103 protein-coding genes and 1 pseudogene (2 of these 104 running past the window's edge) are annotated in these 113,459 nt (G+C 69.0%); 70 read left to right on the forward strand and 34 right to left on the reverse strand.

Annotation, left to right across the window (positions count from 1 at the left end; translation table 11 throughout):
- Both ACZ7SW_RS32310 and merB read right to left on the reverse strand, forming a co-directional pair.
- Positions 1-68, reverse strand: partial view of a polyprenyl synthetase family protein gene (locus ACZ7SW_RS32310; RefSeq protein WP_470234149.1) — the beginning only. 1,024 nt of this gene lie to the left of the window's left edge; 68 of the gene's 1,092 nt are visible here — the first part of the coding sequence; it begins with the start codon at positions 66-68; its stop codon lies beyond the left edge, outside the window.
- 71 nt (positions 69-139) lie between these two features.
- On the reverse strand, positions 140-784 hold the full coding sequence (gene merB, locus ACZ7SW_RS32315; RefSeq protein ID WP_470234150.1) for an organomercurial lyase: 645 nt from the start codon (positions 782-784) through the stop codon (positions 140-142).
- Between the two features lie 199 nt (positions 785-983).
- On the opposite strand from merB, the gene metF reads away from it, so the two are divergent.
- The 5 genes from metF to ACZ7SW_RS32340 all read left to right on the forward strand — a co-directional run bounded on the left by metF (position 984) and on the right by ACZ7SW_RS32340 (position 6,327).
- Entirely contained in the window at positions 984-1,868 is an 885-nt protein-coding gene (gene metF, locus ACZ7SW_RS32320) for a methylenetetrahydrofolate reductase [NAD(P)H] (RefSeq protein ID WP_470234151.1), read from the forward strand.
- Between the two features lie 42 nt (positions 1,869-1,910).
- Entirely contained in the window at positions 1,911-3,590 is a 1,680-nt protein-coding gene (locus tag ACZ7SW_RS32325) for a DUF885 domain-containing protein (protein WP_470234152.1), read from the forward strand.
- Between the two features lie 52 nt (positions 3,591-3,642).
- Positions 3,643-4,143, forward strand: coding sequence for a GNAT family N-acetyltransferase (locus tag ACZ7SW_RS32330; protein ID WP_470234153.1), 501 nt, complete (start codon positions 3,643-3,645; stop codon positions 4,141-4,143).
- Positions 4,144-4,346: 203 nt separating this feature from the next.
- Entirely contained in the window at positions 4,347-5,243 is an 897-nt protein-coding gene (locus tag ACZ7SW_RS32335) for a DMT family transporter (RefSeq protein WP_470234154.1), read from the forward strand.
- 88 nt (positions 5,244-5,331) lie between these two features.
- The gene (locus ACZ7SW_RS32340; protein WP_470234155.1) at positions 5,332-6,327 is read left to right on the forward strand and encodes a DUF3558 family protein; all 996 of its coding nucleotides are present in this window, start codon (positions 5,332-5,334) and stop codon (positions 6,325-6,327) included.
- 33 nt (positions 6,328-6,360) lie between these two features.
- On the opposite strand, the gene ACZ7SW_RS32345 is transcribed toward ACZ7SW_RS32340, so the two are convergent.
- Together ACZ7SW_RS32345 and ACZ7SW_RS32350 are read right to left on the reverse strand one after the other, a co-directional pair.
- Complete coding sequence (locus ACZ7SW_RS32345; RefSeq protein WP_470234156.1) at positions 6,361-6,936, reverse strand: GNAT family N-acetyltransferase; 576 nt, start codon at positions 6,934-6,936, stop codon at positions 6,361-6,363.
- On the reverse strand, positions 6,933-7,457 hold the full coding sequence (locus ACZ7SW_RS32350; RefSeq protein WP_470234157.1) for a YbaK/EbsC family protein: 525 nt from the start codon (positions 7,455-7,457) through the stop codon (positions 6,933-6,935). The genes ACZ7SW_RS32345 and ACZ7SW_RS32350 overlap by 4 nt, the downstream gene beginning before the upstream one ends.
- Before the next feature lie 208 nt (positions 7,458-7,665).
- On the opposite strand from ACZ7SW_RS32350, the gene ACZ7SW_RS32355 reads away from it, so the two are divergent.
- Genes ACZ7SW_RS32355 through ACZ7SW_RS32365 form a run of 3 tightly spaced genes read left to right on the forward strand, consistent with a single transcriptional unit; the run spans position 7,666 to position 10,757 of the window.
- The gene (locus ACZ7SW_RS32355) at positions 7,666-9,123 is read left to right on the forward strand and encodes an SAV_6107 family HEPN domain-containing protein (protein WP_470234158.1); all 1,458 of its coding nucleotides are present in this window, start codon (positions 7,666-7,668) and stop codon (positions 9,121-9,123) included.
- Positions 9,113-9,877: a maleylpyruvate isomerase N-terminal domain-containing protein gene (locus tag ACZ7SW_RS32360; RefSeq protein WP_470234159.1), complete on the forward strand. Its 765-nt coding sequence runs from the start codon at positions 9,113-9,115 to the stop codon at positions 9,875-9,877. The genes ACZ7SW_RS32355 and ACZ7SW_RS32360 overlap by 11 nt, the downstream gene beginning before the upstream one ends.
- Positions 9,878-9,893: 16 nt before the next feature.
- Complete coding sequence (locus ACZ7SW_RS32365; protein WP_470234160.1) at positions 9,894-10,757, forward strand: VOC family protein; 864 nt, start codon at positions 9,894-9,896, stop codon at positions 10,755-10,757.
- Between the two features lie 386 nt (positions 10,758-11,143).
- On the opposite strand, the gene ACZ7SW_RS32370 is transcribed toward ACZ7SW_RS32365, so the two are convergent.
- Positions 11,144-12,055, reverse strand: a complete 912-nt coding sequence (locus ACZ7SW_RS32370) for a hypothetical protein (RefSeq protein ID WP_470234161.1) — start codon at positions 12,053-12,055, stop codon at positions 11,144-11,146.
- A gap of 54 nt (positions 12,056-12,109) precedes the next feature.
- On the opposite strand from ACZ7SW_RS32370, the gene ACZ7SW_RS32375 reads away from it, so the two are divergent.
- A complete protein-coding gene (locus ACZ7SW_RS32375; RefSeq protein ID WP_470234162.1) occupies positions 12,110-12,751 on the forward strand; it encodes a GNAT family N-acetyltransferase in 642 nt (213 codons plus the stop codon).
- Here the strand turns inward: ACZ7SW_RS32375 and def are convergent.
- The 3 genes from def to ACZ7SW_RS32390 all read right to left on the reverse strand — a co-directional run bounded on the left by def (position 12,684) and on the right by ACZ7SW_RS32390 (position 19,467).
- Positions 12,684-13,184, reverse strand: a complete 501-nt coding sequence (def, locus tag ACZ7SW_RS32380) for a peptide deformylase (protein ID WP_370939116.1) — start codon at positions 13,182-13,184, stop codon at positions 12,684-12,686. The two genes, ACZ7SW_RS32375 and def, sit on opposite strands and share 68 nt — an antisense overlap.
- Before the next feature lie 313 nt (positions 13,185-13,497).
- Positions 13,498-18,168: an ATP-dependent helicase gene (locus ACZ7SW_RS32385; RefSeq protein ID WP_470234322.1), complete on the reverse strand. Its 4,671-nt coding sequence runs from the start codon at positions 18,166-18,168 to the stop codon at positions 13,498-13,500.
- 81 nt (positions 18,169-18,249) lie between these two features.
- Positions 18,250-19,467, reverse strand: coding sequence for a hypothetical protein (locus ACZ7SW_RS32390; RefSeq protein ID WP_470234163.1), 1,218 nt, complete (start codon positions 19,465-19,467; stop codon positions 18,250-18,252).
- Positions 19,468-19,608: 141 nt separating this feature from the next.
- Here ACZ7SW_RS32390 and ACZ7SW_RS32395 point away from each other — a divergent pair, with 141 nt between their 5' ends.
- From ACZ7SW_RS32395 to ACZ7SW_RS32410, 4 genes are all read left to right on the forward strand, one after another.
- Complete coding sequence (locus ACZ7SW_RS32395; RefSeq protein ID WP_470234164.1) at positions 19,609-21,438, forward strand: Hsp70 family protein; 1,830 nt, start codon at positions 19,609-19,611, stop codon at positions 21,436-21,438.
- Positions 21,439-21,472: 34 nt separating this feature from the next.
- Positions 21,473-21,667 (forward strand): DUF3046 domain-containing protein, encoded by a 195-nt coding sequence (locus ACZ7SW_RS32400; protein ID WP_470234165.1) that lies wholly within the window; start codon positions 21,473-21,475, stop codon positions 21,665-21,667.
- A 249-nt stretch (positions 21,668-21,916) separates the two neighbouring features.
- Positions 21,917-22,960 carry a recombinase RecA gene (gene recA, locus ACZ7SW_RS32405; RefSeq protein WP_470234166.1) on the forward strand — a complete coding sequence of 348 codons (1,044 nt, stop codon included), beginning with the start codon at positions 21,917-21,919 and terminating at the stop codon, positions 22,958-22,960.
- A 519-nt stretch (positions 22,961-23,479) separates the two neighbouring features.
- Complete coding sequence (locus ACZ7SW_RS32410; RefSeq protein WP_470234323.1) at positions 23,480-23,998, forward strand: regulatory protein RecX; 519 nt, start codon at positions 23,480-23,482, stop codon at positions 23,996-23,998.
- Positions 23,999-24,061: 63 nt separating this feature from the next.
- Here the strand turns inward: ACZ7SW_RS32410 and eda are convergent, their stop codons facing one another.
- Together eda and edd are read right to left on the reverse strand one after the other, a co-directional pair.
- Complete coding sequence (gene eda, locus ACZ7SW_RS32415; RefSeq protein WP_470234167.1) at positions 24,062-24,685, reverse strand: bifunctional 4-hydroxy-2-oxoglutarate aldolase/2-dehydro-3-deoxy-phosphogluconate aldolase; 624 nt, start codon at positions 24,683-24,685, stop codon at positions 24,062-24,064.
- Positions 24,682-26,622: a phosphogluconate dehydratase gene (gene edd, locus ACZ7SW_RS32420; RefSeq protein ID WP_470234168.1), complete on the reverse strand. Its 1,941-nt coding sequence runs from the start codon at positions 26,620-26,622 to the stop codon at positions 24,682-24,684. The genes eda and edd overlap by 4 nt, the downstream gene beginning before the upstream one ends.
- Before the next feature lie 335 nt (positions 26,623-26,957).
- Between edd and ACZ7SW_RS32425 the strand changes: the two genes are divergently transcribed.
- The 18 genes from ACZ7SW_RS32425 to ACZ7SW_RS32510 all read left to right on the forward strand — a co-directional run bounded on the left by ACZ7SW_RS32425 (position 26,958) and on the right by ACZ7SW_RS32510 (position 44,731).
- Positions 26,958-27,857 (forward strand): helix-turn-helix domain-containing protein, encoded by a 900-nt coding sequence (locus tag ACZ7SW_RS32425; protein ID WP_470234169.1) that lies wholly within the window; start codon positions 26,958-26,960, stop codon positions 27,855-27,857.
- 871 nt (positions 27,858-28,728) lie between these two features.
- A complete protein-coding gene (locus tag ACZ7SW_RS32430) occupies positions 28,729-29,694 on the forward strand; it encodes a hypothetical protein (RefSeq protein ID WP_470234170.1) in 966 nt (321 codons plus the stop codon).
- Between the two features lie 328 nt (positions 29,695-30,022).
- A complete protein-coding gene (locus ACZ7SW_RS32435) occupies positions 30,023-31,261 on the forward strand; it encodes a helix-turn-helix domain-containing protein (RefSeq protein ID WP_134665896.1) in 1,239 nt (412 codons plus the stop codon).
- A 4-nt stretch (positions 31,262-31,265) separates the two neighbouring features.
- Positions 31,266-31,826, forward strand: a complete 561-nt coding sequence (locus ACZ7SW_RS32440; protein ID WP_470234171.1) for a flavoprotein — start codon at positions 31,266-31,268, stop codon at positions 31,824-31,826.
- A gap of 113 nt (positions 31,827-31,939) precedes the next feature.
- Positions 31,940-32,212, forward strand: a complete 273-nt coding sequence (locus tag ACZ7SW_RS32445) for a hypothetical protein (protein WP_240690748.1) — start codon at positions 31,940-31,942, stop codon at positions 32,210-32,212.
- A 35-nt stretch (positions 32,213-32,247) separates the two neighbouring features.
- The gene (locus ACZ7SW_RS32450) at positions 32,248-32,694 is read left to right on the forward strand and encodes a hypothetical protein (protein ID WP_470234172.1); all 447 of its coding nucleotides are present in this window, start codon (positions 32,248-32,250) and stop codon (positions 32,692-32,694) included.
- Complete coding sequence (locus ACZ7SW_RS32455) at positions 32,695-33,621, forward strand: helix-turn-helix domain-containing protein (RefSeq protein WP_470234173.1); 927 nt, start codon at positions 32,695-32,697, stop codon at positions 33,619-33,621.
- A gap of 320 nt (positions 33,622-33,941) precedes the next feature.
- Positions 33,942-35,507, forward strand: coding sequence for an FtsK/SpoIIIE domain-containing protein (locus ACZ7SW_RS32460; RefSeq protein ID WP_470234174.1), 1,566 nt, complete (start codon positions 33,942-33,944; stop codon positions 35,505-35,507).
- Complete coding sequence (locus ACZ7SW_RS32465) at positions 35,504-35,890, forward strand: hypothetical protein (protein WP_451991077.1); 387 nt, start codon at positions 35,504-35,506, stop codon at positions 35,888-35,890. Before ACZ7SW_RS32460 ends, ACZ7SW_RS32465 begins: the two co-directional genes overlap by 4 nt.
- Positions 35,887-37,542: a replication initiator gene (locus ACZ7SW_RS32470; protein ID WP_470234175.1), complete on the forward strand. Its 1,656-nt coding sequence runs from the start codon at positions 35,887-35,889 to the stop codon at positions 37,540-37,542. The genes ACZ7SW_RS32465 and ACZ7SW_RS32470 overlap by 4 nt, the downstream gene beginning before the upstream one ends.
- Positions 37,543-37,559: 17 nt before the next feature.
- Complete coding sequence (locus ACZ7SW_RS32475) at positions 37,560-37,775, forward strand: helix-turn-helix domain-containing protein (protein ID WP_470234176.1); 216 nt, start codon at positions 37,560-37,562, stop codon at positions 37,773-37,775.
- Positions 37,776-37,797: 22 nt separating this feature from the next.
- Positions 37,798-38,610, forward strand: a complete 813-nt coding sequence (locus tag ACZ7SW_RS32480) for a hypothetical protein (protein ID WP_470234177.1) — start codon at positions 37,798-37,800, stop codon at positions 38,608-38,610.
- On the forward strand, positions 38,611-39,054 hold the full coding sequence (locus ACZ7SW_RS32485) for a tyrosine-type recombinase/integrase (RefSeq protein ID WP_470234178.1): 444 nt from the start codon (positions 38,611-38,613) through the stop codon (positions 39,052-39,054).
- Between the two features lie 200 nt (positions 39,055-39,254).
- On the forward strand, positions 39,255-39,542 hold the full coding sequence (locus ACZ7SW_RS32490; protein WP_037809740.1) for a hypothetical protein: 288 nt from the start codon (positions 39,255-39,257) through the stop codon (positions 39,540-39,542).
- A complete protein-coding gene (locus ACZ7SW_RS32495; protein ID WP_470234179.1) occupies positions 39,539-40,369 on the forward strand; it encodes a hypothetical protein in 831 nt (276 codons plus the stop codon). Before ACZ7SW_RS32490 ends, ACZ7SW_RS32495 begins: the two co-directional genes overlap by 4 nt.
- 58 nt (positions 40,370-40,427) lie before the next feature.
- On the forward strand, positions 40,428-42,344 hold the full coding sequence (locus ACZ7SW_RS32500) for a fumarate reductase/succinate dehydrogenase flavoprotein subunit (protein ID WP_470234180.1): 1,917 nt from the start codon (positions 40,428-40,430) through the stop codon (positions 42,342-42,344).
- A complete protein-coding gene (locus ACZ7SW_RS32505; RefSeq protein ID WP_451991083.1) occupies positions 42,341-43,093 on the forward strand; it encodes a succinate dehydrogenase/fumarate reductase iron-sulfur subunit in 753 nt (250 codons plus the stop codon). Before ACZ7SW_RS32500 ends, ACZ7SW_RS32505 begins: the two co-directional genes overlap by 4 nt.
- A 1,299-nt stretch (positions 43,094-44,392) precedes the next feature.
- The gene (locus ACZ7SW_RS32510; protein ID WP_470234181.1) at positions 44,393-44,731 is read left to right on the forward strand and encodes a hypothetical protein; all 339 of its coding nucleotides are present in this window, start codon (positions 44,393-44,395) and stop codon (positions 44,729-44,731) included.
- A 234-nt stretch (positions 44,732-44,965) separates the two neighbouring features.
- Here ACZ7SW_RS32510 and ACZ7SW_RS32515 read toward each other — a convergent pair.
- Positions 44,966-45,585, reverse strand: a pseudogene (locus tag ACZ7SW_RS32515) (ABC transporter permease subunit).
- 876 nt (positions 45,586-46,461) lie between these two features.
- Between ACZ7SW_RS32515 and ACZ7SW_RS32520 the strand changes: the two are divergent.
- Positions 46,462-46,809: a VOC family protein gene (locus ACZ7SW_RS32520; RefSeq protein ID WP_470234182.1), complete on the forward strand. Its 348-nt coding sequence runs from the start codon at positions 46,462-46,464 to the stop codon at positions 46,807-46,809.
- 65 nt (positions 46,810-46,874) lie between these two features.
- Here the strand turns inward: ACZ7SW_RS32520 and ACZ7SW_RS32525 are convergent, their stop codons facing one another.
- From ACZ7SW_RS32525 to ACZ7SW_RS32540, 4 genes are all read right to left on the reverse strand, one after another.
- Positions 46,875-47,759 carry an amino acid ABC transporter permease gene (locus ACZ7SW_RS32525; RefSeq protein ID WP_470234183.1) on the reverse strand — a complete coding sequence of 295 codons (885 nt, stop codon included), beginning with the start codon at positions 47,757-47,759 and terminating at the stop codon, positions 46,875-46,877.
- Entirely contained in the window at positions 47,756-48,403 is a 648-nt protein-coding gene (locus ACZ7SW_RS32530) for an amino acid ABC transporter permease (RefSeq protein WP_470234184.1), read from the reverse strand. Before ACZ7SW_RS32530 ends, ACZ7SW_RS32525 begins: the two co-directional genes overlap by 4 nt.
- An 83-nt stretch (positions 48,404-48,486) precedes the next feature.
- Positions 48,487-49,392, reverse strand: coding sequence for a glutamate ABC transporter substrate-binding protein (locus tag ACZ7SW_RS32535; RefSeq protein WP_470234185.1), 906 nt, complete (start codon positions 49,390-49,392; stop codon positions 48,487-48,489).
- A 130-nt stretch (positions 49,393-49,522) separates the two neighbouring features.
- The gene (locus ACZ7SW_RS32540) at positions 49,523-50,251 is read right to left on the reverse strand and encodes an amino acid ABC transporter ATP-binding protein (RefSeq protein ID WP_470234324.1); all 729 of its coding nucleotides are present in this window, start codon (positions 50,249-50,251) and stop codon (positions 49,523-49,525) included.
- A gap of 280 nt (positions 50,252-50,531) precedes the next feature.
- Between ACZ7SW_RS32540 and ACZ7SW_RS32545 the strand changes: the two genes are divergently transcribed.
- Both ACZ7SW_RS32545 and ACZ7SW_RS32550 read left to right on the forward strand, forming a co-directional pair.
- Positions 50,532-51,200 carry a response regulator transcription factor gene (locus ACZ7SW_RS32545; RefSeq protein WP_470234186.1) on the forward strand — a complete coding sequence of 223 codons (669 nt, stop codon included), beginning with the start codon at positions 50,532-50,534 and terminating at the stop codon, positions 51,198-51,200.
- A gap of 3 nt (positions 51,201-51,203) precedes the next feature.
- Complete coding sequence (locus tag ACZ7SW_RS32550) at positions 51,204-52,601, forward strand: sensor histidine kinase (RefSeq protein WP_470234187.1); 1,398 nt, start codon at positions 51,204-51,206, stop codon at positions 52,599-52,601.
- A 105-nt stretch (positions 52,602-52,706) separates the two neighbouring features.
- Here the strand turns inward: ACZ7SW_RS32550 and ACZ7SW_RS32555 are convergent, their stop codons facing one another.
- Both ACZ7SW_RS32555 and ACZ7SW_RS32560 read right to left on the reverse strand, forming a co-directional pair.
- Entirely contained in the window at positions 52,707-53,624 is a 918-nt protein-coding gene (locus ACZ7SW_RS32555) for a TAXI family TRAP transporter solute-binding subunit (protein WP_470234188.1), read from the reverse strand.
- Positions 53,625-53,643: 19 nt separating this feature from the next.
- Entirely contained in the window at positions 53,644-54,357 is a 714-nt protein-coding gene (locus tag ACZ7SW_RS32560) for a heparin lyase I family protein (RefSeq protein WP_470234189.1), read from the reverse strand.
- A 256-nt stretch (positions 54,358-54,613) separates the two neighbouring features.
- On the opposite strand from ACZ7SW_RS32560, the gene miaB reads away from it, so the two are divergent.
- Positions 54,614-56,095: a tRNA (N6-isopentenyl adenosine(37)-C2)-methylthiotransferase MiaB gene (miaB, locus tag ACZ7SW_RS32565; RefSeq protein WP_470234190.1), complete on the forward strand. Its 1,482-nt coding sequence runs from the start codon at positions 54,614-54,616 to the stop codon at positions 56,093-56,095.
- Complete coding sequence (locus ACZ7SW_RS32570; protein ID WP_470234191.1) at positions 56,092-56,568, forward strand: Rv2732c family membrane protein; 477 nt, start codon at positions 56,092-56,094, stop codon at positions 56,566-56,568. The genes miaB and ACZ7SW_RS32570 overlap by 4 nt, the downstream gene beginning before the upstream one ends.
- A gap of 207 nt (positions 56,569-56,775) precedes the next feature.
- Here ACZ7SW_RS32570 and ACZ7SW_RS32575 read toward each other — a convergent pair whose 3' ends face one another.
- Positions 56,776-58,089, reverse strand: coding sequence for a DUF349 domain-containing protein (locus tag ACZ7SW_RS32575; RefSeq protein ID WP_470234192.1), 1,314 nt, complete (start codon positions 58,087-58,089; stop codon positions 56,776-56,778).
- Between the two features lie 225 nt (positions 58,090-58,314).
- Between ACZ7SW_RS32575 and miaA the strand changes: the two genes are divergently transcribed.
- Positions 58,315-59,235, forward strand: coding sequence for a tRNA (adenosine(37)-N6)-dimethylallyltransferase MiaA (gene miaA, locus ACZ7SW_RS32580; RefSeq protein ID WP_470234193.1), 921 nt, complete (start codon positions 58,315-58,317; stop codon positions 59,233-59,235).
- A 9-nt stretch (positions 59,236-59,244) separates the two neighbouring features.
- The gene (gene dapF / locus ACZ7SW_RS32585) at positions 59,245-60,072 is read left to right on the forward strand and encodes a diaminopimelate epimerase (protein WP_470234194.1); all 828 of its coding nucleotides are present in this window, start codon (positions 59,245-59,247) and stop codon (positions 60,070-60,072) included.
- On the opposite strand, the gene valS is transcribed toward dapF, so the two are convergent.
- Positions 60,073-62,571, reverse strand: coding sequence for a valine--tRNA ligase (gene valS, locus ACZ7SW_RS32590; protein ID WP_470234195.1), 2,499 nt, complete (start codon positions 62,569-62,571; stop codon positions 60,073-60,075).
- Between the two features lie 9 nt (positions 62,572-62,580).
- Positions 62,581-63,834 carry an MFS transporter gene (locus tag ACZ7SW_RS32595; protein WP_470234196.1) on the reverse strand — a complete coding sequence of 418 codons (1,254 nt, stop codon included), beginning with the start codon at positions 63,832-63,834 and terminating at the stop codon, positions 62,581-62,583.
- A gap of 58 nt (positions 63,835-63,892) precedes the next feature.
- Here ACZ7SW_RS32595 and ACZ7SW_RS32600 point away from each other — a divergent pair, with 58 nt between their 5' ends.
- From ACZ7SW_RS32600 to ACZ7SW_RS32610, 3 genes are read left to right on the forward strand one after another with little or no spacing between them, the layout of a single operon-like run.
- The gene (locus ACZ7SW_RS32600; protein ID WP_470234197.1) at positions 63,893-64,399 is read left to right on the forward strand and encodes an ArsR/SmtB family transcription factor; all 507 of its coding nucleotides are present in this window, start codon (positions 63,893-63,895) and stop codon (positions 64,397-64,399) included.
- Between the two features lie 43 nt (positions 64,400-64,442).
- Entirely contained in the window at positions 64,443-65,888 is a 1,446-nt protein-coding gene (gene hflX / locus ACZ7SW_RS32605; RefSeq protein WP_470234198.1) for a GTPase HflX, read from the forward strand.
- A gap of 53 nt (positions 65,889-65,941) precedes the next feature.
- The gene (locus tag ACZ7SW_RS32610) at positions 65,942-66,946 is read left to right on the forward strand and encodes a hypothetical protein (RefSeq protein ID WP_470234199.1); all 1,005 of its coding nucleotides are present in this window, start codon (positions 65,942-65,944) and stop codon (positions 66,944-66,946) included.
- Between the two features lie 328 nt (positions 66,947-67,274).
- On the opposite strand, the gene lexA is transcribed toward ACZ7SW_RS32610, so the two are convergent.
- On the reverse strand, positions 67,275-67,934 hold the full coding sequence (lexA, locus tag ACZ7SW_RS32615; RefSeq protein ID WP_377872802.1) for a transcriptional repressor LexA: 660 nt from the start codon (positions 67,932-67,934) through the stop codon (positions 67,275-67,277).
- Between the two features lie 454 nt (positions 67,935-68,388).
- Here lexA and ACZ7SW_RS32620 point away from each other — a divergent pair, with 454 nt between their 5' ends.
- The 5 genes from ACZ7SW_RS32620 (at position 68,389) to ACZ7SW_RS32640 (ending at position 74,368) form a co-directional block, all read left to right on the forward strand.
- On the forward strand, positions 68,389-69,705 hold the full coding sequence (locus ACZ7SW_RS32620) for a LysM peptidoglycan-binding domain-containing protein (RefSeq protein ID WP_470234200.1): 1,317 nt from the start codon (positions 68,389-68,391) through the stop codon (positions 69,703-69,705).
- Between the two features lie 307 nt (positions 69,706-70,012).
- Positions 70,013-70,504 (forward strand): transcriptional regulator NrdR, encoded by a 492-nt coding sequence (gene nrdR / locus ACZ7SW_RS32625; RefSeq protein WP_409182131.1) that lies wholly within the window; start codon positions 70,013-70,015, stop codon positions 70,502-70,504.
- Between the two features lie 38 nt (positions 70,505-70,542).
- Positions 70,543-73,359 (forward strand): vitamin B12-dependent ribonucleotide reductase, encoded by a 2,817-nt coding sequence (locus ACZ7SW_RS32630; protein ID WP_470234201.1) that lies wholly within the window; start codon positions 70,543-70,545, stop codon positions 73,357-73,359.
- Between the two features lie 167 nt (positions 73,360-73,526).
- Positions 73,527-73,943 carry a prevent-host-death protein gene (locus ACZ7SW_RS32635; protein ID WP_470234202.1) on the forward strand — a complete coding sequence of 139 codons (417 nt, stop codon included), beginning with the start codon at positions 73,527-73,529 and terminating at the stop codon, positions 73,941-73,943.
- A complete protein-coding gene (locus ACZ7SW_RS32640) occupies positions 73,940-74,368 on the forward strand; it encodes a cytotoxic translational repressor of toxin-antitoxin stability system (RefSeq protein ID WP_470234203.1) in 429 nt (142 codons plus the stop codon). The genes ACZ7SW_RS32635 and ACZ7SW_RS32640 overlap by 4 nt, the downstream gene beginning before the upstream one ends.
- A gap of 24 nt (positions 74,369-74,392) precedes the next feature.
- Here ACZ7SW_RS32640 and ACZ7SW_RS32645 read toward each other — a convergent pair whose 3' ends face one another.
- The 3 genes from ACZ7SW_RS32645 to ACZ7SW_RS32655 are packed head-to-tail and all read right to left on the reverse strand — an operon-like array spanning position 74,393 to position 75,880.
- On the reverse strand, positions 74,393-74,776 hold the full coding sequence (locus ACZ7SW_RS32645) for a tautomerase family protein (RefSeq protein WP_470234204.1): 384 nt from the start codon (positions 74,774-74,776) through the stop codon (positions 74,393-74,395).
- A gap of 10 nt (positions 74,777-74,786) precedes the next feature.
- Complete coding sequence (locus ACZ7SW_RS32650; protein ID WP_470234205.1) at positions 74,787-75,317, reverse strand: DUF4865 family protein; 531 nt, start codon at positions 75,315-75,317, stop codon at positions 74,787-74,789.
- A 5-nt stretch (positions 75,318-75,322) separates the two neighbouring features.
- Positions 75,323-75,880 (reverse strand): TetR/AcrR family transcriptional regulator, encoded by a 558-nt coding sequence (locus tag ACZ7SW_RS32655; protein ID WP_470234206.1) that lies wholly within the window; start codon positions 75,878-75,880, stop codon positions 75,323-75,325.
- A 133-nt stretch (positions 75,881-76,013) separates the two neighbouring features.
- Here ACZ7SW_RS32655 and ACZ7SW_RS32660 point away from each other — a divergent pair, with 133 nt between their 5' ends.
- The 3 genes from ACZ7SW_RS32660 to ACZ7SW_RS32670 are packed head-to-tail and all read left to right on the forward strand — an operon-like array spanning position 76,014 to position 77,982.
- A complete protein-coding gene (locus tag ACZ7SW_RS32660; protein ID WP_470234207.1) occupies positions 76,014-76,835 on the forward strand; it encodes a S1 family peptidase in 822 nt (273 codons plus the stop codon).
- A 5-nt stretch (positions 76,836-76,840) separates the two neighbouring features.
- The gene (locus tag ACZ7SW_RS32665) at positions 76,841-77,329 is read left to right on the forward strand and encodes a hypothetical protein (protein WP_470234208.1); all 489 of its coding nucleotides are present in this window, start codon (positions 76,841-76,843) and stop codon (positions 77,327-77,329) included.
- A 53-nt stretch (positions 77,330-77,382) separates the two neighbouring features.
- Positions 77,383-77,982 (forward strand): hypothetical protein, encoded by a 600-nt coding sequence (locus ACZ7SW_RS32670; protein ID WP_470234209.1) that lies wholly within the window; start codon positions 77,383-77,385, stop codon positions 77,980-77,982.
- Here the strand turns inward: ACZ7SW_RS32670 and ACZ7SW_RS32675 are convergent.
- On the reverse strand, positions 77,979-79,988 hold the full coding sequence (locus ACZ7SW_RS32675; protein WP_470234210.1) for a prolyl oligopeptidase family serine peptidase: 2,010 nt from the start codon (positions 79,986-79,988) through the stop codon (positions 77,979-77,981). The two genes, ACZ7SW_RS32670 and ACZ7SW_RS32675, sit on opposite strands and share 4 nt — an antisense overlap.
- A gap of 107 nt (positions 79,989-80,095) precedes the next feature.
- On the opposite strand from ACZ7SW_RS32675, the gene ACZ7SW_RS32680 reads away from it, so the two are divergent.
- Positions 80,096-81,007 carry a neutral zinc metallopeptidase gene (locus ACZ7SW_RS32680; RefSeq protein WP_470234211.1) on the forward strand — a complete coding sequence of 304 codons (912 nt, stop codon included), beginning with the start codon at positions 80,096-80,098 and terminating at the stop codon, positions 81,005-81,007.
- Here the strand turns inward: ACZ7SW_RS32680 and ACZ7SW_RS32685 are convergent.
- Entirely contained in the window at positions 81,000-81,578 is a 579-nt protein-coding gene (locus tag ACZ7SW_RS32685; RefSeq protein WP_470234212.1) for a TIGR03086 family metal-binding protein, read from the reverse strand. The two genes, ACZ7SW_RS32680 and ACZ7SW_RS32685, sit on opposite strands and share 8 nt — an antisense overlap.
- An 81-nt stretch (positions 81,579-81,659) precedes the next feature.
- On the opposite strand from ACZ7SW_RS32685, the gene pdxR reads away from it, so the two are divergent.
- A complete protein-coding gene (gene pdxR / locus ACZ7SW_RS32690; protein WP_470234213.1) occupies positions 81,660-83,069 on the forward strand; it encodes a MocR-like pyridoxine biosynthesis transcription factor PdxR in 1,410 nt (469 codons plus the stop codon).
- 98 nt (positions 83,070-83,167) lie between these two features.
- Positions 83,168-83,599, forward strand: coding sequence for a CBS domain-containing protein (locus ACZ7SW_RS32695; RefSeq protein ID WP_470234214.1), 432 nt, complete (start codon positions 83,168-83,170; stop codon positions 83,597-83,599).
- Positions 83,600-83,603: 4 nt separating this feature from the next.
- On the opposite strand, the gene ACZ7SW_RS32700 is transcribed toward ACZ7SW_RS32695, so the two are convergent.
- The gene (locus tag ACZ7SW_RS32700) at positions 83,604-85,121 is read right to left on the reverse strand and encodes a DUF4139 domain-containing protein (protein ID WP_470234215.1); all 1,518 of its coding nucleotides are present in this window, start codon (positions 85,119-85,121) and stop codon (positions 83,604-83,606) included.
- 85 nt (positions 85,122-85,206) lie between these two features.
- Here ACZ7SW_RS32700 and ACZ7SW_RS32705 point away from each other — a divergent pair, with 85 nt between their 5' ends.
- Entirely contained in the window at positions 85,207-86,976 is a 1,770-nt protein-coding gene (locus tag ACZ7SW_RS32705; protein WP_470234216.1) for a Xaa-Pro dipeptidyl-peptidase, read from the forward strand.
- On the opposite strand, the gene ACZ7SW_RS32710 is transcribed toward ACZ7SW_RS32705, so the two are convergent.
- Both ACZ7SW_RS32710 and ACZ7SW_RS32715 read right to left on the reverse strand, forming a co-directional pair.
- A complete protein-coding gene (locus ACZ7SW_RS32710; RefSeq protein WP_470234325.1) occupies positions 86,952-87,593 on the reverse strand; it encodes a response regulator in 642 nt (213 codons plus the stop codon). The two genes, ACZ7SW_RS32705 and ACZ7SW_RS32710, sit on opposite strands and share 25 nt — an antisense overlap.
- Positions 87,590-88,726, reverse strand: a complete 1,137-nt coding sequence (locus tag ACZ7SW_RS32715) for a sensor histidine kinase (RefSeq protein WP_470234217.1) — start codon at positions 88,724-88,726, stop codon at positions 87,590-87,592. Before ACZ7SW_RS32715 ends, ACZ7SW_RS32710 begins: the two co-directional genes overlap by 4 nt.
- Before the next feature lie 89 nt (positions 88,727-88,815).
- On the opposite strand from ACZ7SW_RS32715, the gene ACZ7SW_RS32720 reads away from it, so the two are divergent.
- Complete coding sequence (locus ACZ7SW_RS32720; RefSeq protein WP_470234218.1) at positions 88,816-89,667, forward strand: M23 family metallopeptidase; 852 nt, start codon at positions 88,816-88,818, stop codon at positions 89,665-89,667.
- 203 nt (positions 89,668-89,870) lie between these two features.
- Positions 89,871-90,977 (forward strand): DUF4192 domain-containing protein, encoded by a 1,107-nt coding sequence (locus tag ACZ7SW_RS32725; RefSeq protein ID WP_470234219.1) that lies wholly within the window; start codon positions 89,871-89,873, stop codon positions 90,975-90,977.
- Between the two features lie 436 nt (positions 90,978-91,413).
- On the opposite strand, the gene galE is transcribed toward ACZ7SW_RS32725, so the two are convergent.
- The 3 genes from galE to ACZ7SW_RS32740 form a co-directional block, all read right to left on the reverse strand.
- Positions 91,414-92,394 (reverse strand): UDP-glucose 4-epimerase GalE, encoded by a 981-nt coding sequence (galE, locus tag ACZ7SW_RS32730; RefSeq protein ID WP_470234220.1) that lies wholly within the window; start codon positions 92,392-92,394, stop codon positions 91,414-91,416.
- A gap of 90 nt (positions 92,395-92,484) precedes the next feature.
- A complete protein-coding gene (galK, locus tag ACZ7SW_RS32735; RefSeq protein WP_470234221.1) occupies positions 92,485-93,669 on the reverse strand; it encodes a galactokinase in 1,185 nt (394 codons plus the stop codon).
- Entirely contained in the window at positions 93,666-94,388 is a 723-nt protein-coding gene (locus tag ACZ7SW_RS32740) for an iron-dependent transcriptional repressor DtxR (protein ID WP_470234222.1), read from the reverse strand. The genes galK and ACZ7SW_RS32740 overlap by 4 nt, the downstream gene beginning before the upstream one ends.
- Before the next feature lie 109 nt (positions 94,389-94,497).
- Here ACZ7SW_RS32740 and ACZ7SW_RS32745 point away from each other — a divergent pair, with 109 nt between their 5' ends.
- The 4 genes from ACZ7SW_RS32745 to ACZ7SW_RS32760 all read left to right on the forward strand — a co-directional run bounded on the left by ACZ7SW_RS32745 (position 94,498) and on the right by ACZ7SW_RS32760 (position 100,980).
- The gene (locus tag ACZ7SW_RS32745) at positions 94,498-95,337 is read left to right on the forward strand and encodes a sulfurtransferase (RefSeq protein WP_470234223.1); all 840 of its coding nucleotides are present in this window, start codon (positions 94,498-94,500) and stop codon (positions 95,335-95,337) included.
- 72 nt (positions 95,338-95,409) lie between these two features.
- The gene (locus ACZ7SW_RS32750; protein ID WP_470234224.1) at positions 95,410-96,156 is read left to right on the forward strand and encodes a DJ-1/PfpI family protein; all 747 of its coding nucleotides are present in this window, start codon (positions 95,410-95,412) and stop codon (positions 96,154-96,156) included.
- Between the two features lie 442 nt (positions 96,157-96,598).
- On the forward strand, positions 96,599-97,771 hold the full coding sequence (locus tag ACZ7SW_RS32755; protein ID WP_470234225.1) for an acetoin utilization protein AcuC: 1,173 nt from the start codon (positions 96,599-96,601) through the stop codon (positions 97,769-97,771).
- Between the two features lie 374 nt (positions 97,772-98,145).
- Entirely contained in the window at positions 98,146-100,980 is a 2,835-nt protein-coding gene (locus ACZ7SW_RS32760) for a bifunctional acetate--CoA ligase family protein/GNAT family N-acetyltransferase (protein WP_470234226.1), read from the forward strand.
- On the opposite strand, the gene ACZ7SW_RS32765 is transcribed toward ACZ7SW_RS32760, so the two are convergent.
- Both ACZ7SW_RS32765 and ACZ7SW_RS32770 read right to left on the reverse strand, forming a co-directional pair.
- Positions 100,964-101,992 (reverse strand): acyl-CoA dehydrogenase family protein, encoded by a 1,029-nt coding sequence (locus ACZ7SW_RS32765; RefSeq protein ID WP_470234227.1) that lies wholly within the window; start codon positions 101,990-101,992, stop codon positions 100,964-100,966. The genes ACZ7SW_RS32760 and ACZ7SW_RS32765 overlap by 17 nt on opposite strands.
- A gap of 10 nt (positions 101,993-102,002) precedes the next feature.
- Entirely contained in the window at positions 102,003-103,166 is a 1,164-nt protein-coding gene (locus ACZ7SW_RS32770) for an acyl-CoA dehydrogenase family protein (RefSeq protein WP_470234228.1), read from the reverse strand.
- A 103-nt stretch (positions 103,167-103,269) separates the two neighbouring features.
- Between ACZ7SW_RS32770 and ACZ7SW_RS32775 the strand changes: the two genes are divergently transcribed.
- The 11 genes from ACZ7SW_RS32775 to ACZ7SW_RS32825 all read left to right on the forward strand — a co-directional run.
- Positions 103,270-103,455, forward strand: a complete 186-nt coding sequence (locus tag ACZ7SW_RS32775; protein ID WP_470234229.1) for a ferredoxin — start codon at positions 103,270-103,272, stop codon at positions 103,453-103,455.
- A gap of 124 nt (positions 103,456-103,579) precedes the next feature.
- Complete coding sequence (locus ACZ7SW_RS32780) at positions 103,580-104,461, forward strand: 3-oxoacyl-ACP reductase (RefSeq protein ID WP_470234230.1); 882 nt, start codon at positions 103,580-103,582, stop codon at positions 104,459-104,461.
- A 13-nt stretch (positions 104,462-104,474) separates the two neighbouring features.
- Complete coding sequence (locus tag ACZ7SW_RS32785) at positions 104,475-105,239, forward strand: glucose 1-dehydrogenase (RefSeq protein ID WP_470234231.1); 765 nt, start codon at positions 104,475-104,477, stop codon at positions 105,237-105,239.
- A gap of 124 nt (positions 105,240-105,363) precedes the next feature.
- Complete coding sequence (locus tag ACZ7SW_RS32790; protein ID WP_344267887.1) at positions 105,364-106,155, forward strand: MlaE family ABC transporter permease; 792 nt, start codon at positions 105,364-105,366, stop codon at positions 106,153-106,155.
- Between the two features lies 1 nt (position 106,156).
- Positions 106,157-107,017, forward strand: a complete 861-nt coding sequence (locus tag ACZ7SW_RS32795; RefSeq protein WP_009075203.1) for an MlaE family ABC transporter permease — start codon at positions 106,157-106,159, stop codon at positions 107,015-107,017.
- Positions 107,014-108,369 carry an MCE family protein gene (locus ACZ7SW_RS32800; RefSeq protein ID WP_470234232.1) on the forward strand — a complete coding sequence of 452 codons (1,356 nt, stop codon included), beginning with the start codon at positions 107,014-107,016 and terminating at the stop codon, positions 108,367-108,369. The genes ACZ7SW_RS32795 and ACZ7SW_RS32800 overlap by 4 nt, the downstream gene beginning before the upstream one ends.
- Positions 108,366-109,403 (forward strand): MCE family protein, encoded by a 1,038-nt coding sequence (locus ACZ7SW_RS32805; RefSeq protein ID WP_470234233.1) that lies wholly within the window; start codon positions 108,366-108,368, stop codon positions 109,401-109,403. Before ACZ7SW_RS32800 ends, ACZ7SW_RS32805 begins: the two co-directional genes overlap by 4 nt.
- The gene (locus ACZ7SW_RS32810; RefSeq protein ID WP_470234234.1) at positions 109,400-110,431 is read left to right on the forward strand and encodes an MlaD family protein; all 1,032 of its coding nucleotides are present in this window, start codon (positions 109,400-109,402) and stop codon (positions 110,429-110,431) included. Before ACZ7SW_RS32805 ends, ACZ7SW_RS32810 begins: the two co-directional genes overlap by 4 nt.
- Before the next feature lie 34 nt (positions 110,432-110,465).
- Positions 110,466-111,662 (forward strand): MCE family protein, encoded by a 1,197-nt coding sequence (locus ACZ7SW_RS32815; RefSeq protein ID WP_470234235.1) that lies wholly within the window; start codon positions 110,466-110,468, stop codon positions 111,660-111,662.
- Entirely contained in the window at positions 111,659-112,861 is a 1,203-nt protein-coding gene (locus ACZ7SW_RS32820) for an MCE family protein (RefSeq protein WP_470234236.1), read from the forward strand. Before ACZ7SW_RS32815 ends, ACZ7SW_RS32820 begins: the two co-directional genes overlap by 4 nt.
- On the forward strand, positions 112,861-113,459 hold the beginning of the coding sequence (locus ACZ7SW_RS32825) for an MlaD family protein (RefSeq protein ID WP_470234237.1). The gene runs 643 nt beyond the window's last position; only the first 599 of its 1,242 coding nucleotides appear in the window; the start codon lies at positions 112,861-112,863; its stop codon lies off the right edge, out of view. The genes ACZ7SW_RS32820 and ACZ7SW_RS32825 overlap by 1 nt, the downstream gene beginning before the upstream one ends.

Raw genomic sequence — 113,459 nt, forward strand, 5'->3', positions numbered from 1 at the left:
CCGAGGAAATCGGCCAGCGCACGCTCCACGTGCACGGGGAGATCGGCGTCGAATCCGGGCGCGTCCATGCCTTCATCCTCCGGGACGAGGACGGCCGGGGTCACGCCGGGCGCCCCCGGATGTGGCGCACCAGACGCGCTCAGCCGCTCCGGAACGCGTCCGGACGCCCGCTCGCCGCGAAGTACTCCGCCGCCTCGACCGGTCCGCGCGGCCGGTAGCCGGGTTCCAGGCAGCCCGCGTACCAGTCCTTCGCGAGATGCCACAGCGCGTCGAGCCCGAGCACCTCGCCCGGACTGTCCACACAGGACTCGGCGCAGTACAACCGCTGCTTTCCGCGGTCGCCCGCGAGCTGGTCGGGCGAGGCCGGGAAGTACGCGACCTGCGCGCCCTCGGGCGGCCGGTCCCGCCGCACGACCAGCGCGGAGGGCTCACCGCAGCCCGGACAGCGCGTTGCCACCAGCACCTCGGGATCGCCGGAGACCAGGTGCGGGATCGCGAACGAATCCCAGGCGCAACCGCCCCACCACATGGTGTGCTCGCCCATCACCGCGAACCCGAGCGGGACCGCCGCGAACGGCGCGGCCAGCGCCACGTGCTCGCGCTCGTCCAGCCACAGCCATCTCGGGTCGGCCATCCGGTGCAGCGCCTGCTTGGCCACCGCGAGCGACCCGTGCGCGGCGTCCGCCAGTTCGGGCGCGGTGGGCGGGCGGCCGCGGGAGGCGAACGCGCGGTAAACGGCCACGCGCACGTCTTCGTCCCAGGCCAGATCGTCTTCACTGCTCATGGGCTCGCCTCCCCGGAGGGTTCGCCCTGACGGTACGCGCGTCCACGCCCGTATGGTTTGCGGTCCGTGAGGGGAACCCTGAAGGACTCAGAGTCCCTCAGGGTTCCCCTCACGGACGTCCCTGGCAGGGGCACGCGCGTGGCCAAGCCCACCCGGCAGCTCTGCCGCGCGTCGAGGCGAGCCACTAGAATTTCACCCCATGACGTCGGTGATCGAAAGGCTGCGGGGTGACGGGCCCGCGTTCTCCGTCGAGTTCTTCCCGCCCCGCGACGAGGCCGACGAGGCCGTCCTGTGGAAGGCCATCCGCGAGCTGGAACCGCTGGACCCGGCGTACATGTCGATCACCTACGGCGCGGGCGGTTCGAGCCGCGACGGCACCATCCGCAGCATCGCCCGCGTCGCCACCGAAACCACGCTCTGCCCGATGGCCCACCTGACGGCGGTCGACCATTCGGTGTCCGAGCTGCGGAACGTGATCGGCTGGTACGCCGCGGTCGGCGTGCGCAACATCCTCGCGCTGCGCGGCGACCCGCCGGGCGACGTCTACGGCGACTGGGTGCCGCACCCCGAGGGCCTCACCTACGCCGAGGAACTGGTCGAGCTGGTCCGCTCGCTCGGCGACTTCTGCGTCGGCGTCTCGGCGTTCCCGTACGGCCACCCGCGTTCGGCGGACCTGGAATCGGACACGAAGCACCTGGTCCGCAAGTTCCGCGCGGGAGCCGATTTCGCGATCGCGCAGCTGTTTTTCGAGGCGGAGGACTTCCTGCGGCTGCGCGACCGGGTCGCCGCCGCGGGCTGCGACGCGCTCGTGCTGCCCGGCATCATGCCGCTGACCACCCTGCGGACGCTGCACACCACGATCAAACTCTCCGGGGCCTCGGCGTCGCAGCGCCTGCTCGACCGGCTCGAACCGTTCTCCGACGACCCCAAGGCGTTCCGCGCGGCGGGCATCGACTGGGTCACCGAACTGTGCGAGAAACTGATCGCCGAAGGCGTGCCCGACCTGCACTTCTACACCTTCAACCGGTCCAAGGCGACGCGTGAGGTGGTCACCCGGCTCGGACTGGTGCCCGCCCGCGCGTAACTCCGTGGGCTCGGGGCGCCTCCGGCCGGTAGCGTGCCGGACATGGCTTCCACCGAACAGAGCGTTCCGGAGATCTGCGACCGGTACGTCGACGATTACGTGGCCGTGGACCCGGTCGCGGCCACCATGCTCGGCGTCGCGGGCTACGACGACCAGCTGACCGACTATTCGCCCGCCGGCCACGACGCCCGCGCGGAGCTGGCGCGGCGCGCGCTGGCCGCGGTGACCGCCGCGGAACCGGCGGATGCGGGGGAGCGGGTCGCGAAGGCCGTGTTCAGCGAGCGGATCGGCCTCGAGCTGGAGATCCACGACGCGGGTCTCGACGCCGCTTCGCTCAACGTGATCGAGAGCCCGGTGCAGAGCCTGCGCATGGTCTTCGACCTGATGCCGACCGACACCCCGGACGACTGGGCGAACGTCGCGGCCCGGCTGCCGAAGGTGCCCGAGGCACTGGCCGGACTCCGCGCGTCGCTGCTGGCCTCGGCAGGCAAGGGGCAGGTTTCGGCGCTGCGACAGGTCTCGAAGGTCGCTGACCAGTGCGATACGTGGGCCGGGCTCAAGGACGGTCCTGGTTTCTTCGCCAGCATGGTCGCCGACGCGGGCGTGGATTCGCTGAAGTCCGACCTGGCCGCGGGCGCGCGGGTCGCGGACGAGGCGTTCGCGGAGTTCGCCGGATTCCTGCGTGCCGAACTCGCCCCGAAGGCCCCGGTGAAGGACGCCGTCGGCGAGGACACCTACCGGCTGTGGTCGCGGTACTTCATCGGCGCGGAGCTGGACCTGCGCGAGGCCTACGAGTGGGGCTGGCACGAATTCTCGCGGCTGGAAACGGAAATGCGCGCGGTCGCGAACCGCATCAAGCCCGGCTCGACGCCCGCGGAGGCCGCCGCGGTGCTCGACGCCGACCCACGCTACCGCGTGCAGGGCCGCCCGCAGTTCGAGGCGTGGATGCAGCAGCTGTCCGACGACGCGCTGAAGTCGTTGCGCGGCAAGCACTTCGACATCCCGGACCGGCTGATGGCACTGGAGTGCAAGATCGCCCCGCCCGGCGGCGGCGTCGGCGCGTACTACACCGGACCGAGCGAGGACTTCAGCCGTCCCGGCCGGATGTGGTGGTCGCTTCCCGCGGACCGCAACGAGTTCACGACCTGGCGCGAGGTCTCGACGGTCTACCACGAGGGAGTTCCGGGCCACCACCTGCAGATCGCGACCGCGGTCAACCAGGCCGAGACGCTCACGAAGTACCAGCGGCTGATGACGTTCATCTCGGCGCACGGCGAAGGCTGGGCGCTGTACGCGGAACGCCTGATGGAGGAGCTGGGCTACCTCTCGGACGACGGCAACCTGCTCGGCATGCTGTCCGAGCAGATGTTCCGCGCCGCGCGCGTCGTGGTCGACCTCGGCATGCACCTGGAACTGGAGATCCCGGCGGGCACCGGATTCCACGAGGGTTCGCGCTGGACGCCCGAGCTGGGCCTGGAGTTCATGCTGACCCGCACGATCACCGACCACGCGCACGTCCACGACGAGATCGACCGCTACCTCGGGTGGCCGGGCCAGGCCCCTTCGTACAAGCTCGGCGAACGCCTGTGGCTCGCGGCCCGCGACGACGCCCGCGCGCGCCAGGGCTCGGCGTTCGATATCAAGCAGTTCCACACCAAGGCCCTGCGGATGGGCGGCATGGGACTGGACACGCTGCGCGAACAGCTGGCGCAGCTGGACTGAGACTGCGTTCCCGGGCCGGTGTTTCCCGCGCCGGCCCGGGTGTCTTATTCAGATGGTTACCGCACAGCTCATCGAAACCGCCCGGTTGGACCTGCTGCCGCTGTCTGTCTCGCATGCCGAGGAGATGGCGACGGTGCTGTCCGATCCGGCCTTGCACACCTACATCGGCGGCGCTCCGGACTCCTTGGAAGCTCTCCGCTCGCGTTACCGGCGGATGACCGCGGGCTCGCCCGATCCGGCGGTGTCCTGGCTGAACTGGGTGATCCAGCTGCGCGATTCCGGCCTGGCCGGCACTGTCCAGGCGACCGTCGATGGCTCTGTCGCCGAAATCGCCTGGGTGGTGGGGACTCCGTGGCAGGGCCGGGGCATCGCCACCGAAGCCGCGCGAGGACTCGTGGACTGGTTGCTCCGGCAGCCGGTGGACTCGATCATCGCCCACATCCACCCGGAAAACCGGGCGTCCGCCGCCGTCGCCGCCGCGGTCGGGCTCACCGCCACTGACGAGTGGCAGGACGGCGAAGTCCGCTGGTGCCGCACGCGACAAACCCGTTGATCGTCTCCTCGGCCTCTGGTTGACTCCCGGTCGTGCAGTGGCTTCTCGTCGTCATCCCACCACCAGCCTCCTGAGCGGGGCAGTTTTCGCCGCGTGCGCCCGAAACCGGGCCCGCGGCCACCGGATGACGTCCTGAACCGGTCCAAGCACGCTGCCCCGCGTCGTCGATCTCCGATTCCTTCGACGCAGGAGCTCACTCCCGAATGTCTGTTTCCGTACCTTCGCGCGCCCGCTCGTCGGCCGCGCTCGTCGTAGCCGGCGTGCTCTGGGGAACCGGCGGCCTGTCCGGCTCGCTTCTCGCCCAGCAAGCCGGCCTGCACCCCCTGGCCGTCGCCACTTATCGCCTGCTCATCGGCGGTGCCGCGAGCGCGGTCTTCGTCGGTCTCACCGGCGGACTTCGCCTCCCCGCCAAGCAAACCTGGCACCGTCTCGTCCTCATCGGCGCTCTCTTCGCCCTCTTCCAAGCCAGCTACTTCGCCGCCGTCGCATTCAGCTCGGTCCGCACGGCGACGATGACCACGATCGGTGCCGCACCCGTTGTGCTGACTGTGTTTTCCGCGGTGCGGCACCGTCGCGCACCCCGGTTGTGGACGCTGGTGTCCGTCGGTGGCGCCGTCGCGGGGCTGGTGCTGTTGCGCTGGTCGCCGGAAACCGCGACGTCACCCGCTCGCCTGGCTGGCGGCCTCGGCTTCGCGCTGCTCGCCGCGACCGGGTTCGCCGTGCTCACGCTTGTCACGGCGAAGCCCGTCAACGGCCTCGAACCGTTGGCTACCACGGCATTCGGCTGCCTGACCGGCGGTTTGCTGCTGACGCCCGCCGCGCTGTGGCTCGGCATGGACCTGCCCGCCCGCGCCGATGTGCTGTTGCTGGCGGTGTACTTCGGCGTTGTCCCGACAGCCGTCGCGTATGCCGCGTACTTCCGCGGCCTCGGCGGTGCCCACCCGGTGCTGGGCGCGCTGTCCGCGCTGCTGGAGCCGCTTACGGCGTCCGTGCTTTCGGTCGTTTTCCTGCACGAACGGCTGAGCGCGTTCGCCTGGAGCGGGGCGGTGCTGCTCGTCGCGGCGCTCGCGGTCGGCTACTGGCGGCCCGAGCCTCGGTAACGACGCCCGAGGCGCATCATTCACCGACTGTCCGCATTCTTGGAGATTTCGCCACGAACGGGTGACGGACTCGGCTACGGTGCCGCGCATGATCACCGAAAACCGAATACTCCGGGCATCGGCGCTGGCCGCCGGGGCGGCCTTGCTGACCGTCCTCGGCGGCTGCGGCGGCTCGACCGCGGGCACCGCCGCCGCGGGCTCTCCCACCTCCGAAGCGAAACCCCCGATCACCGATCCCGCGGTGCGGGCGGCGGCCCTGCGGACCGTGGATCCGTGCGCACTGCTGGACAGCAAGACCCTTGGCGGCCTCGGCGCCCCGGACCAGTCGAGCCTCTCCTCCTCCGAGTGGGGCGAGTGCAGCGTCGACGTCAAGGACACCGGCGGCAAGACCGTCGAATTGGTGCTGCGCGTCGGCGACCAGCTGATCCTGTCGAAGGACCCGGTCGAGAAGCTCGAAGGCCTCCCGCTGGTCGTCGACGGCGACAAGCCCGGGTCGTGCTGGGTCTCGGTCGTGACGTCGTTCGAACAGTCGCTGGGGATCACCTTCCAGACCAAGTCCCCGGGCGACGCCTGCGCGCCCGGCCGCGCGGCGCTGACCAAGGTTGTACAGGCCCTGCACGCCGCCCCGCCGCAGTACAAGCAGGTGCCCGGCTCCGTGCTGACGACCGATCCGTGCGCGGTGGCGGGCAAGCAGGCCGTGGAGGCCGCGCTGGGGCAGAAGTCCTTCGTGGAGCCCAAGAACCTGCACGAATGCGACTTCTGGTCCGGCGACGGCACCCACTATCCGCAGGTGTCGGTGCGCTTGTATCAAGGCCTGCCCGCCGAAGCCGGGGACGGCCAGCCCGCCGACCTCGGCGGTGGCGTCACGGCTGTGCAGAAAAAGGACGAGGACAGCAGCGTGATCAGCTGCGACGCGACGTGGCGCAAGGTCGAGACGCCGAAGGAGGACGAGGCTCACGGGTACGGCGAGATCGTCTCCGTGCAGTTCAGCGGCGAGCCCGCCAGCGGCCTCGACACGACCACGGCCTGCACGAAGGCGGTCGCCGTGGCCAAGACAGTGGCACCGTCACTCGGTCACGCTTGATAGCTCGCGGTGCGGCAGGTGAGCGCGCCGGCCCTACCGCGCTTCGAGCGGCAGCGACCGTCCCAGAATCGCGAACGGACGAGGGTCGCCGGTGAACTGGTAATCGCGCAGAACGTCGACGAACCCCATGCGCCGGTACAGCTTCCACGCGCGGCTCGTGCCCTCCGGCGTGGAGAGCAGGACGTTCGCGCTGGGGATGCCGTCGAGCAGCCGGCGCAGCAGGTCCTCGCCGATCTGCTTGCCCTGGTTCTCCGGGCGCACATGGATCTCGGTGAGCTCGAAGTAGTCCGTCAGCCAGCGCTCGGCTTCCTCCGTCCCGGCGCGGCGGGTGAGGCCGTGCCGGACCTGCTCGTGCCACCACTGCCCGGCGCGGCCCTTGTAGCCGTACGCGACTCCGAGCAGCGCGCCGTTGTCGTCGAGGGCGGCCATGCAGCGCCAGCCCTCGCGCAGCGCGTGGGTGAGCCACATCGGCGCGCGCTGCTCGGCCGTTCCCTCGGGGTAGCGCATCGCGTTCACGTAGATCGCCAGCGCCTCCGGCAGCCGGGACCGGAACTCGTCGGCGGAGAGCTGCACGTAGCGGGAGCATCCAGAGGAGGGCATGGCGGTCACAGTCGACCATCCTCCCCTTCGCCGGCCAGCTCGCCAGGGGTGCCCCCGGTGAGCGTGACGAGCGCGTCGAACGTGGTCGGGAAGATCGATTTCGGATGCCCCGCCGCGGCCCACACCTCGGGGTGCTCGCGCAACGCCGTGTCCACGAGCGTCGCGAGCCGCTCCGGATGCCCGACCGGAGCGACGCCCCCGATCGGCTGCCCGGTGTGCTCCCGGACGAACGCCGCGTCCGCCTTGCCGACGTCGGTGAACCCGGCGAGTTCGGCAAGCCGGGACTCCTTCGCCCGATGCGCGCCCGAGGTAAGGGCGAGCAGCGCGACCTCGGCCCCGTCTGCAGCGCGGGCCCGGAAAACCAGGCTGTTGGCGATAGCGCCGACCGGAACGCCGAGCGCCTCCGCGGCCTGCGCGGCAGTGCGCACCTCGGCGGGCAGCACCCGCACTCCGTCAGCGGCGGCGTGCTGCCCGGCCTCGCCCAGCGCGGCGGTGACCTTGGCGACAGCGGGATGGTCGTGGGTGCTCACCCGGTTATGAGACCACGTCAGTGCAGTCGTGTCCCGCACCACGTGCCCGGATTCCACCGGCGGGGTTGAGCGGATCCGCCGGCGCGGCTACTCTGGAAACAGATCGAACAGACGTTCGATACCCGGTGGGAGCGCACCGGCCGGTCCCGGGGTGGGGGAAGCACCTCGGGCCCCCGGCCGGGCCCACCCGAGCAGGAGGAGGGTCGCCATGTCCGTCTCGGTCGTGTCCCCCGCGGACCGTGCTCCCGAGGGACGCCCCGCCACAGACCGACCTGGCGCGGTTGGCGAACAGCTGACGTTCGGCGCGGCGGTGACGCAGCCAGGGAGTGCGGAGAACGGTTCTGCTGCGGCTGTGGTGGTTCCTGCGGGCGGTGCGGTTGAGACGTCGGCTTCTGGGGCTGCTTCGGTTCTGTCGTCCGGTCCTGTTCGAGGCGATGTCTCGGAGCCCGGCCTTGAGCTATGGCCTGCGACGGGGCGCAGCTCCACTGGGTTGTCTGCTTCTGCGGCCGGTCCCGTTTCCCAGCTTGAGTTCGCGTCGGAAGGTTCTTCGGTTTCCATTTCGGCAGAGAACCCCTCTATCGCGCCCTCTGTCCCGGAGGCCAGTCCCGCTCCTCAGCCTGAGCGCGCCTCCGCCGCAGGTTCCCCGACCTCCAGGTCGTTAGAGAACCGCGCTGTCGCCCCCTCTGCCACGGCGGCCAATGCCGCCCGCCAGCCCGAGCGCACCTCGGAAGGTTCTCCGGCTTCCGGTCTGTCGGTGAACCGCGCTGTCGTGCCCTCTGTTGCGGCGGCCAGTTCCGTTCCTCAGCCCGAGCTCGCGCCGGAAGGTTCTCTGACTTCCGGCCGTTCGGTGAACCGCACTGTCGCGCCCCCTGCTACGGCGGCCAGTCCCGTTCCTCAGCCCGGGCGCGCCTCGGAAGGTTCTCTGGCTTCCAGCCGTTCGGAGAACCGGTCTGTCGCGCCCTCTGTTGCGGCACCCAGTCCCGCTCCTCAGCCCGAGCTCGCGCCGGAAGCTTCTCCGACTTCCAGCCCGTCGGAAAACCGCTCTATCGCCCCCTCTGCCACGGCGGCCCACCCCGAGCGCACCCCCGCGGGTTCCCCCACCCCCAGGCCAACCGTCCACCACGTCCCCGAAACCACCCTGTCCAGCTCTCCACCCCCGAGGCAGGTCGTCCACCGCAGCCGAGCCGCGGTCCGGCCCTCCGCCGAACCGCCCGCCCGCCGCTCCGGCACCCCGGGACAGCCGCAACTCCCGCTGTCCCTGCGCCCGCCAGCCCCTCCCGAGGCGGTCACCCTCCTCGCCCAGGCCAATCGCGGACTCGACCACGCGGAAAACGAACGCGACCCAGCCGAACGCTTCATCGCCGCCTACCTCGCCGCCCTGCGCGGCGCAGGCGCGGTGCTCGCCGTCCGGGGCCGCCCGCGTCGAGGCCGGGGCCGCCCCGCCAGCGGCTGGGTGCTGCTCGACGCCGTCGCTCCCGAACTGCGCGAATGGTCGGCATTCTTCGCCGACCATTCCGAAACCCGGGCCGCCGCCGAAGCGGGCATCACCGGCCGCGTCACCGCCGAACTGGCTGAGGGCCTGCTGCAGGCGACCGCCCAGTTCCTCGAATTGGTCCGCCGGGTCGTGCACGGCCTGCCGATGTCCGGGGAAGCTCATGTCGCGTGAACTCGGCACGGTCGACCACGGCCGGTTGCTCGAGGCGTTCTCCGTCGAGGCGCAACTGCTGGGGGAGGTGGCGCACTCGGCGTCGCCCGATTCGCCGGTGCCCACCGCCCCGGGCTGGACGTTGAACGAGCTGCTCAAGCACGTCGGCGTCGTGTACTGGCAGGTGCTCGGCTGGATCCGCGAAGGTCGCCGTCCCGAATCGTGGCGCGAGCCGCTTCCCGGTCAGCCGGTGGTCGATTTCTACTCCGCCGCCCGCACCGAACTCGAGGTGGAACTGGCCAATCACGACCCGGTCTCCCGATCCGCCACCTGGTGGTCGGCCGACCCGACCCACGGTTTCTGGCGTCGCCGCATGCTCCACGAAACCCTCGTGCACCGGGTGGACGCGGAAAACGCGGCCGGAACCGACGACTCGACAGTCCCGGACGACCTGGCGGCCGACGGCGTCGACGAGGCCCTCACCCTCTACTTCGGACACAAGCTCACCACCATGGGCATCTCGGGAACCCGAAGCGGCACAGTGGGTTTCCACACCGGAGGCCATAGCTGGATCGCGAGAGCGGGCCCCGGCGAAACGGAAGCCTGGCGCTGCTCTGCCCGGGAAGCCGACGCCGCGGACGCGATAGTCACCGGCTCGCCCGAGAATGTGTACCTCTGGCTCTGGGGAAGAGTCCCGGTGACCATGGTCCACACCGACGGGGACCACGAGCTGTCCGCCCAAGCCTGGGCACTGCTGCGACTAGCCACCAGGTGACCGTCGAGAACCGAAAGTGGGGAAGCTTCTCGGTTTCTTACTGGCCACCTGGCGATCCGGCTGTGCCGGCAAGCGCGATACCCCCGCGCTTGCCGGCACAGTTCTTTCGCCGAGTCCTCGATCCGCCGTTTTTGTCGGCCCTCCCCGTTACCGTGGGGACATGGCAACACGTCTGGTCAACCTGGCCACCGCCGCCGAACAACCGGCACGCCTGGCCCGGTTCTGGTCCGACCTCCTGGGCTGGCAAACCACCGCGGAATCCCCGGACGAGGTCACCGTCCACGCTTCATCCGAGGACGGCTGCGATCTCAACCTGGTCTTCGCCCCGGCATCCCGCCCGAAGACCAACAAAAACCGTCTCCACCTAGACCTCTCCAGCACTTCCGCCGAGCACCAGCGCGAAACAGTCGCCCGCGCCGTTTCCCTGGGCGCGCGCCCGATCGACATCGGTCAGCACAACGTCCCGTGGATCGTCCTGGCAGACCCCGAGGACAACGAGTTCTGCGTACTAGAACCCCGCCAGGAATACACCAATTCCGGTGCCATAGCGGCGATCGTCCTCGACGCAGACGACCCCGCGCGCCTGGCCCGTTTCTGGTCCCCGCTCACAGCCTGGCCGATCACCGCCGACGAGCCCGCCATCACCACCCTGCGCAACCCCACCGGCCGCGGCCCCACGCTCGAATTCCTCCGCGCGAAAACCCCAAAACACGGCGAAAACCGCCTCCGCCTGGAGCTGGCCCCGACCCTCCACGACGACCACGCCACCGAAACCCGCCGCCTCCAAACCGTCGGCGCCCACCCGACCAATCCTGGCGACCCTCAGCTCGACTTCACCGACCCGGAAGACAACGAATTCCGCCTGCTCACCCCACACTGATCCACGCCACGTTTCGCGCAGATCACGCATTCCCGGGCACCCTCTGACACGCCCGAAACACCACAGGAAACCCCCGGTTACCCACGTCGGGGACGGTAAGTCCCATGGACATGCCCTCGACGCCCCGCAGCCTCCTCGCGAACGCCCTACCCGACGAGCCCGCACCCCTCTCTCGCTCTGGCTCCGAGGTAAACCCCAGCTACCCCAACGAAAACCTGTCACCAGCCCGAGCGTGGCGAGTGCGCGTACGCTCCGACGACCACCCCGGAACGCTGGCCCGCTTCGCAATCCGGCTAGCCGACCTCGAATGCCGCGTCGTCGGCCTCACCAGACACCCCGTACCCGGCGGAGTCCTGGACGAGTTCGTACTGCGCCCCGCGGCCGGCCTACCGCAACACCTCCTGATAGACGCCCTCCGCGACGAAGGCGGCGATTGCCTGGGGATGACCGAAACCGCCATCCCCGAAATCCGCGCCCCAGCCGCCGCAGTAGCCACTGAGGAGCCGATCGCCGAGGCCGCCGCCCGAGAACTTCTGGCCCCGATCACGGGTACACCAGCCGCCGCGAAGCCGATCGCCGAAGCTGCCGCCCGAGAACTCCTCACCCTGATCACGGATAGACCAGCCGCTGCCCGGACGACCGCCGCTGAAACCGATGCTGGGGAACGTGCTGCTCCGGCAAATCCGCTCCTCGCCGAAGAGAACTCGCCCGTTGATTCCGTCGTCCGAGAATTGCGTGGCCCTCAAGCGAATGCTCTCGCTGCTGATCGAGAGGCAACCTCCGGCACCGGCGTCCGGGAGCCGTCTGCTCCTGCTGCAACTCAACCCGCCGCGCTGAGAAGTACCTACGCCGAGGCCACAATCCGGGAGTGGCTTGCCCCCACGGAAGACGGATTCGCTGCTGCTCAGAAGGCTGCTTCCGAAGCCGAAGCCGAAGCCGAAGCCGAAGCCGAAGCCGAAGCCGAAGCCGAAGCCGAAGCCGAAGCCGAAGCCGAAGCCGAAGCCGAAGCCGCGGAACGTCGTGCGGCAACTGCGCTCCCCGTCGCGGGGGAGTTGTGCATCGGGACCGGCGAACCGCGCATCCCGGCAGCACCCGCCCGCGCAGTCGGGCGAGAGGCGGTTGCCGAAACCAGCGTTTGCGGACTTCGCGATTCGACCGCGACTGCGCTCACCGCCGCTCGACGGGCGATTGCTGATCCCGGTCGCCGTGCTCCGATGCTGCGGATGGTCCTGTCCGCCGACCTCGTCACACTCGTTCCGGCGAGCGAGGCCAACCCGGGGCGCACGGAGGGCGGGCACCGGGCGGTCTTTCCCTTCGGCACCGGGCAGGCGTTCGTCGCGCGGCGGCGTTGGGTGGCGTTCGCTGAATCCGAACTCGCCCAGGCCGCGGCATTCCTGGAATTACTCACCGCGGCGGAGCAGAATCTGGCTGGTCCGGTGGTGCTGGACCGTCCGGACGGGGCCGCGGTCATTCTGCGGGTGGGCACTCCGCGCGACACCGACGCGATCGGCGCGGTGCATCTTCGTTGTTCGGCGAAGACGTTGTTCAACCGCTATCACACTGGGCTGCGCACGGTTCCCCGAAAATGGCTGCACCGCTTGCTCATGCCGCCGCGCGGAACCAGTTTGCTCGCAGTGTGCGGTCGGGACGTGATCGGGTTCGGACAGCTGATCTCTCAACGTGACGGCACGGCTGAGGTCTCGCTGCTCGTCGAGGATGCTTGGCAGCGACAGGGAATCGGCACGGCGTTGCTTGCTCGGCTGGTCGCCCTCGCGGGGGCGGGCGGAATCACGGAACTGACCGCGGTCTGTCTTCCGGACAACAACGCGATGGTCCGGACTGCTGCTCGCGCCGGACTGTACGTCGAAACCAGCCCGGATGACAGCACGGTGCTCCGGCTTTTCGCCGCCCGCACGCCGCGGACGGTCAGCGGTTCCAGAACCAGTCTTTGCCCCGCGCCTCGCGCAGCGCCTGCTTCTTCCGCTCGGGAGTGAGCCGGTCGAGGTAGAGCTTTCCGTCAAGGTGGTCGGTTTCGTGCTGGAGGCATTGGGCCAGCACATCGACACCCTCGACCTCGATCGGCTCGTTGCGCAGGTCGACGCCCCGCACGACGGCGTGCTTGGCGCGGACTGTCGGGAACCACAGTTCCGGCACGGACAGGCAGCCCTCGCCGATTTCGTGCGTCTCCTCGGAGAGGTGGGCGATCTCCGGGTTGATGACGTACCCGGTCAGCCCGCCGACGTCGTAGCTGAACACCCGCAGCCCGACCCCGATCTGCGGCGCCGCGAGCCCGGCGCGGCCCTCCGGCTGCACGCTGTCGAGGAGGTCCTTCACCAGCGCCTCGATCTTGCTGTCGAACGTGGTCACCGGGTCGCACACGGACTTGAGCACCGGGTCACCGAAGTAGCGCAACTCGCGCATCGCCATGATCGAACGTCCTTTTGTCCACCGAGGGGCCACGAGAAGTCTAGTGACACCACCTGCTTCCCAGACGCGGGTCCGCCGACCCCGCCCGCTTGCCGCGCGACGGAACCAGCCGATTGGCCGAGGGATGGGTCTGACGCGCTCGTGTTCGTGGCTTGGCCGCGCGACGGAGCCAGTCGGTCGGCGGAGCGATGGGCCGGAGGCGCGCGGTCGTGGCTTGCCGTGCGACGGGGCTGGCCGGTCGGCGGAGCAATGGGAGGACGTGCTCGCGGTCGTGGCTTGACTGCGCGACAACCCGAGGCGGACCGGGGCAGTGTCAAGCTCTCAAACGGAGTCCCTTCGGCGTCGCGCGGAAGCCGGCTTCCTGCAAGATCTCGGCCAGTTCCGAGGTCAGCGCGTGTTCTCCGTCCGCGCGCTGGACGGCCAATTGACCCAGCCAGCCCTCCCGGACAGCGGTCGACAGGGCAGCCGCGGCGGCCTGCAGCGAACTGCGTTCTTCGGTGAAGCTCAGCAATGAGCGGCCCCCGCGTTCGACGTACAGAGCGGGGACTCCGTCGACCAGCACCGCCAGCGCTCCGGCTTTGCGCGCTGGCCGGTGTTTCGTGTCTCCAGTTGCGGCAGGCCAGGACAGCGCCGCGCCGTACGGCTGTGCTGGATCCGCTGCGGCGAGGACTACGGCACGAGCGTGGTCGTTGCGGCCCGCGGCGGCGGGCGCGGTGCTGGAGAGGGCGCGCAGCCGGTCGACTGCACCCTTCGCAGCGAACTGTGCGGCACCCAGACCTTCGACGACATAGCCGCGGATGACCTGTCCGGTGTCTTCCATACCCCGCAACACCTTGTAGATCCCGGAGAAACCGCCGGTGACCCGTTCGGTGTCGAGCGCGCCGCGGGTGAGGACGCCGTGCCGTTCCAGAAACGCCTCGGTGCGAGCATGTGCGCGACGCGTCGGCTCGGCTTCTCGCGGTGGGGTCAGTGCCCATCGGCCGGCTGCGGTCGGCGGTCCGGTCCGTGAGGGCATCGCTGGACGTCCGGCGCGCATGCGGGCGTACCGGCCGCGTGGTGCTTGCCGCCGCGGTTTGTGTGCGCCGTGACCTGCGACCTGCGCGCGCAGTGGCGCGAGCGTGTCGCCGGTGACCAGCCCGGCCCACACCAGAGCCCACAGCGCCGCCAGCACGGCACCGTCGTCCGGCGGTTGCTCCAGACCTGGCGTGACCCGGTCGACGAGCTGCCGGAAGAACAGCGCTCCGCCTTCCAACGCCGTCACGATCGCTTCGTGCAGCGGGCTGGTCGGCGGATTCTCCTCGACCTCGGGCAGCAGCAGATCCGCGACGTCGGACGGTGCCAGCGCCAGCCAGCCGTCCCCGCCGGAGAGTGCGCCGCAGCCTGCCCAGGTGACCTCGCCCGCGGTGGTGAGTTCGTCGAGCAGCGCGGGGGAGTAGCCCGGCAACCGGCTAGGCAGGATCAGCGACTCCACCGCGCTCGCCGGCAAGGGCGCGCCGGCCAGCTGTTCGACCACCGACAGCACGTCGTCGGCCGTCGGCGCGGACCGCAGTCGCGCGCCGATTCCGTGCCAGGAGGGCAAGAACCGGCCCAGCGCCGCCGGTTCCACTGGCTCGACCTCTGCCCGCAGCCGGGCGAGCGACGCGCGCCGCAACCGGCGCAGTACGGCCGCGTCGCAGTATTCGACGCCCACGCCATGGGTTTCCGGATGCCCGACCGGGCTCAGTTCGCCGCGGACCAGCCTGCCTTCACCGGTGAGCCGGTCAAGCACGCCGGTGACGACGGCCGTGCCCAGTCCGAACCGGTCTGCCGCAGCTGTCGCGGAGAACGGACCGTGGGTCCGCGCGTAGCGGCCGAGCAGATCGCCCACCGGATCCGCCACCGGCTCGGTGAACGCCTCGGGCACGCCGACCGGAAGCGCGACGCCCAGCGCGTCTCGCACCCGCCCGGCGTCCTCGATGGCCAGATACCGCTCCTCGCCGCCGATGCGCACCTGGATCGCCCGCCGTGCCGAGGCGAGTTCCGCCAGCCATTCCGGTTGGATCCCTCGTTCCGCGGCTTCCGCGGTGGACAGATCGCCGAGGAATCGCAGCAAGTCCGCCGCGTCCTCCGCCGACCGGGCGTGCCGGTCCGGATCGAGCCGCTGCAACGATCGTTCGACCTCGGCCACGGCCTCGGGATCGAGCAGCTCCCGGATCGCTTCCGTGCCCAGCAATTCGGCCAGCAGCGCGGAATCCAGCGACAGCGCCGCGGCCCGCCGTTCGGCCAGCGGGGCGTCCGTCTCGTACAGGAACATCCCGACGTAACCGAACAACAGACTCCGCGCGAACGGCGACGCGGCCGGCGTCTCCACCTCGACCAGCCGCACCTTGCGCGCCCGGACGTCCGACATCAGCTCCCGCAGCCCACCGACGTCGTACACGTCCTGCAGGACCTCGCGCATGGCCTCCAGCACGACCGGGAACCGTTCGTACTTCGCCGCCACCGACAACAGCTGCGACGCCCGTTGCCGTTGCTGCCACAACGGGGTGCGCCGCCGCGGATCACGCCGGGGCAGCAGCAGGGAGCGCGCCGCACACTCCCGGAACCGTGCCGCGAAGACCGCCGAGCCGCCGACCTCCGCCACGATCAGCTGCTCGACCTCCTCCGGGTCCAGCAGGACGTCGTCGGCACCGATGGTGACTTCGCCGCCGTCGGCGTCGAGCGCGTCCGGCAGCCGCAGCACGATGCCGTCGTCGGAGTGCGCCACCTGGGCGTCGACGCCGCGGTTTTCCCGCAGCCGTGCGGCGATCGCGAGCGCCCACGGGGCGTTGACCTGCGCGCCGAACGGCGAGTGCAGCACAATCCGCCAGTCGCCCAGCTCGTCGCGGTAGCGTTCGAGCAGGATGACCCGGTCATTGGGCACGTGCCGGGTCGCCGACTTCTGTTCTTCCAGATACGCCAGCAGGTTGTCGCAGGCGCGCTGGTCGAGCCCGGCCGCGGCGGCCCGGTCCCGCGCCGTCGCGGTGTCCGAAGTGGACAGTTCGCGGACGAACGCGCCGAGCGCCCGCCCCAGTTCCAGCGGCCGTCCCGCGGCGTCGCCTTTCCAGAACGGCATCCGGGCGGGCTGGCCCGGGGCGGGCACGACGATCACCCGGTCATGGGTGATGTCGATGATCCGCCACGACGAGGTGCCGAGCAGGATCGTGTCGCCGACCCGTGATTCGTACACCATCTCCTCGTCGAACTCGCCCACGCGCGAGCCGGGTTTGCCTTCGTCGCCCGGCGTCATCACGGTGAACAGCCCGCGGTCCGGAATGGTGCCGCCGGACGTGACGGCCAGCCGCTGCGAACCCGGCCGTCCGCGCAGTTCGCCGCCGACCCGGTCCCACGTGATCCGTGCCCGCAGCTCGCCGAACTCCTCGCTCGGATAGCGGCCGGCGAGCATGTCGAGCACCGCGTGCAGCGCGTCGTCCGGCAGCGAACTGAACGGAGCCGCCCGCCGGACGAGCGCCGCCAGCTCCGGCACCGTCCACGGTTCGAGCGCCACCATCGCCACGACATGCTGCGCCAGCACGTCGAGCGGGTTGCGCGGGTATCGCACCGCCTCGATCGCCCCGGTCGCCATCCGTTCCGCGACCACCGCGCACGACACCAGATCGCCGCGGAACTTCGGGAACATCACGCCGGACGACACCGCGCCGACCTGGTGCCCGGCCCGGCCGACGCGCTGCAGCCCGGACGCCACCGTGGGCGGAGCCTCGATCTGCACGACCAGGTCCACCGCGCCCATGTCGATGCCGAGTTCGAGTGACGACGTGGCCACCACGCACGGCAGCCGCCCGGACTTCAGTTCCTCTTCGACATGGGTGCGCTGCTCGCGGGACATCGACCCGTGGTGAGCCCGCGCGATGACCGGCTCCGCACCTGTCGTGACCCCGGACTGCCCGACCGCCTCTGCCGGGAACGCGTCGCCCGGAGACAGGCTCGGAGACAGGCCGGTCTGCTCGGACGCGAGTTCGTTGAGCCGCGCGGTGAGCCGTTCGGTGAGCCGCCGCGAGTTGCCGAACACAATGGTGGAGCGGTGCGCGCGGATCAGCTCCAGCACCCGTTCCTCGACCGCAGGCCAGATCGACGGCCGCTTCACCGCCGCGCCGGCCACCTCTTCCTGGGTGCCGATCCCGCCCTCCGACGGCAATTGCGACAGCGACGTGAGGTCGTCGAGCCGCTCCATCGGCGACGGGGCCGGGCCGTCGAGGTTCGCCATGTCCTCGACCGGCACCTCCACCCGCACCTCGATCGTCTTCGCGAGCTTCGGCTGCACGACGGTGACCGGACGACCGCCGGCGAGGAACGCGCTCACCTCGTCGATCGGGCGCACGGTGGCCGACAGCCCGATGCGCTGGGCCGGTTTGGGCAGCAGCGCGTCGAGCCGTTCCAGCGACAACGCCAGGTGCGCGCCCCGTTTGCCGCCCGCGACGGCATGTACTTCGTCGACGATCACCGTTTCGACACCCTTCAGCGATTCCCGCGCCGAGGACGTGAGGATGAGAAACAGCGACTCCGGCGTGGTGACCAGCACATCCGGCGGGGTCTTCCCGAACGACCGGCGCTCCGCCGCCGTGGTGTCGCCGGTGCGCATGCCGACCTCGATCTCCGGCGCGGGCAGGCCGAGCCGGTGCGCGGCCTGGGAGATGCCCGCCAGCGGCGCGCGCAGGTTGCGCTGCACGTCGACCGCCAGCGCCTTCAGCGGCGAGACGTAGAGGATCCGGCACCGTTCGCGCGGGTTCGCCGGCGGCGGTTCCGCCGACAACCGGTCCAGTGCCCACAGGAACGCGGACAGCGTCTTGCCGGACCCGGTGGGCGCCACGACCAGGGCGTGCTGCCCGGCGTGTGCGGCCCGCCAGGCCCCTTCCTGCGCGGCCGTCGGGGCGGCGAAGGCTCCGGCGAACCAGGTGCTGGTCGCCGGGGAGAAGAGGTCGAGGACGTTGTTTGCCACGGGATCCATCATGCGCGGCGCCCCCGACAATTTCCGGGGCCAGCGCGGGGCGCCCGGGCCCGGATCCCCTCGTGTGGGTGACCGATCGGCTTAGATCGCGTACTTCCACACGGTCAGCGAATAGGCCGAATACCAGGTCCCGACCAGCACGAACACGGTCGCCGCGGCGATCATCGTGGACCTCTTGCGACCGGCCAGTCCCATCGCGACGGGCAGCAGGAGCGCGAAGTCCGGGAGCAGGAACCTGGACTTCAGAGCAGGCAGCCCGGCACTGCACAGGACCAGCACCACGACGCCCACCGCATACGCCGCCAACGGCCACGGCATCCGGCGGCCAGCCACCGCGACGACCGTGATGACCGCGAGCGCGATCGCCGCGAGCGTCACGAGCACGACGAGCGTTTCCCACGCGTTACCCGAGGTGAAAAGCGTCTGCGTGATCCACTTCCAGGCTTCGGCACCGGCGTCGAAACGCGTGTTCCAGCCGCGAAGCTCCACGTCCTGCCAGCCGGTCAAGCTGCCGGTCTGCACCGCGACGAACATCCAGTACCCGAGCAGCCCGAGCGGCGCGACGAAGACGCACACGAGCGCGTTCCACCGCTGTCTGTTCCGCCACACGTCAACGGCCGCGGCGATCACCACGACAGCGACCAGCACGCACGCGGTGGACCGGGTGAGCCCGGCGAACAACGTCGCGGTAGCGGCGAGGTACCACTTGCGTTCGAGCACGCCGACCAGCGCCCACGCGGCGAACGCGGTGAAGAGCGCCTCGGTCATCACCATGCTCTCGGCGATCGCCATCGGCGCGGCGCCCCACAACACGGCGAGCAGCAGCCCCGCTCGTCGGCTGTGGACGAATCGGCCGATCCGGTACATCGCCGTCGCCGCCGCGATTCCGGCGAGCGTCGACACAAGAATGCCCGCGCCGAAGTACGACACCCCGGGCAGCTTCGCGAGCATCCCGGTCAAGGCCGGATACAGCGGGAAATAGCCGTACGACGCGTCGGGGTACGGCAGCCCGGCAGCGTCGAGCGGATTGCTCACGCCGGTGTAGCTGTGCTCCGCGATCTGCAGATACCACCAGCCGTCCCAGGACTGCAGCCGCTCGCCCAACGGCAGGTTCCGGGGCGCGGCCATGGCGGCGAGCGCGCCGAGGCCGACCAGCCGCACCACAAGGAACAGCACCGCCGCGTGCACGTAGCCGGAGCGGCCCCATTTGCCCGCCGCGACCCGCCACGGGCTCGCCGGACCGCCCGCCGCCGTCTGTCCGAACTGGTCTCGACGGGTCTTGTCCACTAGCTCTGTCATTGCCTCCCCGTCCTCGGAAGACGAGACGTTCCGTTTCCTGCCCGGGTTGCGTGCGTCGCGAGTTTCGCGGGTCCGCACGCACGGTGACCGGGCACGTGGCAGCATCTCCGCCAGCGCTGCTTGAGTCGAGGGGAAATTACTGTGCGGATCCTGTCGGTGGACCTCGGGACGTCCAACACCGTTGCCGTCCTTTCCGCGCACGGCAGGCCGCCTCGCGTCGTAGAGGTCGACGGGTCGGCCAACATGCCCTCCGCGGTGTTCGCCGGTGAAGACGGCACGCTCATGGTCGGCCGGGACGCCGAACGTCGCGCGCGGCTCGACCCGACACGGTTCGAGCCCAACCCTAAACGGCGCATCGACGAACAGACGTTGCTGCTCGGCACAGACGTGGTGCCTGTCAACGAAGCGCTGGCCGCGATCCTGCGCCGGGTGCTCGACGAGACCACGCGCCAGCTCGGCGGCGAACAGCCGGACGAGGTCCGGCTCACGCACCCCGCGCAGTGGGGTCCGGTGCGCCGCAACGTGCTGCTGAGCGCGGCGCGGCTTGCTGGCATTCGCGGAAACGTAGTCCTCGTGCCGGAGCCAGTCGCCGCCGCGGCGCACTTCGCGTCGTTCCCTGAGCGCGCGTTGGCTCCAGGGAAGGCTCTCGCGGTGTACGACCTCGGCGCGGGCACCTTCGACGTCGCAGTCGTCGGCGCGAACCAGAACGGCTACACAGTGCTCGCCGAGGACGGTCTGCCCGACCTCGGCGGTCTCGACGTCGACCAGGCGCTGATGGTCCACGTCGGACGTGAGGTGTCGCACTCGGACCCGCAGCGCTGGCAGCGGCTGCTTCGCCCCGAGTCCACTGCGGACCGGCGTACGCGACGCGCGCTGCAAGAAGACGTGAAGGCCGCGAAGGAAGCACTGTCTCGGCATCCGCAGACAGAGGTGCCGATGCCGGAGCCGTTCAAGGACGTGCTCGTCACGCGCGGAGAGCTCGAAGGCTTGGTGCGTCCGGCAATGCTGCGCAGCGTTGAGCTGCTTTCGCGAACGCTGCGTTCGGCTGGGCTGACCTCGGATCGTCTCGTCGGCATCTACCTCGTCGGCGGCTCGAGCCGGTTGCCGCTGGTCGGATCGATGATCGCGGAGAAGCTCGGCGTCGTCCCCACAAGCCTTGACCAGCCTGAGACGGCCGTCGCGCTGGGTGCACAACACGTCGCTAAAGACGGACTGTCAATGCGTACGCAGAACGTCGAGGGCCAGGTGGCGTCAGGCGCGCCGTACGCGCCGCCTGCTGCGCCACAAAGCAACTACCCGGCGTACGCGCCGACGCAGCCACAGCCGATGCCGCCGTTCCAGTCTTCGCCGGCACCGTCCAACTTCCCGACGTACACGCCCGCTGCTCCGGAGAAGAAGAGCCGCACCAAGCTGTTCATCGGCATCGCGGCGGCTGTCGTGGTTGTGCTCGCGGCGGGGTTGACCGTGTTCTTGACAACACAGGGTTCGTCGGTGAAGACGTACACCGCTGACGAGTGCCGTACGCCGGGGCAAGCCGACTCGTCTGGCCTGACCGGCTGTATGCGTCAGCTGGCCGGCAAGGTCGCTGACAACGGCGGCTGCGCTCCTGGCATGGGCAACGGTCCGGCCGCGCCGGCGAAGAGCCTCGGTGCCGCGGCGACGTGCGCCGCACCGGGGCGTGCGGGCACTCAGGTGACGTACGTGCAGGGACAGTCGGCAGCGGAGCTGAAGCAGTACACCGACGGACTGCTCTCCTCCGCGGGCGGCGATCGCACCGAAGCGGACTGGAAGGGCAACGCCCTCGAAGGGCACTACGCGGCGGCAGCCGGGCAGTCGTCGGCGGTCCTCGTGTTCACGGTGAAGGACAGGCCCCTCGTCGGGTTCCTCTATCAGGTGAATTCCGGCGGACAGGCCGCCACGCCGGGCGCGCTGGCCGACTACTTCGAACAGAACGTCCAGCCGGGGGAGTGATCCCCGCCCGCGCGGGAAAGCTAGCATTCGCCCGATGCGTATCACGGTGTTCCGACGGCTGATGGCCGAGGAGTTCGGGTCCGGACGCGCCGAGATGCTCGCCAAGGACCACGTGTTCAGCGGGCTCGGCGGGCGCACGGTCGAAGAGGCGCTGAGCTCGGGGACGTCGGCCAAAGAGATCTGGCGAGCGGTCTGCGTCGAGTTCGAGGTGCCGCCGGAACGGCGCTGACCTGGGGATTCCGGTTCCGGGCGCGGGGGAGGGCGAAAACCTCGCCGGATGGGCGTGTCGCCGTGAACCTCGAACACCTGTTCGTCTATGGTGTTGTGCACAACGGGGCCAGCGATCCACAGATCAGTCGCCGCGCCTGGAATTGTCGGTCCCTCCCCGTAGCGTCGGACCGGACAGAGCTTGAACCCCGGACAAGCTTGATCTGGACAACCGAACAGACACAGGCCCCAACCAGCGAGGTGGACTTCCATGCCAGCAGCACCCGACAAGGACAAGGCGCTCGAGCTCGCCCTTGCGCAGATCGACAAGCAGTACGGCAAGGGCTCGGTGATGCGCCTCGGCGAGGAAAACCGCCCGCCCGTCTCCGTGATCCCCACCGGCGCGATCGCCCTCGACGTCGCGCTCGGCATCGGCGGCCTGCCCCGCGGCCGCGTCATCGAGGTCTACGGCCCGGAGTCCTCCGGCAAGACCACGGTCGCCCTGCACGCGGTGGCGAACGCGCAGCGCAACGGCGGCATCGCGGCGTTCATCGACGCGGAGCACGCGCTGGACCCGGAGTACGCCAAGAAGCTCGGCGTGGACACCGACGCGCTCCTCGTCTCCCAGCCGGACACCGGCGAGCAGGCGCTGGAGATCGCGGACATGCTGATCCGCTCCGGCGCGCTCGACATCCTGGTCATCGACTCCGTGGCCGCGCTCGTGCCGCGCGCCGAGATCGAGGGCGAGATGGGCGACTCGCACGTCGGCCTCCAGGCCCGCCTGATGAGCCAGGCGCTGCGCAAGATGACCGGTGCGATGAACAACTCCGGCACCACCGCGATCTTCATCAACCAGCTGCGCGAGAAGATCGGCGTCATGTTCGGCTCGCCGGAGACCACGACCGGCGGCAAGGCGCTGAAGTTCTACGCCTCGGTCCGGCTCGACGTCCGCCGCATCGAAACGCTCAAGGACGGCGGCGAGCCGGTCGGCAACCGCACCCGCGTCAAGGTCGTCAAGAACAAGATGGCCCCGCCCTTCAAGCAGGCCGAGTTCGACATCCTCTACGGCGTGGGCGTCTCCCGTGAGGGTTCGCTCATCGACATGGGCGTCGACCAGGGCATCCTGCGCAAGTCGGGTGCCTGGTACACGTACGAGGGCGACCAGCTCGGCCAGGGCAAGGAGAACGCGCGGAAGTTCCTGCGCGACAACCCGGACATCGCCAACGAGATCGAGAAGCGCATCAAGGAGAAGCTCAACATCGGTCCGCAGGTCGACGCCGCGGCCGAGGCAGTGCCCGCACCGGTCGACTTCTGATCCGGGGAGGGGAGGGGATCGGCGGGTTCCCTCCCCGGTGCTCGGGTCGCACGTCGGTTCGCTGCTGAGGCCGGGGTCCGGTGCGGTTTCGCCGTGACGGGATCTTCAGGCTCGACGGTGTTCCGGATGCGTCGGTGTCCTCCTGCCCGGCGGGGATGGTTCTCCGGCTGGGTATGAGGCGGCTGGGTTCGGCCAGCGGGTCGTGCCCGGATTGCGGCTGGGATCTCATCGCTGGCGCGGAGTGGTTGGCCGGTCCGAAGCGGTGTGGGCAGGGCCTGGCCGGTGTGAGGAACGCCCGGTGCGGGGTTCGGTCGGTCGGGCCAGTGCGAGGAACGCCGATGCGGGGTCCGGGCCGGTGCGAGTTTCGGCGGCTGCGTTTCGGTCGACGGGATGGCGAGCCGGGCCGAATCGCGGTGTTCGGTGCCGGGGAGATCGGTGTGGAGAGGGAGGTGCCGTCGTCGGCGGGCGGCACCGGGAACAAGGAGTGTGATCGTGGCCAGGGCTCCGAAGGTCGATCCGATGGAGTTGCCTCCGGAGGAGCGGGCCAAGAAGGCCAAGGAGATCTGCTTCGACCTCCTCGCCGCCCGGCCGCGGGCGGTCGAGGAGCTGCGGCAGACGTTGCAGCGCAAGGGTTTCGACAGCGATACCGCGGAAACCCTGCTCGGCAAGCTCGACCGTGCCGGTCTCGTCAACGACGCCGAGTTCGCCGAGGCCTGGGTCCGCGACCGGCACGCCAACCAGGGGCTGTCGCGCACAGCGCTCGTCGCGGAGTTGCGGCGCAAGGGCGTCGACGACGAGATCGCGGCGCAAGCGGCGGAGGAAGTCGACCGGGAAGCCGAGGAACAACGTGCCCGCGAGCTGGTGCGCAAACGGCTCAGGTCGCTGGGGAACGTCGACGAGCAGACCGCGATCCGCCGGCTGCTCGGGTTCCTCGCGCGCAAGGGCTACCCGCAAGGACTGGCGTACACAGTGATCCGCGACGAACTTCGCGAGTTCGGGGCGGAATCCGCCATGCTGGACGACGTGCCGGTCGACTGATCGGCCCGCGCCGCCAAGAAACCCGCCGCCTCCAGCACGAAGGCGACGGGTTTCCGGAAACGCTCAGCGCAGCGCGGCGGCTTCGGCGGCCAGCTTCTCGACGGCGGCGAAGTCCTTGGCCGCCACCAGCTTCGCGGGCGTCAGCCACGATCCGCCGATGCAGCCGACGTTCGGCAGCGCCAGATACGACGGGGCCGACGACACCGTGATCCCGCCGGTCGGGCAGAACTGAAGCTGCGGCAGCGGCCCGGCGATCGACTTCAAGAACGCCGCGCCCCCGCTGGCTTCCGCCGGGAAGAACTTCAGCGCGCTCAACCCGCGTTCGGCCAGCCGCATCGCCTCCGACACTGTGCTCGCGCCCGGCAGGAACGGCAGCCCGGTGGCGAACGCGGCGTCCAGCACGGCGTCCGTGCAGCCCGGCGTCACCAGGAACTTCGCGCCCGCGTCGGCGGCCTGCTTCGCCTGCTCCGGCGCCGTCACCGTGCCGGCGCCCACGACGATGTCCGGCACCTCCGCGGCCACTCGCTCGATCGCGGCCAGCGCGACCGGCGTGCGCAGCGTCAGCTCGATCACCCCGATCCCGCCGGCGTGCAGGGCGCGGGCCGTCGGCACCGCGTCGTCGACGTCGTCGATCACCACGACGGGCATCACGGGGGACAGGGCGAGCAGGTCCGTGCCGGTGGTCACTGACCGACCTCCTGGGTCTGGAGAGCGTAGGGGGACGCGTCCATTGTCCCGCTTCCGAATGGCGGAACGCCCCGGGCGAGGTCCAGCTCCGGCGTGAGCGCCCCGAACACGCTCGCGCCCTGGTCAGCCGGGCCGATCGCGCGCCGCAACGCCCCGAACAGCTCCCGTCCGGTCCCGCTCCACGCGGCCTCCGACGGCGGGGCGTCCGCGAGGTCCCGCCGCGCCAGTTCGTCGTCCGCGACCAGCACGTCGAGTGTCCCGGACCGGGCGTCGAACCGGACCACGTCGCCGTCGGCGATCCGGGCGATCGGCCCGCCCACCGCGGCCTCCGGCGTCACCTGAATCGCGGCCGGCACCTTGCCCGACGCACCCGACATCCGGCCGTCAGTGAGCAGCGCGACCTGGAACCCGCGGTCCATCAGCACCCCCAACGCCGGCGTCAGGCCGTGCAGCTCCGGCATGCCGTTCGCCTGCGGACCCTGCTGCCGCAGCACCACGACCACGTCCCGGTCCAGTTCCCCGGCCTCGAACGCGATCCGGAACTCCTCCTGCGACGTGAACACCCGTGCTGGTGCCTCGACCACGCGGTGCTCCGGGGCGACTGCCGACACCTTCGTGACCGCTCGGCCCAAGTTGCCCTCCACCATCCGCAGTCCACCGTCAGGCGCGAACGGCCGCCACACCGGACGCAGCACCTCTTCGTCGAGGCTTCGCGTCGGCACGTCTCGCCACACTAGTTCGCCGTCCGACAAGATCGGCTCCTGCGTGTACCGACGCAGACCGGGACCCGCGACGGTCTGCACGTCCTCGTGCAGCAGGCCCGCGTCGAGCAGCGTGCCGACGAGGAACTGGATGCCGCCGGCCGCGTGGAAGTGGTTGATGTCCGCGCTGCCGTTCGGGTACACCCGCGCCAGCAGCGGCACGACCGCCGACAGATCCGAGAAATCGTCCCAGCTCAGCTGGATTCCCGCCGCCGCGGCGATCGCGACCAGATGCATCGTGTGGTTCGTCGACCCGCCGGTGGCCAGGAGCGCGACAATGCCGTTCACAAACGCTTTTTCGTCCAGTACTTGCGAAATCGGCGTGTACGCCTCGCCTCGGGACAACTCGACGACCCGCCGCCCAGCCTCTTCGGTAAGCGCCTGGCGCAACGGCGTGTTCGGCGGCACGAAGCTAGCGCCCGGCAGGTGCAGGCCCATCACCTCGACCACCATCTGGTTCGAGTTGGCGGTGCCGTAAAACGTGCAGGTACCAGCGGAGTGATACGACGCGGCTTCGGCGTCGAGCAGGTCTTCCCGCGTCGCGAGCCCCTCCGCGTACAGCTGGCGCACCCGGGCTTTTTCCTTGTTGGGCAAGCCCGAATTCATCGGCCCGGCAGGCACGAGCACCGCGGGCAGATGCCCGAACGACAGCGCGCCGATCAACAGTCCCGGGACGATCTTGTCGCACACGCCCAGCAGCAACGCCGCGTCGAACATGTCGTGGGACAACGCGATCGCCGTCGCCATCGCGATCACTTCGCGGCTGAACAGCGACAACTCCATGCCCGGCCGCCCCTGCGTGATGCCGTCGCACATCGCGGGCACGCCACCCGCGAACTGCGCGACACCACCGGCCTCGCGAACCGATTTCTTCAGCCACGCCGGGTATTCCTGCATCGGCTGGTGCGCGGAGAGCAGGTCGTTGTAGGACGACACGATCGCCACGCCGGGCGCGCGCAGCTGCCGCAGCGCCTGCTTGTCGACGCCGTCCATCGCGGCGAAACCGTGCGCGAGGTTGCTGCAAGCGAGGCCGCGGCGGACCGGCCCCTCCTCGAAAGCGGCCGCGCTGCGGGCGAGGTACGCCGCCCGCGTGTCCGCACTGCGCTCGGCGATCCGGTCGGTGACGTCGGCGAGAACGCGGTGCACCGCGGCGGTCGGGTTCGGGCTGCTGCTCATCTCAAGCTCCCGGCTCGTGACGGGTTCGCGAGACGGCGGCGCTGGCGTCGCGGGAACGTGACGGTGCACACGGTAACCCGGGAACCCTCCGGAAACAAAATCGATTCAGAAGCCCCTACAGGGTGGCCGGGATCGGCGGCACTGGAGGTGGGCGTTCGCGTGGGCTATGCCGCCGACGTCGGCGGGCTTGCCGGATGCCGCCGCGCAGCCGGGAGTAGACGACCGGACGACGGTTGTCCGGAGGAAGCCGCCGCAGCCGATGTCTGCGGCTGATGACGGTCGACGGGCGTTCTCGGTTTGCGACAGGCACTATCCGCAGCTGGAGGTGACGGTGGATGCGAGATTCGGAGATGCCCGCTCCGTATGAGCGCGTTTTGGGCATGGCATTGCGGAATGCCCGAATCGAAGCGCGCTTCGGTTTGCGCGAACTGGGGCGATGGGTCGGGGTGGACCCGGAGCTGGTGTCGAGCTGGGAGCTGGGCCAGCGGATTCCGACGCTGGAGGACGTGGCTGGGGTGCTGGGCGCGCTGGGAGTGGTCGGCGAGAAGAAGGCGCGGATCATGGCGCTGGCGTGCGAGCTGGCGACCTCGAGCTGGGTCATGCGGGGATCGCAGGCGGATACGGCGCACTACGCGATACTCGCCGGGCACGAGCGGACCGCCGAGTCGGTGACGGTGTGGGCTCCGCTCCTGATCCCGGATCTGCTGCAGATCCCCGACTACGCGCGGCTGGTGTTCGGTCCGAGCTTGCGGGACAAGGAAATTCTCGAACAGGTCGTCGAGAACCGCTTGAGCCGCGCGAGGATTCTGTTTGGTGCAGGGGCGATCGAGGCGCAGATGTTCGTCGGGACTGAGGCGCTGCGTGACCACTTCGGCGATGCCGAGGCAATGCTGCGGCAGGTGCGGTACCTCATCGAGGTTTCGCAGACAGTGAAGATCCGGCTCGTCCCCAGCCAAGCCGTGACGGAGGGCGCGTTCAGCCGATACCGGCAACGGGACGCGCCGGAAGTCGTGTACTGCCCGCACGATCGCGCCGGTGTCTTCCTGGTGGGACAGCAGGCCGCTCCGTATGCGGGAACCATCGAGCAGCTGTCCGAGTCCGCGTGGTCTCCGGAAGATTCACTCCACCGCCTGCCAGCCGCGGCTGCCGGGTTCGAGGAGGAGGTGAAAGCCCAACGGCTGGCGGATGCGGTCGAGCTGGCGAAGCTCTTGACGGGCGAGGATCCGGCGGGTTGACGGGCTGTCGCTTGGGGTGATCTTCGGATAACTCTCTGTCTGCGTTGAGCTTCGGCTGAACTGGTGTCGGCAGCTTGCGTTGTGCGGCTGACGGCCCAGCGACGGCCTGGACCCCACTTTCGGCCCCTATCTGGCGAGAAATCCCCAGGTCAACAGGTACAACATGCCCCGCTCTGGTAAATGTGCTACTTCTGCCGAGGGGGTTTCCTGACCTGGGGACCTTCGCCCGCCTACCGCTCTGACCTGCTATTTCGGGTCGGTCGGGACCGGTTGAGTCTGGTCCGGTTTGGATCTCTGACGTCCTGTAGACGTCCTGAGGCCGGTCTGCCTGAGCCCCTTCGCGGCCTGGCGGACCGGCCTCTGGCTGTGTCTGTCGGCTGGCTACTCGGAGTGGCGAGCCGGGTAGTCGCGGGAGGTGTCGGGCGGTCTGATCCGTCGTTCTCGCCTTTGCCAGCTTGAGTGCGGCGGTGCCGGGGTCAAGGGTGAGCGCAGCTCATCGCGAAGCGACGCCGGAGGCGCCCTTGATGCCGGTGGCGCGGCGTTCGATCATCGGGCGCGAGGATGACGGCCCGACGCCGGAGGTGGGCGGCTGGGCTAAGGCTGTGCCTGCGCTGTCATGCCCTCTGGGAAGCTTCCCGCGCCGCCTGTGGCGGTGTGCGCACCCGGGGCGAGTCTGCGGCGGGCTCGCCGGGCGGGCCGGCCGGAGCGCTAGCGGAGGCCCGCCCAGCCAATCGGCGAGTCTCGCCGTACGTGAGGTGACCGGTTGCGCGCCGCCACAGGCGGCGCGCCTTGATCCCATAGAGCCAAATTCGGCAGCAGGTTGCCGGAATGATTCGCTGGCGCAGTCTCGATCTTGAGGTAGATTGCCTTCATGTCTGAATCAATTAATGGCGATATTGAAGTAAAAAAATCTTCAGAAGATGAAGGTGACGAATTAATCCCGAAAAGAATACAACAGGCTTTGTCTCGCGGATGGAAATCAGTTCTGGGAAACTTTGCAGCATTGACTGTTATCGTCACGGTCAGCATATCAACGCTACGCCTTATGTTTATCTCGCAGGGCGATACGGCGGTTATTGCCTCGCTAGTTGCTTCGATGAATATGAAGGCCATCATTTTCGGTGCATTACTTCCGATCGTCCCTACGGTCTTGCTTCAGCTCACCTCGGCGGTTACGGTGATTCTTGACGCTGGATCGATATTCGAACACGCTCGGGCGGGTGGTTCTCCTCGGAAGATACTCTTCGACTCGTGGAAGCTCGCATTCTTCGGGTTTTCTTTGATTCTATTGCCGTTCTCTACGATCTTTGCGGATAGCGTTGCTGTGGCTATAGCTTTGTTCTGGATGGTGTTCCGAGCGTACGCCCGCAGGGTTCTGCTGAAAAGCTCCAAAGATAACTTGAGGAAATTTATCGAGGACAGAAAAGATTTAGACCGCGAGCAAGTTATCCATGAATTGGAAGAAGAAATTGACAAACTAGATAGGGTAGTCGAGAGAGGGGATAAAGTAGATCGACTGCTTTACAAGATGCATGTTCGACTTGTTTTCACGCTGGTTCCCATTGGCGCGATTTCGATCCTGGCTAATTTGGCCACTGCCCCCTTCTGGCTTCCGGCCGAAGTTCTCCATGTTAAGGAGCAGCCGGAACGGGTAGTAAGCGTACTGGAATCTGCGAATGGAGATCTCATCGTTTACTATTTAAATACCACGCTGATTGCCCGGGTGAAGCTTTCCGATGTGATGTACAGGCAAATATGCGATCGTAATTCGAGTTTGATTACTCAAAGTGTGGTCTTCATTATTAATAGTGGTCAAAAAACGCCAAGATGCCCTTAGCGGTACGGCGTCTAAATAGGCAACGCTCGCATGCTGTGGCCCTGGAACTCAGATCAGCCGTTGGGCATACTTCTCAGAGGCTAACTGATCGTAGTATTGGATCTTTGAAACTCGTCGCTGTGTGATCAACGATGTTCAATCCCTGTATTCCGGATACCGCCATCCGAGCTATGGACGTCGAAGCAGTGCGTTCATCGGCTGCTTGGTTGAGCCTGCACACCTAATCCGATAGTGCTCTCACGCTTCGTGCGGTCATACTTCGTCCGTCGAGTGCTATACCGTCGCTATGGTGACCGTTCGACGAGGGCAGCCCTGTTAGCCTCTAGTGGTGCGAGGTGCAGGTGACCAGCTCAGCATAGGTGAGCGGATCGCTTTCTACCGGCGGCGGCGTGGGCTGTCGCAGGCGGTGCTTGCTGACCTGGTGGGCCGGACAGAGGACTGGCTGAGCAAGATCGAGCGCGGTGAGCGGGATATCCGCAGGCTGGACGTGCTGGCAGAGGTCGCACAGGCGCTGAGGGTGACGCTCGGTGACCTGCTCGGCGAACCGGTCCTGCTGGAGGACCAGGAGAAGAACGACGACGTCCCGGCGATCCGGGATGCGCTCATGGCTCCGCGTCGGCTCTCCCGGACCTTGTTTTCCTCGGCGATGTCGCCCGAGTACATCGACCCCGCGCCGGTCGCGCAGCTGGTGGAAGGTGCTTGGTCCAGCTATCAGAACGGCGAACTCGGCCGGGTCGTCGCGGCGCTGCCCGGTCTGATCAAGACCAGTCAGGCGATGGAGGCCGCGTCTTCGGACGATGCGACGTACAAGCGGGCGTGCGCGGCGGTGTCGGCGCGGGTTCATCACCTGGCCGCGACGACGCTGAGCAAGATCGGTGAAGCTGACCTCGCGTGGATCGCGGCTGAGCGGGCGATGCAGGCTGCTGATGACGCGGATGATCCGCTGGTGCTGGCGTCGGCTGCGCGGTCGGGGACGCATGCGCTGCTGGCGGTGGGTCGGTTCGATGATGCGCTGGAGCTGGGCGACGTTGCGGCCAAGTGGCTGTTGCCGCGTATGGCGGAAGGTGATCCGGCGGCGTTGAGTCTCTACGGGATGCTCTACCTCCGGACTGCGGTGGCCGCGGCTCGGCATCAGGACCGGTCGACGGCGAATGACCTTCTTGGCCACGCGGGCCGGGCGGCGGATCAGCTCGGCGTGGACGCGAACTACTGGCAGACCGGGTTCGGACCGGCGAACGTCGAGTTGCACCGGTTGTCGGCGGCGTTGGATCTCGGCGACGTCGGGCAGGTGATCGAGTCCGCTCCGCGTGTCAATGTCGAGCATCTGCCGGTGGAGCGGCAGGTCACGCACTTGATCGACTTCGCGCGGGCGTTGAGCTTGGTCGCGAAGGACGACGAAGCGCTTGACGCGTTGCTGGAGGCGGAGACGAAAGCGCCGACTGTCGTCCGGCACAACACGATGGTGCGTGAGGTGGTGCGGTCGATGTATCGGCGTGCTCCGGCGTCGGCGGGCAAGAAGTCCTCGGCGCTGCTGGCGTTGGCTGAGCGCTGCGGCGCGGTGAGGTAGGCGGATGACGTCGCGTGTTCTCGGCCTGGTCGGTTCCGGCGCTGGCGGGGTTGAAGATCTGCTGCCGAAGCTGATCCGGCCTGCGCAGGCAGCGGGGTGGACGGTCGCGGTGACGCTGACTCCGACGGCTGGGCGCTGGCTGGCTGAGTCGGGCGCGCTGGCGGAGATCGAGGAGGTCACGGGCTACCCGGTGCGGGTCGAGCCGCGGTCGCCTTCGGAGCGCAGTCCGCATCCTGCGCCGGACTGCTATCTGGTCGCGCCGGCCTCGGCGAACGTGGTTGCGAAGATGTCTCTCGGCATCGCGGACAATCAGGCGTTGACGCAGGTCAATGAGGCCATGGGTACGCACAACCTGCCGGTCGTGGTGTTCCCGCGCGTGAACGCGGCGCATGCGCGTCAGCCGTTCTGGGAGATGCACATCGAGAACCTGCGGCGCGTCGGCGTCGACCTGCTTTACGGTGACGACGTCTGGCCGCTGCACGAACCGCGCAGCGCTCCCGGTCGGGAACTGCCCTGGTCAGCGATGCTCGATGCCATTGAGAAGGCCGTTCCGGCCGGACGCTAGCCCCTGCTCGAATGCACCCGGACAGTTTGTCCGGGTGATCTGCCTTACCCGGGTGTCTCCTGATCCCAGCGCGCCAAATCGGGCGTGCGGAAGCCGAGACATCGGGAGAGCACATGGGCATTCACGTGGTGATTCAGCCCCTCGTCGGATACGGCGCTGCCGTCGTGTCGCCTTCCCCTGGGGTTCGCCAGCTGGTGGCCGGGGGCGATGAGACCGCGATCGTGATCCAGGTACCGGCTCGGATCGGCGGCCTGATGGACACCGCGCGGTTTGCGCGGAGCCTCGCTGTGGCCGCTGGCGAGTTCGGCGAGTGGTGCGAGACGCAGAACCGTACCCGCACCTACTCCTCTCCTCTCGGCGACCAGTGGCCGGAAGAGCGCGACTGAGCGCACAAAAACCAGAGAAGTAAAGGGAATTCAGCATGGCTATCGAAAAGGGACACCGGTTTGCGATCGACTTCGACGACGCGTTCCCGCAGGGGCTTGTGATGGTGGGCGAAGTGATTCCGGACAACGAGTATCAGTCGCGTGAGGATCGAGCGGCAGGCCGTCCGGTGCGGCAGCGCGTGGATGAGGTGACCGGTAAGCGGCAGTGGAAGGCGGCGGTGACGGACCCGGGCGAGACCCGGGCGAAGCGGGCCTCATTCGAGGTGACGTTCCTGGCCGACGTGCAACCGGTGCCGACGACCTCTGAGGCGTTGCCGGGGATGCGGCCGGTGGAGCTGGAGGGCCTGACGGCGGAGCCGCGTGTCGGCGGTCAGGGCGAGTTCAAGTACCAGACGTATGTGTTCCGGGCGACCGGCTTCAAGGCTGCTGCGGCGAAGCCGTCGCGGTCTGCGTCTGCAACTGGTGACAGCAAGGCGGCGTAGATGCGTGGGACGGATATGGCGAGCCCGCGAGCCCGCGGCCTGGGTGCAGCGTTGCGGGATGCCCGGATTGAGGCGCGGTTCGGGTTGCGGGAGCTGGGACGGCGGATCGGGGTGAACCCGGCGTTGCTGTCGAACTGGGAACTCGGGCAGCGGGTCCCGACCCCGGAAGAGGTGTCGAACGTGCTCGGTGCGCTCGGCGTGACCGGGGAGCGGAAAGCCTGGATCATGCTGCTGGCCCATGGCGTGACGGGGCCGAGTTGGTCGTCGGTGGGTTCGCAGGCTGACCCAGCGCACTACACGACGTTGATCGCGCACGAGCGGGTGGCGACGGCGGTGACGGTGTGGGCTCCGCTGTTGATCCCGGATCTGTTGCAGGTACCGGATTACGCGCGGCTTGTCTTTGGCCCGGACCTGCGGGACAAGCAGAAGCTGGACCAGGTCGTGGAAAGCCGGATGGACCGCAACCGGATTCTGTTCGGCGCGGGCGCGGTGAAGGCGGAGATGTTCATCGGGTCGGAGGCGCTGCGGAACCATTTCGGGGATGCCGAGGTGATGCTGAGGCAGACGCGGTTCCTCAAGGACTTGGTCGGGCTGTCGCGGACGATGACGATCCGGCTGGCCCCGAGTCAGGCGGTGACGGAGGAGGCGTTCAGCCGGTACGCGCTGAAGGACACCTCGGATGTCGTGTACTGCCCGCATCGCGCAATGGGCGTGTTCCTGGTCGGGAAGGAAGCGGCCTCGTATGAGGTGACGATCGAGCGGCTGAGGGTGGCGGCGTTGTCTCCGGCGGAATCGCTGGCGCGGCTGTCGGTCGTGGTCGACCAGCTCCTGAAAGAGGTGAAGGCACAGCGGCGGGCGACTGACGCCGGGCTGAACCGGTTGTTGACCGGCGAGGAACCGACCGACGACGAATCGAACACCGACTAGCCCGGAAACCTAAGCGAGTACTGAAAAAGCGCACGGCGACGTGTGCTGTGTTCAACGCGCTCATTTGCGCTTGGAATTGTTCCGTATAAACGCAGAACCGGCCTCTGGCTGCCAACCTTCACCGGTTCTGCGCTGTCCACTGGGAAGTGAACAATGACGAACATAACCGGTTCTGGACGGCGTGCGTCAACGGGGGTCACCCGGATGCGTTGCGCCGCATGCAAGAAGTTCGCTCGGCTCGTTCCGGGTGAGAAGAAATGTGCTTCCTGTCAAGGAATGCTGCCGCTTGACCTCACCGCGGCTTCAGGCGGTGAGCGGCGATGAACGCGGCGGCGGTGCTGATCGGCGGCGCTGGCCTGGCGGTGCTGGTGTGGGTCCTGGCCAAACTCGGCCGCGCGTTCGCGGCTATCGCGGAAACCCTGGCCGCGCTGGCGTTCCTCGGCCTGGCCTTGTGGGGTCTCGTGCGTGTGGGTGGCTGGATTGTTCGGCAACTGGCCACGCACTGGCGGACTTGCGTAGCTGTGCTCGCTCTGGGCGCGTGGTGGCGCTGGCTCGGCTGGCCTTCGCTCGCGATTGCGGCGGGTTCTGTCGGCCTGGTGGCGCTCGTGTGGCGGCAGGGCTGGCTGGTGGGATTCGAGCGCTGGTGCGGGCGCTGGGTGCGGGCGTGGTGGCTGCGCTGGGCCGTGTACGGGCGCAAGCTCCCGGGCTGGTTGCACGCTTGCGGGTTGACCGTGCGGGATGAAGCGATCCCGGTGGACGTGACCGTGAACCTGGTGTCTCGCCGTCGCAAGCGCGAAGCGGTGGCCCAGTCCCGGCGTGACGCGGGCGTGGCCTTCCCTCGCGTGCTGCGGGTTCGTTCCGGTCCGTCGTGGGATGAGGTGCGGGTGCGGCTGGTGCCTGGCCAGACTCCGGAGGATTTCGGCGAGGCTGCCCGTGCATTGGCGACGGCTCGGCGGGTCACGCGGGTGCAGGTGCGGGAGATCTCGCCGGACGTCGTCTCGGTGGACTTCATGCGCCGGGACCTGCTCGCTTCGGCGGTGTCCTGTCTGCCGCTGCCGGACGTGGCCGAGGCGTCGGCGGTGGATCTGCGGCGGGTGTTCGCCGGTTCCACCGAGTACGGCACGGCCTGGCGGCTGCCCCTGCTCGGCGGCGGCGCGCACACCCTCGTGGCTGGTGCGTCGGGTGCGGGGAAGAACTCGGTGATGTGGTCGCCGCTGGTGTCGGCTGCTCCGGCGATCCGCTCGGGGTTGGTGCGGGTGTCCGGTGTGGACCCGAAGGGCATGGAACTCGCTTACGGGCGCGGGATCTTCTGCCGCTATGCGGTCTCGGGCAAAGAGGTATTGGAAGTGCTGGAGGCGCTGCGGGACGAACTGGAACGGCGCAAGCGGGCGTTCGCGGGGCAGACGCGGGAAGTGCCGCTGTCGCAGGAGTTTCCGTTGGAGCTGCTGGAGTTCGATGAGCTGGCGGCGTTGACCCGTTACACCGATCGCAAGACCCGTGATGCGATCACCGAACACGTGTCGGTGCTTAACACCCAGGGACGCGCTGCGCTGATCTCGGTGCGTGGCTACGTGCAGGACCCGACGAAGGAAACCGTGCCGGTGCGGGAGTTGTTCACCCGCCGGGTGTGCTTGCGGGTGACGTCGAAGTCTCAGGTGTCGATGGTGCTCGGCGACGGCGCGTACGAACGCGGGGCGTGGGCCAACCGCATCCCCGAGAGCACTCCGGGCGTCGGCTACGTGTGGGGCGAGGGCATCCGCGAACCGCTGCGTATTCGCGCGGGATGGGTTTCGGACGCGACGGTGAAGGCGCTGGAGGACTACGTCACCAACGGCGGGGCGCAGGTGCTCGACCTTGCTCACAGCGCGGAGAGGGGGACGGCATGAACCGGCTGATGGTCTTTCTCGACGCGATCCGGGATCACCTCGACTCGCACGCGTTGCCTCCGGCTTGTTCGGTCGAGGTCACCACTTGGGCCGCACCGGTCACCGTGGCTCTGGACACCGACACCGTGCCCGGCGTCGTGGCGGGACTGGCCACTTGGGCGGCGACGCTCGATGGGGCGCGGGTGAGTCTGTGGCGCACGCCGGACGGTGCGCGAGTTCAACTGGAGCTGACTGGGCGGACACCGTGCGGAATCCCGGTCCGGGTTTACGGGGGAGTGCCGTTCGATCCGAGCACCTTTCCCGACCTGCCTCCGGAGACGGATCAAGACCTGCCGGTCTGGCTGTTGCGGGAGTGGGCGCGTGCCGGGGAGGCGGCGGCATGACGACCTCTGGACAGGAAACCGCTGGTCAAGCGCTGCCGGCCGGGGCACGTCGGGAACGAATCCGCGGTGCCCTTGCTGCGGATGTGGTCAAGGCGGCGGCGGAGCAGTACGGGGTGTGTGTGCGGCCGTTCACGATGGAGGTCGCCGATACCGAGACCGGTGAGCTGCGCTACGTCCCGGTGCCGTGTGGCTCGACGGTGGAATCGGTGTGCCTCCCGTGTGCCCGCAAGGCCAAGGCCCTGCGGCAGGCCCAGTGCCGGGAAGGTTGGCACCTGACCGAAGAGCCCGTGATTACCCGCGCGGAGCCGAGCGAGACGCAACGGGAGCTGCTGACCTACCGGGCGGACTTGGCCGCGCACTATCGGGAGGCGGTCGCGGCGGGAAACGAGGCTGAAGCGGAGGAACTGCGCGCGGAAGTGTCCAGTGTGGACGCAGAGTTGCGTGAGTCGGGCGTGACCGGCCGTCTGCCCGCCCTCGACGCACCCGCCAAGAAGGGGGTGAAGCGCTCGACTCGGCGGCGGCAGGACGCGCCGAACCTGCCTCGGAAGAAGGTCGCGAAAACCACTGTGGGACGGGAGTTCGCTGGCCGGTTTCGGCCGTCGATGTTCGTCACCCTCACCTGCGATACCTACGGCCGCGTGCGTCCGGATGGTTCCCCGGTCGATCCCGTCAGCTATGACTACAGGCGGGCGGCTCGGGACGCGGTGCACTTCGCGGCTCTGGTGGATCGGTGGTGGCAGAACCTGCGTCGGGTGGTCGGGTTCGACGTGCAGTACTTCGCGACCGTCGAACCCCAGCGTCGGGCTGCGCCTCACCTCCATACGGCGCTGCGGGGTGCGATCTCGCACGAGGTCATCCGGCTTGTGACGGAAGCGACCTACCACCAGGTGTGGTGGCCCAGCCACGACGTGATGATCTACGGCGACGACCGCAAACCGTTGTGGGACCCGGACGTTCGTTCCTTTGTGGACCCGGAAACCCGAGAGCCGCTGACCGGGTGGGATGACGCGGTGTCCGAAGTGGAGGAACCGGCGCACGTCGTGCGGTTCGGGGAACAGGTGCACTCGAAGGGAATCCTCGGCGGCACCGAGGAAGCTGGGCGGCATATCGGCTACCTGACGAAGTACCTCACCAAGTCCACGGGTGAAGTGGTCGACGCGGAGACTGCGGCGCAGCGTGATCACCACGACCGGTTGCACGCTGAGCTGGCGGTGACTCCGTGTTCGCCGCGCTGCCCGGTGTGGCTTCTTTACGGGGTCAATCCCAAGGGAGCCAATGCGAAAACCACCCCGGGGCATTGCCGGGGTCGTGCGCATCGGCGGACCACGCTCGGGCTGCCCGGCCGTCGGGTGCTGGTGTCGCGCAAGTGGTCCGGCAAGACCGTGGCCGACCACAAGGCAGATCGGGTCGGGTTCGTGCTCTCCGCTCTGGCGGCGGTCGGGATCGAGAAACCACGCCCTAATCCGGACAAGATGGCGTGGCGCAAGGTCGAGCCTGGCGACCCGCACTGCCCGCCCCGGGATCAGCTCGTGATGCGTGCCATCGCCGAACGCCGCGCCTGGAAGGCCGAGTACGAAGCGGCCCGGCTCGCCGCGTCCGGATCGCCACCTGAGCCGCCGGAAACTTCGGCAACTCCGGCGTTGGCGGCCTGACCTGGGAAGGGGGAGACATGAACAACAACCCGCGTGTGCGGCTGGTCAGTGTGGAGGGCTTGTGGAGCCCCGAAGATCTCTCCGCCTACCTCGACATTCCCGAGGACACGCTCAAGGACTGGCGTTACAAGAACTACGGCCCGCCGTGGCGGCGAATGGGCAAGCACGTCCGCTATCACCCCGACGCGGTTCGGGAATGGCTGGACGGTCCCGAAACCATGCCTGCCGCGTGAGGGACGAGGGGGAGCGAATCTGATGGCACACATCGAAGATCGCTGGTTTCGCGACAAGGTCGATCCCGAAACCGGGGAAGTCGTGCTCAACGACAAGAAAAAGCCGGTTCAAGAGCGCACCGCGGACTATGGGAAAGGCATGCGGTACAAGGTGCGCTGGGTCAAGCCGGACAAGTCGGAGGCGTCCCGGTCCTTCCCGGACAAGAAGCTGGGCGCGGCGAAGGAATTCAAGACCAAGATCGAGAACGAGCTTTACGCGGGGGTGTACCGGGATTCGAGCGCGGGCAGGGAGAAGTTCCGGACCTATGCCGCGCAAGTTCTGAAGAGCCGTCCGCTTGGCGAATCGTCGTTGAACACCATGACGTCGCAACTGGACAAGTACGTGTTTCCGTTCTTCGGGGAGCGGAGTCTCGACATGTGCGAGAGTTCTGATCTTGCCCGGAAGTGGCTGGCGTGGCTCAACGACGATGAGCGGAAGCTGTCGGGCACCTACCAGCGTCAGGTGTTCGACCTCGTGCTGTCCATTTGGGACGCTGCGGTGGTCGACGAGAAGATGCGATCCAACCCGCTCAAGAAGGCGACGATCCCTCGGCCGAAGGCGACGACCAAGGAGGTGCAGGTCTGGCCGGAGAAGCGGGTGCACGCCCTGGAGGAAGCCGTCGAGGACCGGTTCAAGCCAGCGGTCTTCATCGGCGCGGGCCTCGGGCTGCGGCCGGGTGAGGTGCTGGCGTTCAGCCCGGACAACATCGACCGGAAGAAGATGATCTACCGGTGCACCCGCCAGTTGGTCATGGTCAAGGGCGTGCAGAAGTTCAAGCTTCCGAAGGGACGGTAGGTGCGGGAGATCCCGCTCGGTTACGGCCTTCTGGAGAAGATCGACGCCTACATCGAGAAGTATCCGCCCGTCGCGGTCACGCTGCCGTGGGGCGAGCGGGACGGGCAGGCGTTCGAGACGGTCAATCTGCTCATGACCAAGCCGAGCGGTGTGCCGTACAAGAACCAGTCGTTTCACATGGGTGTGTGGCTGCCCGCGTTCGTCGCGGCCGGGCTGGCCTATGTCAATGACCGGGACGGCACGCACGCGCTCCGGCACCTGTTCGCCTCGCTGATGCTGTCACGTGGCGTGAGCATCAAAGAACTCTCCGCTTATCTCGGGCACTCCAGCGAGGCGTTCACGCTCCGTGTCTATACCCACCTCATGGAGACGAGTTACGAGCGGGCGCGGGCGGCGATCGACAGCGTGTTCCGCCCGTCGGCCGAACTCGCGTCGGCGGCTTGAGTTGTGCGGCTGACGTCCTGGTGACGTCCTGGACCCCACTTTCGACCCCTATCTAGTCATAAATCCCCAGGTCAACCGGTACAGCATGCCTTCTTCTGGTAAATGTGCTACTTGTCACAGTGCACCGCGCGAGGCAGAGTCGTACTTGGCGACGTTGATCGTCACCCGAACTGCCGGCCCCACCATCAGGGAGGCTTCCGATGTCCACCACAGAGATCGCCGAACTCCGGCGCACCATCGGCCAGTTGCGGCAGTGCGTGGGCGCATTGCGATCGCGCTACGGCGACGCGTCCGCGGTGCGCCGGCTGGCCAATGACGTCGAGCGGCTCGACATCGACACCGCGGATCTGGACGGGCATCCGCCCGCTGTGCCCGCGCAGGCGAAACCCGTCGAACGCGTGCCTGTCCCGGATACTCCCTACGATCCGGCGCTGTGGAGCGGCGCTGACGACGAAGGCGTCGGTGGCTACAAGCGCGACCAGCGGTGAGCGCCCCCGCTGACAACGACGTCAGCCGCGCCCGCACCGGCGTTCGAGCGCCGGGGCGGGCGCGGCTCGCCGCCCGGACACTGCGCACCGACCGGTGGTGGCTGTCGCCCCTGCTCACTGTGCTGGGGCTGGCCACCTTCGTCGTCTACGCGACTGTCCGGGCATTCGTGCGCACCGCCTACTGGGTGCCCGAATACCACTATCTGACGCCGTTCTACTCGCCCTGCGTGTCCACCTCGTGCGTCCCGGGATCGAGCCATTTCGGGCACTGGTTCGGCGAAATGCCGTCCTGGCTGCCGCTCGGCGTGCTCGTGCTTCCGTTCCTGCTCGGGTTCCGGTTGACCTGCTACTACTACCGCAAGGCCTACTACCGCTCGGTGTGGTTCTCCCCGCCTGCCTGCGCGGTCGCCGAACCGCACGCGCGCTACACCGGCGAGACGCGGCTGCCGTTGATCGTGCAGAACGTGCACCGGTATTTCTTCTACGTCGCGTGCGTCGTCTCGCTCGTCAACACCTACGACGCCATCGTCGCCTTCCAAAGCCCCACCGGGTTCGGCTTCGGGCTCGGCAACGTGATTCTCGTGCTGAACGTCGTGCTGCTGTGGGCGTACACGCTCTCCTGCCACTCGTGCCGGCACGTCACCGGCGGGCGGCTCAAGCATTTCTCGAAACATCCCGTCCGCTACTGGATCTGGACGCAGGTCACGAAGCTCAACACCCGGCACATGGCCCTCGCGTGGACGACGCTCGGCACGCTCGTGCTGACCGACTTCTACGTGATGCTCGTGTCGAGCGGCGCGATCCCGGACCTGCGATTCGTGGGCTGAACCCCGGAAATCCAGCAGCGCAAGGCAGTTCTCCCCAGCTCGTGAGGTGGCTTATTCCATGACCGAGGTCGAACGGCACAGCTACGACGTGGTGGTGATCGGTGCCGGCGGCGCCGGTCTGCGCGCGGTGATCGAAGCGCGCGAACGCGGGTTCAGCGTCGCGGTGGTGTGCAAATCCCTGTTCGGCAAAGCGCACACCGTGATGGCCGAGGGCGGCTGCGCGGCGTCGATGGGCAACGCGAACTCGAACGACAACTGGCAGGTGCACTTCCGCGACACCATGCGCGGCGGGAAATTCCTCAACAACTGGCGGATGGCCGAGCTGCACGCGCGGGAAGCGCCGGACCGCGTGTGGGAGCTGGAGACGTACGGGGCGCTCTTCGACCGCACCGCGGACGGGCGAATCAGCCAGCGCAACTTCGGCGGGCACACCTATCCGCGGCTCGCGCACGTCGGCGACCGCACCGGGCTCGAGCTGATCCGCACGATGCAGCAGAAGATCGTTTCGCTGCAGCAGGAAGACTTCAAGAAGTACGGCGACTACGAGGCCCGGATCAAGGTCTTCGCCGAATGCACCGTCACCGAGCTGCTGCTGGACAATGGCGCGGTCGCTGGTGCGTTCGGTTATTGGCGTGAGAGCGGGCGGTTCGTGCTGTTCGAGGCGCCCGCCGTGGTGCTCGCGACGGGCGGCATCGGCAAGTCGTTCAAAGTGACGTCGAATTCGTGGGAGTACACCGGCGACGGGCACGCGCTGGCCCTGCGCGCCGGCGCGAAGCTGATCAACATGGAGTTCGTGCAGTTCCATCCGACGGGGATGGTCTGGCCGCCGAGCGTGAAGGGCATCCTCGTCACCGAGGGCGTGCGCGGCGACGGCGGCGTGCTCAAGAACTCCGAGGACAAGCGGTTCATGTTCGAGTACGTGCCCGAGGTGTTCAAGGGCCAGTACGCGGACAGCGAGGGCGAGGCCGACCGCTGGTACGCCGACCAGGAGAACAACCGCCGCACACCGGACCTGCTGCCCCGCGACGAGGTGGCGCGGGCGATCAACTCCGAGGTCAAGGAGGGGCGCGGATCCCCGCACGGCGGAGTGTTCCTCGACATCGCGAGCCGGCTGCCCGCCGAGGAGATCCAGCGGCGGCTGCCGTCGATGTACCACCAGTTCAAGGAACTCGCCGACGTCGACATCACCAAGGAGGCCATGGAGGTCGGCCCCACCTGCCACTACGTGATGGGCGGCGTGGAGGTCGACCCGGACACCGGCGCGGCGAGCGTGCCCGGGCTGTTCGCGGCGGGCGAGTGCTCCGGCGGCATGCACGGGTCGAACCGGCTCGGCGGCAACTCGCTGTCGGACCTGCTCGTGTTCGGCAGGCGAGCCGGACTGGGCGCGGCGTCCTATGTGGACGGACTCAAGGATCGGCCCGCGGTGTCGCAGTCCGATGTGGACGCCGCGGCCGCGATGGCCCTCGAACCGTTCAACCCGCCCGCTGAGGGCACACCGGAGAATCCGTACACGCTGCACACCGAGTTGCAGCAGTCGATGAACGACCTGGTCGGCATCATCCGCAAGGCCGGGGAAATCCGGCAGGCGCTGGAAAAACTCGCGAATATCCGCCAGCGCGTGCGGCAGGTGGCGGTGGAGGGCCACCGGCAGTTCAACCCCGGCTGGCACCTCGCGCTCGACCTGCGGAACATGCTGCTGGTGAGCGAATGCGTCGCCCGCGCGGCGCTGACCCGCACGGAAAGCCGCGGCGGCCACACCCGCGACGACTATCCGTCGATGGACGCGGACTGGCGGCACCGGTTGCTCGTCTGCTCCGCGCGGCCGGGCGACAACCCGCTCGTGCCGGACGTCGACGTGGCCGTGAAGGAACAGGTCCCGATGCGGCCGGACTTGCTGGAACTGTTCGAACTCGACGAACTCGGCAAGTACTTCACCGACGGCGAGCTGGAGACCCACCCCGGGAGGACCGCGTGAGCTACCAGGCGAAGTTCCGCGTGTGGCGAGGCGACGCGACCGGCGGCGACCTGCAGGACTTCACCGTGGAGGTGAACGAGGGCGAGGTCGTGCTCGACATCATCCACAGGCTGCAGGCCACCCAGGCCGCCGACCTCGCCGTGCGCTGGAACTGCAAGGCAGGCAAATGCGGTTCCTGCTCGGCGGAGATCAACGGCAGGCCGCGGCTGCTGTGCATGACGCGCATGTCGACGTTCACCGAGGCCGAGGTCGTGACGGTCACGCCGATGCGCACCTTCCCGGTGATCCGCGACCTCGTCACCGACGTGTCGTTCAACTACACGAAGGCTCGCGAGATCCCGTCGTTCACCCCACCGGAGGGGCTGAAGCCCGGCGAGTACCGGATGCAGCAGGTGGACGTCGAGCGCTCGCAGGAATTCCGCAAGTGCATCGAGTGCTACCTGTGCCAGAACACCTGTCACGTCGTCCGCGACCACGAGGAGAACAAGGAGAGCTTCGCCGGGCCGCGGTACCTCATGCGGATCGCCGAGCTGGAGATGCATCCGCTGGACGTCGCCGACCGCCGCGACGCCGCCCAGGACGAGCACGGGCTCGGGTTCTGCAACATCACCAAATGCTGCACCGAGGTGTGCCCGGAAGGCATCCACATCACCGACAACGCGCTGATCCCGATGAAGGAACGCGTCGCCGACCGCAAGTACGACCCGATTGTCTGGCTGGGAGACAAGCTGTTCCGCCGTAACCGGTGACGTCTGCCCGGGCGGGGTAGGCCGTTAGACGACGGGGGCGTACTCGACCGAAGCTTATGTCGCCCCGGATCGAGTGCGCGACCGTTCGTGAGCCCGGCCTCGCCGCCGTGGTCGAAGAGGCCACACTGGATCGGCGGCAAGCCGGTGCCGGATGGTGTTGTACTGCTTGACGGGGTCAGTAGCGACTGCCGAAGGACCCGAGTGACCTCGTACTCCTGCTGATGCCGCTTCGGCTTCGCCGCGGCCGTGCTGCTCGGGCTCGTGAGGGACCGCAGAACGCGGCTGCGAGGGAGCTTGGGCTGGCCGATCTGCCGACGACCGTGTTCGCCAGGACCCTGACGGACTCGCCTCCGACGTCGGAATACCTGGGCAGTTCGCCCGCGTGCTCCGCTGCTTCGGCCAGCTCCCGTTCGTTGCCGGTCAGGGCGAGCGATGAGAACCGACGATCCGACGAGTTCGGCTGCCTGGCGGTTTAACCCTGTTTTCTCCAGGCGGTCGTTTTCCTTGCATAGGCAGGCCCGTGGGGCGCGTCGAACCGGCCGTGACGAGCCTGCACTTCCGCGGCGGTGGTTGCCCGGACAGCTCACTCGATACGGTGGGGGACCTGCCCGCGTGCACGGCGTTCCCTCTGGACCTGAGCAAGACGATTACCGCCGGGAGCACGGAATCAGGGCGGACGCCGACCGGTTCTTCGCCCGCGAGCGCCTGGCGCACGCCGGGGTGATGCACTTCGCGGGCCTGGACCCGCGCCGGTTTGCTCAGTTCGGCGGTGTTCGCCGATCTCGCCGGGTTCGAGCAGTTGCTTGCGGGGAGAGATGAACGAGATGCTTCTGGACGCCCGGCGCGTCCGGCCGTGCGGCTGAGCCGGAGGTGACCTCAACGTGGTGGCCAGCGGGTTGGGCGAGGCGGATCAGCCGCTGGATCGCACAGCTTTCTTCGTCTCCCGGCACATGAGGTCCTAACCGAGGTCCGTCAGCAGGCGGCGAAGGTCGTCGGCCGGGTTCCCGGTGACGGGATCGCGTGGCGAACTAGTTTACGAAATCAACACTGGATACTCGGAGAGAACGCGGATTGTGAATATGATATCCCCGCAATCGAGTAAATCGGCAGAATTTGCTCAAGTTGTGGCAGGGTTGGGATATCGGTTCTGCCAAAATGTCGGAATTAGACTTTTTGGGTGAAAACACTTGCCGTCAAATTGGCAGCCCCATAGCGTGGTTCACGATATGGGGTGACTTCAGGGAGGGTTCATCAATGGTTGATTCAAGGCTGGCCAGACGTCTGCGCAGAGCTGGAGCTGTGGCAATTGCGATGATGGCTGGCGTGTCCGTGGTCGGGAGTCCGGCTACCGCCGCAGTCGGCGGCGCTGACACCGTGACTGGCTACGAAAGTTGCAGTTATGGCCGAGTCTGCCTGTTCTCGCTGGAAAACGGTGGTGGGGCCAAGTGGGAAGCGCCGCGTTGCAATTTCAATCTTCCGCCGGCTAACTGGGCTCGATCGGTTCGAACTTACGGCAACGGAGTCACTCTCTACGACTGGCCCGACAATGGGCCGAGTCGTTCCGAGTATGTGCCGCCGTGGACGTCGAAGAACTTGAATTTCTACGACGACGTCGACGAAATCGAGGTGCACTGCTAGTTGTGTGATGATCGGGCCGCCTGGTGTAAACACGTTCCAATCAGCACCGGCGTCCGAGCGTCGACCAAGTATTACGGCGGAAACGGAGACCTCCGTGTGAGCAGCGACGGCACCAGTCGTCACACACGGAGGTCTCCGTCATGACCAACCGAGAGGTGTGCGCCGGTTGGCGGCCTCGGCGGTCACTGCAGCTAACCGTCGGCTCCACCTGCGTCATTGCCGCAAAACCACTGCTCATCTTGCCACGCTCCAGCGCGTTTCCAGTCTTCGCTGGATCGGGGGCCGGAGACCAGGATGATAAACCCAAGTGTGATCCACTGCGGATCGACTAGCTGATGTCACTCCGCTCTGAGAGGTGCTGCCGGACCGTCTCGGCTTCGGCGACCGAGAACCCGGCCGCGACGATGGTGTTCTTTAGCAGGGCGATCAGGGTGCTGATCGGTGGCGGCACAACCGAGCGCAGGGTCTGCGGCAGGAGCATCGTGCCGAGGATCCAGCCAGCGCACAGCCCGAGTGCGCGTTCCGTCTCAGCTTGCCCGACCGGGACGGTGTTGATGCCTGAGCGCACGACCTCGCAGCTGAAGGCCGAAGTGTGCAGCGTCAGCGAAACCACCGCGGCGGTGAAGAATTCGAGCTTGACGATCTCCCTGCGGATAGGCAAAGACGAATAACGCGAGCGGCGTGTCGTGGACCACCGTGACGTGGGCAGCACCCATGCCCCGGAACACCGTCACCGGCGAAACCCGCTGTATGGCCAGGAGAGTGCCGAGCACCAGGCTGTCGACCGCGGTCGGGGCGAGCAGTTCGATGGTGCTGAGAAAGAAGGGGTCGAACAGGTCCAGGTCGTCGAGCAGGACGTTCCTGGAGCCGTCCTCCTGCGGTGACCGACGGTTGTGGTGGAAGGCAGACGTGGTGCGGCCTGTACCCCGGAGGGGATCAACGGACGCGTGACAGGTCAGCAGTATTGGATGGCAGGCGGGGTCGCAGCGGTGCCGGACTTGCCTAGGGTGGCGTTGTAGATCTTCTCCCAGGTGCCGTCGTCTATCGCCTTATGGAGGATGTCCTCTATTGTCGCGCAGCGCTTTGACGTTCTTGTTCAGGCCGATGCCGTACGGCTCCTCGGAGACGGCTTACCAGCGACCTTGAGCGTGTCCGGTTCCTGCGCGGCGGAGCCCTTGGGGATCGCCTCGTCTGTGGTGACCGCGTCGATCTCCTGGGACAGCAGTTCTCCGCGGGCTGCGAGTACTTCTGGAACTCGACGATGCCACCGCTCGGCTCGGTGAGCTTCTTCTCTCGCACGTTCTGGACTAGGGTGGATCCGTTGACCGGGGCAGACCTCCTTGCCCTTCAACGTCTCCGGACAGTGATCGATTGTCGTCCTTGCGCACCAGCGGGTCCTGGCCCGTGCCGGAGTCGGCAGTCTTGAAGGTGATCTTCCCGGGAGTGATGCCAAGGCCCGCCGCGATCAGTTCCGCGATCTCGATGCCGAAGGCAGCGAAGCTCCGGCGGCTCGGCCTGGCCGTGCGGCGGCAGCGTCAAACTGACCAGGGCGTGGCCCGGTGCACAGGAGTGATCAAGGAAGCTACGAGGATGCTCGCGGGCTCAGGCCGCAGGACTCGCTTTGATGAAACCAACGTTAGCGGCGTCCGCCAGCGGCCCCGCATCACTCGATCGCGAAGAAGGCTCCCATTGCCAGGCAATAACTTCCCGAAAGTCGAAAGGACGGAACTATGATAACCGGCGCCCACGTAATCCTCTACAGCAAAGACGCGGCAGCAGACCGCGAATTCCTGCGGGACGTCCTGGAACTAGGGCACGTAGACGCGGGCGACGGCTGGCTCATTTTCCGTTTGCCCCCAACAGAACTAGCAGTACATCCAACCGAAGGAGCGCCACAGCAAGAGTTCTACCTGATGTGCGACAACCTCGACGAAACAGTCCGGCAGCTCACCGACAAGGGAGCCGAAGCGGCTGGTGAGGCGACCACCGCGGCATGGGGCACCCGGGTATCGATCCGCTTGCCCAGCGGCAGCGTCCTGCCGCTGTATCAACCACGCCATCCCACAGCGCACGGCTGACAACAAGAAAACCCCCAGCGCCGCAAGGAAAGCAGCGCCGGGGGTTTCAAGCGAAAGACGAACCGTCAGAAAGGCCCTCCGCGCATACCGCCGGTCGCCGCGGCGGTGAGCTCCGCAGCGTCCTTGGCACCCGTGTCGAGGTGCTTCTTGCTGCGGCGGTTGCGGCGTTCGAGGTACGTCGCGAGCGCGGTCAGCAGCAGGCACATCGCGATGTAGATCGCGGCGGCCACGAGAGTCGACGGGACGATCGGGCGGCCGAAGGCGCCCTGGCTGCCGATGTAGCGGGCGTAGTACAGCAGCTCCGGGTACGTCACGAGGAACCCGAGCGCGGTGTCCTTGAGCAGCACCACCAGCTGGCTGATGATCGTCGGCAGCATCGCGCGCAGAGCCTGCGGCAGCAGGACCGTGAACATCACCTGGGTCTTGCGCATGCCGAGCGCGTACGCGGCTTCGCTCTGGCCCTTCGGCAGGGACTGGATGCCCGCGCGGAAGACCTCCGCGAGCACCGAGCCGTTGTACAGCGTCAGGCCGAGCACGACCGCGAACAGCGGCGACGTGTCGACGCCGAGGGTCGGGAGGCCGTAGTAGAACAGGAACATCAGGATCAGCAGCGGGATCGCGCGGAAGAACTCCACGACGAACGTGCAGACCCCGCGCACCCACGCGTGGTCGGACAGCCGGCCGGCGGCGAACACCGCGCCGAACACGATGGCCAGCACCGCGCCCAGCGCGAAGGCCTTCACCGTCGCCAGTACGGCGGTCGCGAGGTCGCTCTGCACCTGGGAGTACTGCAGCCACTCCCACTTGCGGGCGGAGAACTGGCCGCTGTCGATGAAGCGGAAGACCACGAACGCGATCAGCGCCGCCACGACGATGATGCCGAGCACCGCGTAAAGCCGGTGCCGCACGCGCGCTTTCGGGCCCGGGGTGTCGAAAAGAACCGTGCTCATCGGGCCACGCTCCAGCGCTTCTCCAGGCTGCGCTGCACGAGCGACAGCACCGACACGAGGATGATGAAGCCGAGCGCCACCCACAGCAGCGCGACCATCTGGTTGTCGCCGCGTTCGGACACGTACTGCCGGATCGCGCCGGCCTCGGCGACCGAGAACCCGCTGGCGATCGTCGTGTTCTTCAGCAGCGCGATGAGCATGCTGACGAGCGGCGGCACCACTGACCGCAGCGCCTGCGGCAGGACGATGCCGCCGAGGATCTGCCCGGACGACAGGCCCAGCGCGCGGCCCGCCTCGGCCTGGCCGATCGGCACCGTGTTGATGCCCGAGCGCACGACCTCGCAGATGAACGCCGACGTGTAGATCGTCAGCGCGACCGCGGCGGTCGGGAAGTAGTCGATCTTGACGATGTCGAGCAGCGGGTAGGCGAACACGAGGAACGCGAACACCAGCGTCAGCGGCGTGTTGCGCAGAACGGTGACGTACGTCGTGCCGATCGCGCGCAGCACCGGGACCGGGCTCACCCGCAGCATCGCGAGGATCGTGCCCAGCACCAGGCTGCACGCTCCCGCGATCAGGAACAGTTCGATCGTGGTGAGAAAGAACGGACCGAAGAGGTCCAGATTGTCGAGCAGGACGTTCATGGAGCCTTCCCGCGTCCGTGTGCCGATAGTGGGTGTGCGGCGGCCGGTGGGCGAAAACCTCGCCCACCGGCCGCCGGGTCAGATCAGTACCGCACGATGGCCGGCGGCGTCGCGGGCGCGCCGGACTTGCCGAGGGTGGCGTCGTAGATCTTCTTCCAGGTGCCGTTGGTCTCGGCGGCCTGCAGCAGGTCGTCGATCTTGTCGCGCAGCACCTTGTCGTCCTTGTTCAGGCCGATGCCGTAGGGCTCCTTCGAGAACGGCTTGCCGACGACCTTGAAGCTGTCCGGGTCCTGCGCCGCGTAGCCCTTGAGGATCGCGTCGTCGGTGGTGACCGCGTCGACGTCCTTCGTGGACAGCTTCTCCACGCACTGCGAGTACTTCTGGAACTCGACGATCTGGTCGGTCAGCTTCTTCTCGCGCACGTTCTGGATCGGGGTCGACCCGGTGACCGAGCAGACCTTCTTGCCCTTCAGCGTCTCCGGGCCGGTGATCGAGGTGTCGTCCTTGCGGACCAGCAGGTCCTGCCCGGCCTGGAAGTACGGGCCGGCGAACGACACGAGCTTCTTGCGCTTGTCGCTGATGGTGTAGGTGCCGACGTAGAGGTCGACCTGGCCGTTGGAGATGGCCTGCTCGCGGGCGGCCGAGTCGACCGTCGTGTACTTGATCTTGTCCTCGCTGATGCCGAGGCCCGCCGCGACCATCCGGGCGATCTCGATGTCGAAGCCCTGGAACTTGCCGGTCTTCGGGTCCTTCTGGCCCAGCTCGGGCTGGTCGTCCTTGACGCCGATGGTGATCGTGCCCGCGGACTGGATCTTCTTGAACACCGCCGAGCCGTCGAGCTTGACGTCCTTCGCCACCTCGTAGGTCGGCAGCGCCGCGGCGTTGGTGTTGGCGTCCCCGCCGGAACCGGCCGGGGCGCCTTCCTTGCCGCAGGCGGTGAGCAGCAGCCCGCCGGCGAGCAGAGCGGCCGCGAGGGTGCGGATCCTCATGTCAGTGTCTCCAATATCTGTCCGGGAAAAATCTGTCCGGGAACGTCGGTACCGGTCGGGGTAGCGCCGAGGGACACGGCCGATTACAGCCACCTCGGCCGCGGGGCGCCGGGGGATTCCCCCGAACGGGTCAGTGGGTCAGGATCTTGCCGAGGAAGTCCTTGGCGCGGTCGGACTTCGGCTTGGTGAAGAACTCCGTCGGCGTCGTGTCCTCGACGATCTCGCCGTCGGCCATGAAGATGACGCGGTCGGCGGCGCGCCGGGCGAAGCCCATCTCGTGCGTGACCACGAGCATGGTCATGCCGTCCTTCGCCAGCCCGGTCATCACGTCCAGCACCTCCTGGACCATTTCCGGGTCCAGCGCCGAGGTCGGCTCGTCGAACAGCATCACCTTGGGCTTCATCGCGAGCGCGCGGGCGATCGCTACGCGCTGCTGCTGGCCGCCCGACAGCTGGGCCGGGTACTTGTCGGCCTGGTTCGCGATGCCGACGCGTTCGAGCAGTTCCATCGCGGTCTTGCGAGCCTGCGCCTGCGCGGTCTTGCGCACCTTCGTCGGCGCGAGCATGACGTTCTCGAGGATCGTCTTGTGCGCGAAGAGGTTGAACTGCTGGAAGACCATGCCGACGTCGGCGCGCAGCGCGGCGAGCGCCTTGCCCTCGGCGGGCAGCGGCACGCCGTCCACGGCGATCTCGCCGGAGTTGATCGGCTCGAGCCGGTTGATCGCGCGGCACAGGGTCGACTTGCCCGACCCGGAGGGCCCGAGCACGACGACGACCTGGCCGCGCGGCACCTCGAGGGTGATCTCGCGCAGCACGTGCAGCTCGCCGAAGTACTTGTTCACGGCGGCCGCCTTGATCATCGGCGTCGCCACCTCGGTGGTCATCGTGGCCTCCAGAGCTCCGTTGGTCGTCGGCGTCCGCGGAACCGGGGTTCCGCAACGCTTGCGGAAACCTACTACCGGGACATCTCTTGTAAAGACGGCTTGAGCAATACTTAGGGTTTCAACTACGTATCGGATGCGGCCGTCGTGGCGGCTTTCAGCCTAGTCGTGACTGTGGCGGCCGCCACGCACCGTGTCCGCGGGGCGTGGCGCCCTAAAGTCCGGCTACCGTGGTCGGGATCACCGGGGAGGCTGAAGCGTGCGCGTGCTGCTGGTGGAAGACGACGACCGGGTCGCGGGCGCGCTCGTCCCCGCGCTGGTCCGCCGCGGCCTCACCATGCAGCGGCTGCCGTCCGGGGCTGGGGTGCTCGACCGGGTCCACGACGTCGACGTGATCCTCCTCGACCTGGGCCTTCCCGACGTCGACGGCGTCGTGCTCTGCCGGCAGATCCGGGCGGTCAGCGACGTCGCGGTGATCGTCGTGTCCGCGCGCGGCGAGGTGAACGACCGGGTGCACGGCCTGCGCGCCGGCGCCGACGACTACCTGGTCAAGCCGTATGACGTGGAGGAACTGCTCGCGCGCGTCGAAGCGGTGCGCAGGCGGCGCGGCGAACGGACCGTGCCGACGGTGCCGGTGGTCGAGGTCGGCGACGTCCGGATCGACCTCTCCCGGCACGAGGTGCTGGTCGCCGGCGAGCCGATCGCCTTGTCCCGCAAGGAGTTCCAGGTGCTCGCGCTGGTCGCGGCGGCGGGCGGCGCGGTGTGCTCGCGCGAGCAGGTGCTGAACGAGGTGTGGGGACACCGCGGCGCGGCGGAGAGCCGTTCGCTGGACGTGCACGTCGCCACCCTGCGCACCAAACTCGGCCGGCCGGCGCTGATCGAGACGGTCCGCGGCGTCGGCTACCGGCTGGGCAGCGGGCGGGACTGACCGGTGCGCGTCCGGCTGCAGGGCATCGTCGTCACGCTCGTCGCGCTGCTCGTGTTCGGGCTCGGCATCCCGCTCGCGCTGAGCATCGCGAGCAGCCTCCAGCAGAAGCTCTTCCTCGACCGGCTGACCGACACCTCGCGGTTCGCCTCGCTCGCCCAGCGTCCGCTGCTCGACAACCAGCTCAGCCGGCTGGAACCCGAACTGCGCCGCTACACCGAGGTGTACGGCGTGAAAGTGGTCGTGGTGAACCAGGACGGCGACCCGGTGCTGAGCTCGCCCGGCGGCACCGACGCCCGGCGCGTCGACCGGGCCGCGATCCGGGTGCCGGTGAACGAGGCGCTCGCCGCCCGTCCGCCCGAAGCCGGGCCGCTGCTGATGCCGTGGACGGCCAAGCCGCTGGTGCTGGCCGAGCCGATCCTCATCGACGGCGAGGTGCGCGGCGCGGTGGTCACGGAGTCCGCGACCGATCACATCCGCACCCAGCTGCTGTGGCAGTGGTTGCTGCTGGCCGCGTGCGCGCTGGTCGCGTTCGGGCTCGCGCTGCTCGTCGCGCTGCCGGTGGTGCGCTGGACGCTGCGCCCGGTCCGGCGGCTGGACGAGGCGACGGGCGCGCTGGTCGCGTCCGTGGTCAGCGGCCGGGAGGCCGAGCCGGTGGGGGAGAGCGGAGGCCCGCCGGAGCTGCGGCAGCTGGGACGGTCCTTCGACCGGATGGCGGCGAGCGTGTCGGAAGCGCTGGCCGCGCAGCGCGCGTTCGTCGCCGATGCCTCGCATCAGCTGCGAAACCCGTTGACGGCGTTGAAGATCCGGCTGGGCAACCTCGACGGCCAGGTGACCGATGAGACCGCTGCCGCCGATCTCGAAGCGGCGCAGGTGGATGCCAAACGGCTGAACCAGATCCTCGACGAGCTGCTGTCGATGGCCCGCGCCGAAGCCGCGGGCGGGGACCTGGTTTCCGAGGACCTCGCCGAGGTGATCGCTGATCGCGTCGCCGACTGGTCGGTGGTCGGGGCGGCTCGCGAGGTCGCGCTGGAGAGCGCGGTGGAGGTCAACGGGGCGCGGGTGCTCGTGCCGCCGCGGGGGCTGGAGGTCGTGCTCGACGCTTTGCTGGACAACGCGCTGAAGTTCAGCCCTTCCGGTACTTCGGTGGAGGTGGCCGCGAGCGTTGCCGGGGACCGCGTGACGGTTTCGGTCCGCGACCACGGTCCCGGCCTGCGAGAGGACGAACTGGAGCGGGCGGTCGACCGGTTCTGGCGGAGCACGGCGCATCAGAACGTGCCGGGGTCGGGGCTGGGGCTGGCGATCGTCACGGAGATCGTGCGGCATTCCGGTGGTGAGATGCGGTTGTCGCTGCCCGACGGCGGCGGGTTGCGGATCTCGATGGACTTCCCGGTGGCGGGCTGATGGGCGTCGAGGTCTTCGGCCAGGTCTTGCCGTGCGACATCGGCTACGAGTGGACCGCCGAGGACCGCGACGATCTGGCCGCGGCCTCGTCACCATGGTGTCGATCTAGACCTTTTCCGCGCGGTAATACGCCAACGCCCCAGGATGCAACGGCAACGGCCCGGTTTCGATCCCCGGATGCACGTCGATCGACAGCGCCGCCCGGTTGACCGCCGCGAGCGCCGGGCGGGCGTCGTACAAGCCCTTCGTGAGCGCTTCCGCGACATCGGCGGACATCGAGGTGGGCACGACCAGGAAATTCGGCACCACCAGAGTCGTGACCGGGCCGGGCTGGTCGTACGTGCTGCCGGGGATGGTCGCGGTGCCGTACACCGGGCTGAACCGCTGCATCCCCGGCATCAGCGAGGACATGTCGAGCAGCCGCAGGCCGACCTTGCGGTTGTACTCGGTGATGAGCGGGGTCGGCAGCCCGCCGGACCAGAACATCGCGTCGATCTTGCGGTCGGCCAGCGCGGTGAGCGAATCCTCCAGGCTCAGCTGGGTGACCGTGCCCGAGCCGGTCAGCCCGGCGACCTGCAGCACCCGGTTGGCGATGTACTCGACGCCGGACTCCGGCGAGCCGATCGCGACGTGGCGGCCGCGCAGCATCGACACCGAGTTGCAGGGCGAGTCCTTGCGGACGACGATGTGCAGGTAGTCGTCGTGGATGCGGGCCAGAGCGGCGAGCTTGCCGGGGTGCGCGGCCGCCGCGTCCGCGGCCAGGTCCGCGGCGACGAACGCGACGTCCGCGCCCCCGGAAAGCACTCGGTTGAGGTTGTCGCGCGACCCCTGGGTGGCGAGCACCTCGGGCGTCTCGATGCCGAGTTCGCCCGCCCACGCCGACGCCAGCGGCCCGGCGAGGTCGTGGTAGACGCCGCCCGCCGACCCGGCCGCGACGCGCAGGTGCAGGTTCGCGAAGCTCGGCCCGCACCCGCTCAGCAGCACCGTGAGCACTGCCAGCGCCGCCGTCAGCCTCCATCGCATGGGGCGATGGTGCCAGAGGTCAGCCGGTGACGTCAGTCAGGCTCGTGCCCATCCGGATCTTGCTGAACCATTGCGTCGCCGTCTCGTCTGCCTGGTGGTAGACGCCCCACTTCAGATAATTGCGGTCCCCGTCGATCGTGGTGCCGGTGAAGGTGGTCGACCCGTCGGAGAACGTCTGCCGCTTGCCGTCGAACCAGAACTGGATCGTGCCCTTGGTGCGATCGGTCGAGATCCGGAAGGCGATGTCGTGCCACTGGTCGTTCGAGACCGGCGCTTCCCAGAGCGGGACGCTCGTGTGGTCGGTCGTCCAGTCCTCCAGCTGGAGCTTGCCGCCGGAGATCTTGAGGACGATCGGGTGGTTCGCGGTGCCGGTGCTCGGGCTGCATTTCAGCTGGAACACGTAGCGGCTGGTGGCGTCGGTGATGCGGTACTTCGACGACCAGCCGAGATAGAAGGTCTGGCCCGCGGCGAGGTCCGGGCCGACCGTCTCGCAGCGCTCCTCCTTGGCGAGCTGCTCGGCGACGAACACGTTGCCCTTCTCGGCGTCCGTCGCGGTCTTGAAGTGGCCGTCGGCGCACTGGACCGAGTTGAACGCCTTGGCTCCGTCGGCCGGGTCGGCGGACCAGGTGACCGAGCGGGGAGCCGGGGCCGCGGTGACCGGGGCGGCCGCCAGGGCCGCGACGGCGAGGGTGCTCGCGACAGCAGCCGCGGAGCAGGCGAAAACCTTGCGCACTTTTCCTCCAGAGCGGCGGCGGTCCGATTCGGAACAATGGCGGTGATCATATCTTCGGGAGTGCGCGGAAAACAATAGGAAAATTTCCGGCGGTATTGTTCTGCGGTGGCCGGTTCGGTGTATTTCCGTTCCCGGTCAACGGCACATTTCCCGATTACCGGAATGCCGCGTGAGCCGGATCGCGGGCACCGCCGCATAACGCCCGGCAGGCGGGTGCCGGGTCCGGCGCGGGCCACGGGGTTTAGGCTGGAGTGCGATGAACGCGAAAACGTACCAGATCCGCACGTTCGGCTGCCAGATGAACGTGCACGACTCCGAACGGCTCGCCGGGCAGCTCGAGGAAGCCGGCTACGTCCCCGCCGCGGGGCCGTCGAAGCCGGATCTGGTCGTGTTCAACACCTGCGCCGTGCGGGAGAACGCGGACAACAAGCTCTACGGCACCCTCGGGCACCTCCGTCCGGACAAGATCGCCAATCCGGACATGCAGATCGCCGTGGGCGGCTGTCTCGCGCAGAAGGACCGCGGCGACATCGTCAAGCGCGCGCCGTGGGTCGACGTCGTCTTCGGGACGCACAACATCGGCTCGCTGCCGACGCTGCTGGAGCGCGCGCGGCACAACGCCGAGGCCGAGGTCGAAATCCTCGAATCGCTCGAGACGTTCCCCTCGACGCTGCCCGCGCGCCGCGAATCGTCCTACGCGAGCTGGGTGTCGGTTTCGGTCGGCTGCAACAACACCTGCACGTTCTGCATCGTGCCGTCGCTGCGCGGCAAGGAGCGCGACCGCCGTCCCGGCGAGATCCTCGCCGAGGTCGAGGCGCTGGTCGCCGAGGGCGTGCTCGAGGTGACCCTGCTGGGCCAGAACGTGAACTCCTACGGCGTCGAGTTCGGCGACCGGCTCGCGTTCGGCAAGCTGCTGCGCGCCACCGGCGGGATCGACGGCCTGGAGCGCGTGCGGTTCACCTCGCCGCATCCGGCCGCGTTCACCTCGGACGTCATCGACGCGATGGCCGAGACGCCGAACGTCTGCCACCAGCTGCACATGCCGCTGCAGTCCGGTTCGGACCGGGTGCTGCGCGAGATGCGCCGCTCGTACCGGTCGACGCGGTTCCTGAACATCCTCGACGAGGTGCGCGCCAAGATGCCGGACGCCGCCATCACCACCGACATCATCGTCGGCTTCCCCGGCGAGACCGAGGAAGACTTCCAGGCGACGCTCGACGTCGTCCGCGCCGCGCGGTTCTCCAGCGCGTTCACCTTCCAGTACTCCAAGCGCCCCGGCACGCCCGCCGCGGAGATGGACGGGCAGCTGTCGAAGGAGGTCGTGCAGGAGCGCTACGACCGGCTGGTCGAGCTGCAGAACGAGATCTCCTGGGAAGAGAACCGCAAGCTGGTCGGCAGGCGGGTCGAGCTGCTGGTCGCCGCGGGCGAAGGCCGCAAGGACGCGGAGACGCACCGGATGAGCGGGCGCGCCCGCGACGGCCGGCTGGTGCACTTCACGCCGTCCGGTTCGGCTGTCGACCGCTCGGTCCGGCCGGGCGACGTCGTGGAGACGGTGATCAGCTACGGCGCGCCGCACCACCTCGTCGCGGACGGCGACCTCCTGACGCATCGCCGCACGCGAGCGGGCGACAACGCCGAAGCCGGTCTTCGGCCCAAGACGAGCGGGGTCACCCTGGGACTGCCGGGCTTCGGAGCCCCGGCGGCGCAGCCGGCCCCGGTGAGTGGGTGTGCAGGATGAGCGAACCGGGAACGCCGGCCGAGGTCGACCGGCGCCTCAGCGACGAGATCGACGAGGCGGGCCGCCACGCCGCGCGCACGGTCGAGCTGGGCAGGCGCGGCTTCACCATCTCGGTGCTGATGTTCGTGCTGCTCGTGGCCCAGATCCTGCCGTGGGCGCAGGGCCGCGCGGGCTGGGAGACGCTGGCCGGCGAGGCGGCCGGGGTCCCGCAGCTGTTCGCCGCGACGTCCACCGGTGTCGGCGTGTTCATCGGCGCGGTCGCGCTCGTGTCGCGCCGCTGGTGGGTCGCGTGGTGCTGCGCCGCGGGCGGCTGGTTCGCCTCGGTCGACGGCCTGCTGGCGATCTGGTCGCAGCAGTCCGCGCACGCCAGCGGAGCGGCCGGAGACGGTCCGGGAATCGGGATGATCGTGGCGTGGATCGCGACCATCATCCTGGCGACGCTGTGGATGCGGACCGCGTTCTCGCGCACCTGATCGCTTCTGGCAAAGGTCCGTGAGGGTTCCCCTCACGGACCTTTGACCCGGCGTCTCGGGCCAGGCGGCACCTTCGGGCTGGGCCGACGTACCGCGAATGCACCTGTAGTGCCGCCTTGAGTTGCTGGCATGGGAATCAGAACGGCTTTGGAGCCGGGCAGCGAAAACGGCCGGTACCCAGCGGTACCGGCCGTTTCGTGAGCTGAGTCAGCGATCGGCGACCGCGGCTTCCGCGGCCTCCATCCATTCCCGCCACTGAGCGGCCTGCTCATCAGCCTTCTTCGCCCGCCGCTCGTCCCCGGCGGCCCTGGCCTTCGCGGCTTGCGATTCGAACTGCTCGACCCGCTCGCGGAACTGCGCGGCACGCGCCTGCGCCTCCGGGTCGGTGCGGCGCCAGCGGCTGTCCTCGGCCGACTTCACCGCGTCCTGCACCGCCTTGAGCCGTCCGTCCAGTTCGCGGATGCGTTCGCGCGGGACCTTGCCGATCTCGTCCCACTGCTCCTGGATCCGGCGCAGCGCCGACTTGGCTGCCTCGAAGTTCGCCGCCACATCGATCTTCTCGGCCTCGACCAGCAGCTCTTCCTTGCGCTGGGCGTTGCCGGAGAACTCCGCGTCGCGCTCGGAGAACACGGCCGAGCGGCGGGCGAAGAACGCGTCCTGCGCCGCGCGGAACCGCTGCCACAGCGCCTCGTCGCTGTCCTTCGGCGCGCGTCCGGCGGCCTTCCACTCGGCCATCAGGTCCTTGTACCGGCCCGCGGTGGCGCCCCAGTCGTCCGATTCGGAGATCGACTCGGCCTCGGCGATCAGCTCTTCCTTGCGCTGCTTCGCGCTCGCCCGCTGCTTGTCCAGTTCGGCGAAGTGCGAGCCGCGGCGGCGGTTGAACGCCTCGCGCGCCTTCGAGAACCGCTTCCACAGCTCGTCGTCGGTCTTGCGGTCGACGCCCTTGACCGTCTTCCACTCGTCGAGGATCGCGCGCAGCCGGTCGCCGGCGGCCTTCCACTGCGTGGAATCGGCGGCGATCTTCTCCGCCTCGTCGGCCAGCGTCTGCTTCCGCGCGACCGCCGCGGCCCGGGCTTCCTCGCGCTCGTGCTTGACGTTGACCAGAGCCTTCTCCGCCAGCCCGATCACGAACTCGAGCCGCGCGGCGAGCGCCTTCAGATCGCCGACCACGGCCGCCTCGCCGAGCCCGTCGCGGATCTGGGTGGCGCTCGAAAGCGCGTGCTTCGGGTCGCCCGCTCCGGAGTTCAGCCGCGTTTCGAGCAGTTCGACCTCGGTGCGCACGTCGTCGAAGCGGCGCGCGTAGTGCAGCAGGCCTTCCTCGGGCGTGCCGGCCTGCCAGACCCCGACCTCGCGTTCGCCGTCGGCGGTGAAGACGTAAACAGTGCCTTCCCCGTCGACCCGGCCCCAGGTGGCGGGGGCGGGCTCGGCGGGCGGCACCGGAGGCGCGGCATGGCCGGCACCGTGCGCGTGCGGCACCGGGTGCGGTGCCGGGGTGCCGGGGGACGTGTTCTCCTGGGCCATCGCAGGCTCCTTATCGCCTGTACGCCCGCGGCTGCGGGCGCCCCGCCGCGTGAGCGGGGCCGGGTTACGCTGTTGTCGTGCTCTGCCGGGGGCATGGGGCCCCAGCGGCATTCAAGCAGCTCAGCGCGCGCCGTGGTACTGGATGAGCCGCCTGAAAGCGTTGATCCTACTTCTCCTTGACGCTCCGTGCCCGCGTCCCGCCCCGGCCGGGTAGCGTTTCCCAGCGTGATCAGCCCTGCGAGGCGGCCCCGTCCGGTGGCCGTCGTCGGCCCCACCGCCACCGGGAAGACGGCGCTGGCCGTCGAGCTGGCGCTGGCGCTGGACGGCGAGGTGGTGAACGCCGACGCGCTCCAGCTCTACCGGGGCATGGACATCGGCACCGCCAAGGCGACCCCGGAAGAACGGCGAGGGGTCCCGCACCATCTGCTGGACGTACTCGACGTGACCGAGACCGCCTCGGTCGCCGCCTATCAGCGTGATGCCCGCAGCACGATCGAGCGGATTCTCGAAGCGGGCCGGGTTCCGGTGCTGACCGGCGGCTCGGGACTGTACGTGCAAGCGGTCCTGGACGACCTCCGTTTCCCCGGCACCGACCCCGCGGTGCGCGCGCGGCTCGACGAAGAGGCCGCCGAACTCGGCACCCCCGCGCTCTACACCCGGCTGGGGGAGCGCGACCCGGCCGCCGCGGCGGCGATCCTGCCCACGAACACCCGCCGCATCGTGCGCGCGCTGGAGGTCATCGAGATCACCGGAGAGCCGTTCTCCGCGAATCTGCCGAAGCCGGGCCCGGCGCGCTGGGACACCGTGCTGATCGGGGTCGACCGCGAGGTCGCCGAACTGGACGAGCGCGTCGACCTGCGGGTGGAGCGGATGTTCGAGGGCGGCCTCGTGGACGAGGTGCGCGCGTTGCTCGGCCGGGGTTTGCGGGACGGGAAGACCGCTTCGCGGGCGCTCGGCTACCAGCAGGTGCTGGCCGAACTGGACGGCGAAGGCGACTTCGCGGCGGCCGCGGCGGCGACCGCGCAGGCCACTCGCCGGTTCGTCCGGCGGCAGCGTTCGTGGTTCCGGCGGGACAAGCGGATCCAGTGGTTCGACGGCGGATCGGCGGACCTGGCCGCGCGGGTCCTCGCCGCGCTCGACAAGTAGCCTGGACGCATGGGCGGCATCGAATTCCTCAAGGGCCACGGCACGCAGAACGACTTTGTGCTGCTGCCTGACGCGGCTGGCCGCCTCGACCTGACCGCCGAGCGAGTCGCCGCGCTGTGCGACCGGCAGCGGGGCCTCGGCGCGGACGGCGTGCTGCGCGTCGTGCGGGCGAAGGCGATCGGCGAAGAGTCGGCTGGCGAGTGGTTCATGGACTACCGCAACGCGGACGGTTCGATCGCCGAGATGTGCGGCAACGGCACCCGCGTTTTCGCGCGCTACCTGGTCGACGCCGGACTGGAGCCGGACGGCGGGTTCGTCATCGGCACCCGCGCGGGCGACCGGCCGGTCGTGGTGCACCCGGACCGTTCGGTCACCGTCCAGATGGGCCCGGCGGCGATCACCGGCACGTCGGTCACCGTGGTGGCCGGGCAGCCGTTCTCCGGGGTCGCGGTGAACGTCGGAAACCCGCACCTGGTGTCGGTCACCGACACCGACATCGCCGGTCTCGACCTGCGCGACCAGCCCGATTTCGACCACGACGTCTTCCCGGCGGGCGTCAACCTGGAGTTCGTCAACGTGCTCGGCGAGGGCGCGCTGCGGATGCGCGTCCACGAGCGCGGCGTGGGGGAGACGCGGGCCTGCGGCACCGGCACGGTCGCCGCGGTGGCCGCCTCGCTGCACCTCGCGGGCAAGGACACCGGCGAGTCCACAGTGGACATCCCGGGCGGCCGGGTGTCGGTCACGATCGGACGCGGCGAATCGACGCTGTCCGGGCCGGCCGAGATCGTGGCCCGCGGCGAGCTGGACGAAGCCTGGTGGCTCGCCGCGGGCGCTTGATCAGCTGATCGTCACCGCCACCGAGAGTTCGCCTTCCTGGGTGGCCACGGTGTTCACCACCCCGGCGATCCGCACGTCCTCGGCGATTCCGGCGAAGCCTTCGAGCACGTCCGCCGGAGCGGTGACCGACAGCGTCTCGACGGCGGTCCGCATCGACACCTTCGCGTCGGTCTTGGCCCGGCGCACGGCAGCGATCACGGAACCGGCCAGCGGTGGCAATGTGACGTCTCCGTCGACGTCCGGTGCGGTCGGCCAGGACGCCTGGTGCACCGAACCTTCCTGCCACCACGACCAGATCTCTTCGGCGGAGAACGGAAGCACCGGCGCGAACATCCGCACCAACGCCGACAGCACCGTCCGCAGCGCCACCTGTGCCGATTCAGCTGCCTCCGCACCGAGGCCGCCGTACGCGCGGCCCTTCACCAACTCCACGTAGTCGTCGCAGAAGGTCCAGAAGAACGTCTCGGTCACCTGCAACGCACGCGCCTGGTCGAGCGCCTCGAACGCGGCTGTCGCTTCCTCGATCACCTTCGCCAGCGCGGCGAGAACGGACCGGTCCAGCGGCTCCGTCGCGACCGACTCGGCCGCCGGGGTCCCGAGGCCGAGCACGAACCGGCTCACGTTCAACAGCTTCGTCGCCAGCCGTCGCCCGACCTTCATCTGGCCTTCGTCGACCGCGGTGTCCACGCCCGGCCGCGCGCTCGCCGCCCAGTAGCGCACCGCGTCGGAACCGTGCCGTTCCAGCAGATCCGCCGGGGTGACGACGTTGCCGACCGACTTCGACATCTTCTTGCGGTCCGGGTCCAGCACCCAGCCGGAAATCACCGCGTCCCGCCACGGGAGCACGCCTTCCTCCAGTTCGGCGCGGACGGCGGTGGAGAACAGCCAGGTGCGGATGATCTCGTGCGCCTGCGGCCGCAGCGAGAACGGGAACACGCGGCGGAACAGGTCGTCGTCGATGCTCCAGCGTCCGGCGATCTGCGGCGTCAGCGACGACGTCGCCCAGGTGTCCATCACGTCGGCCTCCGCGACGAACCCGCCGGGCACGCCGCGTTGCTCCTCGGTGTAGCCGGGCGGAACGTCGGTGCTCGGGTCCACCGGCAGGCTCGCGTCGCCGGGCACCAGGACCGCGTCGTGGTCCGGCTCGCCGTCGGCGTCCAGCGGGTACCAGACCGGGATCGGCACACCGAAGAACCGCTGGCGGCTGACCAGCCAGTCGCTGGTCAGGCCCTCGACCCAGCTGCGGTAGCGGACCTGCATGTGCGGCGGGACCCAGTTCAGCTCCTCGCCGCGCTCCAGCAGTTTCGCGCGCAAGGCGTCGTCGCGGCCGCCGTTGCGCAGGTACCACTGCCGGCTGGTGACGATTTCCAGCGGCTTGTCGCCCTTTTCGTAGAACTTCACCGGATGCGTGATCGGCCTCGGCTCGCCGCGCAGTGCGCCCGCTTCCCGCAGGAGGTCCACGACGATCTGGCGTCCAGTGTGGACAGTCTTGCCCGCCAGCTGGGCGTATTTGTCCGCGGGAACCCCGTGCGGAGGATCGGCGCGGAACCGGCCGTCGCGGCCCAGCACCGGACGCGTTTCGAGCTGGAGCGCCCGCCACCAGGTGACGTCCGTCGTGTCGCCGAAGGTGCACACCATCGCGATGCCGGTGCCCTTCTCCGGATCGGCGAGGTGATGCGCGTGCACCGGCACCTCGACCCCGAACACCGGCGTGCGCACGGTCTTCCCGAAAAGGCCTTGGTACCGCTCGTCGTCCGGATGCGCGACGAGCGCGACGCACGCGGGCAGCAATTCGGGCCGGGTAGTGGAGATCAGCACTTCGCCGTCGTCGCTGGCGAACGCGAGATCGTGATACGCGCCCGGCCGTTCGCGGTCTTCCAGCTCCGCCTGGGCGACAGCGGTGCGGAAGGTGACATCCCACAGCGTCGGGGCTTCGGATTGGTATGCCTCGCCGCGCGCGAGGTTGCGCAGGAACGCGCGCTGCGAGATCTCCGTGGTCGCCGGATCGATCGTTTGGTAGGCCAGCGTCCAGTCCACCGAAAGCCCGATGCTCCGCCAGACCTCCTCGAAGACCTTCTCGTCGGTTTCGGTCAGCTCGAGGCACAGCTCCACGAAATTGCGCCGCGACACCGGAATGGCGTTCTTGCCGGGCTTTTCCGGCGGCGCGAAGGACGGGTCGTAAGGCAGTGACGGCTCGCAGCGCACGCCGAAATGGTTCTGCACGCGGCGTTCGGTGGGCAGGCCGTTGTCGTCCCACCCCACCGGGTAGAAGACCGAACGGCCGCGCATCCGTTGGTAGCGCGCGAGAACGTCGGTGTGCGTGTAGGAGAAGACGTGCCCGATGTGCAGCGATCCGCTCGCGGTCAGCGGCGGCGTGTCGATCGAGTAGACGTCCGGGCGCGCGCGGTCGAACCGGTATACGCCTTCGCGTTCCCACACCGGTACCCATTTGGCGGCAAGGCCGTCGACGCCGACTTTGTGCGGGATCTTCTCGTTCATGCCCGCACTTTACGGGGCGGGTACAGCTATTTCCGTGCCCGTCGGCAGGTCCCGCATGCGCCGCAGCGGCGAGCAGATCACCCACAGCGCGCCCGCGACCGGCCCGGCGGTCCCGATCGCCAGCGCTCCGGCGAGCCCGAGCCATTCGCCGAGCCCGCCGCCCAGCAGCCCGCCGAGCGGCAGCGCTCCCCACACGATGAACCGGACGCTCGCGTTCATCCGGCCCAGCAGCCGGTCCGGCGTGATCGCCTGGCGGTAGGAAACCTGCGCGATGTTGTAGAGGATCACGCCGAACCCGAACGCGGCCATCCCCAGCCCGGCGAGCACGATCCGCCAGTCCGGCGCGGCGAACAGGACCAGGATCCCGCCCGGCCACAACAGGACCGGGACCAGCCAGATCGACCGGGCCTGCCCGATCTTCCGGATGATCGGCCCGGCGCACAGCGCGGCCGCGATGCCGCCGACGCCGCTCGCCGCGAGCAGCCCGCCGACCTCGGCCGGTTTCAGTCCGGCGGTGCGGGTCAGGTACAGCACCTCGACGGCCTGCACCACTCCGCTGAAAAGGTTCGACGTGGCGGTGCAGGCGACGATCGCGCGCAGCGGCCGGTCGGCGACGACGAACCGCAGGCCTTCCAGCATCTGCGGCACCAGACGGTCGTGCTCAGTGCGCTCGGGGAGGGTTTCGACGGTGCGGATGCGCCACAGGCACAGCGCGGACGTGAGGTAGCCGAGTCCAGTGAGCAGCACAGTGCTGGCCGCGCCGACGAATTGCACGAGCACGCCGGCGAGGCTCGGCCCGGCGATCTGCGCCGACGACTGCACGCCCTGCAGTTTCGCGTTGCCTTCCAGCAGCTTTTCGCGGCCGACCAGCGCGGGCAGATACGCCTGGTAGGAGACGTCGAAGAAGACCGTCGCGAACCCGACGAGCAGGACGACCGCCAGCACCTGCGTCATGGTGAGCACGCCGGCCCACCAGGCGAGCGGGATGCTGAGCAGCAGGATCCCGCGGACCAGGTCGGCGGCGAGCATGAGCGGCCGTTTGCGCATCCGGTCCACCCAGACGCCCGCGGGCAGGCCGACGACCAGGAACCCGAGCGTCTCGGCCATGGTCAGCAGGCCCATCTCGAACGGCGTGGCGGCCAGGGTGACCGCGGCGAGCAGCGGGATGGCAGTGATGCCGACGAACATCCCCAGCTGGCTCGCCGTGTCCCCGGCCCACAGCCTGCGGAAGTCGGCGTGGAAGAACAACGAGTCTCGACGCACCCGATCGAGTGTTGTCGAGTGATTGGAAAGTGTCAATCACTTTGTCTAGGCTGCTCGGATGCCGCTGAACCGACGTCCCTCCACCGAAGCCGAGGCAGCCGCGCTCGCGTCCGGAATACGGCTGCGCATCATCCGGTTGACCTCGTTCGAAGCGATGACGAACAAGGAGCTGGCGGCGCGGCTGCGCCGCGACCCGGCGACCACGCTGCACCACGTGCGACGGCTGGTCGACGCCGGTTTTCTCGTTCCGCAGGAACCGCGCCGGGGCGCGCGAGGGGCGAAGGAGATCCCGTACCTGTCCACCGGGCTTTCGTGGCATCTGGACAACGAGGACGAGAACCCCGTCGCGGTCAACGAGGCGATGCTCGAGGCCTATCTGGCCGAGATGGCGGAGGCCGATCTCACGGAGACGGAGACGACCCGGCTCGTGGTCCAGGTGGGCTCCGAGGACGTCGCGGAGTTCAAGCGGCGGCTCTATGGATTGCTCGAAGAATTCAAAGCCAGGCCTCGCGATCCGGCCTCGGAACGCACGGCCGTGTACGTCTCGGTTTATCCCAGCAGGTAATCCGCTCGGCTCCCGCGCCGAAACGTGGGACCATGGAGGCACGATGACAGAACAGACACACGAAGACTTTTACGACGACAACGACCCCTACGACCCCTCGGTCGGGGAGATGGAGCTCGAGGACCGCGCGTCACTGCGCCGGGTCGCGGGCCTGTCGACCGAGCTCGAGGACATCACCGAGGTCGAGTACCGGCAGCTTCGGCTGGAGCGCGTTGTGCTGGTCGGCGTGTGGACTGAAGGCACTGCCCAGCAGTCCGAGGCGTCGCTGGCCGAACTGGCGCGACTGGCCGAGACAGCGGGCTCGGAGGTGCTCGAAGGCATCGTCCAGCGGCGCCAGAAGCCCGATCCGGCGACCTACGTCGGCTCCGGCAAGGTGCGCGAGCTGCGCGACATAGTCGTGGCGACCGGCGCCGACACGGTGATCTGCGACGGCGAGCTTTCGCCCGGCCAGCTGCGCCAGCTGGAGGAGAAGGTCAAGGTCAAGGTGATCGACCGGACCGCCCTGATCCTCGACATCTTCGCCCAGCACGCCCGTTCCAAGGAGGGCAAGGCGCAGGTCGAGCTGGCCCAGCTGCAGTACCTCGTCCCGCGGCTGCGCGGGTGGGGTTCGGCGCTGTCCCGGCAGGCCGGCGGCCGCGCGGGCGGCGCGAACGGCGGCGTGGGCCTGCGCGGACCTGGTGAGACGAAGCTGGAGACGGACCGGCGGCGGATCAGCAAGCGCGTGGCGAAGCTGCGCCGGGAGATCGCCGCGATGGACACCATCCGCGAGACCAAGCGCGGCAAGCGCGTGGCCAACGAGGTGCCGAGCGTGGCGATCGTCGGCTACACCAACGCCGGCAAGTCGAGCCTGCTCAACGCCCTGACCGGGGCCGGGGTGCTGGTGGAGGACGCGCTGTTCGCCACCCTCGACCCGACCACGCGCCGGGCGCAGACGGCCGACGGGCGCACGTTCACGTTGACCGACACCGTCGGGTTCGTGCGGCACCTGCCGCACCAGCTGGTGGACGCGTTCCGCTCGACGCTGGAGGAGGCGGCCGACGCCGACCTGCTCCTGCACGTCGTGGACGGTTCCGACCCTGCTCCCGAAGACCAGGTCAACGCGGTGCGCGAGGTGCTCGCCGAGATCACCCGCAGCCGCAAGGAGCCGCTCCCGCCGGAACTGCTGGTGATCAACAAGGCCGACGCGGCCGACGCGGTCACCCTGGCCCGGCTGCGGCACGCGCTGGCCGGTTCGGTGCAGATCTCGGCGCGCACCGGTTCGGGCGTGGCCGACCTGGCCGAGGTGCTGGCCGAACGCCTGCCGCGCGCGGAGACGGTGATCGACGTGCTGGTCCCGTACTCGCGGGGCGAGCTCGTGTCGCGAGCGCACGCGGAGGGCGAGGTGCTGGAAGAGGAGCACGTCGCCGACGGCACGCGCCTGCAGGTACGGGTCCGGCCGGACCTCGCCGCGGCTCTGCGGGCGTTCGAGACCAACGCCTCGGCGCTCTGAACGTCTTCCGTAGTGCACGGCCCGAGCGGGTCGTGCACTACGGAGGTGAACTGGTGCGGGTCGTCCTGGCACTGACGGCTGTCCTGATGCTCGCGGGCGCTGTCCCGGCCGCGGCGGCAGCTCCTGCCCCCGAAACGCTGTGCCAGGTCACGGACAAGCGCCTCAACGAACTGTCCGGCCTGGTTTCCGACGGCGAGCAGTGGTACGCCGTCAACGACGGCGGCACCAAGGTGCAGGTCTTCGTCCTGGACCGGAAATGCCAGGTGAAGGACGTCCTGACCGACCCGACTGATCCGTACGACGTCGAAGACCTCGCCCGGGGCAAAGACGGCACTCTCTGGCTCTCGGACACCGGCGACAACCGCGCGAAACGCGAAACGGTCGCCCTGCTGGAACTGAAACCGTCCGGCGGCGCGGCGGTCGTGCATCGCCTGACCTATCCGGACGGTCCGCACGACACCGAAGCCCTGGTCCTGGACCAGTCCGGCACGCCATTCCTGGTGACCAAGGACTTGCTGGGCGTTTCCAAGGTCTACAAGCCTTCGGCTCCGCTGGCAGCTCCCGGCCCGACGAAGCTGGAGCAGGTCGGCACCCTGCGCGTCCGCAGCACCGACACTCCCGGCGGTCCGGTCGGCTCGTTCGGCTCGGCTTTGATTACCGGGGGCGCGACCAGCGCGGACGGCAAAGTCATCGCCCTGCGGACCTACACGGACGCGTACTTGTACGCGGCCCCGGACGGCGACGTCGCGGCAGCACTGCAACGAGAACCGGTGCGGATTCCGCTGCCGAACGAGAAACAGGGCGAAGCCATCGCTTTCGAACCGGACGGCACTCTGCTGTCCGCGAGCGAAGGCGTCGGCGAACCGGTGCGGGCGATCAAGAACGCGACTGGCTTGGTCACTCCGAAGGCGACCGAGCCGAAGCCCGGCGGTGCCGCCACGCCACAACCAGCCACGGAAGACGCTGGCGGTTTCCCGCTCATCCCCGTTGCCGGTGCTGCTGTGGTCGCCGTTCTCGCCGCCTGGTTCCTGCTGGCAAGGAAACGCCGCCGCTCCTGATTCGGCGCACCCTTCCCTCACTCACGCCCGACTCGGGGCACGCGTCCCTCGCCTCGGTCTTGGCTCGGGGCGTCTGCCCTTCGCTCCGGCCTTGACTCGGCGCGCCTGCCTCTCGCTCCGGCCTTGATGCGGGGTGCCTGCCCCCGGCTCCGGCCCATGGCTCGGGGTGCCTGCCCTTCACTCCGGTCCCGACTTGGCCACTCCGGTCCCGACTTGGCGCCCTGCCCCTCGCTCCGGTCCTGACTCGGGGCACCTGCCCCTCGTTCCGGTCCCGACCCGGCGCACCCTTCCCCTCACCCCGGTCCGGGGGAGGGGAAGGAGTCACGACTCAGAGGCGGCGCAGAACCGCCACGACCTTGCCCAGGATCGACGCGTCGTCGCCGGGAATGGGCTCGTAGGCGTCGTTGTGCGGCATCAGCCACACGTGCCCGTCCTTGCGCTTGAACGTCTTCACCGTGGCCTCGCCGTCGATCATCGCGGCGACGATGTCCCCGTTCTCCGCGGCGGGCTGCTGCCGGACGACGACCCAGTCGCCGTCGGTGATGGCCGCGTCGACCATCGAATCGCCGGTGACGCTCAACAGGAACAGCTCGCCCTCGCCGACGATTTCGCGCGGCAGCGGGAAAACGTCCTCGACGGCCTGTTCGGCGAGCACCGGGCCGCCTGCCGCGATCCGCCCGACCAGCGGCACGTACGCCGCCTTAGGCACGGACGGCTGCTGGTCCATCTCGATGCCCATCGGGTTGTCGTCCGTGGACGAGAGCACGCCCACGGCGCGCGGCCGGTTGGCGTCGCGGCGCAGGTAGCCCTTGCGCTGCAGCGCGCGCAGCTGGTGCGACACCGACGACGTGGACGTGAGCCCCACCGCCTCGCCGATCTCGCGCACGCTCGGCGGGTAGCCGAAGCGGCTCACCCACGTGCGAATGACGTCGAGCACTTGCTGCTGGCGGACGGTCAGCGTCTCGTCCACGTCGTACACCTCCGGCATGGCGCTCACCTTCCCCGTGCTCTCGTGGCCGGATTCGCGCGCGGATTGTGCGGACGCCTTGCCTCGCGAGGCCGTCTTGGCCCCCTTCGCCGCGGTGCCCTTCACCGTGTCCTTCTCCAACGCTGCGTCGCCTCCAGCCGTCCCGCGGCCGCCGTGTCGGCGTCCCGCGCGTGTCCGCGTGCGCCGGTCCGGGATCCGCGTTTTCCGCGAACGCCCGTCCGGCGGCACCCGCCGGAGCCGGTCCGGCAGATGTCCTGGTCACCGACGTTAGCCACCGCGCGCGACGATTTCAAACATCTGTTCGATCGACACGCCGTGTCCTCTCGATTTTGTCGGTGCGGGGTGGTAGACCTTCGCACGGACGTTCGATAGAACGCCTGTTCGATCTGGACCGCTGCGGCGCAGGTGTACGGCCCGGACCGGACGGATCCGCAGGTCACGAGGAGGTTCCGTCATGTCGATCCTGGCAGATCGCGGGCTCGTCCGCCCGCTTCGGCCCGTCCCCGCCGACCGTCCCGCCGAGGGCGGCGGTGCGTCGGAAGGGGCGAGCCCGGCCCGGAGGACACCCGGGTCCGGCGGTCCGGCGCGCCGGTCGCGGCGGCGTACGGACAGCATTGACGCCACCCGAAAGGATGGTGTTCCGGAGGATGCCGAGGCCGAACCCGGCGCTGATCCGGGCTCGGCGGCCGGTTCCGCCGAGGTGGTGGAACTTCGCGGCCGGACCGGCGCCCGGCGCGGTCCTGGCGCGGACCGGTCCGGCGAGGGTTCGCGCGGCGAGACCGGCCGCGGCGACTCGCGGCGCGGCCCGGGAGCGGGCGAGTTCCGGGGAGGTTCGCGCGGTGAGCCGGGACGGCGGCGCGCCTGGCGGGCGGCGGCCGAGGCTGGGCTCGTCGGCGGCGAACTGACTGATTCCCGGCGGACCGCGCCGAGCAGTGCGGCTGGTCGCGGTGCCGGGCGAGCCGGTGCGCGGTCGGCGGAGTCCGCCGGTTTCGCACCCGCGGACGAGCGAGGCGCGCGGGTGGCGGAGGGCGAGGTCGCCGAGCTGCGTTCCGGGGCTGTCCGGTTCGCCGAGCGGGCTGGGTTCGAGACCTCGGCCCCCTCCAGGCGAGTCGGATTCCAGACGTCGGCCCCCTCCGAACGGGCTGGGTTCCAGACGTCGTCCCCCTCCGCGGTCGAAACCGAAAAACCCCTGGCCCGCGAGGCTCGCGGCCACACTGCGGTCCGGCACATCTCCGCCGCAGTCGAAACCGAAGAAGCCCCGGCCCGCAAGCCCCGCGACGCTCGCGGCCGCACCGCGGTCCGGCACATCCCCGCCGCCTTCCCGGCCAACCCCGGCCGCACCGCGCGCGAGCGGCGTGGCGAGCCGTTGCGGCCGCCGTCGCGGGCGCGGGTCGTCGCCGGGCGGCGCGGCGGCGTGGCCTGCCAGACCGCGACCCGGCCGTCGGTGCGGTGGCCGTGGCTCTTCGCGATCGCCTTCGCGGCCTGTCTGATCGTCACCGGGCTCGGCGTCTTCGGGGCGGGGGCGGCCAGCGGCCCGGTGCCGTCGCGGACCGCGTCCGTTTCCGTGCAGCCCGGCGATTCGCTCGGCGCGCTCGCCGCCCGGTTCGCGCCGAACGCCGACCAGGGCGCGGTCGTCGAACGCATCAAGGAGCTCAACAACCTCGACGACACCGCGCTGCTGCCCGGCATGCCGCTCACCGTGCCGGTCGCCTGGTCCGGCAACGGTTCGGCGGGGGCACCGGGCGAAGGAGCGGGTTCTGCCGGATCATGACTGTCGGAAACCACCCGGTCGCATCTTGCGCGATCGCTCTTTCACCCTCTCGGGTTTCTTGCGCCCGCCCCGGAGGCGATCTAGGGTCTACCCCTATATCTAGTAGTTACACCGCTGTAGTTGGTCCACAGGTAGGGGTAGACTGGCGGCAGTTGTCCACAGCCGGCCGGCAGTTGCCCACCGGGTGTCCACAAGTCGATCACCAGGCGCGGGGTCGCGCGCGGTGACCGCGGTCCAGGCCGTAGCGTGGCGGCAGGGGCCGGTTGGGACAGGAATCGACCGGCGCGGAGGGGAAGGTGATCGGCGGATGAGGTGCCCGTTCTGCCGGCATGCGGACTCTCGGGTCGTCGACTCCCGAGAGGTGGACGAGGGACAGGCGATCCGGCGGCGGCGTTCGTGCGCCGAGTGCGGCCGGCGTTTCACCACGTCGGAGACGATGGTGCTGGCCGTGGTCAAACGGTCCGGCGCCACCGAGCAGTTCAGCCGGGACAAGGTGGTCAACGGCGTGCGGAGGGCCTGCCAGGGCCGTCCGGTCGACGACGACGCGCTGCAGAAGCTCGCGCAGCGCGTGGAGGAGTCGATCCGTTCCGCCGGTCTGGCCGAGATCCCCAGCCACGAGGTCGGCCTCGCCATCCTCGGCCCGCTGCGGGAACTGGACGGCGTCGCGTATCTCCGGTTCGCCAGCGTCTACCGCTCCTTCTCCTCGGTCGAGGACTTCGAGAAGGAGATCTCCGACCTGCGGAAAGCCATGGCGGGAACTGCGGACGACCAGGAAGGCGAGCGCGCCGGCGACGACTGAGCCGTCACCGGGTCGCGGGGAGCGAGGGACAGGACCGCATGACCGAAACCGTGGGAACCGGCGCTGCGGCCGGACAGAACCAGAAGCCGAACAAGGGCCTCACCGTCCGGCGGGTCTTCACCACCGAGGGGACCCACCCCTACGACGAGGTCGCGTGGGAGACCCGCGACGTCGTCATGACGAACTGGCGCGACGGCAGCGTCAACTTCGAGCAGCGCGGGGTCGAATTCCCCGAGTTCTGGTCGGTCAACGCCACCAACATCGTCACCAGCAAGTACTTCCGCGGCGCGGTCGGCAGCCCGCAGCGCGAGAGCAGCCTCAAGCAGCTCATCGACCGCGTGGTGCGCACCTACGTGAAGGCCGCCGCCGAACACGACTACTTCGCCGGTCCGTCCGATCTCGAGATCTTCGAGCACGAGCTCACCTGGATGCTGCTGCACCAGGTCTTCAGCTTCAACTCCCCGGTGTGGTTCAACGTCGGCACCTCCTCGAAGCAGCAGGTGTCCGCCTGCTTCATCCTCGCCGTCGACGACACGATGGAGTCGATCCTCAACTGGTACCGCGAGGAAGGCCTGATCTTCAAGGGCGGTTCCGGCGCGGGCCTCAACCTCTCGCGGATCCGGTCCTCGAAGGAACTGCTCACCTCCGGCGGCACCGCGTCCGGCCCGGTCTCGTTCATGCGCGGCGCCGACGCGTCCGCGGGCACCATCAAATCCGGCGGGGCCACCCGGCGCGCGGCGAAGATGGTCGTGCTCGACGTGGACCACCCGGACATCGAGGAGTTCATCCAGACCAAGGCGCGCGAAGAGGAGAAGATCAAGGTCCTCCGCGACGCCGGGTTCGACATGGACCTCTCCGGCTCCGACATCTCCTCGGTGCAGTACCAGAACGCGAACAACTCGGTCCGCGTCTCCGACGAGTTCATGCACGCCGTCGAGAACGGCACAGACTTCGGCCTGCGCGCCCGGCTCACCGGCGAGGTCATCGACCGCACCGACGGGAAGAAGCTGTTCCGCAGCATGGCGCAGGCGGCGTGGGAATGCGCCGACCCGGGCATCCAGTACGACAGCACGATCAACGACTGGCACACCTGCCCCGAATCGGGCCGGATCACCGCGTCGAACCCGTGCAGCGAGTACATGCACCTGGACAACTCGAGCTGCAACCTCGCGTCGCTCAACCTGCTGAAGTTCGTGTCCGAAGAGGGCACGTTCGACGCGCCGCTGTTCGCCAAGGCCGTCGAGTTCGTCATCACCGCGATGGACATCTCGATCTGCTTCGCCGACTTCCCGACCGAGCCGATCGCCGACACCACGCGCAAGTTCCGCCAGCTCGGCATCGGCTACGCCAACCTCGGCGCGCTGCTGATGGCGCTGGGCCACGCGTACGACTCCGAGGGCGGCCGCGCGCTCGCCGCCGCGATCACGTCCCTGATGACCGGCGTGTCCTACCGTCGTTCGGCCGAGCTGGCCGGCGTCGTCGGACCGTACGAGGGCTACGCCCGCAACGCCGAGGCGCACCAGCGCGTCATGCGCAAGCACGCCGCGGCCAACGAGCTGGTCCGCACGTACCACAGCAACGACGCGGCGGTTCGCGCGCTCGCGTCGCAGGAATGGCAGCAGGGCATCGAACTCGGCACCCGCAACGGCTGGCGCAACGCGCAGGCTTCGGTGCTCGCGCCCACCGGCACCATCGGCTTCATGATGGACTGCGACACCACGGGCATCGAGCCGGACTTCTCGCTGGTGAAGTTCAAGAAGCTCGTCGGCGGCGGGTCCATGCAGATCGTGAACCAGACCGTGCCGCGCGCGCTGCGGGTGCTGGGCTACCAGGCCGAACAGGCCGAGGCGATCGTCGAGTACGTCGCGGAGCACGGCCACGTGGTCGACGCGCCGGGCCTGCGCCCCGAGCACTACGAGGTGTTCGACTGCGCGGTCGGCGACCGGTCCATCGCGCCGATGGGCCACGTGCGGATGATGGCCGCCGTGCAGCCGTTCATCTCGGGCGCGATCTCGAAGACGGTCAACATGCCGGAGTCGGCGACCGTCGAGGACGTCGAGGAGATTTACTTCCAGGGCTGGAAACTCGGCCTCAAGGCGCTCGCGATCTACCGCGACAACTGCAAGGTCGGCCAGCCGCTGTCCACGGCGAAGAAGAAGGAAGCCGCGGCCGAGACCGAGCCGGAGAAGGTCGTCGAATACCGCCCGGTGCGCCGCCGCCTGCCGAAGAAGCGCCCGAGCCAGACCGTGTCGTTCACTGTCGGCGGCGCCGAGGGCTACCTGCACGCGGGCTCGTACCCGGACGACGGCCTCGGCGAGATCTTCGTGAAGCTCGGCAAGCAGGGCTCCACCCTGTCCGGCGTCATGGACGCCTTCTCGATGTCGATCTCGGTCGGCCTGCAGCACGGCATCCCGCTCGAGTTCTACGTCTCGAAGTTCTCCAACCTGCGCTTCGAACCGGCGGGCATGACCGACGACCCGGACATCCGGATCGCCACGAGCGTCATGGACTACCTGTTCCGCCGCCTGGCGCTCGACTACCTGCCGTATGAAAAGCGGGCCCAGCTGGGCATCTTCACCGCGGACGAACGCTCGGCCGAGGTCGAGGCGAACTACGGCGGGCAGAACCTCGAGATCGAAGCGCTGCGCAGCAGTGTGGATTCCTCGCCCGCCCGGGCGGAAGAGCCCACAACGGACACCTCCGCACGTGACGCGCACAGCACGGCCGAGCTGATGGAACTGCACCTCGGCAAGGCCGCGGACGCACCGCTCTGCATGACCTGCGGAACGAAGATGCGGCCCGCCGGATCGTGCTACGCCTGCGAGGGTTGCGGGGCTACTTCCGGCTGCAGCTGAGCGCGAGCGTTTCTTCGACAGCTGAACGACTGGTCGGGGCTGGGGCAGCAGTTGCTGCCCCAGCCCCGATTTTTTCCTGCTGACGGCCGCACCGGCGCAAGTACGTCACGTACTTGACGTACTTGGTTCTGGGAGGCATGCTGGTGGGGACCGACTGGGAGGCTGACATGTCTGCTGTGCACTACGACAGCTACACCGATGCGCGCGCACATTTGAAGAATTTGCTGGATGCCGCTGAGAAAGGGCTCGTCGCGACTGTCCGGCGCGATTCCGCGACGACCGCTGTGGTGGATGTCGTGCGCCTGCGCCACGTTCTCGCGTCAGTCGTTCCCTCGCACGCTCAGGTCGTCCCCGAGGCTGGCGGCTGGTCGGTGTTTATTCCGGGGCTGCCAGTGTCCGCGGACGGCGCGTCGTTCGACGAGGCAGTCGACGAAATGGTCGACGCCCTGCGCGAGTACGCCCAGGATTGGCAGGAGCGTTTGCTGGACGCCCCGAACCACCGGGACAACTGGGGCCTGGTGCAGCTGATCAGCTTCAGCGACGACGCCCAGTTGCGCGACTGGCTTGTCGGTGCCGCGCAATGACTTCCTGGCCGCAGCCGACCCGCAACGACCATGAGACGTTCTGCAAGGCTGAAGAATGGCGCAGGGTGCGCGACGCTCGCGGGCGAACGGGAACGCATCACGTCACTTACGAGCTCGATCTTGTCGACGGCCGGATTCTGCGTACCCGCATCTCGCATCCGGTGGATCGCAGCGGTTACGGACCGGCTTTGTGGAAGCACATTCTTCGCGATCAGCTCGACGTCGAGGAACCAGCCTTCTGGTCCTGCGTGCAGGACGGCGTCAAACCGGCTCGCGGGACGCCCGAGCCGCCGGCCGGGGCCCTGCCTGCCGATCTCGTGTATCTGCTGCTCTCTCGCGTGGGCCTCGAAGAGGCTGAGGTGGCAAGGATGAGCAAGGACGAGGCGGTGGCCAGGGTGCAGCGTTACTGGACCGAAAATACGTGATCAGGCGACGGCTTTTCAGCGTGCTCAGGGCGCCATCTGCGCGACCCCCTCGCCAAACGACCAGTCCACCTCGTGGTTTTCCGTCAAACTGAAGAACACATTCCGCGGCTCGATCCCCGTCGCCTCGCTGATGAGTTCGGTTGCTCGCCGGTACAGCGCGGTTTTCTGGTCGTTCGTGCGGCCGGCGCGCAACGTGATCGCGATATACACGATGTCGTCGTCGCGGTGGACGCCGAAGTAGCCGGGGTCGTAACGCAGGCGATCGGCGGCGTGGCTGTTCAGGATCTGGAACCGGTCGTCGACGGGGACGTCGATGGTTTCGGTCATCGCCTGGTGCACGGCTTCGCCGATGGCGGGGAGGCGGTCGGCGTTGGGTTCGGACAGCACGTCGATGCGGACGAGCGGCATGGGAGACCTCTCAGCTCAGCTGGTCGAGATTCGGGCGGGACAGGTGAAGCACCCGGTAGCGGACGTCGGTGTCCTCGTCCGGGGTGGTGGTCCAGAGGGTGAAGCGCACGGCTTCCCAGCGAAGTGGGTCGATGGCCAGCGCGGTGGTGTGCACAGCCGGGTTTTGGGACAGCAGCGCGAGTTCTTCCACTTCGCGTTCGATTCCGCCGGGGCCTTCCGGCAACGGGCGTACGTGTTTGGTCGCGAATTCCGGAGAGACATCCCGCGCCGGACCGGCTAGACAGCTCGCGCCGGTCCAATGCCGCACTGGCGGTCGGCCGAAATCCTGGACTATGCCGTCGAATCCGCCGCCGCCCCAGAGGAATTGGCTCATTCCGGCGCTGTCGGTCCACAGGTAGAACGGCGCGTAGTGGTTGTCGCGCACCAGATACGCCTTGAGTCCCAGTCCGGGGAAAGCGTCGGTGCGATGGCCCCGGGTGGCGACTCGGTGCTCGATGTCGTAGCCGGCGGGCAGGTCGATCTCGTACTGCATCGCGTACATCGACGTCACCGCCGGCCGAGGAGGGCGAGTGCTCCGCGGACCGCTTGGTCGAACGGCTCGACCGTCCCGGACGATCGGGCGAGGACGTATCCGCCCTGCAGCACCGCGACCAGGGTGGTCGCCGTCGCGGCTGGGTCGAGATCCTTCGGCAGTTCGCCGTTCGCGATTCCCTCGGCGAGGACTTCGGCGAGACGGCCGCGCAGCCAGTCGAACGTTTCCTCCAGCGGCGCACGCAATTCCGGGTTCGTGACGATCTCGGGATCCAGCGCCAAGCGGCCGACCGGGCAGCCGCGCAGGACGTCGCGCTCGCGCAGCAGGTAGGCGGAAACGCGTTCGACCGCGGTCGTGCCCTGGGCGAACGCGGCCTCGGCGGAGGCGCGCAGGTCGTCGGCGTTCTGCCGGATCGCGGCGAGCGCCAGGTCGGCCTTGCCGGAGAAGTGGTGGTACATGCTGCCCTGCCCGGCCCCGGCGCGCTGCTGGATCGCCTTCGGGCTGGTGCCGACGTACCCCCGCTCCCACAACAGGTCCTGGGTGCTCGCGATGAGCTGGTCTCTGGTGGACATGACCCCAGCGTACATACTAGTAGGTACAGAGACAAGCGGGGGAAGGCCCTACCGCGGGGAGACCGGCTGTCCGCATGGTCCGGATGATCTTGGCCCGGCAGGCTGACAGGGAACCGAAAGAAGGGACTTCTCCGTGATCAAGTCTGCCGGCCGCCGGGCGGTCGCCGTGACGATGGCCGCCGCGGTGTGTGCCACCTTGTTCTCGACCGGCACTGCCGAGGCGATAGTGAAGGGCGGCGATTCGACGCAGCGCTACCCGTTCATGGCGTCGATACCGGAGTCCGTCAGCCAGACCGGCGAACGCGGTGTGTGCGGCGCCTCGCTGATCGACCCGCAATGGGTGGTGACCGCCGGGCACTGCGTGGACTCGAACCTCGTGACGCCGGACGGCACCGTCCGGATCGGCAGCGAGCGGCAGCATTCCGGCGGAACCGTCCGGCGGATCGCGCAGGTGGTCACGCATCCGGGTTACGCGCTGCAGAGCGAGACCATTCCCTTCAACCGCAACGACATCGCGTTGATCAAGCTGGACCGTCCGGTCGCCGAGAAGCCGATCCGGCTGGCGTCCAGGCCCGGCGTGCCCGGTACGCCGACGCGGCTGCTCGGGTTCGGCACCACCGTCGACACGTACGACTTCGCGAAGGCTCGGTTCGCGGAACGGTTGCAGGAACTGGACGTTCGGCGCGGGGCGGAGTCCGAGTGCGGTCCGGGTTACGCGGGGCGGACGCGGTTGTGCACGGTCAGCCCTAGGCCGGAAGCGATGGCGTGCATCGGCGACTCCGGCGGTCCGCAGGTCCGGCGCGGCGCTGGCGGGCGATGGGAGCTGATCGGGGTAACTTCGGGGCCGGGCACCGCCCGTTCGGCGTGTGCGGGCGGGCCGGGGCTGTACAGCAGCGTGCCCGCGTACGCGGATTGGATCCGGCGGACGATCTGGGCGAACCGGGGAGGAAACTAGAGGTCATGACCCTCGTGTCGGCGGGCTACCGTGCCGTGCGGCGGACCAGCGAACTCGTGTCGATGAGCGAATGCGTCGCCGAGGTGCACGACGACTGGTTCCGCGACCTCGCCCTCGCTCGGCGAACCGGGCTTTCCGTGCTCGAAGTGGGCTTCGAGCCGGAGGACGCCGCGCCGATCGTCCGCGAGATCGTCGCGGACGGCTGGAATCGCGAGACCAGCGTCGTAGTCGGGCGGATCGAGGAGGGCGCGAGCACCTCCGGCGAGATGCTCGGGTTCGAGCTGGCCGGTTACGAGTGCGAACTCTGGCACACCTGGCGCTGTCTCGGCGGTCTGGTCGAGGATGTCCGCGCAGCCACCGGCATCGTGCCCGGACGGTACGGGCTGATCGAGGACGCGGACGCGGCCCGCCAGGCTGCCCGATGGCTCACCGAATCCCGCCTAGGCGATCCGAAAGTGAGCAACTGGGCCGCCGCCGCGCTGCTAAGCCCATAGCTCCACCGAATCTCCACAACCTCCCCGCCGCAACGGCACATCCGGACGGCAGCATGACCGCCGTGGACTGGAGTGCGGTGTTCGAGGCGGAGGCGCGGCGGCGGAAGGTCCGGCCGCAGCCGGCGTGGGGGAGCGGCGTGCGGCTGGACCCGGTGGTGGCGCGCAGCCTCCGCCGGTTCCAGCGCGCGCCGGACGAGCTGACCGCGGAAGACCAGCTGTACCAGGAAAAACTGGTCGCCCGGCTGTTCGAAACCGCGAGCCAACCGGGGAAAAGCGACGTGATGAGCCAGCTGATCTCCGACGTTCTCGCGCTCGGCTACTACCGCGCGTTGCGAGACGGCACCCGCGACCCGGTCACCACAGAGGTAGCCGCACGCGTGTTCGCCGGGGTGGAACGGCGGCTCAGCTATCACGTGGACCGGTTGCGGCGGCAAAGAATCGCGGCCACGGCGAAGTGGCGAGCCAGGGCGATACTGGAAACCGGCGGCGTGCTCGTCGGCCACGGGCGCGCGTTGCGGCGGCTGGGCATGCCGTGGCTCGCGTTCGTCACCGATGCCTGGGCGCGGTTCGAACGGGCCCTCGCGGATGTCCGCAAAGGACCGCCGGTGCGCCCGGGGCCGCGCGTGCGGGCGCGGCCCCGGGGACTGGTCTAGGAAAGCTTCGACCAGAGGAATTCGTACGCGACCGCTGAACGGAACGCGAGTTGTTCGTTGTCCGCCGCCGCTCCGTGGCCGCCCTCGATGTTCTCGAAGTACTCCACGTCGTGGCCCTGCTCGCGCATCCGGGCGGCCATCTTGCGCGCGTGCCCGGGGTGCACGCGGTCGTCGCGGGTGGAGGTGACGAAGAGGATGGGCGGATACTCGCCATCGGCGGAAACGTTGTGGTACGGCGAGTATTTCGAGATGTACTCCCACTCCTCCGGGACGTCCGGGTCGCCCCATTCGGCCATCCACGAAGCACCGGCCAAGAGCAGGTGATAGCGCTTCAAGTCGAGAAGCGGCACCTGGCACACGATCGCGCTGAACAGCTCCGGGTAGCGGGTGAGCATGACGCCCATCAGCAGCCCGCCGTTGCTGCCGCCCTGGATGCCGAGCCGTTCCTTCGTCGTGATGCCCCGCGCGACGAGATCGCGCGCGACCGCGGCGAAGTCCTGGAACGCCTTGTACCGGTTCTCCTTCACCGCCTGCATGTGCCATTCCGGCCCGTACTCGCCGCCGCCGCGGATGTTCGCGACCACGTACGTGCCACCGCGCGACAGCCAGGCCCGGCCGACGACGCCGCCGTACGACGGGGTCAGCGAAACTTCGAAACCGCCGTAGCCGTACAGCAGCGTGGGGCCGTTTTCCGCGCCCGGCGGACGGACCACGAAGTACGGGATCTTCGTGCCGTCGTCCGACGTCGCGAAGTACTGGCTGACCTCCATTCCGGTCGCGTCGAAGAACTCAGGCGCCTGCTTCAGCACCTCGACGTCGCCGCCGACGACGCCGCGGGTGAGCGTGGACGGCTGGACGTAGCTGGAGGAATCCACCAGGTACTCGTCGTCGACGTCCGGTTCGGTGTCGACGATCTGCGCGCTGCCGAATTCCGGCGCGCCGCCCAGTTCCGCCTCGGCCCAGCCGTCCGGGCCCGGCGTCAGCACGCGCAGCTCCGACTTGACGTCGTGCAGCGTCGCGAGCAGCAAGTGGTTGCGGGTCCACGTGTAGTAGTCCAGCGACGTGTGCGCGTCCGGGGTGAACAGCGCGGTGAAATCACGGTCGCCGGACTTGAACGCGTCGTAGCGGATCGCGAGCAAGGCGCCCGCGGGGTGTTCGGCGCCGCCGACGGTCCACGCGCTGCGCGGGTGCACGAGCAGCCATTCGCGGTGCGTGGACACCTCGACGTCCTCGGGCAGGTCCAGTTTGGCCAGTCCGGACGGGGTCCGCTCGAAGTACTCGGTGCGGTAGAAGTCGATCGCGCGGCGCACGAAATCGCGTTCGAAACCCTCGGTCGGGTCGTGATACGCCATCACCGCGACGTCGTCCGGCTTGCCCTCGGCGACGAGCACCGCGTCTTCGAGCGGGGTGCCGCGCCGCCATTCCTTCACCAGCCGCGGATAGCCCGACGTGGTGAGCGACCCCGGGCCGAAGTCGGTTCCGAGGTACACCCGGTCGGCGTCGATCCAGCCGATCCGGTGCTTCGCCTCGGGCAGGGTGTAGCCGTCCGGCACGAACTCGTGCGCGTCGAGGTCGAACTCGCGGACGACGGTCGCGTCCGCGCCGCCCCGCGACAGCTGGACCAGGCCGAGCCGGTGCCCGGGACGCAGCACCGCGGCGCCCTTCCAGACCCAGTTCTCGTCCTCCTCGGCGGCGAGCGCGTCGACGTCGAGGAGGATCTCCCAGTCCGGTTCGCCGGTGCGGTACTGCTCCAGCGTGGTGCGCCGCCACAGCCCGCGCGGGTGCTCGGCGTCCTGCCAGAAGTTGTAGTAGTGCGTCCCCCGGCGCGCGACGTACGGGATCCGGCCGCCCGCGTCGAGCACCTCGCGGATCGAGTCCCGCAGCTGCCCGAACCTCTCGCTCGCGGTGAGCACGTCCAGCGTCTCCGCGTTGCGCGAACGGACCCATTCGAGCGCCTCGTCGCCCGTCACGTCTTCCAGCCACAGGTACGGATCTTCGACAGTCATAGCGTCCAGTCTCGCTGCCTGTCGCGGATCAGGCCAGGAGCCCGGCGTTCCCGTTTCGTGATCCAGGGCGGCTCGCGGTCTCCGTATGCTGGTCGGGAGGGGGAGGAATGACGTATTACGCCGGGGGCTCGTGGCCTCCTCCAGCATCACGGCCACCGCAGGCTCCGCCGCGCCGAAAGGCGGGCAAAGCGCTGGGCGCCGTCGCGGCGGTGGCGATCGTCGCGGTCACGCTCGCGCTCATGGCAGCGGTGCCGCACGAGGTGTCGGGGCACGCCGTCGCGGCCCCGGACGCCGACGCGATGCCGGACCGCCAGGACGCCAAACCGGTGCGCAAGCTCAGCGGCAATCCGCTGCTCGCCGAGGGCGTCGCGCTCGGTCCCGCGTCGTGCGACCTGCCGGAGCTGAGCCGGGACCCGGAGCAGCTCAAGGCCTTCTACACCGCGCTGGTCAGCTGCCTGAAGCAGGCGTGGCAGCCGGCGCTGGACAAAGCGGACGAGCCGAACCTGCCGGTCAAGGTGTCGGTCACGCTGCCGAAGACCAGCGCCTGCGGCAGCGCGCCGTCCCGGGACGAGGCGGTCGCGTACTACTGCGGCGGCGACGCCACGATCTACGCGCCCACCGAGTGGATGCTGGCGGACGCCGGGCTGAGCCGCGCCCGGCACCTGGCGACGCTCGCGCACGAGTACGGCCACCACGTCCAGCGCGAGAGCGGCATCCTCGACGCGGCGAGCGCCGAGATGGGTTCGCCGGAGCCGACCAGCGACGCGGACAAGGCCGTCGTGCGCCGGATCGAGCTGCAGGCCAACTGTTTCGGCGCGCTGTTCCTGCACGCCGCGTCCGACCGCGGGTCGATCAGCCGGGCCACCGCGAACGCCGCCGTCGCCGATTACGGCCGCGCCGACGACAGCGGCGACCACGGCACCCGCGCGAACCAGCTGGCCTGGGCGAAGGCCGGCTACACCGGAGCTGGCCCGGCCGCCTGCGACACCTGGTCCGCGCCGGCGGACAAGGTCAGCTGACCCGCCATTCCGGGTCGCGGCCCAGCAAGCCGAGGAACTGGTCCAGTTCGCTTTCGCCGGTGCTGACGGGCACTACCGGCGCGAAGGTCCCGCGCTCGACGCGTGCCTTCGGGTCGGCCGGGATCATGAGAGCGAACTGCAGGGCGGCGTGCACCGCCTCCGGCACCGGGTCGTAGGCGACGTCGAGGGTCTTGGCCAGGTCCCAGCCGTGCGCGACGGTGTCGACGAGGTGCATCGCGGTCGCGACTGTGCCGGGGAAGGTGCCGAAGGTGTTGATGGCGATCTGGCGTTCCGCGACGTCGGCTTCGCCATACGCGGCGAGGTAGTCGGTCACCGAAGCTGCGTACGCGGCGTACGGGTCTTCGCCGAGCTGACCGCGGTCCCAGTCCTTCGCGGAGCCGTTGCGCGCTGCTTCGGCGAAGGCGTGGTTTTCGCTGACTTGGTGGCGGAGCAGGTCGGCGAGCGTCCAGCCGGCGCACGGCGTGGGCCGGTCGAGGTCCGCCGCGGTGGTCTTCGCGACGATCGGGTCGAGGACGAGCAGGGACTGCCGGTCGAGGTCGAACGTGGTCATAGGTTCACGCTAACCGGCAGATCGGTCCAGGAAGAGAGCCAAAGCGGAGCTAACCGCGGTGGACCAATCTAGGCTGGACGCGTGGACCTGCACCTGGACCTGTCCGGCACCCGCGGCCATCGCGACGAGATCTACCGACAGATCCGCGAAGCGGTGCTCGACGGGCGGCTCCGCGACGGCGACGCGCTGCCGCCGACCCGGGAACTGGCGCACCAGCTGGCCGTTTCGCGCACCACTGTCACCGCGGCGTACGAACGCCTCGCCGCGGAAGGATTCCTCACCGGCCGGGTCGGAGCCGGAACGTACGTGCGGGCCGGTGCCGCGCCACGGCCCGCCGAGCCGGCCGGGCTCGCGGAGGGCGTCCAGCCGCGTCCAGAGTGGACAGACGTGCCCGCTCCGCCGAAAGCGTTCACCAACCCGCCGGAGTTCGACTTCCGCGCCGGAGTGCCCGATGTACGGCTGTTTCCGTTCGACACCTGGCGTCGACTGATGACCCAGGCGTTGCGCAGCTCCCGCGCGGAGCTGATGACTTATGGCGAACCGCAAGGCGATCCCCGGCTGCGCACCGAGCTCGCGCGGCACCTCGCGGTGTCCCGGAATGTTCGCGTACGCCCGGAACACCTCGTGATCACTTCGGGCGCGCAGCAGACGATCGACCTCGTCGCCCGGGTCCTGCTGCGGCCCGGCGACCTGGCCGCGGTCGAGGATCCCGGTTACCCGCCGCCGCGGCTGTTGCTGGGCACGCTGGGCGTGCGGGTCGCGCCGGTTCCGGTGGACGACGAAGGCATCGTGGTCGACGCGATCCCGCCGGGCACTCGCCTGGTGCACGTGACGCCTTCGCACCAGTACCCGCTGGGTGTCGCGATGTCGCCCGCGCGACGGCGGGCGCTGCTGGATTGGGCTGAGGACAACGGGGCGGTAGTGGTCGAGGACGATTACGACACGGAGTTCCGCTACTCCGGGCGTCCGCTGGAACCGTTGCACAGCTTGGATTCTCACGGTCGGGTGGTCTACGTCGGCTCGTTCTCGAAAGTCCTGTCGCCCGCGCTGCGGCTGGGTTTTCTCGCCGCGCCGCCCGCGCTGGCGGAGGCGATCGTGAAGGCGAAATACCTCGCCGACTGGCATTCCCCGGGCATCGAGCAGGCGGTGGTCGCCGCGTTCCTCGCCGAGGGCGGATTCGCCCGGCACGTCCGCCGGATGCGCGGCATCTATCGCGCCCGGCACGACCTCCTCGTCGCCGGCCTGCGTGCCGAATTCGGCGACGTGCTGGAGCCGGTGCCCGCGTCGGCCGGTCTGCACCTGAGCGCGTCGGCGGACCGGGACTTGCGCGGCTTCGCGCGGAAGGCGGCCGGGGCGGGCGTCCGGCTGTTCTCGCTCGGCGACTTCTCCGTGACGGCTCGGCGGCACGGGCTGCTGTTCGGCTACGGCGCGATCGCGACCGACCAGATCGGACCCGGCCTCGCCCGGTTGCGCCGGGTGCTCGACGGCTGAGCGCGTTACCACGAACGGACGCGTCCCGCTGGACTTTCGCACACGGCGGCGGGGCCCTAACCTGTGGTGACCCGACTCACCGAGGAGAGGGCATCGCCATGCGGATCGCGGATTTGCTTCAGCGCAAGGGCGCGACGGTCGCCACCGTGTCGCCGGGGACGACGGTCGCCGAGCTGCTGGCGGGGCTCGCCAGGCACAACGTCGGCGCGATGGTCGTGGTGGACGCCGAAGGCGGGATCGCCGGGATCGTCTCCGAACGCGACGTCGTGCGCAGGCTCGACGACCACGGGCCTTCGGTGCTCGACGGGCCGGTCGCGGACATCATGACCACCATGGTCGCCAGCTGCGCGCCGGACGATCCGGTCGACCAGCTCAGCGTCGTGATGACCGAACGGCGGATCCGGCACGTGCCGGTGCTCGACGAGGGGCGCCTCGCCGGGATCGTGAGCATCGGCGACGTGGTGAAGATCCGGATGGAGCAGCTGGAACAGAGCCAGGAACAGCTGGAGGCCTACATCTCCCAGGGCTGAGGGCTCACTCGCGCCAGCCGCTGAGCTCGACGCCCTTCGCGACGTCCACCCGGTAGCCGAGCGAGACCGTCGCGGACGCCCCGGGCGCGATCGTGAGCCGCCAGGTGAACTGGCCCAGTTCGGTGCGCTCGACCGGCTCCGGGCTGAGCCGAAGGTCCCGCACGGTGATCGAGTCGTCCCGGGAGACCGGGGCCTGGTCGAGCACGGCCACCACGGCTTCGCGGGGGCTGTGGTTGGTCACGGTCGTCTGGTAATCGGCTTCGCGGCGGCGTTGCGCGGAGAACGTCGCCTTGCTGGCACTGCGCTTGACCAGCTCGCGTTCGACGCGGATCCGGTCGTCGACGCCCAGCGCGAGTTCGAGTTCCTCGCCGGGAGCCCATAGGTCCAGCTGCGTGCTGCCGACGAATTCAGCCTCGTGGAACACGGCGGCCCGACCGGCGCGGAGGGTGTGCTCCGCGGTGTTGACCACCTTCGCGCGCAGGTAGGCCTCCTCGGCCTGCGTCGGCGCGGTCACGTAGTCGAGCTCCGCAGTGAGGTCCAGTTGCGCGAGGGTCGTCCGGTGGCCTTGCGCGCCGGACGGGATCGCGACCGGGCGCGCCGGACGGAAGGTGACCGCTGTGGTGCCCTGCTCCACTTCGGCGACGTGCGCGGCGAAGCCGTCCCGGCCGCCTCCCGCGGCGCCGTACGCCATCGCGGCGGGCGCTGGCGGTGCCATCGATCGCCGTTCTGGCTGCTGCCGGTCCAGGTACCAAGGCTGGAGTTCTGGGATCACGACGGTGTTCGCCGGGCGGGCGGTGGACAGCGTCAGCTCGCACTCCGGCCAGTCCTCGCCGGTGTGCTGGCTGACGAGTCCGTACGAGGTGACGGTGACGTCAGTGCCGCGTACGCGGACGTCGTACCCGGGCTCCCAGCGCGCGCCGGGGACCACATAGGACAGTTCGATTTCGGCGGTGGCAGGGGATTCCAGCTCCACCACGATCGTCGAACTGTCCTGTTCGGACTGTGCGCTGCGAGTTTCGATCTGACGGTCGAGCGCGGCGAGGTCTTCGCGCAGCCGCTCCAGCTTCGTGGTGAGCGCGCGACGTTCCTTGAGCGCCACCGCCAATTGCGTGCTGAGTGCTTCGCTAACTTCTTGGACGCGGCCCGGTTCCGCGTCGCCACCGGCCAACGCCTTCGCGAAGCTTGCTCCGCTGCGTCGCGAGACGCCGGTCAGCAGGTCGACGCGCGCCGACGCGGCGCTCTCGTCGTCCGCGACCTCGTCGACAGCGGCTTGGTCCGCGTGACGCTGCTCCACAAGCGCGCGCAGCGTTGGGTCAGCAGGCGCGGCGTGCTGCGCGTACGCGACGTCGACGCCGGTGACCAACGCGTCGCCCGCGCCGCTCACGCGCACCGAAGCAGCGTCGAGCGACAGGGGGAGACCCGTGATCTCTACGCGGGGCCCGTCGGCCGGAGTGACTTGACAGCGACGGGTGACGCGCGCGTGCTGCGGATAGACCGTGACCGTGACTATCGGTGCGTCCATGGCTCCGACGTTAGTCGGTTGACGCGACTTGCGGTTGACGGAAGTCTCAACTTGCTCGCCTGCTTCGTCCAGCTTGGGGGTTCTGGTGGGAGTTGCCGCTCGGGTCGCTGCCGTTTTCGTCGCAGTGGCCACGTTGTTCGTGCCCGCGGTCGCTGAAGCTGCTTCGCCGCCAGCGCCGGTTTTCACCGATGGTCAAGCACAGGCGGTCTTCGATCCGGCCGACGTGATCCGCGAGGACGTCTGGGTCACCGCGCCCGTCGACAGCGACCACGACGGCAAGCCTGACCTCGTACACGCGCAAGTGGTACGTCCGCGCGCTACGGAGCAGGGCATGAAGGTGCCGGTCGTGTACGAAGCGAGCCCGTACTTCGCGGGCGGCAACGACGTGCCGAACCACGACGTCGACACCGAGCTGTACGTGCCGGGTCCGCATGTCGCCTCGCCGATCGGGTGGAGCTACCAGAACTACTTCACCGCACGAGGATTCGCTGTCGTGTACGGCGAATCCCTCGGCACCGGGCTGTCCACCGGCTGCCCGACGACCGGCGACGTGAACGAGACGATCGGCGCGCGCTCGGTCGTCGACTGGCTGAACGGCCGCGCGGAGGCGCACACCCAGGCCGGAGCGTCGGTCACGGCGAGCTGGAGCACCGGGAAGACCGGCATGATGGGCGTGTCGTACAACGGCACGCTGCCCAACGCGGTGGCGAGCACCGGCGTCGAAGGGCTCGAGACGATCGTGCCGATCGCCGCCATTTCGAGCTGGTACGGCTACTACCGCAACGCCGGCGCGGTCGTCGCCCCCGGCGGATACCAGGGCGAGGACACCGACGTGCTCGCCGGTTACGTCTATTCGCGCGCTGACCAGCAGGTCTGCCGCCCGGTGCTCGACGGTCTCACCGCCGAGCAGGACCGGCTGACCGGGGACTACGGCAAGTTCTGGGACGTGCGGAACTACCGCGACGACGTCGGCAAGGTGCACGCGTCGGTGCTCGCGGTGCACGGGCTGAACGACTGGAACGTGAAGACCGAGCAGGTCGCGACCTGGTACGAAGCGCTGAAGAAGCACGGCGTCGAGCACAAGATCTGGCTGCACCAGTCCGGTCACGCGGACCCGATTTCGCTGCGCCGCGACGTCTGGCTCACGACGCTGAACAAGTGGATGTCGCACTACCTCTACGGAATCGACAACGGCATCGAGCGCGAGCCGAAGGCGACCATCCAGCGCGAGGACAAGTCGTGGGTCGACGAGGCCGAATGGCCCGCGCCAGGCACTTCGGACGTCGAGCTGCACCCGTGGCCGGGCGGACGTTCGACCGGGGCACTCGACCGGCAGCCGGTGCCAGGCCGTCCGACCGTCGAGACGCTGGCCGACGACGCGAGCAAGAAGATCGAACAGCTCGCCGACGCGGCGTCGTCCGGGAACCGCTTGCGCTACCGCACTTCCGCGACCACCGAGCCGGTGCGGCTGTCCGGCACCGCGAAGGCCGAGCTGCAGCTGTCGTTCGACCGCCCTGCCGCGAACGTGACCGCGGTGCTGCTCGACCGCGCACCGGACGGCACTTCCCACGTGATCAGCCGGGGCTGGACGGATCCGCAGAACCGCGTCAGCCCGTCGGTCACGTCGCCGATCACGCCCGGACAGCGGTACCGCATCGAGGTTTCGCTGATGCCGAAGGACTACATCGTGGCCGCCGGGCATCGGCTGGAATTCGTGCTGGCGTCCAGCGACCACGACTTCACGCTGCGGCCGGATCCGGGCACCGGGCTGTCGCTTGACCTGACCGGGACGACGGTGACGCTGCCGATCGTCGGCGGGAAGAAGGCGTTCTACTCGGCGATCCCGGCGCGGTAGGCGAACGCGACGGCTTGGGCGCGGTCGCGCAGACCGGCTTTGGAGAACAGGTGATTGACGTGCGTCTTTACCGTCGCCTCGCTGACCACGAGGGTGCGCGCGATCTCCGTGTTCGACAGCCCCGCCGCGATCAGCCGCAGCACCTCGACTTCGCGCGCGGTGAGGCCTTCCAGCTCCTTCGTGCGCACCGGCGCGCGGCTGGTCGCGGCCGCTACCAGCCGTTGCTGGAGCGCGCCGTCCACAGTGGACTGACCGGCGGCGGCTGAGCGGAGCGCGCGGACGATCGCGTCGGCGTCGGCGTCCTTGGTGAGGAACCCGCGTGCGCCTGCTTTCAGCGCGGCGAGCAGGGAATCGTCGTCGGCGTACGTGGTGAGGACGACGACTTCCGTCTTCGGATGCTGCGCGCGGACCATTTCGGTCGTCTCGACGCCGTCGCGGTTCGGCATGCGCAGGTCGACGAGCAGTACATCCGGCTGGTGTTCCGAGACAAGTTCGAGGGCCTGTACGCCGTCTGCCGCCGCACCTACGACCTCGACGCCGGGCAGCAGCCCGAGCAGCGTTACAAGCCCTTCGCGCACTACTGCCTGGTCGTCGGCCAGCACCACGCGCAGCGTCACGCCGGCACTGTCAGCTGAATCCGCCATCCGTCCTCCCCAGGGCCGGTTTCGAGCTTCCCGTTCAACAGCGCGGCCCGTTCGCCCATGCCACGCAAACCGTATCCCGGCGACGGCGACTCCGGCGGACGGCGGCCCTGGTGGTCGATGATCGTTAAGTCGACTTCGTCTTTGTTGAAGGCCACCGTCACGTCTACGGCGGGACCGCCTGCGTGTTTGCGCGAGTTGGCGAGGGCTTCCTGTACGGCGCGTACGAGCGTGGTGCCGACAGCTGCGTCTAGCTCGCGTGGTTCGCCTTCGAGTACCAGGTCGGCGCGAGAGCCGGTGTCGAGCCTGTACGCGGCGAGAAGGTCTGACACCGAGCGCTCGACGGGTACGGCGTCTTCGCGCAGCGCGGCTACGGCCTTGCGTGCTTCGGCGAGACCGTCTGTCGCGAGCTTCTGCGCGCGTTCAATCTGCGCGAGAGACTCTTCGCTCGCACCGTCGCGGACCAGCATCAGACGCGCGCCCTGAAGATTGAGCGCGAGACCGGCGAGGGAATGCGCGAGGACGTCGTGCAGCTCGCGGGCGATGCGCGTGCGTTCGGCGAGCGCGGCCGCGCGGGCGTGCTCCTCGCTGGCGGTCTGGGCGCGGGCGAGCGCGAGCTCGGTCTGCTCCAGCCGCTCCGCGCGGCCCCGGCGGTTGGCCGCGAGCAGCACCATCACGACGAGGATCGCGAAGAGGGAGACCACGTTCAGCCAGTCGAGCTGATAGGTGATCGACCAGACGAGGATCGCCGCCGACGCCACACCGAGCGCGATCCCCGCCGCGGTCCGGCTGCTCACGCGCAGGGTGTAGAAGGCGGCGCCGAACATCGTCGTCGACGTCCAGCTGCCGGGCTGCAGGACCCAGAGCGCTCCGGCCGCCGCCACCACGGAGATCATGGTGGCGGGCATCAGCCAGCGCGGGTTCGACTCGCGGGTGAGCCAGAGCGCCGGGACGGACAAGACGAGGACCAGCCCGATCAGCGGCCACGTCCACGGCCGCGCGTTCGGGATCGCGAACAGGGTCGGCACGGCGAGCACGCCCCAGCGCACCCAGTCGGCGCCCTCGAACCGCCGCCGCGCTTTCGCGAGCGAGGCAGCCGGTGTGCCCATGGGCCCTCCATCCGTCTTGTACGGAAAATGTACTGGCCCGGGCTTGGCTGGAGGGTGTCGGACATATCCCCCACCAGGAGGTACGCCCCATGTCCAGATTGAGACGGTTCGCGGCGGTCGCGGCCGCGGTGGCCTTGCCCGCGTGCGGCCTGACGCTCGCCGCCCAGTCGACGGCGTCCGCGGCCCCCAACTTCCAGGTGCCGTTCAAGTGCGGCGTCACTGTCACCGCGGCGACCTTCAGCGGCCACAACCCGGCCAACTCGGTCGACTTCCAGAAGTCCGGCATCACCGGCATGCCGGTGCTCGCGGCCGCGCCCGGGACGGTCACGCGCGTGGCGAACGAGGGCAGCACCAGCTACGGCCGGTGGATCGAACTCGACCACGGCGGCGGCTGGCGGACCCGGTACGCGCACCTGTCCGAGCAGGAAGTCTCGGTGGGGCAGAGCGTCGGGCAGGGCAAGGAGATCGGCAAGGCGGGCGCGACCGGCGGGGTGACCGGACCGCATCTGCACTTCGAGGAGAACCTGAACGGCGTGACGCAGAAGGCCGTGCTGAACGGCGTCGCGGTGCCGTACTACGGCAAGAAGGACTTCACGAGCAAGAACGGCTGCGGCGGCAACCCGTACTCGGCGACGCAGGTGTGCGGGTCGGGCTTCTCGGTGATCGACCAGCAGGCGCTGGGGACGGCGGGTACCGCGTACCTGCTGTACAACTCGTCCTCCAAAGAGAACTGCGTGACGACCCTGAAGGCGGTTTCGCTGGGGACGGCCAGTGCGGTTTCGGCGTTCCTGGAGGTGCAGGGCTCGACCCGGGCGACCGATTCGGGGAACTACACCTACTACGCCGGTCCGGTGAAGAAGACCGCCGGTTCGACGTGCGTGAAGTGGGGCGGTTCGGTCGGCTCGTCGTCGTACACGAGTCCGTTCGAACACTGCGGCTGAGGGCTTTGTGACCGATGCTGCCGGAGCCGTTGGCAGGTTCCGGCAGCATTTGTCTATTGTGGACAGCGTTGGTCGATGCACACCCCACCGACAATTCCCGCCGGTTGTCTCTGTCGGCGACACGGTTGTCCACAACTGCCTCCTGCCTCCACAGATTTGCCGCGTTCGTCCCGATTCGCGCATTCCCGGCGCACAGTGGAGGCGTGACCACCTCGACGCCGCCCGGCATCTCCCGGGCCACCCTCCGCAATCCGGCCGACCTCATCGCTTCCCTCCCGTACCTGCTCGGCTTCCGTCCGGCTGATTCCCTTGTGCTGCTGGGACACCGCGTCCCCGGAACCACGATCGGCCTGATGCTGCGCGCCGACCTTCCGCCGCGAGAACTCCAAGCGGAGCAAGCGGATGCGCTGATCCCGCGCTTCGCCGATCGCGAGCACAACGGTGTCACCGTCGTCCTTGTCGGCGGCTCGGCTGACGAAAACGGTCCACCGCATAGGGAATTCTTAGCCGAGCTTCAGCGCGTCCTGGCTCGACATAGCCTCCGCCTGTTCCACGCACTGTGGGCCTCCGAGATCGAACCCGGTGCGGAGTGGGCGTGCTATCTCGACCCGGACTGCGGCGGCGTGGTGCCCGATCCGCAGGAAACCGTCATCGCCGCCGCGACGACGGAGGCGGGGTTCGTCGTCTTTCGCAGCCGTGAAGAGTTGGCGGCGGTACTGGAACCGCGTTCCCCGCAAGCGATCACTCGTCGCGCCGAGTTGCTGGAATCCTCCCCGGAACCGTTGTACCGCACCGGAATGTCGCAGATCGAGGTCTTGGACGCCGCGGTCACCGAACTCCGCGAAGCGTTCCTCCGCCACCGTCGAGGTGCGGGCCCGCCTGATGACGACCAAGCCGTCCGGCTGGCCCACGCGTTGATGTTCACCCCCGTCCGGGACGCGTGCATGGCTCTTGCGGTCCCGCCTCATACGTCGCTGACCCGGGAGGCAGAGGAGGTGTGGCTGACGCTGGTCCGCGAACTGCCGCCGCCGCATCGCGCCGAGGCCGCGCTCCATCTGGGGTACACCGCTTTGATGCGCGGGGAAGGCGCGCTCGCGGGGATGGCTCTGGCGAACGCTGTCGAGGCCGATCCTGAGCATATGGTGGCGCAGTTGCTGCAGACTGCCTGGAACATCGGCATGGATCCGGCGAAGCTGACCGGCCTCGCCGACTTGAGCACGGCGGTGGATCTCGGGCTCGCTCCGCCGTCGGAACCGGGGAGTGCCAGCGAGCGGGGTCGAAGATCGGGGCCGCCGAGAGGGATGAGATGACCGGGGTCTGACCACGCGTCAGAAGGGCGGAGAGCGGCCCCGTGAACCGGTTCAATGCCTCGGCGGCGGGCGGGTTCCGGCGAAGCCCCGCGCGGTGCCGGAAAGCCTTGCTCGAGCCGGATTCCGCCTTGGTGCCTCGCCGCGGCGTTCGATCGCGTCAGGCAGAGTTCCGCCACTGCGCCCGCTGTGCACGGTGCGGGGCGGCGAGTGGAACCTTGTCATCCCGCCGCGGACGCGCCCGAGCCGGATTCCGTCCGTGGTCCCGAGCCGACGTCGCACCGGTGGGAACTTGGGCGCCCTGCCTCGGCGCGTCTGAACGACGTTCGTGGCTCCCCGCAACGATGCGGGGCGAGGATCCGCCCGGATCCCCGCCCCGAAACACCACTGCCGAAACCAGACACGGCCCGCGGCGCGCCGCCGCGGTCGGGAATCGCCGTCAGGAAAGACGCGACTGGGTGAACTGCCAAGCGTCCGAGACGATCCCGTCCAGGTCGGTCAGCTTGGGCGTCCAGCCGAGTTCGCCGTTGGCCTTGTCGCTCGACGCCACCAGCACCGACGGGTCGCCGGCGCGGCGCGGGGCGACGACGGCGGGGATCGCGTGCCCGGTGACCCGGCGGCAGGCATCTACGACCTCGCGCACCGAGAACCCGGTGCCGCTGCCGAGGTTGTAGATGCGGTGCTCGCCGGCGGCGGCGTGGCGCAGGGCGAGGAGGTGGGCGTCGGCGAGGTCGACCACGTGGATGTAGTCGCGGACGGCCGTTTTGTCGGGCGTCGGGTAGTCGTCGCCGTAGATGGAGATGTGTTCGCGGTCGCCGGTCGCGACCTGGAGGACGAGAGGGATGAGATGGGTTTCGGTGGTGTGCCGTTCGCCGAACGCGCCGTAGGCGCCCGCCACGTTGAAGTACCGCAGGCTGACCGCGGCGATGCCGTGGGCGCGGGCGAAGCTGGTGATCGCGTGGTCGATGGCGAGTTTCGACGCGCCGTAGGTGTTGGTCGGCTGCGTCGGGGCCGTTTCCGGGATCGGCGAGACGTCGGGCTCGCCGTAGGTCGCCGCGGTGGAGGAGAACACCAGGCGCGGCGTGCCGTGCTTCTTCATCGCTTCCAGCAGCCGCAGCGAGGTCACCACGTTGCCTTCCCAGTACTTCGCCGGGTCGGCCATCGATTCGCCCACCAGCGACTTCGCGGCGAAGTGCAGCACGCCGTCGAAACCTTCGCCGAGGAGGTCCGCGGCGACCTCGGCGGCGTCGCCCTCGACGAAGCGCGCTTGCGGGTGCACCGCGTCCGCGTGCCCGGTCGACAGGTCGTCCACCACGGTGACCTGGTGACCGGCTTCGATGAGGCGGGCGGCGCACACGCTGCCCACGTACCCCGCGCCGCCCGTCACGATGAGCTTCAGGGGGCTTTGCTGGTCCGTCACGTCAAGGCCTTTCTGCTGAGGGGTGGCGACTGTGCGGCACAGTCTCCCCTCAATGCGACGCGACGGACCCTCCGGGGGTTGCTCCGGAAATCAGGCCTCGTCGCGGCCCGCGCCGCGCGACGGCACCGCCGTGAACATCCGCGGACGGCGGAACCCGGCCTGCTCGCAGGCGGTTTCGACCGCGGTGCGAACTCCGTCCAGATCCTCGTCGCGGACCAGCGCGATCGCCGAGCCGCCGAATCCGCCGCCGGTCATCCGCGCGCCCAGCGCCCCGGCCGAGCGGGCCGAGTCGACCGCGAGGTCGAGTTCCGGCGTCGAGATGCGGTAGTCGTCGCGCATGCTCACGTGCGAGGCGTCGAGGTACGGCCCGATTTCGGCGAGCTTCTTCTCCCGCAGCAACGCGACCACGTCCAGCACCCGCTGGTTCTCGGTGACCACGTGGCGCACCAGCGGAACCAGATCCGCGGGCAGGGGCGCGAGCGCTTCGTCGAGGCCGTCGAGCGTGACGTCGCGCAGCGCCTTCACGCCGAGCAGCTCCGCCGCGCGCTCAGTGCCGCGCCGCCGCGCGCCGTAGCCGCCGTCGGCGTGGGAATGCTTGGTGCGGGTGTCCATGATCAGCACCCGGAGCCCGGCCTCGCCGAGCGGGAACGGCACCTGCTCCATCTCGCCCGAGCGGACGTCGAGGAACAGCACCCGCGAGTCCTCGCAGCACAGCGACGCCGTCTGGTCGAGCAGCCCGGTGGGCGCGCCGACGAAGTCGTTTTCCGACCGCTGCACCCAGCGCGCGATCTCCGGACGCGCGGGAGTGCTCGCTCCGCCGTCTTCGAGTTCCACCCCGGCCACGCCCAGCAAGGCCAGCGAAACCGCGCATTCCAGCGCGTGAGAGGAGGAAAGCCCGGCCCCGGACGGCACGTCGCCGGCGATGACCACGTCGGCGCCGCCCGCGAAACCCTGGTCGCGCAGCACCCACGCCACCCCGGCGGGATACGCGGCCCATCCGGGCACCGAACCCGGTTCGAGCGCGGCGATGTCGTGCGGCCCGGAATGCTGCAGCTGCCCGTCGTCGCCGAGCGTGGCGAGGCGGAGCTTGCCGTCCTGGCGCGGGGCCGCGGCCGCGGCGAGCCGGTGCGGGAGGGCGAAGGGCAGCACGAACCCGTCGTTGTAGTCGGTATGCTCGCCGATCAGGTTCACCCGGCCCGGCGCGGACCACACGCCTGCCGGGGCCCGCCCGTGGACCTCCCGGAACGCGCGCGCCGCGTCGGTCGCCGCGGTCACTTGGCGAGCGCCAGCACGGCGTGCAGCGCCGCGGTGGACACCTGTGCCGTGGTTTCGGTGCCCTTGACCTCGACGGTCGCGGTGGCGCCGGAGGCCTTGCCGACCGTGACGAGCCCGCCGGGCACGATCCCGACCGTGCGCAGCTCGGTGAGCAGCGACTCGTCGAGCTGCACGTGCTCGGCGATGCGGCGGATCTCCACCTCGCCGCCGCCGGTGCGGGCGAACTCGTCGAGGCGCACCAGGCCGTCCTCGGCGCGCGGCGCGGGATCGCCGTCGCCGAGCTTGTCGAGGCCGGGGATCGGGTTGCCGTAGGGCGACGTGGTCGGGTGGTCGAGCAGCTTCACCAGCTTGCGCTCGACGGCCTCGCTCATCACGTGTTCCCAGCGGCACGCCTCGTTGTGCACGTGCTCCCACTCGAGGCCGATCACGTCGACGAGGAGGCGCTCGGCGAGCCGGTGCTTGCGCATCACCGCGACCGCGAGGTCGTGGCCGTGGTCGGTGAGTTGCAGATGCCGGTCGTCGGCGACGACGACCAGCCCGTCGCGCTCCATCCTGGCCACGGTCTGGCTCACGGTGGGCCCGCTCTGCTGCAGCCGCTCGGCGATCCGGGCCCGCAGCGGGACGACCCCTTCCTCTTCGAGCTCGTAGATGGTACGCAGGTACATCTCGGTGGTGTCGATGAGATCGTTCACGCTGTCCCCTTCGTCCGCGTAGCTCATCGTAGTCGTTGGCCCCGACAGCGACGGCCCGCCTCGGCGTAACGGCCCGGCCCCGGCGAAAAGTCCTGCCCTGATGCGCGAACCGCGTCCGGACCTGCAGGATGGGGCCATGCGACCGTTGATCTCGCCCGCTGAGCTCGCCGCGTTCCCCGATCGCGAGCGTCCCGCCGTGCTGGACGTCCGCTGGCGGCTCGGCGGACCGCCCGGCGCGGAGTCCTACCAGGAGGGACACGTGCCCGGGGCGGTGTTCGTCGACCTCGACACCGCGCTGGCCGCACCGCCGGGAGACGGCGGCCGCCACCCGCTGCCGGACCCCGCCGTGCTGCAGCGTGAGCTGCGGAAAGCCGGCGTTCGGGCCGGGCGTCCGGTGGTCGTGTACGACGACGCCGACGGTTCGGTCGCCGCGCGCGCCTGGTGGCTGCTGCGCTGGGCCGGCCATCCGGAGGTCGCGGTGCTCGACGGCGGTTACACAGCGTGGCTGGCCGAGGGGCGGGAAGTGACGGCCGAGGCGGCGTCGCCGGAGCCGGGCGACATCGAGGTCCGGCCGGGCGGCATGCCGGTGCTGTCCGCGGACGACGCGGCGGCGCTCGCGCGCGAAGGCGTGCTGTTCGACGCGCGGGCGCACGTCCGCTACACCGGCGAGACCGAGCCGGTCGACCCGCGGGCCGGGCACATCCCGGGCGCGGTCAGCGCGCCGTCGTCCGAGCACGCCGGCGCGGACGGCCGGTGGCTCTCGCCGTCGGAGCTCGCCGAGCGGTTCGCGTCGCTGGGTTTGGCCGACGGGGTCCCGGCAGGCGCTTACTGCGGTTCGGGCGTGACCGCGTCGTCGGTGGTGCTCGCGCTGGAGGTCGCCGGGCGAGCGGAGCCCGCCGCGCTGTACGCGGGGTCGTGGTCGCACTGGTCGCGCGATCCGGAACGTCCGGCCGCCACCGGTCCCGAACGCGGCTGAATCCGCCGGAACTTTCGGCGCTGTGCGCCGACTTCTCGTCCGGAAGGCTTTTCCAAGCGAGAGGCGGCGTTCATGGAGCGAAGGACATTCCTGCGCGGGTCGGCGGCGGCCGGAGCGGCGATGGCGGCGACGTCCGCGGCGGCGGTCCCGGCTAATGCTGTGGCAACGACCGAGGCCACGGCGAGGACCGAGGCCGCGGCCGGGCGGCGGCCGTTGCGGGTGCAGGTCGTGTTGTTCGACGGCGTCGAGGAGCAGGACTTCGCCGGTCCGTACGAGGTGTTCTCCGCGGCGGGCATGCACGCTAAGCGCGGCACGGACGTTTCGTACGTGCGGGTGGACGGACCGGGCGTCGTGCACGCGTCGTACGGGACGAAGGTGGAGGTCGAGCGCGGCTGGTCCCCGCAGGACGCCGACATCATCGTAGTGCCGGGCGGCGGTTACGCGAAGCGGAAAGGACCGGGCATCTGGGCGGAGATCGACCGCCGGGTGCTGCCGGACGCGCTCGCCGCCGCACCGCGCAAAGGACTGACTCTGGCGTCGCTCTGCACAGGCACGCTTCTGCTCGGCGCGGCCGGTTTGGTGCGCGGACGTCCGTGCACGACTCACCACGGCGCAGTCGACACGCTTGTCCAACAGGGCGGCGTGGTCAAGAAAGCCCGCGTAGTCGACGACGGCGACGTGGTCACCTCGGGCGGCATCACGAGCGGGCTGGACCTGGCCTTGTGGCTGGTGAAACGCGAACTCGGCTCGGACGCGGCGGCCGGGCTGGAGGAGATGCTGGAGTACGAAGCGCGCGGCATCGTCTGGACGCGCGGCTGAGCACTTCCCCGGCGCGGGGGAGCGGGTCGCGGCGCGGTTGAGTTGTGCCCTGCTGCGGAACGGGAACCGGGCCCGGGCCCGGGCCCGAGCCCGAGCCCGGGCTGCGGCGTGGCTGGGTTGTGCCCTGCTGCGGAACCGGGTTCGGGCTGCCGCGCGGTTCAGTTCCGCCCTCGTGCGGAACCGGCCCGGCCCGGGGCGTGGCTGTGTAGCGCCTCGCTGCGGAATCCGGCGCGGGGCGTGGCGCGGTTGGGTTGCGCGCTGTTGCGGAACCGGGCGCGGGGCGTGGTGTGGCTGAGTAGCACCTCGCTGCGGAATCCGGCTCGGCGCTCGGCGAGGTCGAGTTGCGCCCTGCCACCGAACCCGGCTTGGGACGTGGCGCGGCTGAGCCGCACCCCGTCGCGAAACCAGGCTCGGGGCGCGGCGGGGAAGTACAGTGCGGGACATGTCGTCGCCTGCAGTTGTCTGGGATCCGTCGCTGCTGAAGTACGACCTGGGCGGGCAGCATCCGTTCAACCCCGTCCGGCTCGACCTCACCGTGCGGCTCGCCACCGAGCTGGGCGTGCTCGACGGGGTCGAGCTGCTCGTGCCCACTGCGGCCGGCGACGAGGAGCTGCTGCGGGTGCACGCGCCCGAGTACTTGGCCGCCGTGCGGGAAGCTCCGAATGTCGGGTGGGACGTCGGGCACGGGCTCGGAACCGACGACAACCCCGTGTTTCCCGGGATGCACGACGCGACCGCGCTGGTCGTGGGCTCGACGCTGCTCGCCGCCCGCAAGATCGCCGACGGCGAGGTGCGGCGGGCAGTCAACATCGCGGGCGGCCTGCACCACGCGATGCGCGATCACGCCTCTGGTTTCTGCGTCTACAACGACTGCGCGATCGCCATCTCGTGGCTGCTCGACCACGGCTTCGACCGCATCGCGTACGTCGACACCGACGTGCATCACGGCGACGGCGTCCAAGCCGCGTTTTACGACGATCCGCGCGTCCTCACTGTTTCACTGCACCAGCATCCGTTCACGCTCTGGCCTGGCACCGGCTACTCCGCCGAGTTCGGCAAGGGCAAGGCGGCCGGTACGGCGGTCAACATCCCGCTGCCGCCGCACACGCGGGACCCCGGGTGGCTGCGGGCGTTCGACGCGGTGGTTCCGGCTGTGCTGCAGGAGTTTCAGCCGCAACTGCTCGTCACGCAGTGCGGGGTCGACTCGCACGAGGAAGACCCGATGGCGGACATGTCGCTGTCGGTCGACGGCCATCGCACCATCTACTCCACACTGCGCGACCTGGCCGAACGCTACGCGAACGGCCGCTGGCTGGCCGTCGGAGGCGGGGGATACCAGCTGATCCGCGTGGTGCCGCGCTCGTGGACGCACCTGATGGCGACCGTGCTGGACCGCGACGTCCCGCCGGAAACGCCGCTGCCGCCCGGCTGGGTCTCGACGGTCAAGCGCGCCGCCCCGGCCGCCGACCTCCCCGCCGCGATGACCGACGGCGAGGACACCGCCTTCAAACCGTGGGGCGACGACGCGGACGACCCGGTGGACATCGCGATCCGCGACACCCGCCGCGCGATCTTCCCGCTGCACGGCCTCGACCCGGACGATCCGAGGGACTGACCATGCCCGACCAGCCTCGCCATTCCGGCGACAACTCCGGCATTCCCGACCCCGCTCCCGGCGCCCGCACGACGGGCGAATCCGGCGGCAACGACGCCCGTTACCCAGCGGGCGGATCCAAAGCGGCCGAGCCCGGCCTCGCTTCTGCGGGCGGCAGGGCCGGAGCAGCTGGTTCGGCGTCCGACGGCAAGCGCGGAGGGAGCGGTTCGCCAGACCAACCCGAATGGGGCGGCGGACCGCGCGCATCCGGCGGGGCTTCTGCTCCAGACCGGGCTGCGGGTGGGCGCGCGGGGTCGGAACAGCCTGATTCCGCGGGGAATTCCGCCGCGCCGGGTACCAATTCGACGGCTGGCGAAGCCGCAGTGGAGGGTGCTATGGCGGAGAAGCCCGCCGCGGAAAACCCCGTGGCGGAGAGCCTCGGCGCGGAAAACCCGGTGGCGGAAAGCTCCGCCGCGGAGAACCCCGTGGCGGAAAGCCCTGCCGCAGAAAGCCCTGCCACGGAGCATCCCGGCGCGGAACATCCCGCCGAGAGCGGAAAGCGCGATCCCTACGACTACCCCCGTGATTGGGAAGCCGACGTGGTCCTCTCCGACGGCGGCACTGTCCACTTGCGACCCGTCGTGCCCAGTGACGCCGATGGGCTCGTCGCGTTGCACGGCAGGCTTTCCGAACGCACGCGGTACTTCCGGTACTTCGGCGCCTACCCTCGCATTCCGCCGCGGGATCTTGCTCGGTTTTCCACTGTGGACCATCACGACCGGGTCGCGTTTGTCGCTTTGCTGGGGGACGACGTGGTCGCGGTGGGGCGCTACGAGAGGCTCGATCAGGGGCCTTCGGCGGAGGTCGCGTTCGTCGTCGACGACAAGCATCAGGGGCGCGGGCTCGGGTCGATTCTGCTGGAGCACCTCGCGGCGGCGGCGTCGGAATGCGGGTTGCGGCGGTTCGTGGCCGAGGTGCTGAGCGAGAACGCGGCGATGGTGCGCGTGTTCCGCGACGCGGGCTACCAGGTCAGCCGCGCGATCGAGGAAGGCGTGCTGCATCTGGAGTTCGACATCGACCCCACGGAGGAGTCGCTCGCGGTCGCTCGGTCCCGGGAACAGGCCGCGGAGGCGCGGAGTGTGCACAATCTCCTCCATCCCGGCACGGTGGCGGTGATCGGAGCGTCGGCGGATCCCACCAAGGTCGGGCACGTCGCGTTCGCCAACATGCTCGCGGCGGACTTCGCGGGGGCGGTGTATCCGGTCAATCCGGAGCATCGGTCGGTTCGGGGGGTGCGGGCTTATCCGTCCGTGCTCGATATTCCGGATCCGGTTGATCTCGCGTTGGTGGCGGTGCCGGCGGAGGCCGTCGAGTCGGTCCTGGACGCTTGTTTGGCCAAGGGCGTCAAGACGTTGGTGATCGTGTCCGGCGGGTTCGCCGAGTCCGGGCCGCTGGGGTTGCATGCGGAGTTGCGGCTGGTCGGCGAGGCGCGGGCGCACGGGATGCGGGTGGTCGGGCCGAACGCGTTGGGCGTGCTGAATACCGCGAAGGACGTCCGGCTGAACGCGACGCTCGCGCCGCGGTTGCCGAAGCGTGGGCGGACGGGGTTCTTCTGCCAGTCGGGGGCGCTCGGGACGGCGATTCTCGCGGACGCGGGGTCGCGAGGGCTGGGGTTGTCGACGTTTGTGTCGGCTGGCAACCGGGCGGACGTGTCCGGCAACGATTTGCTGCAGTATTGGGAAACCGATCCGGACACCGACCTGGTGCTGCTGTACCTGGAGTCGTTCGGCAATCCGCGCAAGTTCGCGCGGCTCGCGCGCAGGCTGGCGCGGTCGAAGCCGATCGTAGCGGTGAAGTCCGGGCGGCATGCCGTGCGGCCGCAGCTCGCGGCGACGTCGGCGGAGGTCGACGAGGCCAGTGTGCAGGCGTTGTTCGAACAGGCCGGCGTCGTGCGGGTCGAGTCGCTGGCGCAGTTGTTCGACACGGCGCTCGTGTTCGCGCATCAGCCGTTGCCGGCGGGGCCGCGGATCGGGATTGTCGGGAACTCCAGTGCGATCGGGTTGCTGGCCGCCGACACCGCGCGTGCGGAGGGGCTGCGGCTGGCGTTCGATCCGGTGGACATCGGACCGCAAGCGGGGCCGGACGAGTTCGCTACGGCGGTGCGGGAGGCGTTGGATTCGCCGGAGACGGACGCGTTGATAGCTGTCTTCGCGCCGCCGGTGGCGATTCCTGGGGCTGCGTACGCGCGAGCGTTGCGCGAAGCGGTGTCGGAGATGAAGCAGTCGAAGCCGATCGTCTCGACGTTCCTTGCCGCGGAAGGCGTGCCGGACGAGCTGGCGGTGTTGTCCGACGACGGAGTGCCGACGCGTGGGTCGATCCCGTCGTATTCAAGTCCGGAGCGCGCGGTGAACGCGTTGGCGCGCGTGGTGCGGTACGCGGCGTGGCGGCAGCGGCCGCAGGGGACGTTGGTGCGGCCTGGCGGGCTGCATGTCGAACAGGCGCAGGAGATCGTGCGCGAGCTGTTGCCGGAGGACGGCAGTTCGACGCTGCTGTCTGACGACGACGTGGTGCGGTTGCTCAGTTGTTACGGCGTGGATGTGGTGCCGTTCCGGGTGGCGTCCAGCGAAGACAAAGCAGTGGCCGCGGCGGCTGAGCTTGGCTACCCCGTCACGTTGAAGGCGGTGGACGAGCGGTTGCGGGGGCGGCCGGATTTCGCCGGGGTACGGCTTGACCTTATGTCCGAAGACTCCGTACGTGGTGCGTACCGCGATCTGTGTGCGGTGTCGGGCGACGAAGACGTGTACGTGCAACAGATGGCACCGAAGGGGCTGTCCTGCGCGATCGGGCTCCAGGACGACCCGTCGTTCGGCACGCTCGTGTCGTTCGGGCTGTCGGGGTTGGTCAGCACGCTGCTCGGCGACCGCGCGTACCGGGCGGTGCCGTTGACGGACGTCGACGCGGCGACGCTGATCCGTGAGCCGCGTACGTCGCCGTTGCTGACGGGGTATCGCGGTGACGAGCCTGCGGACCTCGCGGCGTTGCAGGACATGGTGTTGCGCGTCGCGGCGCTCGCGGAGGACAACCCCGAAGTGCGGTCGCTGGCGTTGGATCCGATCCTCGCGTCGCCGGACGGGGCGTTTGTCGCCAACGCGCGGTTGGTGGTGGGCGCACCGCCGACGCGGCCGGATACCGGACCGCGTCGGCTGCGGCACATCACGCCGTTGGACTGACCACCAGCTCGCCGAGGCCCAACAGCTGTTCGGTCGCGCCGCCGCTGATGAACTCCAGGCGCTTCGCGGCGGCGAAGTAGCGGTGCACGGGGTGCTCCACATCGATGCCGACGCCGCCGTGCAGGTGTACTGCGGTGTGGGCGACGCGGTGTCCGGCTTCGGCGGCCCAAAACTTCGCCGTGGCCATGTCAGCGGCTGCGGGCAGGCCTTCGGAGAGCTTCCAGGCTGCCTGCCACAGCGTCAGCCGTACGGCTTCGACGTCGATGTACGCGTCGGCGAGACGGTGTCGGACGGCTTGGAAGCTGCCCAGCACCTTGTCGAACTGCTTGCGCTCGCGCGTGTACGCAGCTGTCAGCTCAAGCGCGCGTTCCAAGACACCCAACTGTTGTGCGCAAGCGCCGAGCGTGCCGCGAAGACGCAGCTGTTCGCCGACGTCGCCGAGAGCGACTCCGGGAGTGTCCGACAGCGTCACCAAAGCAGCGTCGGCGTGGTCGGTCGTGGACTGCGCTTCGACAGAGACCCCAGGCGCGTCCTTCTCGACGATGTACACGCCGTCGTTGGCTTCGACGAGTAAGGCGTCTGCGAAGGCCGCGAAGGGGACCGCGGTCTGCGTACCGGTGAGGCGTCCGTCTGAAGCGACGAAGGAGCCGCCCAGGGCGACAGCGAGTACGGCCTTGCCGCGAGAGACCGGAAGCAGCCATCGCTCAGCCAGCAACGGATCGGTGAGCACCGAGCCAGCCTGGACGACCGACGACAGATAGGGGACAGGCGCGACCGCGCGGCCGATCTCGATCAGGACAGAACACTGTTCCAGCAACCCGAAACCGCCGCCGCCGACCGTCGCGGGCAGGGCGGCGTCGAGGACGCCGGAACGGGCCAGCAACGTCCACAGTGGAGCGTCGAAGCCGCCGGACCCGTGCGGGCCCAGCGATTCCGCGGTGACCTGGTCGGCGAGGATGCGCCGGGCGAGGGTGGAGAGGTCGTTTTGTGCTTCGGTGAGGGAGAAGTCCACCGGAGAACTCCTAACGCGTCACGGGCTGGCCGAGGGCGGTGGCGGCGACGATGTCGCGCTGCACCTCGTTGGTGCCGCCGCCGAAAGTGAGGATCAACGCCGAACGGTGCAGCCGTTCCAGCCGCCCGGCGAGCACCGCGCCGGGGGAGCCGGCGCGCACCACGGCGGCCGCGCCGACCACCTCCATCAGCAGCCGGTACGCCTCGATCGCCATCTCGGTGCCGTACACCTTGGTCGCCGACGCCTCCGCCGGGCCGAGTTCGCTGGCCGCGGCGGCCCAGGCGATCTTCCAGTTCCGCAGCTTCAAGTACTCGGCATACGCGTGCACGCGCGCGAGGTGCGTGCGGACCCATTCGCGGTCGGTCAGCGACTCCGCTCGGGCCCATTCCACGACGTCGGCCAGCGCTTTCCGCACCGGCGCGGCGGAGGTCAGCGCGACGCGTTCGTGGTTGAGCTGGTTGGTGATCAGCGGCCAGCCCGCGTTCTCCTCGGCGACCCGCGACGTGACCGGCACGCGGATGTCGTCGTAGTAGGTCGCGCTGGTGCCGGGGCCGGCGACGGTGTGCACCTTCGTCCAGGAAAAGCCCGGCGCGGAGGTCGGCACGATCAGGATCGACAGGCCCTTGTGCTTGCGCGCCTCCGGATCGGTGCGCGCGGCCAGCCACACGTAGTCGGCGTACTCGATCAGGCTGGTCCACATCTTCTGCCCGTTGACCACGTACTCGTCGCCGTCACGGGTAGCCCGCGTGCGCAGCGAGGCGAGGTCGGTGCCCGCGCCCGGTTCGGAGTAGCCGATCGCGAAATGCAGCTCGCCCGCGGCGATCTTCGGCAGGTAGAACGCCTTCTGGTCCGGCGTGCCGAACCGCATGATCGTCGGGCCGATCGTGTTCACCGTCAGGAACGGCACCGGCACCCCGGCGACCGCCGCCTCGTCGGTGAAGATCAGCTGGTCGAGCATGCTCCGGTCCTGGCCGCCGTACTCGCGCGGCCAGCCGAGCGCGAGCCAGCCGTCCTTGCCCAGCTGCCGGACGATTTCCTTGTACGCCAAGCCGTCGCCGTACTCGCCGCCCGGCGCGGCGAGGCTTTCCCGCCGCGCCGGAGTCATCAGCTCGGCGAAGTACTCCCGCAGCTCGGCGGCCAGCTTCCGCTGCTCGCTCGTATAGTCGATCCGCACCCGTCACCTCCACCCCGCCGGTCTCGTTGTGGTGTCGTACCGGGCCCCGGCGGTAAGCTAGAACCTGTTCTAGTTGTACCAGGAGTGGCGGACGGGAGGAAGCATGGAGGTCAGTGTCGACCGGGCGCTGTGCGAGGCGAACGCGGTCTGCGTGGGGTTCGCGCCGGAGGTCTTCGATCTCGACGACGACGAGAACCTGGTGATCGGGCCGGTTCCGGAGGAAGAAGTAGAACGTGTTTCGCAAGCGGTGACGAACTGCCCGAAGAACGCCCTGTTCACGACCGGTTGATCGGGGCTTGCTCAATACGAGAACAGATTCTAGTCTGTGCTTCGTCAGGCAGGCTTCGACGAGGAGGCTCGCGGGTGGAACCGTCCGAACGGAAAACGTACGACGACCGGGCTGGAGCGGTTCGATGACGCTCGAGGGCAAGGTCGCTGTCGTCACCGGGGCCGGAGCCGGGCTCGGCCGGGCCGAAGCGCTCGCGCTGGCCCGCGAAGGCGCGTCCGTGGTGGTCAACGACATCGGCGAGGCGTCCGACGTCGTGGCCGAGATCGAAAAACACGGCGGCAAAGCGCTCGCCGTGGCCGGGGACGTCTCGGCGGCCGAAACCGCGAAGGAACTGCTGTCGGCCGCGGTGGACCACTTCGGCAGCCTCGACATCGTCGTGAACAACGCGGGCGTGCTCCGCGACCGGATGCTGTTCTCGATGTCCGACGAGGACTGGGACAAGGTCATCGCGGTGCACCTGCGCGGGCATTTCCTGCTGTCCCGCAACGCCGCCGCGTACTGGCGCGATCGCTCCAAAATGGAGGGACAGCCGGTGTACGGCCGGCTGGTGAACACCGCGTCCGAGGCGTTCCTGGTCGGTTCGCCGGGGCAGCCGAACTACTCGGCGGCCAAGGCGGGCATCGCGGCGCTCACCATGTCCGCGGCGCGCGGGCTGGCGAAATACGGCGTGCGAGCCAACACGATCTGCCCGCGCGCCCGCACCGCGATGACCGCGGATGTCTTCGGCGAAGCGCCCGCGGACGGGCTCGATCCGTTGTCGGTAGAGCATGTTGCTCCGTTTGTCGCATTCCTTGCTTCCCCGGACGCGGACGCCATCAACGGCCAGGTTTTCGTCGTGCACGGCGGCATGGTCGCGTTGCTGAAGCCGCCGTCGGTGGAGGAGCGGTTCGACACCGCGAACGGCGCCTGGACCACCGGCGAACTCGCCGAAACCGTCGGCGCGCACTTCGCCGGCCGCGACCCGGAGCGGATGTTCGCCGCGACCGACCTGCTTTCGCTGCCCTGAACCCGGAGGACGCATGACTGAGCACCGGTTGTCCGGCAAGGTCGCCCTCATCACCGGGGCGGCCCGAGGGCAAGGCGCGGCGGCCGCGCGCGCGTTCGTCGCGCAGGGCGCCAAGGTGGTGATCGCCGACGTCCTCGACGAAGAAGGCAAGGCGCTCGCCGCCGAACTCGGCGAATCGGCGGTGTTCTGCCATCTCGACGTGAGCGACGAGGACGGCTGGACGGCCGCGGTCGAGGCCACGGTGACCGAATTCGGCGCGCCGACGGTGCTGGTCAACAACGCCGGGGTGCTGTACTTTTCGGAACTCGCGAAGACGCCGCTGGCCGAATACGAACGCGTCGTGCGGATCAACCAGATCGGCGCGTTCCTCGGCATGCGCTCGGTCGTTGAACCCATGGCCGGGGCCGGCGGCGGCTCCATCGTCAACGTGTCCTCTGTGGAGGGTCTGGCCGGGATGCCGTTCCTCGTCGCCTACACCGCGACCAAGTTCGCGATCCGCGGGATGACCAAGGTCGCCGCGCTGGAGCTGGGCGCGCGCGGGATCCGGGTCAACTCGGTGCATCCGGGCATGATCGACACGAAAATGGTGTCCGACGCCGCGGGCGCGGACGTGGATGTGTCCTGGGTGGGCAAGAAGGTCGCGCTCGGCCGGGTGGGCCGGGCCGACGAGATCGCGCCGCTGCTGGTGTTCCTCGGCAGCGACGAGAGTTCGTATTGCACGGGCAGCGAGTTCGTCGCCGACGGCGGGGCCACCGCCACACATGCGTTGAAATTGTGAGGATCGCCGGCGGCTGGTGAGCCTAGGGTGACGGCTGGGGCGCGAAGGGACGGGAGTGAACACCGCTAACCGAAATCGGCGGGCGGGGATGGGCAAGACTCGGGGGTGACTACTGGGAGGTGCGGTGGGCGGAAGCGGCTCGGTCACTCTCCCGGGCACCGCGGCGCTGACTCAGGTCGGCAGGCTCGCCACGCTGTCCTGGGAGGTCCTGCGGGCGATTTTCAAGCGTCCGTTCCAGTTCCGCGAATGGATCCAGCAGTGCTGGTTCTTCGCGAGCGTGACCATTCTGCCGACCGCGCTGGTCGCGATCCCGTTCGGCGCGGTCATCGCGCTGCAGCTGGGATCGCTGACCACGCAGATCGGCGCGCAGTCCTTCACCGGCGCGGCCAGCGCGCTCGCCATCGTGCAGCAGGCGAGCCCGTTGATCACCGCGCTGCTGGTGGCCGGAGCGGGCGGCAGCGCGGTCTGCGCGGACATCGGCGCGCGCAAGATCCGGGAAGAAATCGACGCGATGGAAGTGCTCGGCGTCAACCCGATCCAGCGCATCGTGGTGCCGAGGGTGCTCGCCGCGATCGTGGTGTCGGTGCTGCTCAACGGCCTGGTCAGCGTGGTCGGCGTGCTCGGCGGCTACTTCTTCAACGTGGTCCTGCAAGGCGGCACGCCGGGCGCGTACCTGGCCAGCTTCAACGCGCTCGCGCAGGTGCCGGACCTCTGGATCAGCGAGATCAAGGCGTTCCTGTACGGCTTCGTCGCGGGCGTGGTCGCCGCGTTCCGCGGGCTGAACCCGGCTGGCGGGCCGAAGGGCGTCGGCGACGCGGTGAACCAGGCGGTGGTGATCACCTTCCTGCTGCTGTTCCTGATCAACGTCGTGCTGACCGCCGTGTACCTCAAAGTCGTGCCCCCGAAGGCGTTGTGACATGACGGCCGAACCGATCGAGCAGACGCGCGCGTCCGACCGGACGCTGGAGATCATCGCGCGCCCCGGCGCGAGTCTCGAAGGACTCGGGAAACAGCTGTCGTTCTACGGCCGGGCGCTCGCCTGGTCGCCGCGCACGATCCGGCGCTACGGCCGGGAAACCACGCGGCTGCTCACCGAAGTCTGCTTCGGCACCGGCGGTCTCGCGGTGATCGGCGGGACGCTCGGCGTGATGATCGGCATGACGCTGTTCACCGGTCTGATCGTGGGCCTGCAAGGCTATTCGGCGCTGAACCAGCTCGGCACCGCGGCGCTCACCGGGTTCATTTCGGCCTACTTCAACACCCGCGAGGTCGCTCCGCTGTCGGCCGGGCTCGCGTTGTCGGCCACCGTCGGCTGCGGTTTCACCGCTCAGCTCGGCGCGATGCGGATCTCCGAAGAGATCGACGCGCTCGAAGTGATGGCCGTGCCGAGCATGCCGTACCTCGTCACCACGCGCGTGCTCGCCGGCGTGACCGCGGTGATTCCGCTGTACGCGGTGGGCTTGCTGTCCTCGTATCTCGCGTCGCGGCAGATCACCATCTGGCTCTACGGCCAGTCCGCGGGCACGTACGACCATTACTTCACGCTGTTCCTCCCGCCGGAGGACGTGCTGTGGTCGTTCGCCAAGGTGATCGTGTTCAGCGTGCTGGTGATCCTTTCCCATTGCTATTACGGCTATACCGCCTCCGGCGGACCGGCCGGGGTGGGCATCGCGGTGGGCCGCGCGGTGCGGACGTCGATCGTGCTGATCTCGGTGCTGGACTTCTTCCTGAGCCTCGCGATCTGGGGCGCGAACACGACAGTGCGGATATCCGGATGAGTACCCGTCGAGAGTTGCGCAAACGGCTCCAGTACCAGCTGCTGGGGCTGATCTTCCTCGTCGTGGCGGCGTTGTTCTTCACCACCACGATCGCCGCGTACCGCAAGGTGTTCACGCCGGTCACGACGGTGAAGCTGGAGACCGACCACGTCGGCAGCCAGCTGCGCGTCGGCGGCGACGTGAAGGTGCGGGGCATGCTCGTCGGCGAGATCCGCGACGTGCGGCCGGTCGGCGACCACGCGGAGCTGGAACTGGCGCTGCAGCCGGACAAGACCGACGTGATCCCGTCGAACGTTTCGGCGCGGCTGCTGCCGAAAACGCTGTTCGGCGAACGGTATGTCGCGCTTCAGCTGCCCGAGCGGGCGCAGCGGCCGATCAAAGCGGGCGACGTCATCCCGCAGGACCGCAGCAGCACCGCGATCGAGCTGGAGCAGGTCCTCAACCACGTCATGCCGCTGCTGCAGGCGGTGCAGCCGGAAAAGCTTTCCAGCACGCTCAACGCCGTGTCCACCGCGCTCGACGGACGCGGCAAGAAGCTCGGCGAGACGCTCACCCAGCTGTCGGATTACCTCGGCAAGCTGAACCCGTCGCTGCCTGATCTGAAGGCCGACATCACCGGGCTGGCCAACGTTTCCGGCATCTACGACAAGGCCGCGCCGGACGCGCTGCAGGCGCTCGCGGATCTCACCACGACGACGCAGACCATTGTGGAGAAACAGCGCGGCCTTACCGACCTGTACTCCTCGGTCACCGGCACCGCGACCGACCTGACGCGCTTCCTGGAAGTCAACAAGGACAACATCATCCGCCTCACCACCGCCGTGCAGCCCACGCTCGACGTGCTCGCGAAGTACGCGCCGGAATACCCGTGCCTGTTCAAGCAGCTGGCCGGGACGGTGCCGAACGCGGAGCTGGCGTTCGGCAAGGGCACCGCGCATCCGGAGGTCAGCCGCGTGACGATCGAGTTCTCGGCGAGCCGCGGCAAGTACCTGCCCGGCGTCGACGAGCCGAAGTACGACGACAAACGCGGCCCGCGCTGCTATCCGCAGGTGCCGAAACCCGGGCACTGGCCGCAGTACCCGCCCGACGGCGCGGTGAAGGACGGGGCGAGCAAACCCGCTCCGCCGCACAGTCCGGACGGCACGCTGCCCGGCGACATCACCAACGGCCCGCTGCCCGGCGGGTCCGGCTCGACCGGCGGCGCGCCGAGCATCGTCGGGTCGGCCGACGAGCAGAAGCTGCTCGACCTGCTCGTCTCGCCGACGCTGAACACCACGCCGGACAACGTTCCGGGCTGGTCGGGGCTGCTGGTCGGGCCGCTGTACCGCGGGGCGGAGGTGGAGCTGAAATGAGGTCGTTCGTTCCCGCGCTGATCAAGATCGGCATCTTCGCCGTGGTCACCGTGCTGCTCACCGGGGTGCTCGCCACCACGATCGCGAACACGAACTTCGGGAACACCGCGTCCTACGTCGCGAAGTTCACCGACGCGTCCGGCCTGCAGGCCGGCGACGACGTGCGGATCTCCGGCGTGAAGGTCGGCCAGGTCGAGACGATCGGGGTCGACCAGGGCGAGCGGAACTACGCCGAGGTGCGGTTCCTCGTCGAATCGGCGTACAAGCTGCCCTCGCTCGCCACCGCGACGATCAAGTACCGCAACCTCGTCGGCCAGCGCTACCTCTCGCTCGGCACCGACGTCGGCGGCGGCGACCCGCTGTCTCCCGGCGACACCATCCCGCCGGAGCGGACCAAACCCGCACTGAATCTGACCGTGCTGTTCAACGGGTTCAAGCCGCTGTTCAAGGCGCTGGACCCGAAGGAGGTCAACCAGCTTTCCGCCGAGATCGTGCAGGTGTTCCAGGGCGAGGGCGGCACGATCACCAGCCTGCTGTCGCACACCGCGTCGATCACGTCGGCGATCGCGGGCAAGGACAAGGTGATCGGGCAGGTCATCGACAACCTCAACCAGGTGCTCGGCACGGTCAACGCGCGCGGCCCGCAGCTCGGCGACCTCGTCGACCAGACGCAGCGGCTGGTGAGCGGCCTTGCCGAGCAGCGCAAACCGATCGGCGACGCGGTGGGCGCGCTCGGCGACCTGACCAACGCGACGGCGGGCCTGCTCGCCGACGCCCGGCCCGTCGTGCAGCAGGACGTGGTCCAGCTCGGGAAGCTGTCGAACAACCTCAACGACTCGCAGCCGCTCATCGAGCACCTGCTGCAGGTGCTGCCGGGGAACCTGGAGAAGTTCACCCGGACCCTGAGCTACGGCAGCTGGTTCAACTACTACCTGTGCGGGATCGAAGGCACCATCGGCATTTCCTCGCTGGACGTGACGCTGCCGATCGTGCCGGTCCCCGGTACCGAACGCGCGCCGAGGTGTGGCCCGTGAAACGACTCAAGGACCGGAACCAGGCCAGCGTCGGCGCGGTGACGCTCGTGCTCATCGTGCTGATCACCGCGGTGACGTACTTTTCCGACAGCATCCCGATGTTCGGCAGCGGCACCACCTACACCGCGGCGTTCGCCGAGTCCGCCGGGCTCGCGCCGGACAACGAGGTGCAGGTGGCCGGCGTCAAGGTCGGGCAGGTGACCTCGGTGGAACTGGGCCACAAACAGGTGCTCGTGAAGTTCCGCGTGAAGGGCGTCCGGGTCGGCGACGCGACCACGGCGTCGATCGAGATCAAGACGCTGCTGGGGGAGAAGTACCTCGCGCTGGACACGAAGGGCGGCGGCACGCAGACGCCCGGCGACACGATCCCGGTGCAGCGCACGCGGACGCCGTTCCAGCTGCAGGACGCGTTCAACCAGCTGTCCACCACGGTCGGCGACATCGACACGAAACAGCTGGCGCAGAGCTTCACCGCGCTGTCGGATTCCCTTAAGGACAGTCCGCAGTATTTGAAGGACACGCTGTCCGGGCTGTCGGCGTTGTCGAAGACGGTGTCCTCGCGCGACGCCGACCTGCACGCGCTGCTGTCCAACACGAGCAAGATCTCGAAGACGCTGTCCGACCGGAACGCCCAGCTGCAGCAGGTGATCAGCGACGGCAATCTGCTGCTGACCGAACTGCAGCAGCGCCGAGAGCAGATCAGCACGCTGCTCAAGGGCACGCAGCAGATTTCGGCGCAGCTGTCCGGGCTGGTCGCGGACAACCGCACGCAGATCGGGCCGACGCTCGCCGCGCTCGGGAAGGTCACCGACGTGTTGCAGCGCAACCAGGGCAACCTCGACCGGAGCCTGCAGCTGATGGCCCCGTTCGCCCGGGTCGGCGCGAACGCGACCGGCAACGGGCGCTGGTTCGAGGGGTACCTGTGCGGGTTGCTGCCGCCGACGATCACCGTGGGCGGACTGTCGATCAACCCGGAGGGCTGTACGCCGCCGATCTCCGCGCCTGATCAGGGGGTGGGTGGACGATGACTACCGCCGACGTACTTTCTCCTGCGGAGGCGTCATGACTGTCGAGACCAAGGCGGGGCGGAGCCTCGTCACCTGGCTTGGATTCGCTTGCGTGGCAGCGCTTCTGCTCACGGCGGGCATTTACTTCGCGCTGCGCGACACCGGCGGGACGAAGATCTCGGCGTACTTCGGGAAGACCGTCGGCCTGTACGCCGGTTCGTCCGTGCGAGTGCTGGGCGTCGCGGTCGGCGAGGTCACCGCGGTGACGCCGGAGGGCCAAGCGGTGCGCGTGGACATGACGGTCAACGACGACGTGCTGATCCCGAAAGACGTTGGCGCAGTGGTGGTTTCGCCGAGCCTGGTCAGCGATCGGTATGTGCAGCTGACGCCGTCGTACGACAGCGGTCCGACGCTCGCGAGCGGAACCGTGCTGGCGCGCGACAAAACCGCGACGCCGGTCGAACTGGACGATCTCTACGCGAGCCTCGACAAGCTGTCCACCGCGCTCGGGCCCAACGGGGCCAACAAGAACGGCGCGTTCTCCGACCTGCTGGACACCGCCGCGGCCAACCTCAAGGGCAACGGCAAGGACCTGAACTCGACCGTCAGCAGGCTCGCCGACCTGGCCGGCACGCTCGACGATTCGAAGGACGACCTGTTCTCCACGGTGAAGAACCTGAACTCGTTCACCTCCGCACTGTCCCAAAGCGACAGTCAGCTGAACGAGTTCTACCAGCGGCTCGCGGACGTCAGCGGGTTCCTCGCCGACGATTCGCACGACGTCGGGGCCGCGCTCGATTCGCTGTCCACGTCGCTGCAAGACGTGAAACAGTTCGTGGCGGACAACAAAAACGGGCTTTCGTCCAATGTGGCCAAACTGGCGTCGCTCACCAAGGTGCTGGTGGACCAGCGGGCTTCGCTCGCCGAGGTGCTCGACATCGCGCCGACCGGAGCGACGAACTTCATCAACACCTACGACGCGGCGTCCGGCACGATCGCGGTGCGCGACAACCTGAACGAGATCACCAACCCGCCGATCCTCACCGTCTGCCGGCTGATCAGCGCGGGCACGCCGAAGCCGCTTCCGGACACGCTCGGCAATATCTGCAAGAAGCTCGCGCCGGTGCTCGACGGCACACTCAAGCTGCCGTCCATCCCGCAGGCGCTGAACTCCTTGCAGAACGGCCAGTTGCCGCCGTTGCCGCTGCCGCTGTCGGACGTGCTGACGCAGAAACCCGGGGGTGGCAAGTGAAACGCCTCCGCAAACGGCTGGCGGGCGTGCTCGCCGGGGTGCTGGTGCTCGCCGGGTGCAGCGACGGCGGGTTCAACGGGCTGTACTCGACGCCGCTGCCCGGCGGCCCGGACGTCGGCGACCACCCGTACCACGTCACCGCGCTGTTCACCGATGTGCTGGACCTGGTGCCGCAGGCGAACGTGAAGGTGAACGACGTCGCGGTCGGCCGGATCGACCGGATCGCGCTCACCCCGGACACCCGGTCCGCGCTCGTGTCGATGACGGTGAACGGCGACGTCCAGCTGCCCGCCAACGCGCGTGCCGAACTGCGCCAGTCCAGTCTGCTCGGCGAGAAGTTCGTGCAGCTGAGCGCGCCGACCGCGGAGAAACCCGCGGGCAAGCTCGCCGACGGGGCGCAGATCCCGCTCGGGCGGACGAACCGCAACCCGGAGATCGAGGAAGTGCTGGGCGCGTTGTCGTTGCTGCTCAACGGCGGCGGCGTCGACCAGCTGCAGAACATCAGCCACGAACTCAACGACGCGCTGTCGGGCAACGAACCGCAGATGCGCGCGCTGCTGTCCCGAGTGGACGAACTGGCCACCCAGCTGGACGGGCACAAGGGCGAGATCCTGCGCGCGATCGACGGACTGGACAAGCTGTCGACCACGCTCGTCGGGCAGAAGCAGAACCTCGCCACGGCGCTGGACAAACTCGCGCCAGGCCTGAAGATCGTCGCCGACCAGCGCGACCAGCTGGTGGCGATGCTGAACTCGCTGAACAAGCTGTCCTGCGTCGCGGTGGACACGGTGAACCGCAGCCGGGACCAGCTCATCGCGAACCTCAAGGCGCTGGAGCCGACGCTGCGCCAGCTCAGCGCGGCGGGCAAGGACCTGCCGAACGCGCTGCGGATCCTGCTCACCTATCCGTTCCCGGACTACGCGGGCAACGTGATCAAGGGCGACTACGCGAACGTGGACGCGCGGATCAACCTCGATCTCGACAAACTGGTGCAGAACTTCACGAACTCGTCGCAGCCGCCGTTCCAGCTGCCGACGCCGTCGACGTCCCAGCCGCCCGGCGGCGCTCCTCCGGCCGCCGGGCAGGGGACGCCGCAGCTGCCGTTGCCGCTGCCCAACACGCCGGCCACGGGCGGGGCGAAACCGGGTTACGGCGGGGTGCTGGGCGGGTTGCTCGGCGGTCTGGTGGGAGGCGGCTGATGAACACGCGCAAGGTCCGGATCCAGCTGCTGGTGTTCTTCGCGATCGCGATCGTCTCGGTGGCGTACGCGGGCGGGCATTACGCCGGTCTCGACCGGATTTTCGGCAACCGCGGCTATCACGTGACGCTCAAGCTCGCCGACTCCGGCGGGGTTTTCGTCAACTCCGAGGTCGCCTACCGCGGCGTGACGGTCGGCCGGGTCGGCGCCATGACGCTCACCCCGCAGGGCATCGACGTCCGCCTCGACATCGACTCCGGCGGCCCGGACATCCCGTCCGCGCTGCACGCGCAGGTCGTGAACCGGTCGGCGGTGGGGGAGCAGTTCGTGGACCTGCTGCCGGACCGCGAATCCGGGCCGTACCTGGAAGACGGCGCGGTGATCACGCAGGACCGCACCTCGCTTCCGGCGACGCCGGATTCCGTGCTGACGCATCTCGACGGCCTGGTCGCGAGCGTCCATCCGGAGTCGTTGAAGACCGTGGTGGACGAGACGTACGACGCGTTCGCCGGCTCCGGACCGGAACTGCAGAAACTTTTGGACAGCACCAGTTCGCTCACCGCGACGGCCGCCCAGTACGTGCCGGACACCCAGGGGTT

It is taken from the genome of Amycolatopsis sp. NPDC114484, from assembly GCF_055633755.1.

Coding starts and splice junctions, on each gene's coding strand:
- ACZ7SW_RS32535 (WP_470234185.1), bottom strand. CDS start 49,392: ATGAGGATCCGCACCCTCGCGGCCGCTCTGCTCGCCGGCGGGCTGCTG.
- ACZ7SW_RS32340 (WP_470234155.1), top strand. CDS start 5,332: ATGATCACCGAAAACCGAATACTCCGGGCATCGGCGCTGGCCGCCGGG.
- def (WP_370939116.1), bottom strand. CDS start 13,184: ATGGCGATGCGCGAGTTGCGCTACTTCGGTGACCCGGTGCTCAAGTCC.
- ACZ7SW_RS32720 (WP_470234218.1), top strand. CDS start 88,816: ATGTCCAGATTGAGACGGTTCGCGGCGGTCGCGGCCGCGGTGGCCTTG.
- ACZ7SW_RS32715 (WP_470234217.1), bottom strand. CDS start 88,726: ATGGGCACACCGGCTGCCTCGCTCGCGAAAGCGCGGCGGCGGTTCGAG.
- ACZ7SW_RS32520 (WP_470234182.1), top strand. CDS start 46,462: ATGATAACCGGCGCCCACGTAATCCTCTACAGCAAAGACGCGGCAGCA.
- ACZ7SW_RS32480 (WP_470234177.1), top strand. CDS start 37,798: ATGGCACACATCGAAGATCGCTGGTTTCGCGACAAGGTCGATCCCGAA.
- ACZ7SW_RS32645 (WP_470234204.1), bottom strand. CDS start 74,776: ATGCCGCTCGTCCGCATCGACGTGCTGTCCGAACCCAACGCCGACCGC.
- ACZ7SW_RS32620 (WP_470234200.1), top strand. CDS start 68,389: ATGTCGATCCTGGCAGATCGCGGGCTCGTCCGCCCGCTTCGGCCCGTC.
- ACZ7SW_RS32455 (WP_470234173.1), top strand. CDS start 32,695: ATGCGTGGGACGGATATGGCGAGCCCGCGAGCCCGCGGCCTGGGTGCA.
- ACZ7SW_RS32540 (WP_470234324.1), bottom strand. CDS start 50,251: ATGATCAAGGCGGCCGCCGTGAACAAGTACTTCGGCGAGCTGCACGTG.
- ACZ7SW_RS32335 (WP_470234154.1), top strand. CDS start 4,347: ATGTCTGTTTCCGTACCTTCGCGCGCCCGCTCGTCGGCCGCGCTCGTC.
- hflX (WP_470234198.1), top strand. CDS start 64,443: ATGACAGAACAGACACACGAAGACTTTTACGACGACAACGACCCCTAC.
- ACZ7SW_RS32330 (WP_470234153.1), top strand. CDS start 3,643: ATGGTTACCGCACAGCTCATCGAAACCGCCCGGTTGGACCTGCTGCCG.
- ACZ7SW_RS32665 (WP_470234208.1), top strand. CDS start 76,841: ATGACCCTCGTGTCGGCGGGCTACCGTGCCGTGCGGCGGACCAGCGAA.
- ACZ7SW_RS32325 (WP_470234152.1), top strand. CDS start 1,911: ATGGCTTCCACCGAACAGAGCGTTCCGGAGATCTGCGACCGGTACGTC.
- ACZ7SW_RS32530 (WP_470234184.1), bottom strand. CDS start 48,403: ATGAACGTCCTGCTCGACAATCTGGACCTCTTCGGTCCGTTCTTTCTC.
- ACZ7SW_RS32555 (WP_470234188.1), bottom strand. CDS start 53,624: ATGCGATGGAGGCTGACGGCGGCGCTGGCAGTGCTCACGGTGCTGCTG.
- valS (WP_470234195.1), bottom strand. CDS start 62,571: ATGAACGAGAAGATCCCGCACAAAGTCGGCGTCGACGGCCTTGCCGCC.
- ACZ7SW_RS32650 (WP_470234205.1), bottom strand. CDS start 75,317: ATGTACGCGATGCAGTACGAGATCGACCTGCCCGCCGGCTACGACATC.
- ACZ7SW_RS32685 (WP_470234212.1), bottom strand. CDS start 81,578: ATGACCACGTTCGACCTCGACCGGCAGTCCCTGCTCGTCCTCGACCCG.
- edd (WP_470234168.1), bottom strand. CDS start 26,622: ATGAGCAGCAGCCCGAACCCGACCGCCGCGGTGCACCGCGTTCTCGCC.
- ACZ7SW_RS32755 (WP_470234225.1), top strand. CDS start 96,599: ATGTCGTCGCCTGCAGTTGTCTGGGATCCGTCGCTGCTGAAGTACGAC.
- ACZ7SW_RS32385 (WP_470234322.1), bottom strand. CDS start 18,168: ATGGATCCCGTGGCAAACAACGTCCTCGACCTCTTCTCCCCGGCGACC.
- merB (WP_470234150.1), bottom strand. CDS start 784: ATGAGCAGTGAAGACGATCTGGCCTGGGACGAAGACGTGCGCGTGGCC.
- miaB (WP_470234190.1), top strand. CDS start 54,614: ATGAACGCGAAAACGTACCAGATCCGCACGTTCGGCTGCCAGATGAAC.
- ACZ7SW_RS32450 (WP_470234172.1), top strand. CDS start 32,248: ATGGCTATCGAAAAGGGACACCGGTTTGCGATCGACTTCGACGACGCG.
- ACZ7SW_RS32780 (WP_470234230.1), top strand. CDS start 103,580: ATGACGCTCGAGGGCAAGGTCGCTGTCGTCACCGGGGCCGGAGCCGGG.
- ACZ7SW_RS32490 (WP_037809740.1), top strand. CDS start 39,255: ATGTCCACCACAGAGATCGCCGAACTCCGGCGCACCATCGGCCAGTTG.
- ACZ7SW_RS32425 (WP_470234169.1), top strand. CDS start 26,958: ATGCGAGATTCGGAGATGCCCGCTCCGTATGAGCGCGTTTTGGGCATG.
- nrdR (WP_409182131.1), top strand. CDS start 70,013: ATGAGGTGCCCGTTCTGCCGGCATGCGGACTCTCGGGTCGTCGACTCC.
- ACZ7SW_RS32500 (WP_470234180.1), top strand. CDS start 40,428: ATGACCGAGGTCGAACGGCACAGCTACGACGTGGTGGTGATCGGTGCC.
- ACZ7SW_RS32570 (WP_470234191.1), top strand. CDS start 56,092: ATGAGCGAACCGGGAACGCCGGCCGAGGTCGACCGGCGCCTCAGCGAC.
- ACZ7SW_RS32785 (WP_470234231.1), top strand. CDS start 104,475: ATGACTGAGCACCGGTTGTCCGGCAAGGTCGCCCTCATCACCGGGGCG.
- ACZ7SW_RS32655 (WP_470234206.1), bottom strand. CDS start 75,880: ATGTCCACCAGAGACCAGCTCATCGCGAGCACCCAGGACCTGTTGTGG.
- ACZ7SW_RS32680 (WP_470234211.1), top strand. CDS start 80,096: ATGACGTATTACGCCGGGGGCTCGTGGCCTCCTCCAGCATCACGGCCA.
- ACZ7SW_RS32815 (WP_470234235.1), top strand. CDS start 110,466: ATGACTGTCGAGACCAAGGCGGGGCGGAGCCTCGTCACCTGGCTTGGA.
- ACZ7SW_RS32700 (WP_470234215.1), bottom strand. CDS start 85,121: ATGGACGCACCGATAGTCACGGTCACGGTCTATCCGCAGCACGCGCGC.
- ACZ7SW_RS32470 (WP_470234175.1), top strand. CDS start 35,887: ATGACGACCTCTGGACAGGAAACCGCTGGTCAAGCGCTGCCGGCCGGG.
- ACZ7SW_RS32775 (WP_470234229.1), top strand. CDS start 103,270: ATGGAGGTCAGTGTCGACCGGGCGCTGTGCGAGGCGAACGCGGTCTGC.
- ACZ7SW_RS32445 (WP_240690748.1), top strand. CDS start 31,940: ATGGGCATTCACGTGGTGATTCAGCCCCTCGTCGGATACGGCGCTGCC.
- ACZ7SW_RS32600 (WP_470234197.1), top strand. CDS start 63,893: ATGCCGCTGAACCGACGTCCCTCCACCGAAGCCGAGGCAGCCGCGCTC.
- ACZ7SW_RS32795 (WP_009075203.1), top strand. CDS start 106,157: ATGACGGCCGAACCGATCGAGCAGACGCGCGCGTCCGACCGGACGCTG.
- lexA (WP_377872802.1), bottom strand. CDS start 67,934: ATGCCGGAGGTGTACGACGTGGACGAGACGCTGACCGTCCGCCAGCAG.
- ACZ7SW_RS32355 (WP_470234158.1), top strand. CDS start 7,666: ATGTCCGTCTCGGTCGTGTCCCCCGCGGACCGTGCTCCCGAGGGACGC.
- ACZ7SW_RS32360 (WP_470234159.1), top strand. CDS start 9,113: ATGTCGCGTGAACTCGGCACGGTCGACCACGGCCGGTTGCTCGAGGCG.
- dapF (WP_470234194.1), top strand. CDS start 59,245: ATGGGCGGCATCGAATTCCTCAAGGGCCACGGCACGCAGAACGACTTT.
- ACZ7SW_RS32640 (WP_470234203.1), top strand. CDS start 73,940: ATGACTTCCTGGCCGCAGCCGACCCGCAACGACCATGAGACGTTCTGC.
- ACZ7SW_RS32630 (WP_470234201.1), top strand. CDS start 70,543: ATGACCGAAACCGTGGGAACCGGCGCTGCGGCCGGACAGAACCAGAAG.
- ACZ7SW_RS32390 (WP_470234163.1), bottom strand. CDS start 19,467: ATGACAGAGCTAGTGGACAAGACCCGTCGAGACCAGTTCGGACAGACG.
- ACZ7SW_RS32410 (WP_470234323.1), top strand. CDS start 23,480: ATGGAGTTGCCTCCGGAGGAGCGGGCCAAGAAGGCCAAGGAGATCTGC.
- ACZ7SW_RS32670 (WP_470234209.1), top strand. CDS start 77,383: ATGACCGCCGTGGACTGGAGTGCGGTGTTCGAGGCGGAGGCGCGGCGG.
- ACZ7SW_RS32465 (WP_451991077.1), top strand. CDS start 35,504: ATGAACCGGCTGATGGTCTTTCTCGACGCGATCCGGGATCACCTCGAC.
- ACZ7SW_RS32430 (WP_470234170.1), top strand. CDS start 28,729: ATGTCTGAATCAATTAATGGCGATATTGAAGTAAAAAAATCTTCAGAA.
- ACZ7SW_RS32460 (WP_470234174.1), top strand. CDS start 33,942: ATGAACGCGGCGGCGGTGCTGATCGGCGGCGCTGGCCTGGCGGTGCTG.
- metF (WP_470234151.1), top strand. CDS start 984: ATGACGTCGGTGATCGAAAGGCTGCGGGGTGACGGGCCCGCGTTCTCC.
- ACZ7SW_RS32475 (WP_470234176.1), top strand. CDS start 37,560: ATGAACAACAACCCGCGTGTGCGGCTGGTCAGTGTGGAGGGCTTGTGG.
- ACZ7SW_RS32575 (WP_470234192.1), bottom strand. CDS start 58,089: ATGGCCCAGGAGAACACGTCCCCCGGCACCCCGGCACCGCACCCGGTG.
- ACZ7SW_RS32800 (WP_470234232.1), top strand. CDS start 107,014: ATGAGTACCCGTCGAGAGTTGCGCAAACGGCTCCAGTACCAGCTGCTG.
- ACZ7SW_RS32740 (WP_470234222.1), bottom strand. CDS start 94,388: ATGAGCTACGCGGACGAAGGGGACAGCGTGAACGATCTCATCGACACC.
- ACZ7SW_RS32635 (WP_470234202.1), top strand. CDS start 73,527: ATGTCTGCTGTGCACTACGACAGCTACACCGATGCGCGCGCACATTTG.
- ACZ7SW_RS32760 (WP_470234226.1), top strand. CDS start 98,146: ATGGCGGAGAAGCCCGCCGCGGAAAACCCCGTGGCGGAGAGCCTCGGC.
- ACZ7SW_RS32750 (WP_470234224.1), top strand. CDS start 95,410: ATGGAGCGAAGGACATTCCTGCGCGGGTCGGCGGCGGCCGGAGCGGCG.
- ACZ7SW_RS32675 (WP_470234210.1), bottom strand. CDS start 79,988: ATGACTGTCGAAGATCCGTACCTGTGGCTGGAAGACGTGACGGGCGAC.
- recA (WP_470234166.1), top strand. CDS start 21,917: ATGCCAGCAGCACCCGACAAGGACAAGGCGCTCGAGCTCGCCCTTGCG.
- ACZ7SW_RS32745 (WP_470234223.1), top strand. CDS start 94,498: ATGCGACCGTTGATCTCGCCCGCTGAGCTCGCCGCGTTCCCCGATCGC.
- ACZ7SW_RS32440 (WP_470234171.1), top strand. CDS start 31,266: ATGACGTCGCGTGTTCTCGGCCTGGTCGGTTCCGGCGCTGGCGGGGTT.
- ACZ7SW_RS32805 (WP_470234233.1), top strand. CDS start 108,366: ATGAGGTCGTTCGTTCCCGCGCTGATCAAGATCGGCATCTTCGCCGTG.
- ACZ7SW_RS32695 (WP_470234214.1), top strand. CDS start 83,168: ATGCGGATCGCGGATTTGCTTCAGCGCAAGGGCGCGACGGTCGCCACC.
- ACZ7SW_RS32400 (WP_470234165.1), top strand. CDS start 21,473: ATGCGTATCACGGTGTTCCGACGGCTGATGGCCGAGGAGTTCGGGTCC.
- ACZ7SW_RS32525 (WP_470234183.1), bottom strand. CDS start 47,759: ATGAGCACGGTTCTTTTCGACACCCCGGGCCCGAAAGCGCGCGTGCGG.